We start from the raw sequence: 110,916 nt of genomic DNA, 5'->3' as shown, positions 1-110,916 counted from the left end.
CGCCCGCGGCCGCGCCCCGCCCTCCGGCGGGCCCGCCCGCCCGCCCGCCGGGCGGGGCGCGCCCCCCCCCCCCCCCCCCCCCCGCCCCCCGCCCCCCCCCCCCACCGGCGCACGTGGCCGAGGAACGTGCTGCCCTCGACCACGGCGTCCATGCCGGGGGCGTCGGATGACACCAGCACGACGTTCTCCGGACGCACCAGCACCTCGCAGTGACCGTCGTGCGCGGATCCGGCGAGGGGCAGGTGCTGTCCCCAGACGTCGACGACGGTGCCCTCCACGATCCCGGGCACCGCACTGACCGGTCCGAGCACGGCGGCGACCGCTGGCTCCGCAGCGCGCGCATACACCTGCTCGGGGGTGCCCTCCGCGGCGATGCGACCGCGGTGCAGCAGGACGACGCGGTCGGCCACCGCGATCGCCTCGGCGGTGTCGCGCGTGATCCACACGGTGGTCGTTCCGCGGCGGCGGAGCTCCCGGACCAGCCCGTCGCGCAGGCGCTCACGGCCGGAGGTGTGCAGGGCGCTCAGGGCGTCATCGAGCACGAGGGCCCGCGGGTCGGTCGACAGCGCGCGCGCGATCTGGAGGCGCTGGCGATCGCCGCGTGAGAGCCGGCGCACCGACGCCTCGGGATCGGGGAGGCCGACGAGGGCGAGCAGTCCGAGGGCCTCGTCCCGGGCGCGCGGGTGTCCGCCTCGGTGGCGCGCGAGGACCGCGTCGCATACGCGCCCCCACCGGGGCGTGACCGCATCGCCCGCCGCGGTGACGCGGGGGGCCTCCGGTCGTGTGCGGCCGTCGATGTGCACCTGTCCGCTGTCGGGGCGCTCGCGTCCTGCGACGATGCGCCCCAGGGTCGACGCGCCGCAACCGGACTCACCGAGGATCGCGATGATCGCCCCGGAGGGGAGCGCCAGGTCGATGCCCTCGAGCACCGGGCTGCCGGCCCGGAGTCGCCCGACGCCGGCGAGGGTGATGGACCACCCCGCGCCGGACGGGCCGTCCGGGGGGACGGTCAGCGCGGCGCTGTCGACGACCATGACGACACGGTAGTCGGCACGGATGACCTCGCCCGGCCCGGGGAGTGAACCCCTCGGGACGGGCCGGCGAACTCAGGGGGCCAGGCGGGTGGGGCCGCGGAAGAGGTAGGTGACTTCTCGGATCGACGACTCCCCGAGCAGCAGCATCAGCACGCGGGCCAGGCCCATGCCGAAGCCGCCGTGCGGCGGGGCGCCGAAACGGAAGAAGTCGAGGTAGAAGTCGAGGTGCTCGGGGTCGAGACCCTTCTCCTTGGCCTGCTCGACCAGGACGTCGACGCGGTGCTCGCGCTGGGCGCCGGTGGTGATCTCGACACCGTTGAACAGCAGATCGTACGACTTCGTGAGCCCGGTCTCGGGGTCGCGCATGTGGTAGAACGCGCGGATCTCGGGGTGGTAGTCGGTGATGAACACGAACTGGTGGCCGAACGTCTCGCTCACGTGCGCCGCGATCTGACGCTCGCCTTCGGGGTCGAGGTCGCCGTCCGTGCGGGGGATCTCGTACCCGCGCGCCGCGACGATCTCGCGGGCCTCGGCGAGCGGAATACGGGGGAAGGGCAGGCTCGGCACCCGCACCTCGACGCCGAAGAGCTCCTGGATCTCGTCGCCGTGCTTGTCCTTGACCGCCTGGAACGCGGTCTGCAGCAGCTCCTCCTGCATGCGCGCGACGTCCTCGTGCGAGTCGATCCAGCTGATCTCGGCGTCGATCGAGGTGAACTCGGTCGCGTGACGGCTCGTGAAGGACGGGTCGGCGCGGAAGGCCGGCGCGATCTCGAAGATCTTGCCGAACCCCGCGACCTGGGCCATCTGCTTGAAGAACTGCGGGCTCTGGGCGAGGTAGGCGGTCTTGTCCTCGAAGTACGGCACCTCGAACAGCTCGGCGTTGGACTCGGACGGGGATGCCATGAGCTTGGGCGAGTGGATCTCGATGTAGTCGCGCTCGACCCAGTACGTGCGCATGGCGTGCTCGAGTGTCGTCTGCACGCGGAAGATGAGGTTGTTGCGGCGCTGACGCAGGTCGAGGAAGCGCCAGTCCATGCGCTTGTCCAGACCGCTGTCGGCGGCGATCGGCGTCTCGGGGTTGGCGGCGGCGGCGATCTCGAGTTCGCCGATCTTGATCTCGACACCGCCGAGCTTCACGCGCTCGTCGTGCTTGAGCTCGCCGTGGACGGTGAGGAACGTCCCGTTCGCGAGCGCGCCGATCGTCTCGGTGAGGGCGAGGGCCGTGGCATCCTGCTCACCGGCCTCCTCGGAGGGACGCGTCGCCGGGTTGACCAGCTGCACCGCGCCCGTCTCGTCGCGGAGCACGACGAACTGCACCTTCTTCTGATCGCGCACGGTCTCGACCCACCCCGACACCGAGACGGGGCCGGCGGGAAGGGACTTCAGCTGGTTGACCAGGACGCGTTCGCTCACGAGAAGCCAGTCTACGTGCGGCGCGGCCCGCGCCCGTGCCTCAGCGGCCGGCGCCGGCGGTCAGGCCCGCCTTCACGTGCCGCTGCGCGGCGAGGATGACCACGAGTGCGGGGACGCTCGCGATGAGGGAGGCGGCCATGGTGGCCGCCCACGTGTTCAGGTTCGAGTTCGACAGCGCGAAGATCAGCACCGACATGGGGTACATCTCGTTGCGGTTGACCAGGGTCAGCCCGAACAGCAGGTCGCCCCAGCTGAAGAGGAACGCGAAGACCCCGGCCGTGACGATCGCGTTGCGCGAGAGGGGCACCACGATGCGCCACAGCGTCCCGATCGGTCCGAGGCCGTCGACGGTCGCCGCCTCGATGACCTCGGTGTCCAGGCGCAGCATGAACGCGCGCATGACGATGACCGCGAAGGGCACCCCCGCGGTCGCATTGGCGAGGATCAGCCCGATGAACGTGTTCAACAGGCCCCACGAGTTGAACATCGCGTAGAACGACGTGGCCAGCACGACGCTCGGGATCATCTGAGCCAGCAGCAGCAGGATCAAGGCGAGGCTCACCGCACGCGAACGCAGGCGGCTCAGCGCATAGGCGGCGGGGATGGCCACCAGGAGCGTCACGAACACCGAGCCGAGCGAGACGAGGATCGACACCCGCAGCCCGCCGATGCCGGCGTCATCGAGCGCCTTCTCGTATCCGCCCAGACCCGGGGAGGTCGGGAACCATGCGGTGTCGGCCGAGTTCGCGGCCGGCTGCAGCGACGCCGAGACCATCCAGTACACGGGGAAGAGGTACACCGCCAGCACCGCGATGGTCACCAGGGTCCATGTCCATCCGCGACGGCGGCGGCGCGTGACGACCGGGCCCGGCGCGGACTCGGTGGGCGCAACGGCGGGCGGGGCGGGCAGGGTCGCGGTCATTGGTCACGCTCCCGGCGCATCGACATCACGGTGTAGACGATCGCGAACAGGATGCTGATACCCAGCAGCAGCATGCCGTAGGCTCCGCCGAGTCCGAACTGGAACTGCTGGAAGGCCTGCCGGTACGACAGCAGCCCGAGGGTCACGGTGCTGTTGGCGGGTCCGCCGGCGGTGAGGACGAGGACGAGATCGACGATGAGCAGCGTGTAGACGACGCTCATGACGACGAGGACCGAGATCACCGGCCAGATCGTCGGCAGCACGATCGCCGTCAGGCGCCGCCAGGCTCCGGCGCCGTCGAGCTGAGCGGCTTCGAGCTGCTCGGCGGGCACCTGCTTGAGCGCTGCGCCCAGGATCGTCGCCCAGTAGGGAAGACTCGCCCAGACCGCGACGAGGATGACCGCGGGCAGTGCCGTGGCGGGATTGGCCAGCCACGCCTCGGCGGGGATGCCGAGCGCGTGGAGCACGTCGTTGAGGGGCCCGTCACCGGCCAGCAGCGACTTCCACACGGTCGCGACGACCACCGCGGGCAGCAGCCACGGCAAGAGGATGAGGGTGGGCAGCCACCGGCTGCCCGGGAAGCGGCGCGCGAAGAGCAGGGCCAGCAGGAGGCCCAGCACCAACTCGACCACGACCGAGACGATCGTGATCGTCAGGGTGTTCGCCAGTGCGCGGAGAGTGACCGGCTCGGCGAGGATCGCCTCGAAATTGGCGGTTCCGACGAAGGGGGCTCGGCCGGTGATGAAGGTGCCGGTCTGGAAGTCGGTCGTGCTCATGAACACGCCGTACCCGAGCGGGAAGAGGAAGAAGACGACGAAGAAGACGATCGCCGGGGCGAGGAACCCCCACAGCTCGGCGCGCTGACGCGCCGCCAGCGAACGCCGGAACCGGCCGGGGGAGGGGACCCCCGGCCGGCCGGTCGTCGTCAGCGTGTCCGCCGTCACTGGCCGCTGGCCTGCTCCAGTGCGGCCTGGGCCGTCTGCCCGCCGACGGTCGCGCCCTGGATCGCGTCGACGTACTGCTGCTGCAGCGTGTTCCACTCGGTGCCGAGCTCCGCCGAGTTGTATGCGCCGTCGACCGCGTCGACGAACGGCGCCGCCGCGGGCACCTGCTCGACGAACGCCTCCTGCGCGCTCTGCAGCGCGGGGATGTATCCGCCCTGGACGGCGGTCTCGATCTGGTTCTCCTCGGAGGCGCGGCACTTCACCAGGGCGGCGGCTGCGGCCTCCTTCTGTGCGTCCGCGTTGGCGGCGACACCGTAGGCGTAGCCCAGCAGGTTCACCTTCGGCGACTCGCCCGCTTCGGCCGTCGGGAACGGGAAGGTGCCCCACTCGAAGGGGATCGAGGTGTCGACGAGGTTCCACGGACCCGAGACCGTCATGGCCGCGGACGCCGAGGTCCACTGGTCGATCGAGTCCCAGCCCCAGTTGACGAACTCGGGCGACAGCGAGCCGTCGTCCACGAGCTTCTTGTACAGGTCGACGGCCTCGACGGCGCCGGTGCCGGTCGGGTCCGCGGGGTCTCCGCCTGCGGACAGCAGGAACGGCAGGAAGTAGACGGGGGTCGAACCGTCTCCGCCGATGCCGGGGAGGACGATGCCCTTCTGCGTCGGGGTGGTGAGCGAGGCGGCGAGCGCGGCGAGGTCGTCGAAGGTCTCCGGGGCGGTCTCGGCGACGCCGGCGGCGGCGAAGGCGGCCTTGTTGTAGAAGATCGCGTAGTCCTCGACCTGCACCGGCAGACCGTACAGCGTCTCGTCGTAGCGGCCGAGGTCGGCGGCGCTGTCGGCGAGACCGTCGGTGGTCACGTCGTACTGGCTCAGATCTGCGAGCACCCCCTGCGAGGCCAGCTGGGGCAGCTGGGTGTCGGTGGAGAGCAGGGCGACGTCGGGCAGCGACTTCGCGCCCGCAGCCTGCAGCAGGCGCGTGGTGTAGTCGCCCGACTGCGTCTGCACGTCGACCGTGATGCCGAGATCGGCGGCGCAGGACTCGAAGTACTGCTTCTGCAGACCCTGGTAGGGCTCGAAGTCGATGTTGTTCCACACCGTCAGGCTGACGCCCTCGAACCCGTCGGTGGCGGCGGGGGCCGCTTGGCCGCCGGAGCAGGCGGTGAGGGCGAGGGCGGCCGTGAGGCCGGCCGCGGGCAGCGCGACGCGGCGCAACCGCTGAGACGTGGATGCCATGGTGTGTCCGTTCCCGACGACGCCGGAGGCGCCGGTCGACGAGTGCTGTGGGGGATACGGGTCGGGGCCGCCCGTGTCACCACTCACTCTGGGCCGTTCCTGTGACGAACAGGGAACGAACGTGTCACGCGATGTAACACCGCGCCGTGTCGGACCTGCGGACCGGGCAGGGTGAGAGGATCCCTTCTTCTGCCCGAGGAGCATTCATGGCATCCGCCCTGCCTTCCGTCCGCCGCGTTCTCGTGGACACCGACACCGGTCTCGACGACGCGCATTCGCTCATGTACCTGCTGGCCCAGCCCGACGTCGAGATCGAGGCGTTCACGACGATCTACGGCAACACCCCCGTGGTGGACTCGGCGCGCAACGTGCGGACGGTGCTGCGGCTGGCCGGGCGCGAGGACATCCCGATCCACCTGGGCGAGGCGGCTCCCATCGAGGGCGAGGCGTCCATCGCCGACTTCGTCCACGGCACCGACGGGCTCGGCGACCGCTTCGAGCGCGCCGAACTGCGCGTGGAGGACGAGAGCGCGGTGGATGCCATCGTGCGCATCGCCGCGGAGCACCCCGGTGAGGTCGACCTGCACCCGCTCGGGCCGCTGACCAACATCGCCCGGGCGCTCGAGCGCGACCCCGACCTGTTCCTGAAGTACCGCTCGGTCGTGATCATGGGGGGTGCGGGTCCGTACCCCGCACCCGGTGGCGCGACCCTCACGGATGCCAACACCGCCAACGACCGTCGAGCCGCCGAGATCGTGTTCGGAGCGCGCAACTCCGGCAACGTCGTCATGGTGGGCGTGAACGTCACGGCGACGGCGATCCTGGACGAGCACGTGCTGGCGGTCCTCCGCGGCGTGGGGACCCCGTGGGCGACGTTCGCCGGCGAGGTGCTCGACGCGTACAACGACTTCTACCAGTACAAGTGGGGGCGTCGGATCTCCTCCGCCCACGACGGACTGGCCACCGTCGTCCTGCACCGACCCGAGATCGTCACGGGATGGATCGAGGGCCCGGTCGACTACACGCCGTACGGCGGCTCGCTCGCGACGCGCGTCGCTCTGACGCACGACGGTCTGCCGCTGGCGTGGGGGACCCCCGAGGGACCGACGATCCGCGCCGTGACGGCCTTCGACGGCACGGAGTTCCTGCGCCGGTTCGTGCACGCTCTTTCCACGGGGCCGGCTCCGCGCGGCTGACGTCGTCGCCGGTGACCGCCCCTCCTCTCGGGGCGGCGAGGGTCACACCCGAGCCGAGGTGCGCTCGCTCTCGGGCGTGCCGGCCCAGCGGATGCTCCCGCCGACGACGGTGAGGGATGCCTCGTCGGGCCCGGCCTCGACGAGCTCCGCGAGCGCGTCGCGCGGAGCGGAGGCGGAGACCGGGAACACCGCGAGGTCGGCGCGGGCGCCCGCGCGGAGCACTCCGGTGTCGGTCTCCAGCCCGAGGGCGCGCGCGCCGCCGGACGTCGCGGCGGCGAACAGGCGGGCGTGGAGGTCGTCGTCGGCGTAGCCCTGCGCGCGGGCGATGCCGTGGAGCGCGGCGACGTCGTGCCACGGCGACAGGCTGGGCGACGAGGAGAGCGAGTCGGTGCCCACCGCGATCGCGTTGCCCTCGCGCAGGTACGCCGCGACCGGTGCCGGGTCGAGGCCGATGACGGCGTTGGAGCGGGGGCACAGGGCGACGCTGACGCCGCGTGCGCGCAGGAGCGCCCGGTCCTCGGCATCCACGTAGATCCCGTGCGCCAGGTGCGTCGTCGGGGTCAGGGCGCCGAGGTCGTCGAGGTAGCGGATGACGCCGGTGCCCGCCCCGCCGTCGCGGAGCAGCGCGAACTCGCCGCGGCCGTTGGCGCGCCACCGCTCGGCGAGGTCGCCGGTGCCGGTGCGGACGTAGGCGTCCTCCCACGCCGACTCGGCGGCGTGGATGTGCTGCCGCACGCCCAACTCCCGGGCGAGGCGAGCGAGGTCGCGGATCACCGCGGTGTCGAGGGAGTAGATCGCGTGCGGCGACAGTCCCGTCGCCGGCGGGGTGGGAAGCTCGGCGAGCTGTGCGCGCACGGTGCGTTCGCCGCTGTCGGCCCACGCGCGCTCGGTCCAGCCCAGCACCTCCCAGAACGCGATGCCGTGCAGTCCCGCGTCATGCACCGCGGAGCCGGCGGCGGCGTCGGTGACGATCTCGGCGACCGCCGTGGTGCCCGAACGCAGGCACAGGGCGGCGCCCACGGCGGCCGACGCGCCCCAGTCACGCGGAACGGGGTACAGCTCCATGAACGCGCTCATCCACGCTTCGAACCCGTCGTGCTCGGCGAGACCGACGGCGGCCATGTCGCTGTACTGCAGGTGCGTGTGGGCGTTGACGAGGCCCGGGGTCAGGGCACCGTCCCACTCGTTCAGCTCGACCTCGACCGCCTCGAGCGCCCCGAGCACCCGGTCGGTGGGACCGACGGCCACGATCCGCTCTCCGCTCACGGCGACCGCACCGTCCGCGAGCGGTGCCGCACCGGGGGAGAGGACGACGGGCGCGCGGTGGACGACGACCGTCATTCCTCTCCCTCCTCGGTGTTCCATGCCGCGAGAAAGGCGCGTTGCGCCGGCGAGGGCGCATCCAACGCACCCCCGAAGGAGGCCAGAGCGATGGCGGCCACCTCGTCGTCGGCGGCACGCGGCAGCTCGTGGACGCCCGGGGGAAGACCGGGCGACGACAGCACGTGAGCGACGGAGGCGAGCTGCACACCGAAGGACAGATCCATGATCTCGACGGGGTTGCCCTCGGCGGCGCTGACGTTGAGGCAGTTGCCGTCGTCGAGCACGCGCACTTCGCCGCCGCTCGGCGTCCGCAGCACCGACACCGCGCTCGAGCGTGCGATCTCGACGGCTCCTGCCGCGCGCGCGGCATCCAGGGCGATCTCCTGTCCGACGCCGCCGCCGACCGCGACCACCGCTCCGTTGCGCAGGGCGTCGAGGTGTGCCACGTCGATCGTGTGACGGATGCCGGTGGCCGAGATGACGATGTCGGCGTGCCGCACCGCCTCGGCGAGCGTCTGCACCTCGAAACCCGCAAAGGCGGCCTGCAGCGCCGCCACCGGATCGGTTTCGGTGACGACCACGCGCGCGCCCAGGGCGGCGGCATGCTGCGCGATCCCGGTGCCGACGCGGCCGAACCCCACGACCACGACCGTCGCGCCGCGGAACGACCGGTCGGCGACGTCGGCCACGGCGAAGACGACCGACTGGCCCGTGCCGTGCATGTTGTCGAAGAGCGACTTGGACCGGGCGTCGTTCGCCGCGACGACCGGGATGCGCAGCGCCCCCTCGGCCTCCATGCGCCGCAGGGGGCGCACGCCGGAGGTCGTCTGCTCGGTGGCGCCGTGCATCTCGGCGACGACGTCGGGGCGCTCGAGGTGGGCCAGCCGGATGGTCGAGGCGCCGTCGTCGACGATCACGTGAGGCCGGTGGTCGAGCAGCGCCAGGGCGTTCGCGCGGTCCTCGCCCCGATCGGCGTCGGCGCGAGCGTAGACCGGGAGGCCCGCGTGCGCCAGCGCCGCGGCGACGGCGTCATCGGTGTTGCGTCCGACCGAGGTGACGGTCACGTCGGCCCCGGCCTCCGCCAGCGCGAGCGCGATCGTCGCCGTCTTGGGCTCGAGGACGTCGGAGACGCCGATGCGTACTCCCGCGACGGTGCGCTCGCGGGTCAGCCGCGCGGCCAGGGCGGTGGTCACCGGCATGTGGGCCCTGGCCCACTCGATGCGGTCGTGTCCCGCACGCCACCGTCCGGGGTCCGCGATACGCCCGCTCACGGGGTCACCGCCGCGGCGAGCGCGCCGTCCGCCCCGGGGCGGTCTCCGACGAGGAGTGTGGCGACGAGGGCGTCGGCGAGGTGCCACTGCGCCGCGGTGGGCGCCTCGGGGTCGGTCGGGAGGGGGGAGGGCATCTCCACGAGCGATCCCTTCGGGGTCGTGCGCACGTGCGGGCGGGGGGACGGCAGGTGCGCGGCATCCGGCGGTCGGGGCGAGGCGTCGGCGACGAGTCCCGCCACGTCCGCCGCGGAGACCGCGTCGTGACCGACACCGGTGAGGACGGTGAGGTGAGCGGTCCCGGCGGGGTCCACCGGCTCCACGCGGATGCCGTCGAGCCGCGCCGCGAGCCGCTCCACCGGGTCGTCGGTGCCGCGGACGACCGCGGCGCCCAGTCGGCGCAGGACCGTGGTCAGAGCGGATGCCACGAGGCCGTCGCCCACGACGCGCACGGTGCTGCCCGCCAGAGTGAGGTTCGTGCGCGCCGACAGGGCGAGCACGACCTGCTCGGCGCGCACGTGCGCGTACAGGATGCCGAACGCCCCCGCGGCGAGCGGGTCCGGCGCCGCGGGATCGTGCACCACGTCGAGGTTCCAGGTTTCGCGCAGACGGGCGCGCACAGCGGTCGGGAGGGCGGGGAGAGAGCCGCCGTAGGGGAGCGCGGCGGGTCCGGTCGAACGCGCGTCGAGGAACCCTCGCGCGATCGGGAACACGCCGTCGAGCCCGGCAGGGGCGGCGGACGAGGAGGACGACACGGCTCGAACGTAGAACCCGTGACCCCCCGGGCGCGAATCGGGGACGCCGCATCCCTAGGATGTCGCCCGTGACCTATTCCCTCTCCCCGGAGTCGTACCGGATGCTCAGGCCCGAGCAGCCGCAGCGTCCCGCGCGGCGGGGATGGGACCTGGCGCTGACGATCGCCCTGCTCGTCCTGCTTCCGCTCGCGGCCCTCGCGTGCTCGTACGCGGGGTTCTTCCTCGCGTTCGCCTCCGACGCCTGCGCATCCGTGGACTGCGACGAGAACGTGATGAACATGGGCCTGTGGTTCGCCGTCATCGCGCCGTGGGTCGTGATGCTGCTGGCGGTCGTCGCCGCCATCGTGCGGCTGGTCCGCCACCGCGTCGCCTTCTGGGTCCCGCTCGTGGGGGTCGTCGTCATGGCGTCGACGTGGTTCGTCGCGGCGGCCATCGTGAGCGTCGGGGTGTCGGCATCCTGATCCGCTCACAGGTGCCGCCGAGGCGGCGCCCGTAGGCTGCGGTCGGGCGTCCGGACGGGCGGCCGATCACCGAGCGCGAAGGCACCCGATGACCGACACCACCCTCATTCTGGGCCGCGCCTCCGCGGACACGGCCTCGGGCGACCAGTCCTGGCTGACCTCCCTCGCCGACTGGACGGTCTCGCTCATGGAGGTCATCGGGCCGGTGGGCGCGGGCATCGCGATCGCGTTGGAGAATCTCTTCCCGCCGCTGCCGAGCGAGGTCGTGCTCCCGATGGCGGGCCTGACCGCCAGCCGCGGATCCTTCACCCTCTTCGAAGCGCTGCTGTGGACCACCCTCGGGTCGGTGATCGGCGCCTTCGCCCTCTACGGATTGGGCCGCTGGCTCGGCGCCGAACGGCTGCGCGCGATCGCCGCGAAGATCCCCCTCCTGCACCCCGAGGACATCGACCGCACCGTCGCCTGGTTCCAGCGGCACGGGGGGAAGGCGGTGTTCTTCGGCCGGATGGTGCCGATCTTCCGCAGCCTCATCTCGATCCCCGCGGGCGTGGCCAAGATGCCCGTGTGGCGTTTCGGGCTCCTGACCGGTGCCGGAAGCCTCATCTGGAACACGATCTTCGTGTTGGCCGGGTACCTCCTCGGCGAGAACTGGCATGTCATCGAGCAGTACGCCGACATCCTCCAGTACGTCGTGATCGCGGCCGTGGGCGTGGGGACCGCCTGGTTCCTGTACTCGCGCATCCGTGCGCTCCTCGCGTCACGTCGCGACGCGTGAGCGCGGCTGTCGCCCGGTAGGACGCCGTCGAAGCAACGACGTCCCCCGCTCAGCCCGCCCACAAGACCCGACCGTAGACTGGATGCCGTGCCCGCCGACCGCCTCCATCTCGTGCGCCACGGGGAAGTCCACAATCCTCGCCGCGTGCTGTACGGTCGGCTCCCCGGTTTCGGACTGAGCGTCGACGGCCGCCGTATGGCGCGGCAGGCCGCGGAGTACGTGCACGCGCTGGAGCGGCCGATCGGCGCGCTCGTGGTGTCTCCGCTGCAACGCACCCGGGAATCGGCGGAACCCTTCGTCGAGCTCTTCGGCATCGAGCCGTTCATCGACGACCGCGTCATCGAACCGACCAACGTGTTCGAGGGGCGACGGATGAACCAGGCGCTGGCCAATCCCCTGAACTGGCGGCACCTCTCCCGTCCGGCGGTGCCCAGCTGGGGCGAGCCGTACGAGCGGATCGTCGCGCGCATGACCGAGGCGATGACCGACGCGTGGGAGCGCGTGCCCGCGGGTGACGTCGTCGTCGTCTCGCACCAGCTCCCCATCTGGGTGACCCACCTCGCCCTCTCCCGTCAACCCACCCGCCACGACCCCCGCAAGCGCCGCTGCGCGCTGTCGAGCGTGACGAGCTTCGAGCGGCGAGACGGCGCCGCCGGCGCGCCGCGCTGGGTCGAGGTGGCGTACGCCGAGCCGGCCGCGACTGCCGGAGCCGTCGACGTAGGAGTCGTGTGATGCGCCGAATCCTCTCCACCGCGGCCGTCGCGGTCCTGGCCGTGGGCCTGGCCGCGTGCAGCGCCGACCCGCTCGCCGAGCAGTACCGCGCGGGAGACAACAAGGGCTACATCGCGGCCAACGGCTTCCAGACGCAGGAGATCGCTCCGGATCAGCGCGGCGAGGCCGTCGACTTCTCCGGCACGCTCGACAACGGGTCGCCGGTGTCCAGTGCCAACTTCGCCGGTCAGGTGCTCGTGGTGAACTTCTGGTACGCCACGTGCGGTCCGTGCATCATCGAGGCACCCCGCCTGGAAGAGGCGTACCGGTCGTTCGAGGGCCAGGACGTGCAGTTCCTCGGCATCAACACGTACGACCAGCCCGCCACGGCCCTGTCCTTCGCCCGCGACAACGGGGTGTCGTACTCCAGCGCGATGGCGGTCGGCGACGCCGAGCTCAAGCTCGCCTTCGCCGAGAAGACCCCGATCAACGCCACCCCCACGACGCTGGTGCTCGACCGGCAGGGACGGGTCGCCGCGCGCGTGATCGGCGAGCTCCCCGAGGCATCCATCCTCGAGGCGATGGTGCGCACCGTGCTCGCGGAGAGCGCGTGAACCCGGGAGCTCTCGTCTTCGACGGCGCACTGTGGCTCGCGATCCCGGTCGCGCTGGCGGCGGGGCTCATCTCGTTCCTCTCCCCGTGCGTGCTGCCGCTCGTCCCCGGCTACCTCGGCTTCATCGGCGGGGCCGTCGCGCCGCGCGGGGGCTCGGCATCCCGGCCCGGTCGCTCGCGACTGGTGTTCGGCACTGTGCTGTTCATCGCCGGGTTCACGGTGGTGTTCATGGCCGTCAACGTGCTCGGCGGCACCGTGGGGCAGTTCTTCCTGCGGTATGCCGACGTCATCACGCGCATCATGGGTGTCGTCATCATCCTGCTCGGACTGGTGTTCATCGGCCTCTTCGGCCTCGCTCAGCGATCGGTGCGGTTCCAGGCCCGAGGAAACCTCGGGCTCATCGGAGCCCCCCTGCTCGGGGTCGCTCTCGGGGTCGGCTGGACCCCGTGCATCGGCCCCACGCTCGCGGCGATCCTCTCGGTGTCGTACAACCTGGGCGACCCCGGTCGCGCCGCGCTCCTGGGCTTGGCCTATTCGCTGGGACTCGGCATCCCGTTCCTGCTCCTGGCCCTCGGCTTCGGGTGGGCCACGCGTTCGGTGACGTTCGTCCGTCGCCACATCCGCGTCGTCAACCTCATCGGCGGCGCGCTGCTGATCGTTCTCGGCCTGCTGATGGTGACGGGCGTGTGGGGCGCATGGATGTCGAGCCTGCAGGGGGTGATCGGCAGTGTCCAGCTCCCGCTCTGATCGAGGGAACACCGTGACCGAACCCGCCGACGGCGTGCTCCGCCCGTCCGACCACGCCGACTCGGCTCCGCCCTCGGGCGAGGACATCGCCTCCCCTCGCCTGGGCGTCGTCGGGTGGCTCCGGTGGGGCTGGCGACAGCTGACGAGTATGCGCACCGCGCTCGTGCTGCTGCTGCTGCTCGCGATCGCCGCGGTGCCCGGTTCACTCGTACCGCAGCGCAGCGCCGACCCCAACGGCGTCACCCAGTACTTCACCGACAACCCCGACCTCGCGCCGGTGCTCGAGAACCTGAGCCTGTTCGACGTGTACACGTCGCCCTGGTTCTCGGCGATCTACATCCTGCTGTTCATCTCGTTGATCGGCTGCGTGCTCCCGCGCACCAAGCATCACTGGAAGGCGCTGCGCTCGCAGCCTCCGCGCACGCCCGCGCGCCTGGCACGCCTGGACGACCACCGCGACGTGGTCGTGCCGGTGCCGGCGGGGCAGGATGCCGAGACCGTCGCGGCCGCGGCCGTCGACACCGCCGCGGCCCAACTGCGCAAAAGCGGCTACCGCGTCGCCCGCTACGACGGGAGGGGCACGTTCTCGGTCTCGGCGGAGCGCGGGTACCTCCGCGAGACCGGCAATCTCGTGTTCCACGCGGCGCTGGTCGGCGTCCTGATCGCGGTCGGCGTGGGCGGGGGGTTCACCTACACCGGTCAGCGCGTGCTGGTCGAAGGCCAGGCGTTCACCAACAGCCTGCTGGACTACTCCTCGTTCAACCCCGGCCGGTTCGTCGACAGCAACGCCCTCGCGCCGTACTCGATGACGCTGGACCGGTTCGACGTCAGCTACATCCCGCCGGGGCAGCCCGGTTCGGGCCAGGCCGGCGACTTCGCCGCGAACGTGACCACGCTCACGCCCGATGGACAGCGTCAGGAGGGGCAAGTACGCGTCAATCACCCGCTGGACGTGCAGGGTGATCGTGTCTACCTCCTCGGCAACGGGTACGCGCCGACCGTGACGATCCGCAACGCCCAGGGCGAGGAGGTGTTCCACGACTCCGTCGCGTTCCTGCCGCAGGATGCCAACATGACTTCGCTCGGCGTCATCAAGGTCGCCGACGGCATGCCCGAGCAGCTCGGCCTCATCGGGTTCTTCTACCCCACGATGGACACGCTGACCTCCGGCGCCCTCACCTCCACCTACGGCGACCTCGAATACCCCGTGCTGACGCTCCGCGTCTACGCCGGCGACCTGGGCATCGACGACGGCACCCCGCGCTCGGTGTACACCCTCGACCCGACCGGGATGACGCAGATCGCCGGTGGCGACAGCGGGACCCCGGCGCTGCGCCTGATGCCCGGCGAGACGCAGGACCTGCCGAACGGCCTCGGCACCATCACGTTCGAGAACGAGGCGCCCGCCGGTGCGACGGGCTACGAAGGATCGGTCAAGCGCTTCGCCTCGCTGTCGATCCATCGCGACCTCGCCGGCCCGTGGGTCCTCGGCTTTGCCACGCTCGCGACCCTCGGGCTGCTGGCCGCGCTGTTCGTGCCGCGCCGGCGCATGTGGGTCAAGGCGACACCGCAGGGCGACTCCGTCCGTCTCGAGTACGCCGGCCTCGCCCGCGGCGAGGATCCCACCCTCGCCGCCGCCGTCGACCACGTGGTCGAGCGGCACCGCCCGTCCCTCCCGGCTCCGGGTGACCAGAGCCTCCCCGACACCGGAAAAGTAGACTGACACCATGCCCGGAACCGATCCGCTCCTCCTCGACGAGATCTCCCTCCTCCTGGTGTGGACGGCCGTCGCGATCTACGTCCTCGCCTTCATCGCGTACGCGATCGACCTCGCTCGTCGCTCCGACCTCGCCATCAAGGCCAAGGACGAGGTCGTCGCGCGCGAGCTCGTCACCGCGGGCGGCGGGGGAGTGATCGACGCGTCACCGCGATCGTCGGCATCCGGAGCCACGCCCGCCCGGCCGCGCTACCTGTGGGCACGCATGGGCACCGCGCTGGTCGCGCTCGGCTTCCTCTTCCATCTGGCCGCCACCGTGCTGCGCGGCATCGCGGCCGAGCGCGTGCCGTGGTCGAACATGTACGAGTTCGCCCTGACCGGTGTGCTGCTGGTCGTCGCGGTGTACCTCGTCGTGCTGACGCGCTTCGACCTGCGGTTCCTCGGGTCCCTCATCAGCGGTCTCGCCGTCGTCCTGCTCGGCGGGGCGACGCTGGCCTTCCACGTCGACGTCGTGCCCCTCGCCGACCCGCTGAAGTCGGTCTGGCTCGTCATCCATGTCTTCGTCGCCTCACTGGCCACCGCCTTGTTCGCCCTCGCGTTCGGACTGTCGGTCATGCAGCTGCTGCAGGCGCGCCGTGAACGCAAGCTCGCTGTCGCTGCGGCCTCCCCGGATGCCGCGGCCCCCCGCCGCAGCTTCCTGCAGACGCTGCCGAACGCCGACGCGCTGGAGTCGCTCGCCTACCGCTTCGCGATCGTCGGGTTCATCTTCTGGACCTTCACCCTCATCGCCGGCTCCATCTGGGCCAACGACGCGTGGGGCCGCTTCTGGGGCTTCGACACCAAGGAGGTGTGGACCTTCGTGATCTGGGTGCTGTACGCCGGATACATCCACGCCCGAGCGACCCGCGGCTGGCGCGGCACCCGCTCGGCCTGGCTGTCGATCATCGGCTTCGCGGCGGTGCTGTTCAACTTCACGATCGTCAACGTCTTCTTCAAGGGTCTGCACGCCTACTCGGGCCTAACCTCCTGACGCGGCGCCCGCGCCCGCGCCCGCGCCGCGTTCGCGCCGCGCCCGCGCCCGCGCCCGCGCCGCGCCCGCGCCGCGTCCGCGCCCGCGCCCGCGGGGCCGTTCCTGCCCGTCGAGTGTCCAAGACACGCCGTACGAGGGTGTCGTCATGCGGCGTGTCTTGGACACTCGACGCGTCACGGCCGGTCGGGCGACCAGCCTCCGGCCACCAGAGCGCGGCGAACCGGAGCGACGATGTCGCGCTGGGGGTGCTCGAGGTGGTGGGCGAGGACGCGCACGAGGGTCCATCCGGCGTCCGTGATGGCGCGCCAGCGGTCGGCGTCTCGCCGGAACTGATCGGCCAGCGCGTGCTGGCGGCCGTCGTATTCGACGGCGACTCGATAGTCCCGATAGGCCATGTCCAGCCGGGCGACGAACACCCCGTCGGCGCGGAGCGTCCAGTTCAGGTGGGGTTCCGGCAGCCCCGCGGCGACCAGCACGAGCCGCACGGCTGTCTCGCGCGGTGACTCCACCCCGGGCCGTGCCCGTCCGCACGCCCGGCGGAGAGACACCGCACCCCTGCCGGTGAACCGCGCGGCGGCGGCAGCGAGCTCGTCCTCCGATACACCGCGGGAGAGCAGCCAGTCCCCGACGGCGACGAGCGGTGACTCGGGCAGGCGGGCGGCGAGATGGGTCCAGGTCGTCACGGGGTCGGTCACCGGCAGTCCGTCGACGATCGTGACGTCGCGCTGCGCGAGCGCCATGCGATGACCCACGACGCCGACGGTCCGCGGTTCCCGGATCGGCGGCACGGCGCTCACATGCAGCGCCTCGGAGCGCGTGCTCGGAAGCGGCATGCCCCACAGCGCGGCTGCCGTCTCGTGGCTGAACACCTGGCCGGCGCGCAGGCGAGGGGCGTACAGGCGGCAGCGATCGAGAGTGTCCGCCGAGGGCGTGCCGACCCGTGCCCGAACGCCGTGGAAGGGCGCGCACAGGTCGGCCGCGATCAGGCGCCGACGGGGGATCGCCGACGCGTCGGCGTCCCGCACGTGAAAGGAACCGGCGAGATGGTCGGGAAGCGGACGCGGCAGCACCGCTCCATCTCAGACGCTCACGCCCGCCTGCGCCCGTTTTTCTCCCCAACGGGCGCCGTGTGGAGGAGCCGTGGCACGACGCACGTTCCGCCCAGTGTCCAAGACACGCCGCATCGGGGTGGTCTCATGCGGCGTGTCTTGGACACTCGACGGGGGGACGGGGGGACGGGGGGACGGGGGACGGGGGCGGGGTCAGGCGGGGTGGGCGGCGGTGCGGAGCGAGGCGGTGCGGCGGCGGACCACGACGAGGGTCGTCACGATCAGCGCGAGCACGGCCCAGACGGCGAGTCCGACGATCCCCGCGCCGACCCCGCCCGACGAGGCGAGGGCTCCGAGCATCGACGCGTACGCCGGCGACGTCGGCAGCAGCGACGCCACGCCCGCAAGGAGCGGCGGCACCGTCGAGACGATGTTGGCGCCCACCGCCAGCGCCCCCACGATCGCGGCGATCCACCGTCCCGCCCCGCCGAACACGGCGACCAGAGCCTGGTTCACGGCCGCGAACGCCACTCCCGCCGCGATGCAGACCAGGGCGAACAGGGCCCAGTCGCCCCAGTCGTACCGGGATGCCACCTGCACGACGCCCGCCACCAGCAGGCCCTGCGCGGCGCCGATGATCGCCGCGGGGGCGAAGCCGCGCAGGGCGACCAGGCCCGAGGCGCGACGGCTGGTCAGCGCCCGTGCGGACACCGCCTGGAACGCCACGAACGACGCGACGCCGCCGAACCACAGCACGGCCATCGCCAGCAGCGGCACCGCTGCGATACCGAACAGCGAGTCGCTGACGCCGGTTGCGGAGACGGGGTCGGCGACGACGTCGGCGAGGTTCTGCGCCTGCGCGTCGCTGTACGTCGGCAGCTGAGCAACCGCGGTATCGAGTCCATCGGCGAGCGATGAGGTGCCCGTCGCGACCTGCTCCACCCCGTCGGCGAGCTGGCCCGCGCCCTCCTCGGCTCCGGATGCTCCGGATGCCACCTGAGCGGCGCCGGAGCTGAGGCCCGCCGCGCCCGTGCCGAACTGTCGGACCCCCGAGGCGACCTGGTTCGCGCCGTCGGCCACGCCGTCGATCCCCCCGGCGATGACGTTGAGGCCGTCCGCCGCTTTCGTCGCGCCGCCGGCGAGACCGCGGGCGCCGTCGGCGAGCTGTTGGTTGGCCGCCGCGATGGTGCGGATCCCGGCGGGAAGCTCGGCGGCGTCACCGGCGAGCTGGCCGATCTTCGTGACGGTCGCGGTGGCCTGGGGGAGCGCGGCGTTCGCGTCCGCCGCGGCCTGGCGCAGCGCCTCGCACTGTGAGGGAGTGCCGGTGCACTCGTCCGCGGCCTTCTGCAGCGCCGCCGCCGCGGCGACGAGCGCGTCGTTGACCTGCGGTGCGGCCTCAGAGAGGTCTGTGGCGACCTGGGCGAACTCCGGCGGGATCTGGTCGGCGATGCCGTTGATCTCGTTGGCGAGCTGCTGGTTCCCCTCGGCGATGCCGTTCGCGCCGCCGGCGAGGTCGCCGACCCCGGCCGCGGCTTCGCGTGTCCCGCCGGCCAGCGCCGTCGCTCCGCCCGCGACCTGCGACGCGCCGTCCGCGAGCGGGCCCGCGCCCGCGGCGAGCTGCTGCGCACCCGATGCGAGCTGTGAGGCGCCGTCCGACAGCTGCCCCAGGCCGTCCTGCAGCGAGCTTGCGCCGTCCGCCGCCTGCCCCGCGCCGTCGGCGAGCTGGTGGGCGCCGCCGGCGGCGGAACCCAGCTGCTGGCCGAGGGTGGTGAAGCCCAGGAACACGTTCGTGAGGTACTGCGACGACAGCTCGCTGCCGAACACGGCGGAGGCGGTGGATGCCAGCTGCGCGGTGATGGCACCGTCGACGACGCGCGCGTTCGGTGCCGTCTCGACGCCGATGGTGGCGCGCTCGGGGGTTTCCCCCGGGCGGGTGGAGAGGGCTGCGGCACTGAAGTTGTCGGGGATCGTCACGACGGCGGTGTACGTGCCGTCCTTCAGGCCCGCCGCGGCGTCTTCGTCGTTCGAGATGACCCAGTCGATGTTGCTCGGCTGGTCGTCCGCGCCCTTCACCAGGCCGCCGGTGAGCTGTCGACCGAGCGGCACGAGCTGCCCGTCGAGCTCGACCGCCTTGTCGTCGTTGACGACCGCGGCGGTGATGTTGTCGAGGCGGTCGGTCGGGTCGTAGAGCGCGCCGACCAGGATGCCGCCGATCACGGCGGGCAGCAGCAGCACCCCGATGAGGGTGAGCCAGGTCACGGGACGGCGCGAGCGGGAGCGCTCGACGGGGACGGTCATGCGAACACCTCGGAGAGATCGGCGGAGGACTCGGGGGCCGGACGGTGACGATGGGGCGCGGGCAGGGCGAGCGAGGTCACGTCGGGGCGGTGGGCGTCGGCGAGCAGCGCGAGGGCGCGGCGCTCGTCGCGTGCGGAGACGACCAGCGTGAACGCCGAGGAGGCGTCATCGGAGCGATCGCGTGCCTCGGCAGCGGCGCGCCGCAGCACTTCCGCGATGTCGGATCGGGTGTCGGCATCCAGCCTGTCGACGTCGCACAGGACGGCGAAGCGGGTGCGACCGGCCACCGCGCGACGCACCTCGCCGAGGGCGGCATCGGGATCGTCCAGGAGCGCCATTCCGACCCGGGAGCGCACCGCCCCCGCCCGCTCGGGCAGCAGCATCCCGTCGACGCGCAGGCGTCCCTCGATCGCCGACAGGCGGCCCGCGAGGGCGAGGAGCAGCGGCCGGGTGACCCGGGTCTCGCCGGTCACCAGGAGTGTGCCGCCGTGTCCGATGCGCACGTGCACGTCGGCGAAGGCGGGCTGTTCGTCATCGGAGGCTGTCGCGGCGCGCAGGTCGTCGGCCGCGATCGCCATGCCGGGTTCGGTCGGCCAGTCGGCCAGGCCGATCTCGCGCTCGACGGCCTCACCCTCGACGTCGAGCTTGGGCAGGAGCCGGTCGAGCCAGCGCGGCATCCACCACGCCTTCGCCCCCAGGAGTGCGAGGATCGCGGGAACCAGGGTCATGCGGACGAGGAACGCGTCGACGGCGACCCCGACCGCGAGGCCGAGCGCGATGGGCTTCAGGCTCGAGTCTCCCTCGGGGACGAATGCGACGAACACCGAGAACATGATCACGGCGGCCGCCACGACCACACGGGCCGACCCCATGAAGCCGCTGCGGACGGCCCCCAGGGCCACCTCGCGCGGCGTGCGTCCTTCGCGGTCGGCGTGCACGTAGTCCTCGCGCATGCGCGAGACGAGGAAGACCTGGTAGTCCATCGCGAGCCCGAACAGCACCCCCATGACGACGATGGGCATGAAGCTGATGATCGGGCCGACTTTGGCCACGTGCAGCGCGTCGGCGAACCAGCCCCACTCGAACACGGCGGCCACGACCCCGAAGGACGAGGCGACCGACAGCAGGTACCCTCCGGCGGCGGTCAGCGGCACCCAGATCGACCGGAACACGATCATCAGCAGGATGAGCGACAGGCCGACGACGAAGATGCCGAAGGGGAGCAGCGCGGCGCCCAGCTGATCGGAGATGTCGATCGTCACCGCGGTGTACCCCGTGACGAGCAGGCGCACACCGAACTCGTCGTACAGGCGGTCTTCGGAGGCGCGGAGCTCGCGTACGAGGTCGGCGGTGCGCGGATCCTCGGGTCCGGTCTCGGGCACGATCTGCACGATGCCGGTGTCGGCCGTCTCGTTCGGGGTGGCGAGGGCCACCTCGGCGACGCCGGGGATCTTGGCGACCTCGTCGCCGATGTCGGTCATGAGCGTCAGCGGATCGTTGGACGTCACGATCGTCCCGGTCATGATGAGCGGACCGTTGGCGCCGGGCCCGAAGTACTCCTCGGTGAGCTCGTACGCCGTGCGCGCCTCGTTGCCGGGGGGCAGCTGTCCGGCCGTGGGCAGCGTCAGCGCCAGGCTCCCGGCCGGGATCGCGGCGACTCCCAGGACCGCGACGATCGACACCGACGTGACCACGGGATGCCGCGTCACCAGGCCCACCCACCGTGCGGCGGGGCCGTGTGCCCGCGTCTGCGCCGTGGGGGTCTTCTTGCGGCGCCACCCCACGACGCGCCCCTTGGCGAACCCGAGGAGGGCGGGCGTGAGGGTGAGCCCGATGCACACGGCGATGGCCACCGCGACCGACGCGGCGACGCCCATGGTCGTCAGGAACGGGATGCCGGCGAATCCGAGGCCGATGAGGGCGATGAGCACCGTGATACCGGCGAACACGACCGCGGACCCGGCCGTGCCCGTGGCGCGAGCGGCGGACTCCTCGGGGTCCATGCCGCTTCGGACCTGATCCTGATGTCGGGAGACGATGAACAGCGCGTAGTCGATGCCGACGGCCAGGCCCAGCATGACCGCCAGCAGCGGCGTCGTCGAGGACACCGTGGCGAAGCCGGTGGCGATGAAGATCAGCGCGACGGAGAGGGCGACGCCGAGGATCGCGGTGGCCAGGGGCATCCCGGCCACGAGGAACGACCGGAACGTCAGCATGAGCACGATGGCGGCGATCACCACGCCGAGGGCTTCGGTGATGCTGGCACCGGGGATCTCGGTGGCGAAGAGCTGACCTCCGAGAACGGCCTGCGAGCCGGCGGGGAGGGCGCCGGCCAGGGCCGTCGTGTCTTCCCGCAGAGCGTCCTCGGTCGAGGTCGGCACCTCGGTGGCCTCGCCCGAGAACTGGATGCGGACGATCGCGGCGCGGCCGTCGTCGGACACGCCGCCGGAGATGCGCTCGTCGAACGGGTCGGTCACCGCCTCGACGAAGTCGAGCTGTTCGATGTCGGAGATCGTCGTGCCGATGGCATCCTGATACTCCGGGTCCCGGACGCTGGACCCCTCGGCCGAGACGACGACGATGTCCGCTCCGGCGCCGCTGACCTGCGGGAACGTGCGAGAGAGCATCTCGAGCCCGGCCTGCGACTCGGTGCCGGGGATCGCGAAGGTGTTGTCGGTGCCCTTGGCGAACAGGGCGACCCCGCCGCCGGCGAGAGCGAGGATCAGCAGCCAGGCCGACAGGACGCGCCACGGGTGACGGAACGACCAGCGGCCCAGGGTGTACAGGAAAGTGGACACGGTGGCTGCTCCTGAGGTCGGCGGGCGGTCGATACAGCACCGTATCGGATACAACAATGTATCGTAGTGATGCGGGCTGGTTTTCAACCTGAGTCTCGCCCGTGAACGAAGGGGAGCGAGGCATGACCGACACGGCACCGGCGCCGTCGCGACGCCGCGAGAACACCCGTACGCGTTTGATGGATGCCGCGGCCCGGATGTTCGCCGAGGAAGGCATCGACGCCTCGTCGGTCGAGGCCATCTGCGAACGCGCCGGCTTCACGCGCGGCGCCTTCTACTCCAACTTCGATTCGAAGGAGGAGCTGTTCCTGGCCCTGTGCGGACGATCCGCCGAGGCGACGCTCACGGCGGTGCGCGACCGGGTCGCCTCGCTCGAGGTGAGCGGACTGGACGCCGACACCGAAGTGCGCAAGATCGTGCAGGAGGTGCTCGAGGTGGCCGGTCACGACCGACTCGACGTCCTGCTGGGGGCGGAGATCCGTGTCCAGGCACTGCGCAGCGCCGACTTCGCGGAGGCCTACCTGGCCCTGGACCGAGGACTCTCCGAGAACGTCGCGCAACTCGTCCACGACGTCGCGCGGGCTCGGGGACTGTCTCTGCGGATGCCGCTGGCTGAGGCGACCGAACTGCTCCTGACGACGTGGGTGGCGGTGTCGGAGCACGCGCTCATCACGCGTCGGGACCCCGAGGGGGCGCGCCGCGACCTGGCCGAGCGGCTGTCCCACCTCGTGGCGCTCATCCTGGAGTGACGGACGCCTCCCGCAGCCGGTAGCACCGCGTCAGGCGCTGCAGCCACCAGTCGCGACGATCGAGGGGGGCTGCCACGCGGTCGAGCTCGGCCGTCGTGGGGAACGGACGCGAGAGCTCGAGGCTGCCGCCGCGCGGACGGAGCGGCTCCGCGACGACGTCGGCGGTGAACAGCGACGCGGTGCCGAGTCCGCAGTCGTACTCCAGCTCCGGCAGAGCCGCGGCCAGGGCCAGCCCCATCGACAGTCCCACCGAGGTGTCCAGCGCGCTCGAGACCACCGCCGGCAGGCCCGCCTCCGCCACGATGGCGAGCGCCGCGCGGACCCCGCCGAGCGGCTGCGCCTTGACGACGAGCAGATCGGCCGCGCCCGCGCGTGCGACGCGCAGGGGATCGGCGGCTTTGCGGACGCTCTCGTCGGCGGCGATCGGGATGTCGAGGTAGCCGATCCGCTCGCGCAGTCGGGCGAGCTCGTCGACGTCGGTGCACGGCTGCTCGACGTATTCGAGGTCGAACTCGGCCAGGGCATGGACGGCGCGCTCGGCCTCGTCGAGGTTCCAGCCACCGTTGGCGTCGATGCGGATCCGCCCCTCGGGCCCCATCGCCGCGCGCACGGCCCGCACGCGTGCCACGTCGTCCGCGAGCACCTGCCCGGCCTCCGCGACCTTCACCTTGGCGGTCCGGCATCCATCGAACCGGCTGAGGACCGCGTCGACGTCGGACGCGGCGACGGCGGGGACGGTGGCGTTGACGGGCACGCTCGTCCGGACTGGGAGAGGGCTGGGGTGCCATCCGAAATCCAGCGCCGCCGCCAGCCACGAGGCGGCTTCGGCGTCGTCGTACTCCACGAACGGCGAGAACTCCGTCCACCCCTCGGGTCCTTCGAACACGACGGCCTCGCGTGTCCGCACCCCGCGGAAGCGGGTCGCCAGGGGGAGTGCCACCACACGGGCGGTGGCGAGGACGTCGGCGAGCGGAGGGAGGGCGGCGGTGCTCATCGTCCCATCCTGGCCCCCGCCCCGGACAGCCGGGAATAGGCTGACGACATGCTTTTCGACACCCCGGTCCGGCTCGGCGTCCAGATCCAGCCGCAGCACGTGCAGTACTCCGACATCCGCGACGCCGTCCTCCGGTTGGAGGAGATGGGCGTCGACATCCTGTTCAACTGGGACCACTTCTTCCCGCTGTACGGCGACCCCGACGGCGAGCACTTCGAGGCATGGACGATGCTGGCCGCGTGGGCCGAGCAGACCGAGCGCGTGGAGTTCGGCGCCCTCGTCAACTGCAACAGCTACCGCGGTGCCGACCTGCAGGCCGATATGGCGCGCACCGTCGACCACATCAGCAAGAAGGGCGGCGACACGGGGCGCTTCATCTTCGGCACGGGTTCGGGCTGGTTCCAGCGCGACTACGACGAGTACGGCTACGAGTTCGGTACGGCCGGATCACGCCTGAACGCCCTCGCGAGCGACCTCGACCGGATCGTCGACCGCTGGGGCAAGCTCAACCCGGCCCCGACCCGGAACATCCCCGTGATGATCGGCGGCAAGGGCGAGCAGAAGACCCTGCGCATCGTCGCCCGTCACGCCGACATCTGGCACAGCTTCGTCACGCCCGACGAGCTGCCCCGCAAGTTCGAGGTCATCGAGCGCTGGGCCGAGACGGAGGGCCGCGATCTGTCGGGCCTCGTCGTCTCGAACGAGCTCAAGGACCGCGACGAAGAGGTGGCCGATGCCCTCTTCGATGCCGGGACGCGCCTGTTCACCCTCGGGTTCTCCGGTCCCGACTGGGACTACTCGATCATCGAGCGGTGGCTGGCCTGGCGGGACTCCAAGAACGCCTGAGTCCCGTGAGCGTCTCCGACATCTTCGACCCCGCCGAGTGGACCCTGGCGCCCGGTGCCGAGGACTACACCGATATCACGGCGCACGTGACGCACGACGGCCGTGTCGCCCGGATCGCGTTCGACCGTCCGGAGGTGCGCAACGCCTTCCGCCCCCACACGGTGGACGAGTTGTACCGGGCCCTCGACATCGCGCGGCAGGACCATCGCATCGGCGTCGTGCTCCTCACCGGCAACGGGCCGAGCCCGAAGGACGGCGGGTGGGCGTTCTGCTCCGGCGGTGACCAGCGCATCCGCGGGCGCGACGGCTACAAGTACTCCGAGCATGACGACGTCGTCGCCGACCACGGTCGTGCGGGACGCCTGCACATCCTCGAGGTCCAGCGACTCATCCGGTTCATGCCGAAGGTCGTCATCGCCGTCGTCCCGGGGTGGGCCGCCGGCGGCGGCCACTCGCTCAACGTGGTGTGCGACCTGTCGATCGCGAGCGCCGAGCACGCACGCTTCAAGCAGACGGATGCCGACGTGGGGTCGTTCGACGCCGGCTACGGCTCGGCGTACTTCGCGCGTCAGATCGGTCAGAAGTTCGCCCGGGAGATCTTCTTCCTCGCCGAGGAGTACTCCGCCCAGCGCGCGTACGAGATGGGCGCGGTCAACCGCGTGGTACCGCACGCCGACCTCGAGCGCGAGGCCCTGGCGATGGCGCGCACGATCCTCACGAAGTCCCCGACGGCCATCCGCATGCTGAAGTTCGCCTTCAACGCGGTCGACGACGGACTGGTCGGTCAGCAGCTGTTCGCGGGCGAGGCCACGCGCCTGGCGTACGGCACGGACGAGGCGGCCGAGGGGCGTGACTCCTTCCTGCAGAAGCGCGATCCCGACTGGTCGGGCGTCCCGTGGCACTACTGACCCCCGGATGCCACGGCCCGGTGCGGCCGTGAAGCTGGAGCGGGTGGCATCCGACGATCCCCGCGACGTGCTGCGGGCGCTGCGTCACGCGGTCCTGGGCGCCGGACCGGCCGTCGCGCTCGGGGCCGGCGAGCACCTGCCCGCCGAGGTCGGGGCCGGGACGGCGGCGGTCATCACGACGTCGGGGTCGACGGGTGTGCCCAAGTCCGTCGCGATCGGCCGCAACGCCCTCATCGCGAGCGCGTTCGCGACGGCTGCGCGGATCGGCGAGGGCGCGTGGCTGCTCGCGGTCCCGGCGACGTATGTCGCTGGAGTGCAGGTGCTCGTCCGGGCTCTCGTGAACGGTCGCGAGCCGGCGGTGCTCGCCGGTGCGTTCCGCCCGGGGCCCTTCGCCGCTGCGGCCCTGGGGATGGCCTCGCACGAGAACGGCACGAGGGTGCCGACGTACAGCTCGCTCGTGCCGGCGCAGCTGCAGCGGCTGCTCGACGCCGCCGAGAGCGACGGCGAGGTCGCCCGGGCGCTGCGGTCGTTCGAGCGCATCCTCATCGGCGGTCAGGCGCTCGCGCCCGCCGTGCGGGAACGCGCGGAGGCCGTCGGGGCCCGGATCGTGCGCACGTACGGCTCGACCGAGACCAGCGGAGGGTGCGTCTACGACGGGATCCCGCTCGACGGTGTGGACGTCGCGATCGTCGACGGCGAGGTGCGCGTCTCCGGTCCCACCCTCGCCGACGGGTACGTCGGCGACCCGCATCGCACCGCCGAGCTGTTCCCGACGGATGCCGCCGGCACCCGGTGGTACCGCACGGGGGACGGCGGCGAGCGCGCAGACGGCGTCCTGCGGGTCACCGGGCGGCTCGACAACGTCATCGTCTCGGGCGGCGTCAACGTCTCGCTCGACCGCGTCGAGGCCGCGGTGCGCGGGATCGCCGGTCTGGAGTCCGCCGTCGTCGTGCCCATCGACGACGAACGCTGGGGACAGGGGTCCGCCGTCGTCGCGGCCGCCGCCACGGGTCTCGACGAGGTGCGGACGCTCGACCTCGTGCGCGCCGTCGTCGCCGGGGCGGTCGGACCCGTCGCCCGCCCGGCGCGGCTCGTCCTGGTCGAGGCCCTGCCGCTCCTGGCATCCGGTAAACCCGACCGCGCCGCCCTTCGGCGACGATTCGGCGGCGCGAAGAAGAATTAGGCTTTCCCTCCGTGGCAGCACAGTCTCGCAAGCGCTCGCGTCCGGCCCCGAAACGGCGTCCCGGCGGCAACCCCCAGAAGGCGAACCGCCCCGCTCCGCGCGCGGCGAAGCCGGCGACGGCGCGCGACTGGGTCGGCGCCGCCCGCCTGCGCACCCTGCCGCTCGCCATCACCCCGGTCCTCATCGGCACGGGTGCCGCGACGCTCGTCGACGACGGGCTCCATTGGGTGATCGCACTGGCGTGCCTCGCGGTCGCCGTCGCGCTGCAGATCGGCGTCAACTACGCCAACGACTACAGCGACGGCATCCGGGGCACCGATGACGTCCGCGTCGGACCCGGGCGCCTGACCGGGGGGAAGAAGGCGAGGCCGCGCACCGTGCTCCTCGTCGCGCTGGCGTTCTTCGCGCTCGCCGCGGTGGTCGGTCTCGCGCTGGTCGTGCGCACCGGCCAGTGGTGGCTCATCGCCGTCGGCGCGGCGTGCATCGTGGCCGCGTGGTTCTACACCGGCGGGAAAAGGCCCTACGGATACAACGCCCTCGGCGAGGTGTTCGTCTTCGTCTTCTTCGGTCTCGTGGCCACTCTCGGCACCACGTGGCTGCAGGTGCGCTCGCTGCCGCAGGAGGCGTGGTTCGGCGCCGTGGCGGCGGGGCTCCTCGCGTGCGCGGTGCTGCTGGCCAACAACCTCCGCGACATCGACCAGGACCGTCTCGCGGGCAAGCGCACGCTGTCGGTCCTCATCGGACGTCGAGCCACGCAGGTGCTGTTCACGCTGTTCGTCCTCGCGCCGTTCGGTATCGCGGTGTTCCTCGCGCTGGTGTACCCCGTCGCGTGGCTGACGCTGATCGCAGTGCTGGGCGCCCTGTCGGCGATCCTCATCGTCTGGACCTACCGCGCACCCCGCGAACTCATCGTGGCGCTGCAGGTGACCAGTCTCACCTCGGTCGCCTATGGAGCCGTGCTGTTCTGGGCCTTCGTGGCCTGAGCGCTCAGCGCTGGGCGTCGGGCCGCTCGTCGCGCGCCGAGTCGACGACGGCATCCTCGACGTCGGCGTCGCGCTCCGCTGCGGTGCGGCGGTTCGCGGCACGGCGCTCGGCGCGACGGGCGGCGAGATCGCCGGTCACCTGGTCGAGGGGGCGCCGAAGGAACAGCAACGACAGGCTCAGCCCGATGAGCGCGGCGAAGACGGCGGCCAGCCACGGGAGCTCGCGGAAGATCGGGAACAGCAGCAGGATGCCCAGCGGCACCAGGAACGCGAGCAGGCGCAGCACCGTGTAGACCAGGGCAGAACGGGCACGCATACACCCACTCTACGACCGTCGCTCGGCGTCCCGGTGCCCGGCCGCCGCCCAGGCAGCGCCGGTAGAATCGGCGCATGGCACGCCTGCTGCTGATCCTGGCGCTCGTGGCGACCGCGTTCTGGGTCTACACGATCGTCGATTGCGCCGTACAACCGGCCGCCCGCCATCGCGGGGTCAGCAAGCCCGCGTGGATGGTGATCGTGATCCTGCTGCCCGTGCTGGGTGGCGTCCTGTGGTTCCTCATCGGTCGAGGCCGAGCCGATCGCGAGGTCGTCCGGCGGGCTCCCGACGACGACCCCGAGTTCCTCGGCGGACTCTCCGCCCGCGCACGCGCCGACCAGGACGAGCGGATCCGCCGTCTGGAGGAGGAGCTCGCGCAGCTCGACTCCGAGGCCGACGACCCGCGTGACGGCCGGCCGGCCCCGAAGCCGGACGGCGATACTCCCGGCGGCGAGCCGGGCAAGGGCGACGACGACACCCGCGGCCAGCGCGGCGCCGTCGGCTGATCGTGGCACCGGGGAAACGGGGCGTGCAGGCCCCGGCGACCGACGCGGCGTCCGCGCTCCTGGCGGGGCTGGTCTCGCGGGGTGTCCGGCACCTCGTCGTGAGTCCCGGATCGCGGTCGCAGGCGCTCGCGCTGGTCGCCGCCGCCCTCGAGCACGCCGGGCTCGTCCGCCTGCACGTCCGCATCGACGAACGCGTCGCGGGGTTCACGGCGCTCGGCATCGCGCGCGAGACGGGCATGCCCGCGGCGGTGATCTGCACGTCGGGGACCGCGGTGGCCAACCTCCTCCCCGCCGCGCTCGAGGCGCACCACTCGGGCGTCCCGCTGCTGCTTCTCACCGCTGACCGTCCGCCCGAGCTGCGCGGGGTCGGGGCGAATCAGACGACGCGCCAGCCGGGACTCTTCCACCCGGCGACGCGGTTCGACGCCGACCTTCCCGTCCCCGAGGCGGTGGATCCGGATGCCACCGCCCCCCAGACCGACACCTTCGACGCCGTGGCGGCCACGGCGCTGGCCGCGGCTCTGGGCGAGGGGGCGCTCGCGGCCGGACCCGTGCACCTGAACGTGCCGCTGCGCGAGCCCCTGGCCGGTGCCGTCCCGGCGTGGCTGGTCGAGCGCGCCACGCGCGCCGCCCCGGCCGACGACGTCACCGATTCCGAGGCATCCGGTGCCCTGTACCAGGGCGGCGGCGGGATCGGGGTCGTCGGCGTCGCGCCCGAACAGGCGGCTCTGGTACTCGAACCGGGGCCGCGCACGATCGTGGTCGCCGGAGCCGATGCCGGTCCCGCGGCCGAGGATCTCGCGCACCGCGGCGGCTTCCCCCTGGTGGCCGAGATCGTCAGCGGCGCCCGGTTCGGACGACACGTCGTGCACTCGTACCGCGCCCTCCTCCGCGAGCCCGACCTCGGGGGCCGTGTGCAACGTGTCGTCGTGTTCGGACATCCGACGCTCAGCCGCGAGGTCGCGCGACTGCTCGGCCGCGACGACGTCGAGGTGATCGCGGTGCGCGGACCCGGGGAGCCGGTCAACCTCAACCGAGCGACGCGGACGGTGGATGCCGTACGCGTCGACGGCGACACCGACCGCGCGTGGCTGGGCGACTGGATGCGCGCGTCGCGCGCCGCCGCGGTGGACCTCAGCCCGCCCGCTCCCGACGCCGAGGGACTGTCCTCGGCCGTGCCGCAGGAGCGCCTGGGCGCGATCAACGCCGAGGTCGAGGTGATGCGCGCCCCGGTCGACCGGGCGGCGCTCGTCGACGCGTTGTGGCGGGCGACCTGGCCCCACGACCGGCTCGTCTTCGGCTCCTCGCGCCTGGTCCGCGTCGCGGACGACCTGCTCGGCGGCAAGAAGGTGGCCGTGCATTCCAACCGCGGACTCGCCGGCATCGACGGGACGATCGCCACCGCCACCGGGGTCGCCCTCGCCAGCCAGGACGACGAGCGGCCCGGTGTCACGCGCGTGCTGCTGGGCGACCTCACCCTCCTGCATGACGTCGGAGCGCTGCTGCTGCCGCCGGGCGAGCGGGAGCCCCGGCTCCAGGTGGTCGTCGGCAACGACGGCGGCGGCACGATCTTCGATGGTCTCGAGGTGGCCTCGGTCGCGGGCGCCGCCGCGATGGAGCGGGTGCAGTTCACGCCGCAGAACGTCCGGCTCGAGCACCTCGCCCTGGCCTACGGCTGGGAGTACCGCCGCGTGTCGACGCGGGTCGCGCTCGACCAGGCGCTCACCGCGCCCAGCGGAGGACGCCAGCTCATCGAGGTGCCACTGGACCGCTGAGCGCGGTCCGTCAACCTCTGGCGCCGATGTCCGTCGCCCGTCACGCTGTGACGATGAGTTCGCACAGCCGCTGGTCCACGCCCGCCGCCGATGTCCTGAGCGTCGCTCCGGGGTTCCGACTCGCCGACGTCGACACCCGTGCCACGCCCGGGTACGACGCGGACAAGGAGCAGGGCAAGGCGGATCTCGACGCGGGCGTGGCCCCGTTGGCCGACCTGCAGGAGCGGCTGTTCGCGCAGAGTGTCGCCGGTACCGCGACCGGGTCTGTGCTGCTCGTGCTGCAGGCGATGGACACCGCGGGCAAGGGCGGCATCGTCAAGCACGTCGTGGGTGCCGTCGACCCGCAGGGGGTCGACCTGGCCTCGTTCAAGAAGCCCACCGCCGAAGAGCTCTCCCACGACTTCCTGTGGCGCATCCGCAAGCGGCTTCCGGATGCCGGGCGCCTCGGTGTCTTCGACCGGTCGCACTACGAGGACGTGCTCATCGCCCGCGTGCGCGAGCTCGCCGCGGCCGACGAGATCGAACGCCGCTACGGGGCGATCGTGGCCTTCGAGGCGGAGGCGGCGGAGCTCGGCATCCGGGTCGTGAAGGTGATGCTGCACATCTCGAAGGAGGAGCAGCGCGCGCGCCTGGCCGAGCGCCTCGAGCGCCCCGACAAGCACTGGAAGTACAACCCGTCCGACGTGGACGAACGCGCGCGATGGGACGACTACATGGATGCCTACCAGGTGGCGCTCGAGCGCACCTCGACGCCGCTGTCCCCGTGGCATGTCGTCCCGGCCGACCGGAAGTGGTACGCACGGCTGGCGGTGCAGCAGCTCCTCATCGACGCGCTGGCCGACATCGACCCGCAGTGGCCCGCGGCCGACTACGACGTCGCCACGGAGAAGCAGCGTCTGGCGGCGTCCTAAGCGAGCGCCTCGACGATCGGCCGGAACTTCACGCGGGTCTCCAGCAACTCCGACTCGGGCACGCTGTCGGCGACGATCCCCGCCCCGGCGTAGGCGGTGATCGGGGCGGTCGGTGAGGCGGGAGCGGCGGGGTCGATCTGCGCGCAGCGCAGGGCGATGGCCCACTCGCCGTCGCCCGACGCTCCGATCCAGCCGACGGCCCCGGCGTAGCGGCCGCGGTCGAACGGTTCGAGGCGCCGGATGACATCCATCGCGACCGCGGTGGGGGTTCCGGCGACGGCCGCGGTGGGGTGCAGCACGGCGACGAGGTCGAGTGAGGATGCGGCTTCGGAGAGCTCGCCCTCGATGTCGGTGGCCAGGTGCCAGACGTTGGGGAGCTTGAGCGTGAAGGGCTGCTCGCCCGCGGCCAGGGCCGACGTGTGCGGACGGAGGGCGGTCAGCACGCTCTGCACGGCGAAGCGGTGCTCTTCCTGGTCCTTCGGGCTCTCGGCGAGGGCGAGCGCGGCCGCCACGTCGCTGTCGGCGTCGCCGCCGCGGGCCGTGGTGCCGGCCAGCACCCGGGCGGTCACCGTGCCGTGCGAGACCGTGACCAGCGTTTCCGGGCTCGCGCCGATGAGACCGTCGATGGCGAAGACCCAGCAGTCGGGGTAGCCCTCGAGGAGCGAGCGGACGAGGCGCCGCCGGTCCGAGCCGGAGGGGATCGTGCCGACGATGTCGCGCGCGAGGACGACCTTGCGGACCTCGCCGACGCGGATCGCCTCGACCGCTCGGTGCACGGCCTCCTGGTACCCCTCGGCGGTCTGCCGCCCGGGCCCGAGCGTGGCCGACCAGTGCGGGCCGAAGGGGGAGCGCGGCGGCAGATCCGGTTCCGGTTCGTCGGGGGTGTCGGCGAACGCGATCCGCGTGACCCAGGCGCGACCGCCGTGGCGGCCCACGATGGTGCCGGGCACGCGCAGGACGCTCTCGCGCTCGGAGCGCGGGTCGAACACGAACGAGCCGAACGCGACGAGCCCCGTGCCGGGAACGCCGATCGGATCGTCGATCTCGGCCGCGGCGGCGATGCGTCGCCAGCGGTCCGCGATCGTCGCGTCGCCGGGCTGCGCGCCGGTGTAGCGGATCGTCAGAAGGTCGCCGAAGCCGGCGAGGGACTCCCCGCGACGGCTCCAGAACAGGGGGTCGTAGCCGGTCGTGTAGTCCAGCACGTCGTCCATGGGAGCGAGTTCCCGGGTCACGACGCGCAGACGCGGCACGATGTCGTCCGCCGGTCGCTGCACCTTCCCACACTAGACCGCGACTTAGACTCGCGGCATGACGTCCCGACCTGCACCCGGCACCCGACTCGTGTTCCGCTGGCGCAAGTGGGACGGGTCCGCGCACTGGGAACAGGACTGCGTCTACCTCGGGTCGGACAGCTGGGGGGACTGGTTCGGGCAGCGGGTCGGCTGGCGCAGCGTGCGTCCCGGCCGCGAGTTCGTGTGCCGTGAGCCCAACGTGACGCTGGTCCCCGCCAGCGGCGACTGGGCCTTCACCCACAACGCCGCACCGCATCCGGTCGCGGTCTACATCGACCTCGCGTGGGAGGCCGGGTGGGATGACGAGGGCACCCCCGTCGGCATCGACATGGACCTCGACGTCGTGCGCCGCACCGACGGGCGCGGCACCTGGATCGACGACCGCGACGAGTGGGACGACCACCGCGTGCGCTACGGCTACCCCGCCGACGTCGTCGCGCACCTCGAGTCCGTCGCGGCGGACCTCGAACGGCGCGTGCGTGCGGGGGAGGCGCCCTTCTCGGACGACGTGACCGGTCCGTGGCTGCAGCGGCTCGCGGACCTCGCGCAACCCGAGGACGAGGATGCGGCCCGCGCCTAGACTCGACGGGTGAGCAGCGACCCCAACCGCGCCGACCTCGGCAAGGATCCCCATCGCGTCAGCGGCATGTTCGATCAGGTGGCCGCGGCCTACGACCGCACCAACACGGTGCTGAGCCTGGGCAACGACCGGTTCTGGCGCGTGGCCACCCTGAAGGCCGTCGCTCCGCGGCGCGGCGAGCGGATCCTCGATCTCGCCGCCGGGACGGGGACCTCGTCGATGGCGTTCGTCCCCAGCGGCGCCCACGTGGTGGCGGCCGACTTCTCCCGCGGCATGATCGCCGAGGGGCGCCGTCGGCACGGGAACGTTCCGAACCTCGAGTTCGTCCAGGCGGATGCCACCGACCTGCCGTTCGCAGACGGGGAGTTCGACGCGGTGACGATGTCGTTCGGCCTGCGCAACGTCAACGATCCGCGTCGCGCCCTTCGCGAACTGCGTCGCGTGACGCGCGCCGGGGGGCGCATCGTCGTGTGCGAGTTCTCGCACCCGCCGTCCCGTGCCTTCGCCGGCCTCTATCGCTTCTACAACGACCGTGTCCTGCCGGTGGTCGCGAAGGCGGTGAGCTCGAACGCCGAGGCGTACGACTACCTGAACGAGTCCATCCGGGACTGGCCGGATCAACCGACACTGGCGGCATGGATGCGCGACGCCGGCTGGGGTGACGTGGCGTACCGCAACCTCACGTTCGGTATCGTCGCCCTTCATCGCGGGATCAATCCCGCGCAGTAGCGGCCGCGCAACCGTCGAGATACCGTCGGCGGCCCTCCACCGCGCCAGGATAGGCTGGAAATCGTGACCCCGAGACCGCCCGCGGCCGGCTCCCGCCTGTCGGGCAAGCTGGGCCTGAGTGACCGCATCTTCGGCGGGCTGCGCGCGCGCACCCTGCTGTCCACCGTCGAGGCCGGCCTCGACCTCGTCGAGGGCACCCTCGAACGCGAGGTGCGCAGCGCCGACAAGCTCGCCGACGTCACCGCCCGCTACCTGTACGAGGCGGGGGGCAAACGCGTGCGGCCGATGCTCGCGATCCTCACCGCCCAGCTCGGTCAGGGCACCACGACCGAGGTCGTCGAGGTCGCCACGGCCCTCGAGCTGACGCACCTGGGGTCGCTGTACCACGACGACGTCATGGACGGCGCGGACAAGCGCCGCGGCGTGCCCAGCGCTCAGACGGTGTGGGGCAACAACATCGCGATCCTCACCGGGGATCTGCTGTTCTCGCGCGCCAGTCAGCTCATGGCCCGCCGCGGCGAGCGGGCGATCCAGCTTCAGGCCGACACGTTCGAGCGGCTCGTGCTGGGACAGATGCACGAGACCGTCGGCCCGCAGGAGGGCGACGAGCCGGTGGAGTTCTACCTCCGGGTGCTCGCCGACAAGACGGGCTCCCTGATCGCTGCGGCCGCGCAGTCAGGGGTCATCTACTCGGGTGCCCCCGAGGAGTTCGAGGCTCCCATGGTCGTGTTCGGCGAGAAGGCCGGTGTCGCCTTCCAACTGCTCGACGACGTCATCGACCTGTCTCCCGACCCGTCCGAGACGGGCAAGGTGCCCGGCACCGACCTGCGCGCGGGCGTACCGACCATGCCGTACCTCCTGCTGGGTCACCGCACCGATCAGGCATCGGCGGATCTGCGCGCGCGCATCGACGAGGGTCAGGACCGCATCGCCGGGGGTGCCGACCCCGCCATCCTCGACGACGCCCTCACCGAGCTGCGCGAGCACGAGACGACGCGGGAGACGCTGGACCTGGCCCACCGGTGGTCGCAGGAAGCGATCGATGCGCTCGCCCCGTTGCCGGACGGCGCCGTCCGCGAGGCCCTGACGAGGTTCGCCCGCGCCGTGGCCGACCGCTCCGCCTGACCGTTCCCCCACCCCCCGATCGCGATCGAGAGGATTCCCATGAAGCTGCGCCTTGCCATCGTCGGCGCCGGCCCCGCCGGCATCTACGCCGCCGACATCCTGCTGAAGGCCGAGCGGCAGTTCGACGTGTCGATCGACCTCTTCGAGCAGCTCCCCGCTCCCTACGGTCTCGTGCGCTACGGCGTCGCCCCGGACCACCCACGCATCAAGGGCGTCATCACGGCTCTGCGCGAAGTCCTCGACCGCGGCGACATCCGCATCTTCGGCAACGTGCGCTTCGGCGAGGACATCACCCTCGACGACCTCAAACAGCACTACAACGCCGTGATCTTCTCCACGGGCGCGATCCGCGACGCCGATCTCGACATCCCGGGCATCGACGCCGTCGGATCCTACGGCGCCGCGGACTTCGTCAGCTGGTTCGACGGTCACCCCGACGTGCCGCGCGAGTGGCCGCTCGAGGCGGAGTCGGTCGCGGTCATCGGCAACGGCAACGTCGCCCTCGACATCACGCGCATCCTGGCCAAGCACGCCGACGACCTGCTCCCCACCGAGATCCCCGCGAACGTCTACGAGGGGCTGAAGGCCTCGCCCGTCACGGACGTGCACGTGTTCGGCCGCCGTGGCCCCGCGCAGGTGAAGTTCACCCCGCTGGAGCTGCGCGAACTCGGCGAGCTGCGCGACGTCGACATGGTCGTGTACGACGAGGACTTCGACTACGACGAGGCCTCGCTCACCGCCATCCAGACCAACAAGCAGGTCAAGGTCATCGACCGGGTGCTGCAGGAGTGGCGGACGCGCCCCGGCGTGAACAACGCGGGCGGAGAAGCCTCTCGCCGCCTGCACCTGCACTTCTGGGCCAAGCCGCTCGAGGTCGTGAAGGATGCCGACGGTCGCGTCGCCGCGTTCCGGTACGAGCGCACGAAGCCCGACGCCGAGGGCGGTGTCGTCGGTACCGGCGAGATCCGCGAGGTGCCGGTCCAGGCGATCTACCGCGCGGTGGGGTACTTCGGGTCGCCGCTGAAGGACGTCCCCTTCGACGAGCGCCACGGGGTCATCCCCAACCACGAGGGCCAGGTGCTCCACCACGACACGAACGAGCGTGTCCCTGGCGTCTACGCCACCGGCTGGATCAAGCGCGGCCCCGTCGGACTCATCGGCCACACCAAGTCGGATGCCATGGAGACGGTGCGCCACGTCATCAACGACCAGAGCGAGTGGTGGCGGCCGGCCCACCCGGAGGAGGAGGCCATCCCGGCGCTCCTGGCCGAGCGCGGTGTGCGCTGGACCGACCTCGAGGGCTGGCATCGCCTCGACGCGCACGAGATCGCTCTCGGTGCTCCGCACGAGCGGGCTCGTATCAAGGTCGTCCCGCGCGACGAGATGATCCGGGTCTCGCGCGGCGAGTAACCCGCGTCCCACCCCGCGCGCGATTACACCCGACCTCCGCCGGAGGCAACCCTCCCGACCGCATCCGAGCCCCCTCGGCAGGATGGGGTGGACGACGCCGGGCAACGAGCGCCCGTGCACCGAGGCGAGGGGGCCGGATGCCAAGGGTGAGACGGATCGTGGCCGGGGCCGGTGCCGTCGTCCTGGCGGGCACCCTCGGCGCATGCTCCGCGAGCGACGATGTTCCGGTCCTCACGTGGTACATCAACCCCGACGACGGCGGTCAGGCCGAGATCGCGGCATCCTGCACCGAAGCCGCCGACGGGGCCTATCAGATTGAGACCTCGCTCCTGCCGCGAGACGCGGCGTCGCAGCGCGAGCAACTGGCACGACGCCTGGCGGCCAGCGACCGCTCGCTCGACATCATGAGCCTGGACCCGCCGTTCATCCCCGAGCTTGCCGAACCGGGGTTCCTCGCTCCCGTCCCGGACGACCTGCAGAACACCGAGGGCGTGGTGCAGGGCGCAGTGGAGTCGGCGAGCTGGGACGGGGAGCTGGTCACGGTGCCGTTCTGGGCCAACACGCAGCTGCTGTGGTACCGCACGTCCGTCGCCGAGGCCGCGGGGCTCGACATGACCCAGCCGGTCACCTGGGACCAGATCATCCAGGTGGCTGAGGACCAGGACAAGCAACTCGGCGTGCAGGGCGCGCTCGCGGAGTCGATGACGGTGTGGATCAACGCGCTCGTCGCGTCAGCGGGCGGCGAGATCCTCGAGGATCCGGATGCCCGGCCCGACGAGATGCGCCTCGGGCTGGACACCGACGCCGGTCGCGCGGCGGCCGACATCATCGGCCGGATCGGTTCGTCCGGTCTCGGTGGATCGGGACTTCCCACGGCCGACGAGAACGCCAGCATGAACCTCTTCCAGGGCGAGAACGGCTCGTTCATGGTCAACTGGCCCTTCGTCTACCCCGCGATGCAGGGCGCCGCCCCCGAGGTCGTCGAGGATCTCGGGTGGGCCGTCTACCCGCGGGTGGATGCCGAGACGCCCGCCGCCCCGCCCGTCGGGGGGATCAACCTCGGTGTCGGCGCGTACAGCGAGCACACCGACCTCGCCTGGCAGGCGGTGGCGTGCATCGTCAGCCCCGAGAACCAGGCGCAGTACTTCGTCACCAACGGCAACCCGCCCTCGAACACCGCGGCCTACGACGACCCCGAGGTGCAGGAGAAGTTCCCGATGGCCGACACGATCCGCGAGTCGCTCGACCTCGGCGCGCCGCGGCCCCAGACGCCGTACTACAACGAGATCTCGATCGGGCTGCAGCGCACGTGGCATCCGCCGAACGCCGTGAACCCCGACACGACGCCGCAGACGTCCACCGACTTCATCCTCGCGGTGCTCAGAGGGGAGAGGCTGCTGTGACCGCTGACATCGCCGCGGCCGGCAAAGTCCGGGCCGACGAAGACCCCGCTGGTTCCGCGCCGAAGCACAAGAAGCGCCGATCCGACCGTGCGCGCGCCGAAGCCCGCCTCGGGTGGATGCTCGCGGGCCCGGCGTTCGGCATCATGCTGCTGGTCACGCTGTACCCGATCGTGCAGGCACTGTGGGACTCGCTGTTCAGCCTGCGCCTGACGGCCCCGGACGACCGCGAGTTCATCTGGTTCCGCAACTATGCGGTGATCCTCGGTGACCCGGCGTTCTGGCAGTCGATGGGCGTCACGCTCTTCATCACCGTCGTCACGGTGCTGCTGGAGCTCGTCATCGGTTTCGGGTTCGCGCTGGTCATGCACCGCGCGATCAAGAAGCTGCGGGGTTTCGCGCGCACCGCGATCCTCGTGCCCTACGGCATCATCACCGTCGTCTCGGCGTTCGCCTTCTTCTACGCCTTCGACATCAACTCCGGCGGCTACGTCAACAACTGGCTGTCGTGGATCCCGGGGTTCGATGAGAACCTCAACTGGTTCGCCTCCCAGGGCACGTCGCTGACCGTGATCATCCTCAGCGAGGTGTGGAAGACCACGCCGTTCATCTCGCTCCTGCTCCTTTCCGGTCTCGCTCAGGTCCCCGGCGATCTGGAGGAGGCCGCGAAAGTCGATGGCGCAACCGCGTGGGAGGTCCTGCGCCGCGTGATCCTGCCGAACATGAAGGCCGCGATCATGGTCGCGGTGCTGTTCCGCACGCTCGAGGCGTTCCGCATCTTCGACAACATCTTCATCATGACCGCCGGCGCCAACGACACCGAGGCGCTGTCGCTGCTGGCGTACAACACCTCGATCGGGCGCCTGGAGATCGGCCTCGGGTCAGCCATCTCCGTGCTGCTGTTCCTCAGCGTCCTGATCATCGCCGGAATCTTCATCAAGGGCTTCAAAGTCGACCTGTCCGCGGGAAGGAACTCCTGATGCGCGCGATGACCTGGCCCCAGCGGATCGCCTGGATCGTGATCATCGCCGTCGTCCTGGTGTGGTCGCTGTTCCCGGTCTTCTCGATCGCGATGACATCGTTCAAGACGCCGGCGGGACTGTTCTCGGGGACGCTCCTGCCCGAGGAGTGGACGCTCGACAACTACGCCACGATCCTCGCCCCGGGCGGCAGCGCACAGGATCTCTTCCTTCCGGCGCTGCGCAACTCGATCGGCATCTCGCTCATCGCCACGTTCATCGCCGTGGTGCTGGCGACGCTGTGCGCCTATGCGATCGCGCGGCTGGACTTCCCGGGCAAGCGTGTGATCTTGACGACGGCGCTCGCGGTCTCGGTGTTCCCGATCGTGTCGATCGTGACGCCGCTGTTCAACCTGTGGCGCGCGATCGGCCTCTACGACACGTGGCTCGGGCTGATCATCCCGTACCTGTCGCTGACGCTGCCGATCTCTATCTGGACGCTCGCGGCGTTCTTCCGTCAGATCCCCTGGGAGCTGGAGCAGGCGGCGCAGGTCGATGGGGCGACTCCGTTCGAGGCGTTCCGCAAGACCGTCGTCCCGTTGGCGGCGCCGGGCGTCTTCACCACCGCCATCATCGCGTTCTTCATCGCGTGGAACGACTTCGTCTACGGCATCTCGCTGACATCGACGGATGCCGCGCGCCCGGTGCCGGCGGCGCTGTCGTTCTTCACCGGGGCCTCGCAGTTCGAGGAGCCCACGGGCGCGATCTCCGCCGCGGCGATCGTCGTCACCATCCCCATCGTCATCGTCGTCGTGATCTTCCAGCGCCGGATCGTGTCCGGTCTCACGCAGGGCGCCGTCAAGGGCTAGAGGAGAGATTCCATGGCATCCATCACTCTCAACCGCATCGTCAAGACGTACGACGACGGCTTCACCGCGGTCAAGGGCGTCGATCTCGACATCGCCGACGGCGAGTTCGTCATCCTCGTCGGCCCCTCGGGGTGCGGCAAGTCGACGCTGCTGCGGATGATCGTCGGTCTCGAGGACATCTCCGACGGCGAGCTGCGGATCGACGACGAGGTGGTCAATGACAAGGCGCCGAAGGACCGCAACCTCGCCATGGTGTTCCAGAACTATGCGCTCTACCCGCACCTGACCGTGTACGAGAACATCGCCTTCCCCATGCGACTGAAGTCCAGCGACGTCGACGAGAAGGAGATCGACGCCCGCGTGCGCCGCGCCTCGAAGCTGCTCGAGCTCGACGAGCACCTGGAGCGCAAGCCCGCGAACCTCTCGGGCGGCCAGCGTCAGCGCGTGGCCATGGGACGCGCGATCGTCCGCAACGCCAGTGCGTTCCTCTTCGACGAGCCGCTGTCCAACCTCGACGCGAAGCTGCGCGGGCAGATGCGCACCGAGATCGCGCGGCTGCAGCGCTCGCTCGGCATCACCACCGTGTACGTCACCCACGACCAGACCGAGGCGATGACCCTCGGCGACCGCGTCGCGGTGCTCCGTCGCGGCGAGCTGCAGCAGGTCGCGAGCCCGCGCGGACTGTACGACCAGCCGGTGAACCTCTTCGTCGCCGGGTTCATCGGTTCGCCGCCGATGAACTTCCTCAGCGGCACGGTCGACGGCGACGTGCTGCGCCTGCCGTTCGCCGACGTGCCCCTCGACGATCGGCTGCGTGCCGCTGTCGAGGGCCGCGACCTGGTCATCGTCGGCGTGCGCCCCGACGCGTTCGAGGACGCAAACGCCACCGAACGCGACCTCACGGGCGGGGTGACGGCCGAACTCGACATCGAGATGACCGAGTGGCTGGGCGAGGTGCTCTACGCCTACGTCCCCTACGAGACCGACGCGACGGTGAAGGAGAAGCTCTCGGAGCTCGACCGCGACTTGGACGGCGAGAGCCTGCGTACCGAGCTCGTCGTCGCGCTGGATGCCATGAGCGCCATCCGTGCCGGGGATGCCGCGCGCCTGTGGTTCTCGCCCGATTCGCTGCATTTGTTCGACCCCGAGACCGGCGTCAATCTCACGCGCGACGAGGCGAGAGCCGAGAAGCTCGAGGAAGACGCCCGCGCCGCGCGCACGCGCGCGCTGGAGCGGGCCAAGGAGCGCGCGGCGCGCGAGGACGCCGGCGCGACGCGCTGACGCCGTGCCGGACTCCGGAGCAACGGGCGGCAACGGGGCCGAACGGGAACCGTTGAGGCAGTTCCACCGCAATCTGTCCGGAGCCCGGCACGGGCGGCGCCGGAGCCCGGCACAGGCGGCGCCGGGGCCGAGGGTGCCTGTTCTCCTCGGATGGATGCCGTCGCCCTAGGCTGGCGCCATGGGGGAGTGGCATCCGGACATCCTCGGCGACGGGTTCGAGCAGCGGACCCTGCCGCTCGGCGCGGACGACGAGGGCGAGGTCGTCGCGACGCTCGTGCGGGCCATGCCCCACCCCGGTGCGCGGCTGTTCGGGGCGTGGCGCGAGGTCGACGTCCTGTACGTGCACGGCTGGTCGGACTACTTCTTCCAGGCCGGTCTCGCGCGGTTCTTCACCGAGCGCGGGGCGCGGTTCCACGCGCTCGACCTGCGCAAGTACGGCCGCAGCATCCGCGCGGGGCAGACGCGCGGGTACGTCGCCGCCCTCGACGTGTACGACGCCGACATCGAGGCGGCCCTGGATGCCATGGGCGCCGAGGCCCACGGGCGGCGTCTCGTGCTGCTCGGCCACAGCACCGGCGGCTTGACCCTGACGCTGTGGGCGGCGCGACACCCGGGCCGCGCGCACGCCGTCGTTCTGAACAGTCCCTGGCTCGAACTCCAGCTCGGGCCCCTCGGACGGCAGGCGCTCGCGCCGATCCTCAACGCCCGTGCCCGCATCGACCCGCTCGGCGCCCATCCCGCGGTCGACCTCGGGTTCTACACCCGCGCGCAGCGCGAGGTCGGCACACTCCCCGACAGCCCGAAGGGGTGGCGTCCCCCGCGCGGCTTCCCGACGCATCCGGGATGGCTCGCCGCCGTGGTCGCGGGCCACGCGCGGGTGGCATCCGGGGTCGAGGTCGGCTGCCCGGCGCTCGTTCTGCTGTCGGCGCGGTCGACCTCGGCGCTGTCATGGAGCGACGCGATGCTCTCGTCGGATTCGGTGCTCGTCGTCGACGACATCGCCCGCGCCGCCACCCGCATCGCCCGCGAGGTGACGATCGCCCGCATCGACGGGGCGCTCCACGACGTGTTCCTGTCGCAGCCGACGGCGAGGGATGCCGCCTACGCGACGCTCGACCGGTGGCTGGGGTGGCTAGCGTAGAAGGCGAGCGAAGGAGCCCCATGACCTCGACCACCCCCACCGAGCAGTACCGCGCGGCGCGCGACCGACTGCTCGCGGCCCGAACCGATCCCGAGCGTGCGGCGTCGTTCGTGTGGCCGCGCATCGAGGGACCCTTCAACTGGGCCATCGACTGGTTCGACCCGATGGCGCGCGGCAACGATCGACCCGCGCTGATCGTGGTCGACGACGATGAGACGCACCACGAGCGGACGTTCGACGAGCTCGCCCGGCGTTCGGATCAGCTCGCGGCGTGGCTGGCATCCCGGGGCGTCCGAAAGGGGCACGCGGTGCTCCTGATGCTCGGCAACCAGGTCGAACTGTGGGAGTCGATGCTTGCGATCATGAAGCTCGGCGGTGTGATCGCGCCGACCACGACGGCGCTCGGACCGGGAGACCTCGCCGACCGGATCGAGCGCGCCGAGATCCGGCACGTCATCGTGGGAGCAGCGGATGCCGCCAAGTTCGACGGTACGCCCACCGACCTCGGTCGGATCATCGTCGGTGAGCCGCGGCCGGGGTGGGCGCGCTACGACGACGCGTTCCGCGCGGAGGCGCCGCCGGCACGGCATCCGGGGACGACCGCCGACGACCGCCTGCTGCTGTATTTCACCTCGGGCACCACCTCGAAGCCGAAGCTCGTCGAGCACACGCACGTGTCGTACCCGGTCGGGCACCTCAGCACCATGTACTGGCTCGGGCTGGAGCCCGGCGACGTGCATCTGGCGATCAGCTCGCCGGGCTGGGCGAAGCACGCGTGGAGCTGCTTCTTCGCGCCGTGGATCGCGGAGGCGACCGTGCTCGCGCTGAACTACTCGCGGTTCTCGGCCGAGCGGCTGCTGGCCGAACTCGAGCGCGATCGCGTGACGACCTTCTGCGCGCCGCCCACGGTGTGGCGCATGCTCATCCAGACCGAGCTGTCGGGTCGGCGCGGCGCGCTGCGCGAAGTGGTCTCGGCCGGTGAGCCCTTGAACCCCGAGGTCATCGCGCACGTGCAGCGCGCGTGGGGGCTCGACATCCGCGACGGATACGGCCAGACCGAGATGACCGCGATCGTAGCGAACACGCCGGGCGCGCCGCTCGTCCCCGGCTCGATGGGCCGGCCGCTCCCGGGCTGCCCCGTGGTGATCGTCGATCCCCTCACCGGCGAGCGGGCCGACGAGGGTGAGATCTGTCTCGACCTGACGACGCGTCCCGTGAACCTCATGACGGGGTATGTCGGCGACCCGGAGCGGAACGCGGATGCCTTCGCCGACGGGCTCTTCCACACCGGCGACGTCGCGCGACGCGACGACACCGGCAGCATCACCTACATCGGCCGCACGGACGACGTCTTCAAGTCCTCGGACTACAAGATCAGCCCGTTCGAGCTGGAGAGCGTGCTGATCGGGCACCCGGCCGTCGTCGAGGCGGCGGTCGTGCCCGCCCCCGACGATCTGCGGTTGTCGGTGCCCAAGGCGTACGTCGTGCTGGCATCCGGACACGAACCCGGCGAGGAGGTCGCGTTGGAGATCCTGCGCTTCGCCCGCGAGCATCTGGCTCCCTTCCAGCGTCTGCGCCGCATCGAGTTCGCGGAGCTCCCGAAGACGATCTCGGGCAAGATCCGCCGGGTCGAGCTCCGCGATCGCGAGGAACGCGCCGCGCGCGGCGAGGTGGTCGTCGTGGAGTGGCGCGACGACAGCCTCCGCGGGTGAGGCAAGCCCCTCGTCCGCATCGGCTGCGCGTGTGACGATCGGATCATGGACAACGAGAAGAAGCAGCCGTTCGAGAACCCCACGGTCGACGACGAAAGCGACATGCCCTCGCCCGAGGAGGACCGCCCGATGGGGCGTGAGACCGAGCGCGAGATCGACCAGATGATCGGTGGCATCGAGTGACCACGCAGAGCGGCCCCGGTCCGCACAGACGGGGGCCGCTCACGGCGGGGTGATGTTCACCCCGCGATCAGGGTCACCATCAACCGGACGGACAGGGCAAGGACGGCGACGAGGCCGATGACGCCGAACACGTTCTGCCACCAGCGGTTGCGCAGCGGGCCCATGAGATCGCGGTTGTTCGCCATCACGATGATGAGCGCCGCCAGGATCGGGGCGAACAGCACCGTCAGCGCCTGGGCGAGGACGATGAGCTGCACCGGTGAGGCTCCGGAGAAGGCGATCGTGACTCCGAGACCGAACGCCAGGATGAAGGCGCTGCCCAGCCGCGCCGCCAACGTCTCGGAGGAGGGGCCCCGGCCGAGGGCGTCGGAGAGCATGGTGCCGCCGGCGATGCAGTTCGGGATCATGGACGAGAACGCCGCCCCGAAGAACCCGAGCGCGAAGATCCACGCCCCCACGGGACCCGCGACGGGTTCGAAGATGCGCGCCAGGCCGGTGAAGGCCGCCGGGGTGTCGGCTCCGGTCTGGCCCAGCACGGACGCCGAGACGACGATCACGAGGGCCGTCATGATGCCGGGCGCGACGATGCCCGGGATGGTGTCGACGACGGTGATGTCGCGGTACTCGCCCGCGTCGCGATCGCGGGCTTTCGTGCCGTACGAGGTGAAGAACGCGGCATTGATCGAGAAGTTCGTCCCGACGAGACCGATGATGAGCAGCCATGCTCCGCCGGGGACGATGGGGATGAGCCCGGCTCCGGCGGCGGCCCAGTCGGGGTTCGACGCGAAGGCGGAGGCGATGAAGCAGAACGCCATGAGCGCGACGATGGCGATGAGGATCTTCTCGACGACGCCGTAGATCTTCTTCAGCAGCAGGATCGTGCCCACCAGGACGGTGCAGATGAGCGTCCACATCACGGGCGAGGTGCCGGGGATCAGCATCGACAGCCCCACACCGGAACCGACGGCGTTGCCGACCGAGAAGCACAGGGTGATCAGGAACACCCCGATGCCGGCCGCGACGCCGACCCAGGTGCCGTAGGTGTCTTTGATCGAGGAGATCAGGGACACCGGCGTGCGGATCCCCAATCGGACGCTCATGTCGGTGAGGAAGATCATCAGAATCGTCGAGACGATGATCACCCAGATCAGGGTGTAGCCGTAGAGGGCTCCGGCGTTCATCGCGGTGGTGAGGTTGCCGGGGCCGAACTGCCAGGCGCCCGCGACGAAGGCGGGACCGATGAGGGCGAGGCGGCGCCAGAACGTCCGGCGTGTGCCGTGCGAGCCGACGAGGTTGCGGATGGTCTCGGTCGAGATGCGGCCGTGACCGGTGCCGGGGGTCGCGGGGGGTCGTGCGGTGGTGCGATCGCTCATGGGTGGGTCCTTCCGTCGTCATTGACGAGATGGGTCATGAGGGGCGGCCGTCCCGGGGGCCGCCCCCGAGGGGGTCAGGCCGGGACGACCACGCTGCCCAGGTCGGCGGAGGCGAACGCGGCGGCGATCTCAGCGTCGGCTCCGGCGGGCAGGGGCAGGAGGGGCTCGCGCACGGTGGCGTGATCCAGGATGCCACGATTCACCAGGCCCCACTTGAGGGCCACCGTGCCCTCCATGTGGGAGCCGCGGTGATACACGGCCTTCGTCACCGGGAGCAGGCGCTCGTGGATCGCGTGGGCGCCGGCGTAGTCGCGTGCCTTGCCGGCGGCGATGAGTTCCACGAGGAGTTCGGGGGCGATGTTGCCGTAGCCGACGAGGAGACCGTCGACGTCGAACATCGTCGGGAGCAGGTACTCGTCGTGGCACGACAGCACCTGGAGCTCGGGGTAGGCGGCACGCAGAGCGGGGATCTCGGTGTACCAGCGGCGCATGTTGCGCACGCCGTTCTTCGTGTGGTTCACACCCTCTTGGCCAGCGATCTCGAGCTGGGTGTCGAGGTCGTACGAGGCCTTGGTGTTGTCGGGGTACTGGAAGAGGATCTCCTCCAGGCCGGACTCCTCCCAGATCGCGCGGTAGCGGGTCTGCGGGGCGCCGGGCTGGAAGCCGAAGCGCAGCCATCCGTGCGAGGGGTACACGAGCGCGCCTTTCGCGCCCGCGGCGGCGGCATCCTTCGCCTCGAGCGCGGCGGTGAGGTTGCCCTCCTTGGTGATGCCGGCGATGATCGGCAGCCGGTCGTCGACCGAGTCGCGGAACGCGCGGATCACGTCGAGCTGCTCCTTCTCCGTCAGGAAGGTGCCTTCTCCGGCGTGTCCGAGGACGACGAGGCTCTTGACCCCGTCGATCGATCCCAGCCACGAGCCGAGGCGCTGGATGGCGGCGTAGTCGACATCGCCGTCGGGGGTGAACGGGGTAACGGGGGCGGGGTTCAGGCCGCGGAGGTCGAGGACCATCGTCGTCTCCTTCGTCTCTTCGTCGAGCGTTCTCCGGATGGGAACGTTTGCGGGAACGATCGCAAGTGTGCGGTCGATCGGCGGCGCATGTCAAGACTTTTCTCGGATCGTTCCCGGGAAGGATTGCATCGGACGGGTATCGTGACGGGGGGAGGGCCCATGGTCGACATCGATTCCGCGGCGCGGCACGTGGTCACGCTCAAGGACGTCGCTGTGGCATCCGGGGTCAGCATCTCCACCGTCAGCCGCGTGCTCGACGATCGGACCCCGCGCTCGCGATCCGCGACCGCCGAACGCGTGCGCGCGGTCGCCGACGAGTTGGGCTACCGGCGCAACGTGTCGGCCTCGAGCCTGCGCCGGGGGGCCACCGGCACCATCGGTGTCCTCGTGCCCCGTCTGACGGATGCCGTGATGGCGCTGATGTTCGAGGCGATCGAGCGTGCGGCGCACCGACGCGGGTACTTCGCCGTGGTCGCGACGTGCGGTGACGACGCCGACGAGGAGCGCCGCGCCACCGAGACGCTCCTCGGTCGCGGCGTCGACGGCCTGGTCCTCGCGACGGCGCGTCTCGACGACGCCCTGCCCGCCTCTCTGCGCGAGCGCGGGATCGCGCACGTGCTCGCGCTGCGATCGGATGGGGTGAGTCCGTCGTCACTGGGCGATGACGAGACCGGCGGATACCTCGCCGTGCGCCACCTGCTCGACCTCGGTCACCGCGACATCGGCGTCATCACCGGCCCGTGGTTCACCTCGAGCGGGCGCGACCGCCGAGCGGGGGCCGAACGCGCGCTGCGGGAAGCCGGCGTCGCCCTGCGCGACGGGCGGATCCTCGCCGTCGGCTACGGCCTCGATCACGGCATCGAGGCGGCGCGGAAGCTCTTGGGCGGGCCCGACCGCCCCACCGCCGTCTTCGCCGCCAACGACAACCTCGCGGTCGGGGTGTCGACGGTGGCGCAGTCGATGGGCCTGGATGCCGGTCCCGACCTGTCGATCGTCGGATACAACGACATCCCGCTCGTCTCGCGTCTTCCGGTGCCCCTGACCTCGGTGCGCACGCACTTCGATCGGATCGCCGAGGTCGCGCTGGACATGCTGTGGGATGCCGACGCGGCGGCGCGCATCGAGCGCACGATGCCGACGCTCATCCCGCGGGCCTCGACGGCCCCACCGCGCCTCTAGCCGGGCTCGGTCGTCCGGATCAGTCCACAGCTCACGCAGGACCACGCCACGAGGAAGCGTTCGTCGTCGAGCACCTCGAACCGCAGCGGATCGCCGCACGTCGGGCACCGTGGCAGAGCGTCGGGCGTCGTCACCGCTCGAAGGTCACGTGGACGACGCCGCTCTCGGCGACCTCCGACGTGACGCGGTAGTGGGCGTGGAGGTGGGTGAGGTCATCCCAGAGCCGGGTACCGCGCCCCAGGATCACCGGCCGGACGGCGACATGCAACCGGTCGACGAGACCGGCCGCGAGGGCGGATCGCACGGTCGCGACGCCCCCGCCGACGCGGACGTCGGCGCCGCCGGACAGCTCGCCCGCCCGACGCACGGCATCCTCGATGCCCGTCGAGACGAACTCGAACCGGGTGCCGTTGGCGAAGGCGATCGGCGCGCGTTCGCTGTGCGTCAGCACGAGGACGGGCACGCGGAACGGCGGGTCGTCTCCCCACCACCCGCGCCAGTCGGGATCGTCGGGGAACGCGTGGATGCCGAACATCCCGGCCCCCATCACCTCCGCGCCGATCCCGTCGAAGTACGCCGCGGCGTAGCGGTCGTCGACACCGGTGGTGCCGGAGCCGGAGAAATCGCCGAACACGCGCTCGCGGAACGTCCGCGTCGCCATGTAATCCTCGACGAGCAGTCCCCAGTCGGCACCCATCGGGTTCTGCGGGGAGGGGTCGGCCGGGGCGGCGACGCCGTCCAGCGAGATGTTCAAATCGACGCGAACGGCCATGGCATTCCCTCGAAGGTGGTTACCGGTAGTTCACGAACTGCAGGTCGACGTCGAGGTCGGCGGCCTTGAGCAGGCGCTGCACCTCCTGCAGGTCGTCGCGCGACTTCGACTGCACGCGCAGCTCGTCGCCCTGGATCTGGGACTTCACGCTCTTGGGGCCTTCGTCGCGGATGATCTTGCCGATCTTCTTGGCGTTCTCCTGCGAGATGCCTTCCTTCAGCGTCGAGGTGATGCGGTATTCCTTGCCGCTGGCGGTCGCCTCGCCGGACTCGAGGCTCTTCAAAGAGATGCCGCGCTTGATCAGCTTCGTCTGGAACACGTCGAGGACGGCCTTCGCGCGCTCCTCGGAGTTGGCCTTGATGAGGATCGCCTCGCCGCTCCACTCGATGGAGGCGTCGGCGCCTTTGAAGTCGTAGCGCTGCTCGACCTCTTTGCGCGCCTGGTTGAGAGCGTTGTCGGCTTCCTGGCGGTCGATCTTGGAGACGATGTCGAATGAGCTGTCGGCCATTCGGCGATTCTACCGACCGTCGCCGACTCCGGCCCGGTGCGGGGTGCGCGCTCGTAGACTCGGATGCCATGCGAGCACTCACCGAGAACGAGGTGCGCGACGCGTTCGTCAACGCCGCACCGGACGAGCTGCGGGTCGTGGCTCTGCCGCACGACTTCCTGCTGACCGACTGGGATCACCTCGACTTCTTCGCGTGGCGCGACCCTCGCACCCGCGGACGTGGATACCTCGTGACCGAGCGCGACGGAGAACCGACCGGGGTGGTGCTGCGGGTCGCCGACGGGCAGTCGCGGGCGCGGTCGGCGATGTGCAACCTGTGCCACACGATGCAGCCGGGCGATCAGGTGGCGCTGTTCACGGCGCGCAAAGCGGGGGCCGCGGGGGAGCACGGCGATACGGTCGGCACGTACATGTGCGCCGACCTGTCGTGCCACGAGAACGTGCGCCTGGCGATGCCGCTGGCGCCGAGCGAGATCCGCGGGAGTGTGGACATGAAGATCGACGGCACCAAGCGCCGCACCGAGGCGTTCGTCGAGCGCGTGCTCGAGACGGCCGGGGTCGAACGGTGAGCGGCCGCGTCGTCGTCATCGGCGACGCCCTGATCGATGAGCTGCGCGACGACGCCGGCGTGCGCGAGTTCGTCGGCGGCGCGGCCCTGAACGTCGCCGTCGGCCTCTCGCGCTTGGGCGTGCCCGCTTCCCTCATCGCGATGGTCGGTGACGACGCCGCGGGGGAGCAGATCCGCGCCTATCTCGCCGAGTACGACGTCGAGCTGTTCGCGAGTCCCTCCGAGCATGGATCCTCGCGCGCGGTCAGCACGCGCTCCGCCGGCGGCGAGCCGGAGTACGTCTTCAACGACGCCGCGCAGAACCGGCGCGTCCACTACGGCGACGCGGAGCGGGCGGCGCTGGCCGATGCCGCCATGGTCGTGGTGAGCTGCTTCCCCTTCGACGACGCGGAGCAGACCGACGCTCTCGTGGATGCCGTGGCCTCGGCGTCGGCGTCACTCGCGATCGACCCGAACCCCCGCGCGGGCATGCTGCACGACCGTGACGAGTTCGTCCGCGGCTTCGAGAAGGCAGCCGCTCGGGCGCAGCTGGTGAAGGTCGGCGAGGATGACGCGCAGCTGCTGTACGGCGGCCCGCTCGAGGATCTGCGCGAGAAGCTGACGGGCCTGGGCGTGGATGCCGTGCTCGCGACCTACGGTGCCGGGGGAGCTGCGATCGACGCGGGCGGGATGACGCTCTCGCGCGGGATCGCAGACCTGCCGGGCCCCATCGTGGACACGATGGGCGGCGGCGACGCGATGCTCTCGACCACCGTCGCGCTCGTGCGCGGCGGCCTGCCCGAAGACGAGGCATCCTGGGGCTTCGTCCTGGACCGCGCGATGGAAGTGGCCGCCGCGACATGCCGCAGCGAGGGAGCGCTCCTGCGCATCCCGGAGTGACCCCGCCCCGTGTTGGAAGCATGCCCTCGGGGAGGGTAAGGTAGGTGATCGCGCCTCCGGTCGACTGTGAAAGCCGGGCGGGTGCGCACCTGGCGAGTTACCCAAGCGGCCAAAGGGATCTGACTGTAAATCAGACTGCATTGCATTCGGGGGTTCGAATCCCTCACTCGCCACCACGAACACCAGCGAAAGCCTCGGGAGACCGGGGCTTTTCGCTTTCCCTGCTGCGTTCTCCGCCACGTTCCCGCCCGATGATCCGTCCGGCATCCATCCGGACGACGACGTCGGCCTCCGCGATGAGCCGGTCGTCGTGGCTCACGCAGACCACGGCGGTGCCGCGCGCCGTCTCGTCGGCGATCGCCCGGCGGATGAGCTCGGCGCTCATGGCATCCAGGGCCGTCGTCGGTTCGTCGAGCAGCAGCAGGTCGGCACCGCGTGCGAGACCCTGCGCGAGCAGCGCGCGCTGACGCTGGCCGCCCGAGAGCGCGGCGAACGGTCGGCGATGCAGGGCCGCCATGCCGATGCGGCGGAGAGCCTCGTCGACGGCGGCTCGGGCCGCGCGATCGAGGCGGCGCACCGCTCCGACGCGTCCCCATGCCCCGACCGTCACGACATCGCGCACGGTGAGCGGAAGGCGCTCCGTGACCGCGGCGCGCTGCGGCACGAAGGCGCGCGCTCGCGCGTCGACGCGAATCGAGCCCGCGGTGGGCGTGCGCGCCCCCGCGAGCACCTCGATCAGCGTCGACTTCCCGGAGCCGTTCGCTCCCACCAGCACCGTCAGGGCGTTCCGGGTGACGTCGAGGTCCACTCCGTCGACGGCGCGTGCGTCGCCGATGTCCACGCGGATGCCGCGGAGCGCGGCGACGGGGGAGGAGGGGGTGGTCGGGGGCATGGCGTCCATTCTATGAATTTGAGAACCATTCTCAATATGGATACCGTCGTGCCTCGTGTCCTGGTTCACCGATCCCTTCTCGCTCGAGTTCGTGCAGCGTGCGCTGGCGGGTGGGGTTCTGGTGGCCCTGCTGTGCGCGGTCGCCGGCACCTGGGTGATCGTGCGGGGGATGGCCTTCCTCGGCGAAGCCCTCGCCCACGGGATGCTCCCCGGTGTGGCACTGGCCACGTTGCTGGGGCTGCCCGTGCTTCTCGGCGCCGCCGCGAGCGCGGTCGTGATGAGCCTGGGCATCGGCGTCCTACAGCGGCGCGCGCGGCTGTCGTACGACACGAGCATCGGGATGCTGTTCGTCGGGATGCTGGCGCTCGGGGTCATCGTGATCTCGCACGCCGGCAGCTTCGCGACGGATGCCACGGCGATCCTGTTCGGCGACATCCTGGCGATCGGCGGCGACGACCTCGTCGTGCTCCTCGTCGCCGCGGGGGTCGGCGTCGTCGCGGCGGTGGTGTTCCACCGATCGCTCGTGGCTCTCGCCGTGGATGAGCGCATCGCCCGCGTCCTGCGGCTCGCCCCGCGGGTCGCGCAGATCGTGCTGGTGGGGCTGGTCACCCTCGCGGTCGTGGCGTCGTACCAGGCCGTGGGGTCTCTGCTCGTGGTCGGTCTGCTCGTGGCTCCCGCCGTCGCCGCACGGCAGTGGACCGCGCGGATCCCCACCACCATGGCGCTCGCCGCCGTCATCGGTGCCGCTGCCGTGTGGGCGGGACTCCTCGTCTCGTGGCATGCCGCCACCGCGGCGGGCGCCACCATCGCCGCCACCGCGATCGCCGCCGCCGGCGTGTCCTGGGCACTCCGCGCGTCCGTCGACGCCGCCCGGCGACGCGCGGTCGCCCCCGATCCCGTTCCCGTCTGACGCAGAAAGACCTCATGCTCCACCGTTCCTCCCCCCGTCTGTTCGCCCTCTCCGTCGTGGTCGCCGTCGCGCTCACCGGGTGCGCCGCGACCGGTTCGGCGCCCCCGCCGTCCCCCGACACCCACGGCGCGATCGACGGGGCCGCCGAGCTCGCCGAACCGGCGCTCGGCCTCACCTCGATCGACGCCGACGGCCGGGTGTCGCACCTCGACCTCCTCGACGAGACGACGGTCGACCTCGGGACGGTCCGCGCTCCTCTCGCCGTCCACAGCGACGGTCGCTACCTCTTCGCGATCGACGAGATCGGCGTCTCGGTCGTCGACAGCGGGGTGTGGACGTGGGATCACGTCGACCACTTCCACTACTACCGCGCCGAGGCGCGCGTCCTCGGCGACGTGGACGGCGCAGGCGCAGCGGTCGTCGCGACCTCGAACTCGTCGACCACCGGCGGAACGGGCGTGTTCTTCCCCGAGTCCGGGGACGCCGTGCTGCTGGACACCGAGGCACTCTCGAAGGGCCGGGTCGTGGAGTCCTTCCGTCTTTCACGCGAACCCGGACCCGGCATGGTCGTGCCCGCCGGATCGTTCGCAGCGGTCGCCGCGGGCGACGAAGTGACGCTGCACACGGCGGACGGCGCCACCACGGGTGAGCCGGTCGCGTGCGAGGCCGCCGCTGGGACCCTCACCACCCGCGTCGGGGCGATCATCGGATGCCAGGACGGCGCGCTCCTGATCCGCGTCGAGGACGAGCAGCCCATCGTCGAACGCATCCCTTATCCGGACGGCGTGACCGCGCCGCGGGCGACGGCCTTCGCCAACCGTGAGGGACGTCCTCGCGTCGCCGCCCTCGCCGGCGACGCCGGCATCTGGATGCTCGACACCCGGGCCCGCTCCTGGACCCTCCTGCCCGTGCCCGAGCCCGTCGTGCAGGTGACCGCCGTCGACGATGCCGACGCGACCGTGCTCGCCCTCACCCCCGACGGTCGCGTGCTGGTGCTCGACGGCGAGACGGGCGCCCAGCGGGCGGCATCCGTCCCCCTTGTGGAGGCCAGTCTCGCCGCCGGCCACACCGTGACCCTCGTGGCGGACCAGCAGCGCGCCTACCTCAACGGTCCGGCGGAGCGACGGCTGTGGGAGATCGACTTCGCCGACGACGCGCGCGTCGCTCGCGACTTCGAAACCGCCTCCGCGCCGCTGTTCTTCGCCGAGACGGGGCGCTGACATGAAGGTTCTCCGTCTCGCCGCCGCCCTGCTGCTCACCGGGGGACTGCTGACGGCGTGCGCCCCGGGTGCGAGCGAGCGTCCGCTCGTCGTGGTGTCGACGAACATCCTCGGTGACGTCGTCTCGAATCTCGTCGGCGACGACATCGAGGTGATCACCCTCATGCGCCCGGGCGCCGATCCGCACTCGTTCGAGATCTCGGCGTCCGAAGCGGCCCGCCTGCGTGCGGCCGACCTCGTCGTGTCGAACGGTCTCGGGCTCGAGGAGGGGCTCCAGCAGCACCTCGACGCCGCGGCCGACGCCGGTGTGGCGACCTTCGTCGCCGGCGACGCGGTCGATGTGCTGCCCTACACCTCGACCGACGCCGGTGGCGCGGACGACCCCCACTTCTGGACGGACCCCGCGCAGACCATCGCCGTCGTCGACGCGCTCGTCCCCGTCCTCGAGGGGATGGCGGGAGTGGATGCCGCCGCAGTCGCCACCCGCGCGGCCGACTACCGCGAGGCGCTCGAGGTCCTGGACGCCGACATGACGACCGCCTTCGCGGCCATCCCGGAGGCGCAGCGCGCCCTGGTCACGAACCACCACGTGTTCGGCTATCTGGCCGACCGGTTCGGATTCCGCGTCGTGGGTGCCGTCATCCCGGGCGGGACGACCCTTGCCGCCCCGAGCGCGAGCGACCTCGCCGACCTGGTGTCCGCGATCGACGAGGCGGGCGTGCGCACGATCTTCGCCGAGTCGTCGCAACCGGACCGCCTGATGAAGGCGCTCGCCGAGGAGGCGGATGTCGAGGTCACGGTGACCGAGCTCTTCACGGAGTCGTTGACGGATGTTGCCGGGGGAGCCCCCGACTACCTGACCATGATGCGCGTCAACACGGAGCGCATCGCCACCGGCCTGTCGCCCTGAGCTTCCGGCCGCACCAGAAGAAGAAAGAGGAATCACATGCGCACCCTTTCCCTCCGTCACGCGGGCGTGCTCGCGCTCGCGGTCGGTGCCGTCGTCGGACTCACCGCCTGCTCCGGTGGCGCGGGCGGTGGATCGGCCGTCCCCGTCCCCGGCTCGTCGGCTACGGCAGGTGAGACCGGCACACGTGTGGCGCTGTCGTACGCCGGCGGCATCATCGTGCTCGACGGCGAGACCCTCGAGGTCGTCGGCGACGTCGACTCCGAGGAGTTCACGCGGTTGAACCCCGCCGGCGACGGCCGGCACGTCATGGTGACCACCAGCGCCGGCTTCCAGGTGCTGGATGCCGGTACCGCCGAGGACGCCCCCGTCCTCACCGATCTGGTCTTCCCGGCCGAGAAGGCGGGACACGTCGTGGTGCACGGCGGCAAGACCGTGCTGTACGCCGACGGCACGAGCGACACCACCGTGTTCGACACCGACGCCCTGCTGGCATCCGCGGACGAGCTCCCCCCGACGGAGACGATCCCCGGCGTCGAGGCGCACCACGGCGTCTCGATCGTGCTCGAGGACGGCTCCTTCGTCACGACCGTGGGCAACGCCGACGGACGCACGGGCATCGTCGTGAAGGATCCGTCGGGCGCGACCATCGCCGAGAGCGCCGACTGCCCCGGCGTCCACGGTGAGGGCACCGCTCAGGACGAGGTCGTGGTCTTCGGGTGCGAGAACGGCGCGCTGATCTTCGACGACGGCGAGATCACCAAGCTCGACGCCCCCGATCAGCCCTACGGCCGCACCGGAAACCTGTTCGTCAGCGAGACGAGCCCCCTGGTGATCGGCGACTACAAGGACGACCGGGATGCCGAGGGATACCTGCTGAACCGCGTGGCGCTCATCGACACCGCGGCCAAGACGCAGACCGTCGTCGACATGCCCGACGGCGCCGAGTACACCTTCCGCGACCTCGCGCGCGGCCCCGGTGACCTCGGCTACATCCTCGCCTCCGACGGGGCGATCCACGTCTTCGACCCCGAGGCCGGGGCCTTCACGGATGCCTTCCCCGTGATCGACCCCTGGGAGGGGCCAGTCGAGTGGCAGGACCCCCACCCCGCGATCAAGGTCAGCGGCGATATCGCCTACGTGACCGAGCCCGCGAAGAACGCGGTGCACGCGGTCGATCTCACCAGCGGGCGCGTGCTGACGAGCGCGGAACTGGAGGTCACGCCCAACGAGATCGCGCTGACCCGCTGATCCCCGGACTACACGGCGGGGGAGCCTCGATCCCTCGGGGCTCCCCCGCCGCATCGGTCCTCCGCAGCGCCCGTGACGTCGTCTCGAGCGCCGTGCCCGTGCGGTTACCCGGCGAGGTGGGGCATGCTCTGCGTCGCCCGCCGGACAGGCTATGCGGCGCGCGCCGACCCAGCCGGCCCCACCGAAGGGGTGCGCGGGGCGGCAGGGGACGAGACGGCGCGCTCGTCGTCCTCCCAGCTGCGCAGGTCGACCACGAGGCCCGCTGAGGCGCTCGCCTGCTCGGCGAGGACTCGCAGATACTCGCTCGCGAGCTGATCGGCCTCGGTCGCGTCGAACACGAAGCGCAGCGGGATCGAGGGGTGCAGCCAGATGGCAGAACGTCCGCTCGTGTCGGGGTCTCCGACCCAGGTGAGGGTGAAAGACTCGCCGCGCCGGAGCTTCGTGGCGGTGATCACCTTGACGTAGGCCAACAGCCGGTCGGGGAAGGTGACCGGAGCGACATCGGTGCCGTAATAGAGCAGGGCCATGGGCCCGAAGGTAGCACTATCTAATTCAGTTAAATAGTGCTGTGAGATATTTACGGCATTAACCAGCGGTCGCTAGGGTGGAGCCATGTCCCCGCGCCCCGCCCTCTCCCTGGCGCTCGACGCCTTCGTCGAGGCTCGGCGCTCCGCGGAGGCGGCCGCGCGCGCCGAGCTGCGGCTCAACGAGACCGAGGTGCGCGCCCTGCGGCGTATCCGCGACCGGCCCGGCATCCGCCCCTCGGAGTTGCGAGAACACCTCGGCGTGACGTCGGCCGGAGTGACCACGCTCGTGGATCGGCTCGTCGAGCGGGATCTGCTGCGTCGCGAACTCGACACCGAGGACCGCCGGGCGAACCACATCTACCTCGAGATCGACCTCGAGGCGGTGCCGTGGTCGGAACTGGACCGCTTCGCCCGCGACGTCGATCGTGCGGTCGACGCAGAGACCGCGGCGACCACGGATGGCTTCGCCGACGCGCTCCAGCGCATCATCCGCGCGACGCTGACTCCGCGCTGATCCCCGGCACGCGGTCGAACGCCGCGTGCAGGGCCGCCCGCACCGCGCGGATGCCCGGCCGGTCCGCCGTGCCCCGGCGCACCGCGGTGAAGATCTCGCGGCGAGGCCGTTCGGGGAGGTCGATCGCCCGGGTGGCGGGTTCGTCGCCCCCGAAGACGAGCGCGGGGATCATCCCGACGGCGTGACCGGAGGCCACGAGGCGCACGTGCGCGGTCAGGTCGGCCAGCTCGAACCGAACGTCGGGCTCGAACCCGGCGGCGCGGCACTGCTGCGTCGCCCAGTGGCGCGCGGCGGTCCCCTCCGGCTCCATCACCCACGCGCGATCGCGCAGGTCGGCCAGCGACGCGGCGGGGTCGCCGTGCGCCACGGCGAGGCGGATGGCATCCCGCCCCAGTGTCCGTCGCTCCAGCAGTGCTCGCTGCTCGCGCGTGTGCCCGGGGTACTGCTCGGCCACAGCCAGGTCGAAGCCGCGGGCGGCGACCTCGAACAAGCTTTCCTCCGGAGCCAGCTCGGCGATCTCGACGCGGAGCCCCGGCTCGGTCGCGGCGAGCACGTCGAGCGCGCGAGGCACGAGCCCGTGCGCTGCGGACTGCATCACGGCCAGGCGCACGGGTGCCAGCGACGGCTGTAGCGACTCGATCTCGGCCCGCGCGGCCTCGTCGGCGGCGAGCATGCGCGCCGCGTGGGCGGCCAGGGCCTCGCCCTGCGCGGTGAGGCGGACGCGCCGTCCGTCGGGCTCGAGGAGCGCGACACCGGCCTCGCGTTCGAGCTGCGCGAGCTGCTGCGAGATCGTCGAAGGGCTGAAGGAGAGCGCGTCGGCGACCGACGCCAGGGTGCCGCGCATCGACAGTTCGTGCAGCAGCCGGAGACGGCGCAGGTCGAACATGATCTTCCCTTCGACATCACCGAACAATACTGTTCGCAAATCATCGCTTTTCTCGATCGTACGTCGGCCGCACACTGAGGGCATCCGAGGAAGGATCCCCATGTCGCTCACCGAAGTCACGCCCACGGAGATCGCTCCGGCCGACCTGGCAGCCGACGCCGTGGCCCTGGTTCGCCGCTGGCTCGCCGACAGCCGTTCCGAGCCCGTCGACGCGGCCGCCACCCGGCTCGCCGGTGTGCTGCGGGATCCGAACGGGCTCGCTTTCACGGTGGGGTTCGTCGACGGCGTCGTTCGGCCCGAAGACCTGCGGGTCGCCGCGGCCAACCTCGCCCGACTCGCCCCGCTGGTCCCCGACTTCCTGCCCCTTCACCTGAAGGCCGCGATCCGGCTCGGAGCGCTGACGGCGCCGGTCCTGCCGCGAGTCGTGGTGCCCGCCGCGCGCACGGCGCTGCGCTCGATGGTGCGTCACCTCATCGTCGATGCGAGCGACCGCCGTCTCGGCGACGCCATCGCCGCGATCCGCGGTCGCGGAGACGGCATCCGGCTCAACGTCAATCTGCTCGGCGAGGCGATCCTCGGCAAGAAGGAGGCCGCGAGGCGACTCGAGGGCACCCGGCGACTTCTCGCCCGCGACGACGTCGACTACGTCTCGATCAAGGTGTCCTCGACCGTCGCGCCGCACACCCCGTGGGCCTTCGAAGCCGCGGTCGCCGACGCCGTCTCGGCCCTGCGTCCGCTCTACCGTGTGGCGAAGGAGACCGGGACCTTCCTCAACCTCGACATGGAGGAGTTCAAGGACCTCGACCTGACCCTCGCGGTCTTCGAGACGCTCCTCGGCGAGTCGGAGTTCCACGACGTGGAGGCCGGAATCGTCCTGCAGGCGTACCTTCCGGACGCCCTGGCCGCCATGATCCGCCTGCAGGAGTGGGCCGCCGCGCGGGTGGCATCCGGTGGTGCTCCGATCAAGGTGCGGGTCGTCAAGGGTGCGAACCTGCCGATGGAACGCGTGGATGCCGACGTGCACGACTGGCCTCTCGCGACGTGGCCGTCGAAGCAGGCGACGGATGCCTCGTACAAGGCGGTGCTCGACTACGCCCTCCGTCCCGAGCGCACCGCGCACGTGCGCATCGGCGTCGCCGGTCACAACCTCTTCGACGTGGCGCTGGCGTGGCTCCTCGCGGAGCGCCGCGGGGTGACCGGCGGCATCGACGTGGAGATGCTGCTGGGCATGGCCACCGCGCAGCAGGCCGTCGTGCGGCGCACGGTGGGCTCGATCCTGCTGTACACGCCGGTGGTGCACCCGCAGGAGTTCGACGTCGCGATCGCCTATCTCATCCGTCGTCTCGAGGAGGGTGCCTCGAGCGAGAACTTCATGTCGGCCGTGTTCGACCTCGGCACCCACGAGGCGCTGTTCGCCCGGGAGTGCGACCGCTTCCTCGCCTCGCTCGCCGACATGCCGACCGGCGTCCCCACGTCGCACCGCGTGCAGGATCGCACCTCGGCGCCCGCGCAGGCGCCCCGCACGGGCTTCCGCAACACCCCGGACTCCGACCCCGCCATCGCGGCGAACCGGGAGTGGGCCGCGGGGATCGTGTCACGCATGTCGTCCTCGCGCCTCGGTGCCGACACGATCGCCGCGCACACCGTCGCGGACGAGGCGGTGCTCGACGAACGCATCCGGGATGCCGCGGGTGCCGCCGCCGCGTGGCGCGATCTCGGCGCCGACGCGCGTGCCGAGATCCTGCACCGGGCCGGCGACGTGCTGGAGGCCCGCCGTGCCGACCTCATCGAGGTCATGGGCTCCGAGTGCGGCAAGGTCGTCGAGCAGAGCGACCCCGAGGTGTCGGAGGCCATCGACTTCGCGCACTATTACGCCGAGCAGGCGCGCCGCCTCGACCGCGTCGACGGCGCCCGTTTCACTCCCGTGGGGCTCACCGTGGTGACCCCGCCGTGGAACTTCCCCGTGGCGATCCCGGCCGGCTCGACCCTCGCCGCCCTCGCCGCCGGCTCTGCCGTGGTCATCAAACCGGCCGCACTCGCCGAGCGCTCCGGCGCGGTCATGGTCGAAGCCCTGTGGGAGGCGGGTGTCCCTCGGGACGTGCTGACACTCGTGCAGGTCTCGGAGAAGGACCTGGGCCGGCAGCTGCTCACCCACCCGGACGTGGAGCGGGTCGTGCTCACCGGAGCGTATGAGACGGCGGAGCTGTTCCGCTCGTTCCGCCCCGACTTGCCGCTGCTGGCCGAGACGAGCGGCAAGAACGCCGTCATCGTGACCCCGAGCGCCGACCTGGACCTCGCCGCGAAGGACGTCGCGCTGTCGGCGTTCGGGCACGCCGGCCAGAAGTGCTCGGCGGCCTCGCTCGTCGTGCTCGTGGGGTCGGTCGCGACCTCGCGCCGCTTCCGCGACCAGCTCGTCGACGCGGTCACCTCGCTGGAGGTCGGGATGCCGTGGGACGATGCGGCGCGCGTCGGACCGCTCATCGAGCCCGCGCAGGGGAAGCTGCTGCGCGCGCTGACGACGCTCGAGCCGGGTCAGCGCTGGGTCGTCGAGCCGCGCCGTCTGGACGATGACGGACGACTGTGGCGTCCCGGCATCCGTGAGGGCGTGCAACCGGGCAGCGAGTTCCACCGCACCGAATACTTCGGTCCCGTTCTCGGCATCATGACGGCCGACACCCTCGACGAGGCGATCGAGGCCGTGAACGCGATCGAGTATGGCCTCACGTCGGGTCTCCACGCGCTCGACGACGCCGAGATCCAACGGTGGCTGGCGCGCATCGAGGCCGGCAACGTCTACGTCAATCGCGGCACGACCGGCGCCATCGTGCAGCGACAGCCGTTCGGCGGATGGAAGAAGTCCGCCGTGGGCGCGGGAACCAAGGCCGGCGGACCGCACTACCTCTTCGGGTTCGGCTCGTGGACGGATGCCGAGCCGTCGGCGCCCCGGGGAACGGACGCGCTCGCCGGACCCGCGACGGCAGCGGTCCCCGCCGCGGATCGCGAGTGGGTGGCGTCCGCTCTGGCATCCGATGCCGCCGCGTGGGGGGCGCAGTTCGCCCAGGCCCGCGATGTCACGGGGCTGGAGTCGGAGCAGAACGTGCTGCGGTACGCACCCGTGCCGGTGACGGTGCGCCTGGAGGACGCGCGCGACGCGGACCTCGTGCGCGTTGTCGCCGCCGGAGTGCGCGTCGGGTCGACGCTCACCGTGAGCAGCGGCCGGGCGTTGACGCCCGCGGTGCGGGCGTGGCTCGAGGGCTCGGGGGTTCCGTACGAGATCGAGGACGCGCCGGCGTGGGCGCGACGGGCGGCGCGGCTGGCGCGCACCGGCGGTCGGGTGCGTCTGCTCGGGGGCTCGCCGCAACGGTTCGCCGAGGACACTTCGGGGTCACCCGCCGTCGCTCTCTACGCGGACGCGCCGACGCGCGCCGGCGAGGTGGAGCTGCTGCCGTTCCTGCGCGAGCAGGCGGTGTCCATCACCGCGCACCGTTTCGGCACGCCGCGACGGTACGCCGTGCCGCCGCTCGTCACGCCCTGACCTCGGCCTAGGTCGTGCCGCCGACCGCGACCCGCTCGGCGGCGCGACGGACCGACGGGGGGATCGCCGTCCCCGGCATGGTCTGTGCGGAGGTGACCGGATCGCCGGCGACGACCCGGAGGGGGAGCGTGCCGGCCCATACGGCGCGGTCCTCGCCGTCGTCGTCCTCCTCGACGAGCGAGGTGGCGTTGTCCTTCACGCTGGCCTCGGTCAACGGCAGACGAAGCACGAGGGTCGCGGCGAGCTCCCGCGTCGTCATGGGGCGTACTTCGGCCCCGCGGCCCGGCATGAGGCGCTCCGACAGATTCAGGAGCGCACGTTCCTTCTCCTCGGGAGGGACCACGGATGCCACTGCGTGCACGACCGCGCAGCGGTAGCGCATGGAACTGTCGAACAGCGAACGGGCGTACTTCAGCCCGAGCAGGTGCGTGACGGTGAGGCAGACCGGCGCGCCGGCGGCGATCCGCCGGAAGAAGTCACTGCCGGTGGAGCCGTGGACGAGGACGTCGTCGCCGTCGCGACCGATCCCGACGGGTAGGGCGACCGGTCGGCCGTCGCGCACGATCGCGAGGGTTCCCGCGAGCGCGCCGTCGATGATGTCGTAGAGCGCGGCGCGATCGGTGACCTGGTGGTGGGGCAGGCGGCGGACGGTGGTGAGCGGGGTGAGGGGCAAGGTGCGGGACAAGTCGGCCATGCCTCGATTGGCGTCGTTCCAGCGGACCGTTCCCTAGGCCGATTCTCGGTGATTCGACTGGACCAGTGCGAGACTGGCGGCCGTGATCTCATCCGGCATCCTGGATCGTTCGTCGCCCGTTCCCCTGCACGTACAGCTCACGCAGGGGCTGCGTGCCGCGATCGTCGAGGGGCGGCTCGCCGCGGGGGAGACCCTCCCCTCGTCGCGATCGCTCGCCGAAGACCTGGGCGTCGCGCGCGGCACCGTGGTCGCTGCCTTCGAGACCCTCACCGGTGAGGGGTACCTCGTGGCGCGGCCCGGCGCGCGGACGACGGTCGCCGTCATCCCGTCGCACCCGACCGCGACCGTGGACGCGTCGAGCCCCCAGGTTTCCCCCCGCGCCCCTGTGATCGATCTGCGACCGGGACGGCCCGGTACCCGGGGACTCTCCGACGCGGCGTGGCGGTCGGCCTGGAGGCGGGCGAGCGCCTTCGATCCGGCGCCCGACGTCGACGACGAGATGGGGCTGCCCGCTCTGCGCGAGGAGATCGCGAGACATCTCGCACGCACCCGGGGGCTCTCCGTCGATCCGAGCGAGGTGATCGTCACCGCGGGGACGAGCGACGCCCTGCTCTTGGCGGCGCTGGCGCTCCCGATGCGCGGGCCCGGCCGGTTCGGGGTCGAGAACCCGGGGTATCCACGCGTGCGCACGGTCCTGGCGCGGGCCGGTGTCGAGGCCGTTCCCTTGCCGGTGACCCTCGACGGAGGCCTCGACCTGGATGCCGTCGAGCAGCATCGGGACCTGGACGCCGTCGTCGTCACGCCGCACCATCACTACCCGCTCGGCAGCCGGATGGATGCCACGGCGCGTGCGCGCCTGACCGCCTGGGCGCGTGACACCGGCACGGTGGTCATCGAGGACGACTATGACAGCGAGTTCCCCCACGGGCGGGCACCGCTGCCACCCCTGCGGTTCCTCGACCCGCAGGGGGTCGTACTCATCGGCAGCGTGTCGAAGCTGCTGAGCCCCGCCCTGCGCTGCGGGTGGATGATCGCTTCGGGGGCGGCGCACGGCCGCCTCGCGGCGGCACGGGCAGACCTCGACCTGCCCGTCTCGGGGGTCTTGCAGCACGCGATCGCGTCGTACCTGGCGAACGGCTCGCTCGCGCGGCACACCGCTCGTCGGCGTCGCGACTACCGCCACCGTCGGCGGCTCGTCCTGGAGGCCCTGCAGCCGGTCACGGGTGTCGAGCTCGCGGCGGTGAACGGTGGACTGCATGCCGTGGTCCTCCTCGGTGGATCGGCGGCGGATGACGGGCGTGGTGGGTCGACGTTGTCCGCCGCGGCGGCGGTGGGGGAGGAGGACGCCGTGGTTGCCGCGATCGCGGAGCGGGGAGTCCTCGTCTCCGGGCTGTCGGGCTACGCCGTCCCCGGCGCCCCGGCGGACCTGCCCGCCGGCGTCGTTCTGGGGTACGCCGAGCCGACGACGCCGCACCTCGTGGAAGCGCTCGCCGTCGTGGCGGATGTTCTGCGCGCGCGGCGCCCTGGGCAGAGGTAACCGCCTCGTCGGGTGATCGTGGTCTCGATGACCGGACGCGCCATGCGTGCAATGGCGCGACCGATCTGCGGACGTCGAATCGGGTTCAACGACCGTTGGATCCGCGCCCAGCAGGGTGTGGTCAGAACGGCGGGGGATCGGCATCGGGCACGAAGACCACCCGGGGCGGCAGCTTCTCGCGCCGCTCTTGTCCGAGAGGACTGTGGAACCGCAGCGTCCCATCGGGGTCTTGTGTGACGGTCCACTCGGTCTCGGTCTTGAGCGTGTGATGTCGTACGCAGAGGTGGCTCAGATTGCCGAGATGCGTCGCACCGCCGTCGTGAGCCTCATGGTTGTGATCGATCTGGCAGCGCGCGATCGGAGTGCGGCATCCGGGAGCTCGGCAGTGCCGGTCGCGGGCTGCCAGGAACCGACGTTGCGATGTCGTGGGTGTGTACCGGTCGACTTCGAGCACGGTGCCCGTCACGGGATCGCACAGGACGCGATCCCACCCGGGCGCATGGGCGGCGAGCTGTCGCGCGGTGGTGGGATCGATGGGCGTCAGACCGTCGATGCTGGCTCCCACGTCGGAGCGCCCTAAGAGGGTCAGCACGGGCACGGTGATCTGCACGTGTCCGCGGATCGCGCCCAACCCCCCGGGAGACGAGGCGTCGGCGGTCGGGTCGACGGTCGGCGTCGCGGTGAGCAGCAGGTCGGCGCAGAGGTCGGCGCCGATCTGCGCGAGTGTGCGTGTGTCTGTCGGGTCGCCGTCGGTCGAAGAGTCCGCAGTCTCGGCCGCGTCTGCCCCGTCGTCCATCGCCGCGCGGATGGCCGCGGCTTGGCGGCGGAGACGATCACGGATGCCGTAGGCGACCGTCACCGGCAGGATCACACTCAGCTCGGCCATGCCGTCGGCCAGATCGCGCACGCTCACACCGCGGGTGACGGCCGCGCGTGCGTGCCGTTCGGTCATGCCCACCGGGTGCACGCTCTCGGCGAGCTCGCGCCCGAAGGCGCGCACGCGCCCGGGGGAATCGCGCTCCGCCCGCGCGAGGACGACCTGCTCCCACCCCGCACGCGTCTCGTCATCGTCGAGCACGACGCCCGTATCGAGGATGGCCTGCGCATGCCGCACGCCGATGCGCCCCTCCGCAAGGGCTTCCACGGTGGCCGCGAACTTCTCGGTGAGGGTGTGCGCGTCGGACAGTTCTCTCTGCACCGTCAGGTCGTGGCTGCGTGTCGCGACAGCGACTTCGAGCGCCAGGGATCGGATCGGCATCTCCCTCTCACGGCTGTTCCTCGATCGCGCGCGAGCGACCTGGTCGAGCGCGATCTGCAGCGCCTCGCTCCGAAGCTTCACGAGCGAGGCATGGACGCGGGCCGCCCTCATCGACTCGTGGCGGATCGCCTCGACGAGGGAGCGCAGTCGCTCGTGGTCGGGGGCATCGGCCGCCCAGAACGAGTCGTGCGAGGGGATCGGGGGCATGGTTCGAGGCTAGAACATATCTTCGAACCATTGGGGTGTTTTCACCCGCCCTGCCCGGTCGATCACCTGCTCGGAGCGAGCGTCGCGGCCGCAGACGGCGGCTTCGGCGACGCATCGAACCGCCCTTTCTCCGGCCCAGGCATCGGCCCTCCCCGGCCGACCCGCCGGCCCCTGCCGCGTCCGCCCAGGCGGCGATCCAGGGTCCTCCAGCCCCGACCCACCGGCCCGTCCCGCGTCCGCCCGGGCGGCGATCCAGGGTCCTTCAGCCCCGACCCGCCGGCCCCTCCCGCGTCCGCCCGGGCGGCGATCCAGGGACCACCCAGCCCTACCCTCGCCCGAGGATCTCCAGCGCGGCCATCGCCGCGTTGTGCCCACCGATACCGCTCACGGCTCCGCCCCGGCGGGCGGAGGAGCCGCACACGAGCACGCGGCCGTGCTCGGTCTCCACGCCCCACCGCTCGGCGGGGCCGAGCTCGGCGGGATCCCGTGCGGCGTCGGCTCCGTCGAGCCACGGCCACGAGAGTCCACCGTGGAAGATGTCGCCTCCGATCATCCCCAGCGAGCGCTCGAGGTCGGTCGTGGTGCGGGCCTCGATGCACAGGCGTCCGTCGGGGGCCTCGACGATGCAGTCCCGCAGCGGCTCGGCGAGCACGGAGTCCAGCGACTGCTGCGCCGCGGCGAGCAGCCGGGCTCCCGCGGCGACCGGATCCTCACCGTCGATGAGTCGGTGCGGTACCTGAAGGCCGAAGAGCGTGAGGGTCTGCGCTCCGCTGGCCCGCAGCTCCTCGCCGAGGATCGATGGATCCGTGAGCGAGTGGCAGTAGATCTCGGCCGGCAGCGGCTCGGGCACGAGGCCCGCGGATGCCGTGACGTAGGCGGCATCCAACTGGGTCATCGTCTCGTTCACGTGGAACGTCCCGGCGAACGCGGCCTCGGGGGCGACCGAAGTGTCCTTCAGTCGCGGCAGACGGGACAGCAGCATGTTGACCTTGATCTGCGCACCTTCGGGCTCGGGCGCCTCGCTGGGCGCGCCGCCGGCGGTGAGCAATCGCGCGAGGACGGCCCGGCCGACGCCGCTGAGCACCACGTCGCCGACGTAGGCCTCCGACCGGTCGGTCACGCCGTGGACTTCGCCCGACGGTGAGACCGAGATGACCTCGACACCCGTTCGGATCTCGACTCCGGCTTCGCGTGCGGCGCGCTCCAATTCCGCCGTGACGGCACCCATCCCGCCGACGGGAACGTCCCAGTGGCCGGTCTCGCCCCCGATGACGTGGTAGAGGAAGCATCGGTTCTGCGCGAGTGAGGGATCGTCCGACGACGTGAACGTACCGATGAGTCCATCTGTCAGTGCGATGCCGCGAGCCAGGTCGCTCTCGAGCGACGCGCGCAACAGGTCGCCGAGGGGGCGCTCCGTCAGTGCTTTCCACAGGTCGTCGTCGTCGATGCGTCGACGCAGCTCCTCGGCGGTGGGCAGCGGCTCGGTCAGAGTCGGGAACACCGCACGACCCAGCGGCGCCAGCCGCTCGCCGAAGGCCGCGAAACGCCGCGCCTCCGCGGTATCGCCGAGCGTGCGCGCGAACGAGGCGGCGGTGGCCTCGGCATCCTGGGTGTCGATGAGGATGCCCCGGGTGGGGTCGGACGGATCGGGTGTGTAGGAGGAGTAGCGGCGGCGCCGCAGTTCGATGCGCAGCCCCAGGTCGTCGATGATCTTCCGCGGCAGCAGGCTCACCAGGTACGAGTACCGCGAGAGCCGAGCATCGACGCCCCGCCACGGCCGCTCCGAGACGGCCGCGCCACCGACGGCATCCTGTCGCTCCAGGACCACCACCGACCGTCCGGCGCGGGCGAGGTAGGCGGCCGCCACGAGCGCGTTGTGGCCGCCGCCGACGATGACGACGTCGTATCGAGTGGTCTCCGGGGCATTCATGCCCCCACGCTAGCGATCCGGATCGGGGCCGCCCAGGGCTGGCGTCCCAGTAGCGTGGATGCCATGACTCTCGCCGCAGATCTGCTCGACATCGCCGCCCGTATCGCCCGGCAAGCCGGTGATCTGGCGGCCCGGCGCCGACGCGAGGGGCTGGAGATCGCCACGAAGTCGGTCGCGGCCGATATCGTCACGGCGGCGGATCGCGAGGTCGAGGCGTTCGTCCGTGCCGAGCTGGAGCGCGAGCGCCCGGAGGACGGGTTCTTCGGCGAGGAGTCCACCGCACAGGAGAGCCGCAGCGGCATCACCTGGGTCGTCGATCCGATCGACGGCACCGTGAACTACGCCTATGGGATCCCGGCGTGGGCGGTGAGCATCGCCGCGGTGGAAGGATCCGCCGACCCGGCGACGTGGAGCGCCGTGGCGGGGGTCGTCTACAACCCCGTCTCGGGCGAGATGTTCCGTGCCTCGCGCGGTGGCGGCGCGTGGCTCGGCGACGAGCGTCTGTCGGTCACTTCCGAGGTCGGGCCCGCCGGGGGACTCATCGCCACCGGGTTCGGCTACGACCCCGCCACCCATGCTCCGACGCTCGAGCGGCTGGCTCGGGTCATGCCCATCGCCCGCGACATCCGCCGTATCGGTGCCGCATCGCTCGATCTCGCCTCCGTCGCCGCCGGACGGATGGATGCCTATTACGAGAAGGGCACCCATCCGTGGGATCACGCCGCGGGGGTGCTGCTGGTGGAGGAAGCCGGCGGCACGGTCGGTGGCGCGCCGGGCGGGCGTCCTGGCAAGGAGATGGTGATCGCCGCCGGCCCCGGCTTCTACGGCCGGCTCGCGAAGCTCCTCGAACCGGAGCTGTGAGTCGCGGGCGTTGATGGCATTCCCAGTCAGCTCGGGGTAGGGTGTTTACCTGATCGTTATTTTCGCGACCCGAACCCGCGGAAATGGCAGAAGCCCGAAAAGCCCGAAGCCGTCGCGCTCGCGACACGACACGAGAGCCCCGCGCGTTGCCGTCAGAAGCCCCCGAGACTGAACCCGCCCGCACCCGGCGATCCAGTCGACCCTCCGCTGCGCCCGTCACGACCGAGTCGACGCGCGCCGAAAGGCGTCGTCACGCTGCGTCGATCGCGGTCGTCCCGGAGGCGGCTTCGGCCGCCCCGCCGGTCGCGTTCGACACGGCGCCGGTCGACGCCGCTGCGGCATCGCAGCCCGAGATCGTCGAACAGGTCGCCGCGGCGGTCGTCGAGACGGTGATCGCTGCGACGATCGAACCCACTCTTCCCGCCCCTCGTCGCCGGTCCTCCCGTGCTGTCGCCGCGCCCGCCGCCCCGGCGGAGGCGGACGCGCCAACGGGGATGACGACCGAGGACGAGGCATCCGGAGTCGCGTCGTCCGACGCTCTCGAGGTGACGGTCGTCGACGAGCGCGGCTCCGACGACGACGTCGCGGTGATCCTGCAGAGCGCCGATGCGACCGAGGCGACCACACCGGTCACGCTGCCGACCTCGCCGATCACCCTCCCGGCGACGCGCCGCAGCCGCCGTCGTCCCGCCACCGTCCAGGCCCCGGAGTCGACCGAGGCTCGGATCGATGACCAGCGCCCTGACGCGGCGCAGCCTCCCCGCGTCGCCGCAGCCGACGCCCCTGCCGGGGACGACATCGCCGACGAGTTCGAAGCCGCTGCGCGGCTGTTCGCCTTCAGGGGGGAGACGGCTGTGCCGCAGCCGGTCGTCGATCCGGTCGCCGAGTCGACGCGCCCGGTGACGCAGGGCCTGCCTCTGGATGCCGCACCCCGTCGGCGCAACGGTCGCCGCACCGCGGCCGCGTCCTTCTCGATCGGCGTCATGGGCCTGGTCGGCCTGATGACCGTCGGTATGACCATGCCGGTGAGCGCGCTCGCTTCGGCCAGCGGCACCGCCAACGTCGCAAGCGTCGAGGCGACCACTCAGAATCTCGCCGTCACGGGCGGCGACGTCTCCGATGGCGCCATCCAGGCCTACGTCGCTCCTGCCGAGACGCAGGCCGGCGTGGTCGACCGCGCCGACGGGTACAGCGCCGCAACCTATGCGCAGATGGCCGCCGACTCGGGCATCAAGAACTTCTCGAACTTCTTCGTCAACGACCCGACCGCGCCCATCCAGTGGCCGTTCGCGGTGGGCGTGCCCATCACATATGGCTTCGGCATGCGCGACGGTCGGATGCACGAAGGCGTCGACTTCGTCCCCGGCGACGGGTCGCCCATCCAGGCGATCGCCGACGGAACCGTCCGCATCGCGACCGAGAGCGGCGGCGCCTTCGGCGTCACCGTGCTCATCGATCACGAGATCGACGGTCAGCTGATCTCGAGCCGCTACGCGCACATGCAGTACGGCTCGCTGCAGGTGACGCCCGGCCAGAAGGTCAAGGTCGGCACGTTCCTCGGACGCACGGGCAATACGGGTCGCTCCTTCGGCGCGCACACGCACTTCGAGCTGCTGCAGAACGGGACGACCGCCATCGACCCGCTGCCGTGGCTGCGCCAGCACACCGGAGGTTGACCCGATTCGAGGATGACGGCTCGGCTCTGATATCCTCTTCTAGTTGCCCGGAAAGATCCGGGTACGCCCCGATAGCTCAGTGGCAGAGCACTTCCATGGTAAGGAAGGGGTCGTCAGTTCAATCCTGACTCGGGGCTCACAGCATCTCCCTCGCCGGGGATGCCGCGCGGCGGGGTAGCTCAGTTGGTGAGAGCGCACGACTCATAATCGTGAGGTCGCGGGTTCAAGCCCCGCTCCCGCTACCACATCCGTCCTCCCTGAACAGATGACCCAAGATGGTCCGTGCGGGGCGACGTGGTCGCGTCACCCGCCGGGAAGCGGCCGGATTCGCGCCTATCGTGGCGGGAGGATCTGGTTCAGAGAGACCTCGCGCGAGTCGAACGGCCCGCGCTTGGCCATGACCATCGTGTACCCCTGCGAGCGCAGTTCCTGCGCGTTCTCGGGCGTCAGAGGGCGACGCCGGACCCTCTCCCACCCGGTGGCGAGGCGGTACCCGTGCGTGATGGTCCGAACGCGTGGCATCCTTCTCCTCTCCCGGCTCATCGTGGCACCCGGAGAACTCTTTTCCGACACGCGAAGGTTGCGTCGACGTGAACGCGGGCCTTCGTAGACCTGTCCTTTCATCGACGGCCATTTCCGGTGAGTTCTCCCCAGTCGGCTGCGGGCCCGCCGCCGGGGCGGAGCGACGAGAGGAACGCCATGTGCACCTTGAAGCACGCCAGGCGCAGGGTGCTCGCCCACCCGATGATCGCGCCGTCGTGCATGGCCTTGTACATGACCCGGTCGGGGGCGACGCGGCGGATCTCGACACGTCCGTACTCGTGCCCGTGAGGGTCGACCATGCGCCAGGTGCCGGTGGGGCCCTCGATGGCGGCGAGGATCGGATGCCACTGCGTCACGGCGTGCCGGTGCCTTTCTCCGGCCGAGGGAGACCACGGTACGTCCGGCCTCCGACAAACGGCCACCGGGTCGCCGGTGGCCCCGCCGCGTATGGTCGCGACACGCAGGAACGAGCCGCATCGCGAAATCGGCGGCGGACGCTGCGCGGTTACCCCTAATCTCAGCGTCATGGGGGAGGCTATCCGGGCCACGGGCGTGGTCAAGAAGTCCGGTGACGTGACCAGCGTCGGCGGTCTGAATCTCACGATTCCCGAAGGCTCGTTCTACGGCATCGCCGGACCCAACGGGGCGGGCAAGACGACCTCGATCCGCATGATCACCGGACTGCTCGAGCCGGATGCCGGTTCGATCGAGGTCGCCGGGATCTCGGTGTGGCCCCATCCCCGCCGCGCGAAGGCGGTGCTCGGGTACGTCGCCGACAACCCGCCGCTGTTCGGTCGGCTGACTGCCCGGGAGATGCTCGACTATGCGGGCATGCTGCGGGGGATGGCGACCGACGACATCCGCACCCGAGGCGACGACCTCCTGCGAGTGCTCGACCTGGAAGCCGACGCCGGTCGACCGATCGCCGACTTCTCCCTCGGGATGACCAAACGTGTGGGTCTCGCCGTCGCGATGCTGCATGCGCCGCGCGTCCTCATCCTGGACGAGCCGTTCGGGGCACTCGACCCGGTCAACACCCAGGTGATGGAGCAGATGCTGCAACGTTTCCGCCAAGGCGGAGGCACCGTGGTGTTCTCGAGCCACGTTCTCGACGTGGTGCAGAAGCTGTGTGACCGCGTTGCGATCATCGCCGGCGGTGCCCTCGTCGCAGAGGGCACGGTCGCCGAGCTTTCGCACGGAGGATCGCTCCAGGACGCGTTCGTCGACATCGTCGGTGGGCGCGAGCTCGCCGAAGGGGACCTGTCGTGGCTCTCGTCCTCGCCCGCCTGAAGCTCGCGCTCCAGATCGGTGGCGCGCGCGCGTCGAGTCTCGGCATCGTCGTGTTCGTGCTCGCCTGGGCGCTCGGCATCCTGGGCGGGCTCGCGGGAGGATTCCTCGTCGCGTTCCTCGACTCCGGGGGATCGCCGTTCGGTGATCTGCTCGTCCTGCTGCTGTTCGTCGCCGTCTTCGGTGGATGGGTGGTCCTGCCGATCGCGACGCCCGTGCCGACCTCGAACATCGTCGATCCGGCGGTGCTCGAGCAGTACCCGCTGAGCCGGGTGCAGCAGGTGACGGGACTGCTGCTGGGCGGTCTGGTCTCCCCCGCGGCCGCAGCGACCTTCCTCACCGCCGCGGGTGGAGTCGCCGCCACGAACGTCGCACTCGTGGACAGGATCGTGGCGGTCATTGCCGCGCTGCTGTTCAGCGTCCTCTGCGTCTCGACGTCATCGGCGGTTCGGGCGTTGTTCGCCGAAGCGCTCTCCGCCCGTCGCGGTCGAGACGTCGCCGTGGCCCTGTCGACGCTGGTCATCGTGGCCCTCTACGTCCTGCCGCACCTGCTGCGGCCGCTGTTGGGCGCGGCGGAGGATGCCGGGGCGATCCTGGTCACGATCCTGACGTGGACGCCGCCCGGTGCCGCCGGTGCGCTCGGCTACGTCCTCGACAGCGGCGATCCGGTCGGGGCGCTCGCGCGGCTGATCGTCGTGATCGTCTCGATCGTTCTCGCGCTGCTGCTGTGGGGTCTCGCGCTGCACCTGCACGTGAGGGGACGAACGGCACGAGCCGTGGCGTCCGGGCACCGCCGCTCCACGGCTGAGTTGGCCCTCGTTCCTCTCGTGCTGCGCGGTCTGCGCGCCGGCCCCGTCGTCGCGGCGGCCAGCCAGCATCTGCGCTACTACTTCTTCCGTGCACCGCGAGCGGCGCAGTTCGTGGTGCTCGGTCCCGTCATCGGCGTCATGTTCGCCGGCGCCCAGGTCCACACGACAGGGCTGGCGTTCGCGGCGGCCGTCGGCGCGGTGGCGATGGGGGCCAGCGCTCTGCTCAACCTGTTCGGGTTCGACGGGCGGGGCGTCGAGCTCACCGTGCAGACCGGCGGATCGCTCGCGAGCGTGCTGCGGGGCAAGCTCCTCGCGGTGTCGCTGTTCCTCGTCCCCGGCGTGGCCCTGCTCACGATCGGTCTGGGGATCGCGACGGGACAGGCCGACCAGATCCCGCTCGCGCTGGTTTCGGCGCTCGCGGCGCTGCTGTTGTCGTTCGCGGTCGGAGCGGCGTGCAGCGCGTGGAACCCCTACGACCAGGAGGCGCCCCAGGGCGATCGCAGCACCCTGTCCGTGCGCATGCTCGCCGGCTTCGCCGTCGCCTTCGCGGCGGTCTACGGCGTCGGATGGGTGAACACCGCGATCACGGCGGTCGTGCCGATCGAGGCGGTGCTCGGCGTGGCGCTCGTGCTCGCGGCCGCCGCGGCCGTCGTGTCGACCCGGGTGAGCGGCACCGTCCTCGACCGGAATCCCGAACGTCTGCTCGCGGCATTCACGCCGCGCTGATCACCCCGAACGACAGGAGCTCCCATGTCCGCACCGACCCCCGCCGTCAGCAAGGGCCGCCTCTGGTTCAACAGCTTCATCATGGCTCTCGCCGCCAGCTGCGGATACCTCATCGTCGCGCTGATGAGCCAGCACCAGGTGCTGACGATCGTGATCGCGATGGCGTCGATCACGCTCGTGCTCACGCCGATCTTCTACTGGACGAACTCGCGTCGGGCACGAATGGGCACTCCGCCGCGCCGCCGCGGCTGACCTCCGGGCGCGGCTCGCGGCCGGAGCGTCGGCGGCAGCAGGTAGCGTCGTGACATGAGCGACGCGCCCGTTTCCCCGGCGAGCCTCGGCCTCGGCCTCGCCGCGGTGGGACGGCCCGCGTACATCACGGCCGGTCGCGACGGCGACCTCGGCGATCCCGCCGAACGGACGATCGAGGCGATGCGTGCGCGCAGCCACGACCTGCTCGACGCCGCGTGGGACCTCGGCATCCGCTACGTGGACGTCGCCCGGTCGTACGGCTACGCCGAGGAGTTCCTCGGGGCCTGGCTGCGTCGCCACCCCGAACGGGCCGCTGACCTGACGATCGGGTCGAAGTGGGGGTACGCGTACGTCGGTGACTGGCGGATGGATGCCGAGGTCCACGAGCGCAAAGAGCACTCGGTGGCGATGTTCCGACGGCAGTGGCCGGAGACGCTCGCGGCCCTGGGCAGGACCCCCGACATCTATCTGGTCCACTCCGTCACCGCCGACAGCCCGGCCCTGAGCGACGCGGACCTGCTCGAGGACCTCCGTCGCCTCGCCGGCACCGGCGTGCGGGTGGGCCTGTCGACAAGCGGGCCGCGTCAGGCGGCGGTGCTCGATGCGGCGCGAACCCTCGAGGCGACGCCCTTCTCGGTGGTGCAGGCGACGTGGAACCTCCGCGAGGGTTCCGTGGGCCCGGCCCTCGCCCGTGCCCACGACGACGGCTGGATCGTCGTGGTCAAAGAGGCGCTCGCCAACGGCGAGCTCGCGGCCGGCGATTCCGACGGTGTGCGGGTGGCGGCGGCCGCGGCAGGGCTATCCCCCGACTCCTTCGCCATCGGCGCGGCGCGGGCGCGGGCCGGCGTCGACATCGTCCTCAGCGGGGCCGCGACCCGGGCGCAGCTGCGTCGTGGCGTCGATGCCCCCGCGGTGCGGGTCGACGACGCCACGCGACGGCGGCTGGCGGTCGACCCCGATCTGTACTGGCGTCGACGCTCCGAGCGCCCCTGGGGATGACCCGCCCGGTGCAGAGCACACCGTGACGGGGCGCGGCCACAGGCCGGGCCGTCGTCGGCTCCGGCGCGACGGTGCCGCCGAAGCACCCGCGGCTGTCAGCGGTGGTCGCGCCAGGAGTGCCGCGGTTCGTATCCCAGCAGACGTCGCGCCTTCTCGATCGACAGGAGCGTATCGGTGCCGCCCAGATCGATCCGTGTCTCGACGTCGGGGAAGACCTCGGCCACGAGCTCCGCGTTCGGACGCGTCATCACGGTGTCGGCGGCCGCGATGATGAACCGGTCGAAACCGGCGGGGGCGTGCTCCAACGCGCGTTGCACCGCGTGAGCGCCGTCGCGCGCATCGATGTAGCCCCACAGGTTCCATTTGCGGGTGCGGGCGTCGGCGTCGAAGGGGAACTCGGCGTAATCCTCGGGCACCATGACGTTCGAGAAGCGCAACGCCGTGATCGAGAGTTCCGGATGCCACCGCACCAGCTCTGCCGCCAGGTGCTCCTCCAGCACCTTCACGAGCGAGTACACCGACTCGGGACGCGGCGCGTACTCCTCGTCGACCGGGATGTAGGGCGGATCGACGTCGAAGGGCAGCCCCAGCACGGTCTCGCTCGAGGCGTAGACGATACGGTCGATGCCCAATCGCACGGCCGCCCAGAACACATTGAACGTGCTCGTCATGTTGTTGTGGAACGTCGCGACATCCGACCGGATGCCGGGCGCAGGGATCGCCCCGAGGTGGACGAGCGCGTCGATGCCGTCGTGCTGATCGTTGACGCCGGCAAGAGCGTCGATCACCTGCCCGTAGTCGGTGAGCTCGACCTGGACGAACCCGGGTCCGCGGTCGCCGCGGACGTCGAGCCCGATGACCTCGTGGCCGGCCGCGCGCAGCTCGCGCGCGACAACGGTGCCGAGTTTTCCGGATGAGCCGGTGAGGGCGATGCGCATGGGCGTCCTTCGATCGGGGTGTGTCCACGACGTTACCGGCGCGCGCGGTGGGCGGGGCCGAACGTGCGGGGCCGCTCCGCGCGCTCCGACGGTGGCCGCGGCGCGGGAACGGTGGATGCCACGAGTTCGTCGTTTCGTCAACCTCCCGCATGCGCGTGCAGCGGGGTGTTTCGCTATGGGGACGAGCCGGGTTCGCGAACCGTCACGATCACCGGCCTGGATTGTGCTGACAGGATGTGCGATGCCCCCTCTGTCCTCCGCGACCGACGCGTTCCTGGCGTCGCGCGCGGCGGACGGCGACCAGATCGCCTTCGCGGTGCTCGTGCGCCGTCACGCCCCGTTCCTGGTGGCCTTCGCCACGAAGCTCACGGGGTCGAGGGCCGACGCGGACGACTGCGTCCAGGAGGCCCTCATCACCGCTTGGCGGCGACTGCCCGACCTCGCCGATCCCGAGAAGGTGCGCAGCTGGCTCACCACGATCGTCTCGCGCAAGGTCACCGATCGGATGCGCGCCCGGAGGTTCTCGGAGCAGATCGACGAGGGGATGGTCGCGCTGGGGGATGACCCCGAGCGCACGGTTGTGGCATCGTCGCAGATGGACGCCTTGAAGAAGGTCCTCGCCGATCTCCCCGAAGACCTGCGTGTCGTCTGGGTTCTGCGCGAGATCGGGGGGCACAGCTACGACGAGATCGCGACCGAGGTCGGTGAGACGGCCGCGACGGTGCGCGGCCGCCTGGCGCGGGCGCGCAAGGCCGTTCTGGACCGCATGCAGGAGTGGAGGTGATCGTGTGAGTGAGGGCGTGGACGACGTGGGCGGCTCGGGCTACTCGCTCGAGGATCTCTCCGCGTATCTCGACCGGGGGCGCAGCCCGCGCATCCCGGCGATCGAGCGCAACGCCGAATGCCAGGCGCTCCTGGCATCCATGGAACGGATGGGTCGGCTTTCGCGCGAGATCGTCGACGAACAGGCCGCCGAGCCGCTGGCGGACTCCTGGTACGACGGGATCATGCGCGAGGTCATGCGCGAGTTCCGTGCCGGGCGTGACATCCCGCTCGCCCGGAGCGAGAACGGCACGCAGCTCGTGGTCACCGAGGGCGCCCTCTACGAACTCATCCGAACGGTCGGCGATGGGGTTCCGGGCGTTCTCGTGGGTCGCGTGCGCATCGACCAGGCGGAGCCTGCGGCGCCGCTGGACGTGAGGGTGACGGTGAGCGTGCTGTTCGGTCGGCCGATGCGGGACACCGTGGACCGCATGCGCGACGGCATCCGCGTCGCGATCGAGCGCCACGGCGACCTGAAGGTGGGGCGCGTGGATGTCACCGTGGGCGACGTGCACATGGACGAGGAGGACGAGGGATGACGGACACGGCTGCCGAACTGGCACCTCGCATCGATCTGGCCGTGACCGCGGTGGCCGGCGTGCGGGAGTCGTACTCCGCGCGCCCGGTCGTGGCGCGCGCGTACGAGCGGATGGCCGAGGTCGAAGGTTCGCTGGCCGCCGTGGACGACAAGGCCGGCGCGCGGTCGATCACGGTGTGCATCGGCGTGTCCGCACAGGACGACAGCGCGGCGGTGGCGTCCGCGGTCGCCGCGGCCGTGCGCAGCGCGGGGGCCGATCGCCCATCGGACACTGTGCGCGTCCGCGTCGCGCGCTTGGTCGCTCCGCGATCCTGAGCGAACTCGCGGCCGTGGCGGCGGGGAGCGCAATACGCTGAGAGCATCCACTCTCGCCCCCTCGGAGGACGCATGCCCGCGCAGCCCGTCATCGCCGTGACCGGTTCGACCGGAGCCGTGGGAGGACGCGTGGCACGCGACCTCGCGGCCCGTGGCATCCCGCAGAGGCTGCTCGTGCGCGACGCGTCGCGGGCTCCGGAGCTCGCGGGCGCGGAGGTCCACGTCGCGGGGTACTCCGACACGGATGCCGCGGCCGCGGCGCTGGCCGGCGTGGAGACGCTCTTCATGGTCTCGGCGTCCGAGTCCGCCGACCGGGTGGAGCACCACCGCCAGTTCGTGGACGCCGCCGCGCGGGCGGGAGTGCGTTCGATCGTCTACACGTCGTTCCTCGCCGCCGCTCCCGATGCGGTGTTCACCCTCGGGCGCGACCACGCGGCCAGCGAGGAGATCATTCGCGCCTCGGGAATGTCGTGGACGTTCCTGCGCGACAACTTCTACATGGACATGATGGAGCTCTTCGCCGGTGACGACGGTGTCATCCGCGGCCCCGCCGGCGACGGGCGCTGTTCGCTCGTCTCGCGCGCAGATGTGGCGGCGACGGCCGTGGCCGTGCTTCTCGACCCCTCCGCCCACGCCGACGCGGCATACGATCTCACGGGTCCGGAAGCCCTGTCCCTCCACGAGGTGGCGGAGAAGATCTCGGCGGTGCGCGGTCATCCGGTGCGCTACCTGGACGAGTCGCTGGACGAGGCGTACGCCTCGCGCGCGGTGTACGGGGCTCCGCGGTGGCAGGTCGACGCGTGGGTCAGCACCTACACTGCGATCGCCAGCGGCGACCTGGCCCGTGTCTCGGGCGACGTCGAGGCGGTCACGGGCCGCCCCGCGCAGACCTTCGACGAGTTCCTCGGGGCGGTGGCCTGAGCGGTCACGCCGCCCAGGCCGGCGTCATGTCACGACCGCGACGTTCGTCGGGTATGCTGACCGCGTGCTGACCTGTCGCTGTTGTCGCTGAACGCCTCGCGTTCTTCTTCGACGACCCCGTCAGCCGCGCCTTCCGGCGCACCGACCCCCAGGACTCCACCGTGCGTTACGCCCAGAGCGTCGCCGACCTCGTCGGCAACACCCCCCTCGTCCGTCTGAACAGCGTGACCGACGGCATCGCCGCCACGGTCCTCGCCAAGATCGAGTACTTCAACCCCGGCGGCTCCGCGAAGGACCGCATCGCGACGAACATCGTCGACGCGGCCGAACGCGAGGGCCTGCTGCGTCCCGGCGGCACCATCGTCGAGCCCACGAGCGGCAACACCGGTGTGGGACTCGCGCTCGTCGCGCAGCAGCGCGGGTACCGATGCGTCTTCGTCGTGCCCGACAAGGTCGCCGAGGACAAGCGGGCGGTCCTGCGCGCCTACGGCGCCGAGGTCGTGGTCACGCCCACGAACGTCGAACCGGACGACCCGAATTCGTACTACAGCGTCTCCGATCGGCTGGTGCGCGAGATCCCGGGCGCGTTCAAGCCCAACCAGTACGCCAACCCGAACGGACCGCGCAGCCACTACGAGACCACCGGCCCCGAGATCTGGCGCGACACCGATGGCGCGCTGACGCACTTCGTCACCGGCGTCGGCACCGGCGGGACGATCAGCGGCACCGGGCGCTACCTCCGCGAGGTCGCCGGCTCCGCGGTGCGCATCATCGGCGTCGACCCGGTCGGCTCGATCTACTCGGGCGACGACATCCACGGGTACGACGTCGAGGGCGTGGGCGAGGACTTCTGGCCGCCCGCCTTCGACCCCACCGTCGTCGACGCGTACGAGCGCGTCTCGGACGCCGAGTCCTTCGCGATGACGCGCCGCCTCGCCCGCGAGGAGGGGCTCCTCGTCGGCGGGTCCAGCGGCATGGCCGTCGTCGGCGCCCTGCGTGTGGCGCGCGATCTCCCCGCCGACGCCGTCGTCGTCGTCCTCCTGCCCGACCACGGTCGCGGCTACCTCAGCAAGATCTTCGACGACACGTGGATGACCGCGCGCGGCTACGAGGTCGAGCCCGTGGCATCCGTCCTTCCCACCCCCGCTTCCGAGGAGCACTCCGCATGAGCACCCACGACGCCGCCCGCGGCTTCGACAGCCTCGCCGTCCACGCCGGGCAGGCCTTCGACCCCACGACCGGCGCGGTGATCCCGCCCGTGCACCTGTCCACGACGTACGCCCAGGACGGCATCGGCGGGCTCCGGGACGGATACGAGTACGGTCGCAGCGGCAACCCCACGCGCACCGCGCTCGAGACGCAGATCGCCGCACTCGAGGGCGGGGTGCGCGCGCTGTCGTTCGCGTCCGGCCTCGCTGCCGAAGACGCCCTCCTGCGCGCGGCCCTGGTCCCCGGCGACGAGGTGCTCCTGGGCAACGACGTCTACGGCGGCACGTATCGCCTGCTGTCCCGCGTGCTCGGACCGTGGGGCGTGAGACTGCGCGTGGTCGACATGAGCGACCTGGATGCCGTGGCCGCGGCGATCGAGGAACGCGCGCCCCGCATGGTGTGGGTCGAGACGCCCAGCAACCCCATGCTGCGGATCACCGACATCGGCGGGCTCGCCCGCCTCGGCCACGATGCCGGCGCGATCGTCGTCGTGGACAACACCTTCGCCTCGCCGGCGCTGCAGCGCCCGCTCTCCCTCGGCGCCGACGTCGTCGTGCACTCGGCGACCAAGTACCTCGGCGGCCACTCCGACGTCGTCGGCGGCGCACTCGCGTTCGCGGACGCCGAGCTGGCCGAGAGGACGCAGTTCCTCCAGTTCGCCGCCGGGGCGGTGTCCGGGCCGCTCGATGCCTACCTGACCATCCGGGGCATCAAGACCCTCGGCATCCGGATGCAGCGCCACAGCTTCAACGCCCAGGCCGTCGCCGAACACCTCGTCACGCACCCGCGCGTGGCGAAGGTGTACTACCCGGGCCTGCCGGTGCACCCGGGTCACGCGCTCGCGGCATCTCAGATGAGCGGCTTCGGCGGCATCGTGTCGCTCGAACTCGCCGACGGGGCGGCCGCGCGCCGCTTCGCGGAGTCGACACGCCTGTTCACCCTCGCCGAGTCCCTCGGCGGCGTGGAGTCGCTCGTGAACTACCCGGATGCCATGACCCACGCGTCCGTGCGCGGCACCGAGCTCGCCGTTCCCGAAACGATCGTGCGCCTGTCGGTGGGCATCGAGTCGGCCGAGGATCTCGTGGCCGACGTCGACCAGGCGCTCGCCGCGCTCTAGGAGCACCGCGGCATCCATAAACATGATCTGCGCCGGGAAACGCGTGCTGAGCGCGTTTCCCGGCGCAGATGCCGTTTATCGGTGGGTCGTCAGCGCTCCGCGCGGGCGAGATTCTGCTCGAGCTCCTCGCGGTTCTGGCGCACGACGTACGCCGGCATGTCCCGCTCGACGCGCCAGCTCTCGGACAGGGGACCGACGTTCACGGTGTCGTAGCCGAACTCGTCGTAGATGCGGGTGATCAGCGCGACGCCGTCCGCGGAGTCGCTCGAGGTCGCCAGCGCACGCCGGCCCGGGGTTCCGGCGGGTGAGCCGTCGGTGAGGATGTCGGCGGCCATGATGTGGTTGAACGCCTTCACCACCGTGCTCTCGGGCAGGTGCTCCTGCAGCATCTGCGAGGTCGTGGTGCGCTTCTGGTCGAGCTCGGCGATGTGGCCGTCGCGCTCCCAGTAGTAGTTGTTCGTGTCGAGCACCGTCTTGCCGCGCAGCGGCGCCACGGGGATCTCGCGATACGCCTTGAGCGGCACGGTCACGATGACGAACTCACCGGCCTCCGCGGCCTCCTGCGCCGTCGCTGCGCGGGCCTTGTCACCCAGCGCCTCCGCCAGATCGGCGAGCGTCTCGGGCCCGCGGGAGTTCGCGATGACCACGTCGTATCCGCGGTCGACGAGACCCCGCGCGAGCGCCCGTCCGATGTTTCCTGCTCCGATGATTCCTACGGTCGTCATACCCGGACGGAACGGTCGGGTCGCCGAGGGCATTCCCGATCGCAGATGTGCATGCGCGCCTAATTAGTTAGCATCCTGAGATATTGCTGTCAAGGTCGAGATCCTCGCGGCTGCGCGCGGTACTTTTCCTCTGTCGCACCCTCGCGATCGTGGTCGCAGACCGGTGTTCGGGTCACCGTTCCGCTTGACCTGTGAGGGCGACGGCCCCCGGTGGACGCGGCTTCGGACCACCGGGGGCCGCTTTCTTCCTCGGCCCGGTGCCGTCGGGCGGGTCCCCGGGAAGGTGGAAGACTGGTGCGTCGGCGGGCGACGGCCCGTCTTCACCCCATCGCGAGGACCCCAGCCCAGTGATCGAACAGACCCGCCCGCCCCGCTCCGCCCGTTTCTACGCCGTGTGCATCGGAGTCGGCCTCCTCGCCGGCCTCCTGTCCGGCCTGTTCGGTGTCGGGGGTGGCACGGTCATCGTCCCGCTGCTCGTGCTGCTGCTCGGCTTCGATCAGCGCTTCGCCGCGGGCACGTCGCTCGCGGCGATCGTGCCGACGGCGTCGGTCGGCGTCATCACGTACGCGATCGACGGCCACGTCGCGTGGATCCCGGCGCTCATCCTTGCCGCCGGCGCGGTGGGAGGCGCACAGATCGGCACGTGGCTGCTGCCGAAGCTGTCCCAGACGGCGCTGCGGTGGGCGTTCGTGGCATTCCTCGCCGCCGTCATCGTCAGCCTGTACTTCGTGATCCCCTCCCGCGACGCCGAACTGGAACTGACCTGGATCACCGGCCCGGGCCTGGCCCTGCTCGGCGTCATCACCGGCGTCCTGGCCGGGCTCCTCGGGGTGGGCGGGGGCATCATCGTCGTCCCCGCGCTGCTGCTGTTCTTCGGCACGAGCGATCTCATCGCGCGCGGTACGTCCCTGCTCATGATGATCCCGACCGCCATCTCGGGCACGGCCGGCAACCTCCGTCGCTCGAACGTCGACCTCCGCGCGGCGGCCTGTATCGGCATCGCGGCGTGCACGACGACCGCGCTCGGGGCATCGCTCGCCAAGCTCATCGACCCGTTCGTCGGCAACGTCCTGTTCTCGATCTTCCTCGTCTTCATCGCCAGCCAGATGGCGGTGAAGGCCGTGCGCGGACGTCACCAGCGCTGAGGATGCCGGGGGGAGCGGTCGGTAGACTGAACCGGTGCCCGTGAACCCCGAACTGGTCGGTCGTGCCTTCCCTCCGACCGCGCCGTATCTCGTCGGCCGTGAGAAGGTGCGCGAGTTCGCCCGCGCCGTCTTCGCCGATGCTCCTCAGCACTCCGACCCCGAGGCGGCTCGCGCGCTCGGCTATGCCGACGTCGTGGCCCCGCCGACCTTCGCGATGGTCGTGCAGGACCTGACGCTCCAGCAGCTTCTGGGCGACCCGGATTCGGGCATCGAGCTCGCGCGTCTCGTGCACGCCGAGCAGCGGTTCCGCTACTCGCGGCCGATCGTCGCGGGCGACGAACTGACCGCGACGTTGGCGGTGACCGGCATCCGCACGCTCGGGGCGAACGCGATGATCACGAGCGAGGCGGAGATCGTGGATGCCGACGGCGGCCACGTCGTGACCACCACGAGCGTCCTCCTCGCCGGGGAGGCGGAGGCATGAGCGGGTTCACCGTCGGAGACGTCGTCGCCGAACGTTCCGTCCACCTGACGCGCGAGTCGCTCGTGCGGTACGCCGGTGCCTCCGGCGACTTCAACCCCATCCACTACCGCGACGACATCGCCGAGGCCGTCGGGCTGCCGGGGGTGCTCGCCCACGGCATGCTCACGATGGGGATCGCGGTGGGAACCCTCGCCGATGCGATCGGCGACACGGGTCGCATCCTCGAGTACGGTGTGCGCTTCACCCGCCCCGTCGTCGTCGACCCCGAGGAGGGGGCCGACCTGCACGTCAGCGCGAAAGTGGGTGCCGTCGACGACGAGTCCACCCGCATCGACCTCACCGTGACGCACGCGGGGACGACGGTCCTCGGCAAGGCGCAGGTGCGCGTGCGGCTGTCCTGATGCCCGAGGTCACCCCGGTCCCGCTGTCCGGCCTGACGACGTTGCGCACGGGAGGGCTTCCCGCGCGGACGATCGAGGCGCGATCAGCCGACGAACTCGTGGCCGTGCTCGGCGACCTGTGGGCGACGGGCGAGCCGTGGCTCGTGGTGGGCGGAGGCTCGAACCTGTTCGTCGGTGACGAACCCTTCGAGGGCACCGTGGTGCTCGTGCGCACCGCCGGCATCGAGGAGCTCTCGGGCTCGCGTCCCGGGACCACGCGGCTACGCGTGCAGGCGGGACACGACTGGGACGCCCTCGTGGCAGAGACGGTCGCCCGGGGCCTCGCCGGCATCGAGGCGATGTCGGGCATCCCCGGAACGGTCGGCGCCGCGCCCGTGCAGAACATCGGTGCGTACGGTCAGGAGGTCGTGCAGACCCTGGTCGAGGTGGAGCTGCTGGACGAGTCGACCGGTGAGGTGTCCACCGTCCCGGCATCCGATCTCGGTCTGGGGTTCCGCACGTCCGTGCTCAAGCAGCACTACGGCTCGGTCGCCGAGCGTCCGGCCGTGATCGTCTCGGTGACGCTCGAACTCGAGCGTGTGGGCGACGGGGAACGGCCGATCGCGGGCTCGCAGCTGCGAGGAGCCCTCGGACTGGATGCCGATGCGGCGGTGTCGCTGCGGTGGATCCGCGAGCATGTTCTCGCAACGCGCGCGCGCAAGGGCATGGTGCTCGACGACGAGGATCCCGACACGTGGAGCGCCGGGTCGTTCTTCCAGAACGCGATCGTCTCCGAGGCCTTCGCCCGTACCCTGCCCGACGCGTGTCCCCAATGGCCCCTCTCGCCCGCGATCGATCCGGTGACCGTCATCCCGCTCGCCGCCTTCGACGGAGTCGTGCCGCCCCCGGTCGAGGAGCGCCGCGAGGTGAAGGTGAGCGCCGCCTGGCTCATCGAGCACGCGGGGCTGTCCCGCGGTTTCCGGTTCCCGCGCTCCCGCGCCGGCCTGTCCACCAAGCACACCCTGGCACTGACGAACCGCGGCGGGGCGACCGCCGCCGAGATCGCCGAGCTCGCGAGGTTCGTGCAGCAGCGCGTGCAGGCCGAGTTCGGCCTGCTGCTGCAGCCCGAGCCGGTGCTGGTGAACGTCGAGCTCTAGCCCCCGGAGCCCCGGCATCCCTCCGGTGCGCCGCGGCATCCGGTGTGCCGGTGCCCGGTGTGTCGTCGTGCGGTGCCGTCGTGCGGAGGTGAGTGCCGACACGCCGGCCCCGGTGGTGTCGGGGCCGGCGTGTCGGGGGAGAAGTCCGCGCGACGGCGCGGCCGAGCGGTGGGGCGGGGGAGTCGTGGTGGGGCGGGCGTCAGGAGAAGAGACGCTGAAGGCGCTGGATGCCCTCCAGGAGTTCCGCGTCGCCGAGCGCGTACGACAGGCGGAGGTAGCCGCTCGGGCCGAACGCCTCACCCGGCACCACCGCGACCTCGGCCTTCTCGAGGATGAGGTCGGCGAGCTCGAGCGAGGTCGTCGGGGTGACGCCGTCCCATTCCCGGTACAGCAGGCCGCGGACGTCGGGGTAGGCGTAGAACGCGCCGAGCGGGTTGGGGACCTCGACCCCGTCGATCTTCGCCAGCTCGGACACGATGAGTCGGCGACGTCGGTCGAAGGCCTCGCGGAACTGCTCGGACTCGTCCTGCGGGCCGTTCAACGCGGCAGCGGCGGCGATCTGCGCGATGTTGTTGACGTTGCTCGACAGGTGCGACTGGAGGTTGCCGGCGAGCTTCATGGCATCCGCGGGTCCCACCATCCAGCCCACGCGCCAGCCGGTCATCGCGTAGGTCTTGGCGACGCCGTTGACGAGGATCGTCTGACCGGCGAGCTCGGGCACAGCCTCGACGATCGAGACCGCGCGGGCGCCTTCGTAGGTGAGGTTCTGGTAGATCTCGTCGGTGATCACCCAGATGCCGTGCTCGAGGGCCCACCGGCCGATCTCGGCGGTCTCTTCGGGCGTGTAGACCGAGCCCGTGGGGTTCGAGGGCGACACGAACACCAGGACGGTGGTCTTTTCGGTGCGCGCCGCCTCGAGCTGGGCGACGGTGACCTTGTAGTCCTGGTCGGCTCCGGCGAACACCTCGACGGGCACGCCGTCGGCGAGGGCGATCGCCTCGGGGTAGGTCGTCCAGTAGGGCGCAGGGAGGAGCACCTCGTCGCCGGGGTTCACCACGGTCTGGAAGGCCTGGTAGACGGCCTGCTTGCCGCCGTTGGTGACGATGACCTGTGCGGGCGCGACCTCGAGGCCCGAGTCACGCCGCGTCTTGGCCACGATGGCCTCGCGCAGCACCGGAAGACCCGCCGCGGGGGTGTAACGGAAGTTCGCGGGGTTCCGCAGCGCCTCGGCGGCGGCATCCACGATGAACGAAGGGGTGGCGAAGTCGGGCTCGCCGGCCGCGTAGGAGATGACGGGACGGCCGGCGGCCTTCAGGGCCTTGGCCTTGGCGTCGACCTTCAGGGTTGCGGATTCGGCGATGGCGGAGAGCTTGCGGGAAAGTGGTGCGCGGTCGGTCACGCCACAGAGCCTACTCGGCACGCCCGGGATGCCGCGGGCGCGCGGCGCGGACGACTCGGTGTCAGACGGTCGGAGAGAACAGCACCCACAGGCTCGGAAGAACGAGGAGCATCCCGAGCGCCGCACCGATGATCGACAGGATGGGGCTGCGGTGCGCGCGAACCCGCACGACGATGCCGATCGCGCCCACGGCCACGGCGACGAGGCCGAGGAAGCCCATGATCGGCAGGAGCACGATCCCGAGCCACCAGATGGCGTTCATGCCCGGCGTGAGGCCGATGAGGAAGATCATCAGCGCCGGCAGCAGGATGAACGCCGCCAGGATGATCGCGACGATGCCGAGGGCGTCGGTCGCGCGGCGACCGGCGGGGGAGACAGAGGCCATGCGGTCACGGTAGCGCCGGGCCGGATCGCTTGCCGCGTTGCCTCAACGTCGGCGGACCGCCCTCACGGCGCGGCGGCCGGGGCGTTCGTGCCCGAAGGGGACACGCTCGCCGCCGGGCGCACTCACCACGCGATGTTGTCGTAGCGCGCGAAGGCCTCGCGGCTCACGCGCACGGAGTCCAGCTCGTCGCCGGGGGCGTAGTCCTGTTCGAGCCCGACAGCACGAAGGGCCGGGGCGCACGGCCCCGGCCCTTCGTGGCATCCGGTCAGTCGAGGTACTTCGCGTACGCCGGCAGCGTCAGGAACGAGGGGAACTCGTCGCGCAACGCCACCTCGCGGAACACCTCGGCCGCGTCGTCGAATCGGTCGCCCTCGAAGCGCGTGACCTCGGCGAGCACGTCGCGCAGCAGCCCATCGACGTACTCGCGCGTGATCAGCGTGCCGTCGTCGGTGGAGCGGTCCTGGTGGATCCACTGCCAGATCTGCGAACGCGAGATCTCCGCGGTCGCGGCGTCCTCCATGAGGTCGTCGATCGCGACGGCGCCGAGCCCGCGCAGCCACGCCTCGATGTAGCGGATCGCCACCGAGACGTTGCCCCGCACCCCGCCCGCCGTGATCGGCAGACCGATCCGCAGGTCGAGCAGCTGCTCGGGCCGCACCTCGACGTCTTCGCGCAGGCGGTCGAGCTGGTTCTCGCGGTCGCCGAGCACGGCGTCGAACTCCGCGCGCGCCACCGGGATGAGGTCGGGGTGCGCCACCCACGTGCCGTCGAAACCGTCGCCGGCCTCGCGCCGCTTGTCGGCGGCGACCTTCTCGAACGCGGCCTCGGTCACCTCGGGCTTGCGGCGGTTGGGGATGAAGGCGCTCATGCCGCCGATCGCGTAGGCGCCGCGCTTGTGGCACGTGCGCACGAGAAGCTCGGTGTAGGCCCGCATGAACGGCACCGTCATCGTCACTTCGCTCCGGTCGGGCAGGACGAACCGGGCACCGCGGCCGCGGTAGGTCTTGATGATCGAGAAGATGTAGTCCCACCGGCCGGCGTTCAGCCCCGCGCAGTGGTCGCGCAGCGCGAACAGGATCTCCTCCATCTCGAACGCCGCGGGCAGCGTCTCGATGAGCACGGTCGCGCGGATCGTGCCGTGGGGGAGTCCCAGACGCTCCTCGGTGAACGAGAACACGTCGTCCCACAGCCGAGCTTCGTCGGCGGACTCGATCTTGGGCAGGTAGAAGTACGGCCCGCGGCCCGCCGCGATCAGCGCGTGCGCGTTGTGGAAGACGTACAGCCCGTAGTCGACGAGCGACCCGGATGCCGGCAGCTCCCGTCCCGCGCGGTCGATGACGGTGATGTGCTTCTCGGGCAGGTGCCACCCGCGCGGGCGCATCACGATCGTGGGCGTGCGCTCGGCGGTGACGCGGTACTGCTTGCCCTCGGGGCTCGTGAAGCTCAGCTGCCCGCGGATCGCGTCGAACAGCGAGAGCTGACCGCCGATGACGTTGCGCCACGTGGGGGAGGTGGCATCCTCCTGGTCGGCCAGCCACACGCGGGCGCCGGAGTTCAGGGCGTTGATCGTCATCTTGGGGTCCGTCGGCCCGGTGATCTCGACGCGGCGGTCCTCCAGGCCCGGGCCGGCACCGGCCACGCGCCACGACGGGTCTTCGCGGATGTGCGCCGTCTCGTCGCGGAAGTGGGGGTCTTCGCCGTTGCCGATCTCGAAGCGTCCGCGCAGGCGCGCGGCGAGGCGGTCGTGGCGGCGACGGCCGAAGCGGTCGTGGAGCTCGGTGAGGAAGGCGAGTGCGGCGGGGGTGAGGATCTCGCCGTCGCGTCCCTCGAGCGGGCGCTCGATACGCAGGTGCGGGGCGGGAGTGGATGCCGAGGGCTGAGCGTCCCGTCGGTCGGTGGTGGGTGGGGGTTCGATGAGGGTCATGATCGTTTCTTTCTGTCTGGGTCGCGACCCGTCCGCCGGGGGATGTCCCAGAAGTGGTCACTCGAGCGGGGCTGAAGTGACCACGAGTGGGACATCCTCCGCGAAGAGTGGGACGAGGGTCGCAAAGCGAGGGGTCAGTGGAACTGTGCCGTCTCGGTGGAGCCGGCGAGGGCGAGCGTGGCGCTGTCGGGGTTGAGCGCGGTCGAGACGACGTCGAAGTAGCCGGTGCCCGCCTCGCGCTGGTGCTTGGTGGCGGTGTATCCGACGGCCTCGGCGGCGAACTCGGCCTCCTGCAGCTCGACGTACGCGCTCATGGCGCGCTCGGCGTAGCCGCGGGCGAGGTCGAACATCGAGTGGTTCACGGCGTGGAAGCCCGCGAGGGTGATGAACTGGAACGCGTAGCCCATGGCGGCCAGGTCGGCCTGGAACGTCGCGATCTGCGCGTCGTCGAGGTGACGCTTCCAGTTGAAGCTCGGCGAGCAGTTGTACGCGAGGAGCTTGCCCGGGTAGCGGGCGTGGATCGCCTCGGCGAAGCGGCGGGCGAGCTCGATGTCGGGCTCGCCGGTCTCGACCCAGATGAGGTCGGCGTAGGGGGCGAAGGCGAGGCCGCGGGCGATGACGGCGTCCAGACCGGGGCGCACCCGGTAGAAGCCCTCGCTCGTGCGCTCGCCGGTGAGGAACTCGCGGTCGCGCTCGTCGACGTCGCTGGTCAGCAGGTCGGCGGCCAGCGCGTCGGTGCGCGCGATGATCACCGTCGGCACGCCCGCGACGTCGGCCGCGAGTCGCGCGGCGTTGAGCGTGCGGATGTGCTGCTGCGTGGGCACGAGAACCTTGCCTCCGAGGTGGCCGCACTTCTTCTCGCTGGCGAGCTGGTCCTCCCAGTGGATGCCGGCGGCGCCCGCCTGGATGAGCGACTGCGCCAGCTCGTAGGCGTTGAGGGGTCCGCCGAACCCGGCCTCGGCGTCGGCGACGATCGGGGCCAGCCAGTCCTGGGTGATCTCGCCCTCGGCGCGCTCGATCTGGTCCTGTCGCAGCAGCGCGTTGTTGATGCGTCGGACGACGGCGGGCACCGAGTTGGCGGGGTACAGGCTCTGGTCGGGGTAGGTCTGGCCGGCGAGGTTGCCGTCGGCGGCGACCTGCCAGCCGGAGAGGTAGATGGCCTTCAGACCTGCGCGCACCTGCTGCACGGCCTGGCCGCCGGTGTAGGCGCCGAGTGCGCGGACGTACTCCTCCGTGTGGAGGAGGTTCCACAGGTTCTCGGCTCCGCGACGGGCGAGCGTGGACTCCTCGCGAACGCTCCCACGGAGGCGGACGACGTCCTCGGCCGAGTACGTGCGCTCGATGCCGTCCCAGCGGGGGTCGTTCTCCCACGAGGCGCGGATCTCATCGGCGGTCTCGGTCTGGTCGCCGGGGCGCAGGGGCTGCTGGGCGGGGGTGGCCTGGATCGTCATGTCGTCCTCCTTCGAGTGCGGGGCTTCGGTGCCCGTGGAGACCACTTTCGGCGAAGAATCACCCCCTGCCCGGAGAATCTCGGTGTGAAGTTTTGCCAATCTTCCGTTCTGGTGAGATCATCACGACATGGACACCGGTGTCTCCCTGACAGCGCCTTCCGCGGCATCCGACGATGAGGGCGTGGACACGCTCACGATCGGCAAGCGCATCCGGCAACTGCGCACGGCCCGCGGGCTGACTCTCGACGAGCTCGCCGCGGCGGTCGGCCGCGCGCCGAGTCAGATGTCGATGATCGAGAACGGGCGGCGCGAGGCGAAGCTCACCCTGCTGCAGGCGATCGCGCGCGCTCTGGGAACGGGCCTGGACGCGCTTCTGGATGCCGAGCCGCTGGACGAACGCGCGGCGCTGGAGGTCGCGGTCGAGCGCGCGATGCGGGGACCCACGTTCCAGGCGCTCGGCATCACCCCGTTCCGCGTCGGCAAGACCGTCCCCGATGAGGCGCTCTCAGCGATGCTCGCGCTGCAGGCCGAGATCGAGCGGCTCCGCGACGAACGCTCCGCGACCCCGGAGGAGGCGCGCCGGGCGAACGTGGCGCTGCGGCGCCTCATGCGCACGCAGGACAACCACTTCCCGGAGCTGGAGCGCACGGCATCCGAGATCCTGTCCGCCGTCGACCACCCCGGTGGGCCGCTCACCCAGCGGGCGGCGAGCGATATCGCCGCCTACCTCGGGTTCTCGCTGCACTACGTGCCCGACCTGCCGCAGACCACGCGCAGCATCGCCGACGTGAAGAACGGGCGGCTGTACCTGTCCACGCGCGTGGCGAAGGGAGATCCGCGGGCCTCTGTGCTGCAGGCGCTGTCGAGTCGCATGCTCGGGCACACCGAGCCGACGAGCTACGGCGAGTTCCTGCGTCAGCGCGTCGAGACGAACTACCTCACCGGCGCCCTCCTCATGCCCGAGGCTCACGTCGTCGCCGCGCTGACGGATGCCAAGGCCCGGCGCGCACTCAGCATCGAGGATCTGCGCGACGCCTACTCCGTGTCGTACGAGACCGCCGCGCACCGGTTCACCAACCTCGCGACGGTGCATCTCGGCATCCCGGTGCACTTCCTGAAGGTGCACGAGTCGGGGACGATCACGAAGGCGTACGAGAACGACGACGTCAACTTCCCGACGGATCGGCTCGGTTCGATCGAGGGGCAGATGTGCTGCCGGCGGTGGACGAGCCGCGTCGTCTTCGACGAGGACGACCGCTTCAACCCGTACTACCAGTACACCGACACCGGCAACGGAACCTACTGGTGCACCGCGCGCGTCGAGCAGTCGAGCGAGGGTGCGCACTCGGTGAGCGTCGGCGTGCGCTTCGACGACACCAAGTGGTTCCGGGGGCGCGACACGCCGAATCGGGGGGTGTCGCGGCACGCGGTCGAGGTGTGCTGCCGCCGCCCGCCCGCGGAGCTCGAAGCGTCGTGGCGCGACAACGCCTGGCCGAACGTCCGGACGCCCCGGACGCTTCTGGCGACTCTGCCCACCGGGGCCTTCCCCGGCGTGGATACGACTGAGGTGTACGAGTTCCTGGAGGCCCACGCGCCGCGGTGAGGCGTGCCCGTCGCCGTCGCCGTCGCTGTCGCTGTCGCCGACGTGGCGCCCAGCGCACACGTTCGGGTCGAGCGCACACGAACGGAACGCCCGGAACGTGTGCGCTGGACCCGAACGTGCGCGCTCGCGGCATGCGCGGGGGTGGGGCGAGGGGGACCGGATGCCGTGACCTGGCGCGTCGTGGGCGCACAGAGGGAGCGGCATGGGGGCGAGGGGTTGCGTAAAAACCTCACGCGTGTAAGGTTTTGGGCACCGAGCTCCGTCCCCCGGAGCGCTTTCGATGAGGAGAGCCCGTCATGAAGCACATCCGCTTGGCATCCACCGCGATCGCCGGCCTCGTCGTGGGCGGTCTCGCCGTCGCGTCGCCCGCCGTCGCCGTCCCGCCCGGTCCGCCGTCGCACGCCGGTCCGCCGTCGCATGCCGGTCCCGGCGCCCGCGAACTGCTCCGTTATGCCCAGGACACCTGGACCTCGATGGCCGCGATGGCCCACGCGAACACCGGACTCCCCGACGACAACATCGGCGGAGACCTGGATGCCGCCACGGCATCCGGCTACACCTCGCCGACCAACATCGGCGGCTACCTGTGGTCGACCGTGACCGCACGCGACCTCGGCATCATCGACGTCGACGAAGCACGCGAACGGCTCACCGCGACCGTGTCGACCCTCGAACGGATGGAGCGCAACGACGGCAGCGGCATGTACTACAACTGGTACGCGCCCGAGACCGGCGCCAAGCTCGAGGTCTTCCCGACGTCGGGGGAGGTCATCCACCCGTTCCTCAGCACTGTCGACAACGGCTGGCTCGCCGCGGCGCTGCGAATCGTGCGCGAGGCCGAACCGGCGCTCGCGGACCGCGCCGACGCCCTCTACCGTTCGATGGACTTCTCGGCCTTCTTCGACACGGCCGGGGCGCCGGGCCTGACCGCCGGAACGAACCGCGGCGGCTTCTGGGAGGCCCCTCCCGGTGACGGCTGCGCGGTCGAGGCTCCCATGTACAACGGCAGCGGCGAGACCGCGTTCTACACGTGCCACCACTACGACACCACCGTGAGCGAGAGCCGGATCGCCACCTATCTCGGCATCGCGCAAGGCGGCATCCCGGCCACGGCCCTGTACGGAACCCACCGGACGATGCCCGCCGGCTGTGACTGGGCGTGGCAGGAGCAGTTGCCCACCGGGCAGAGCCGGACCTACGACGGTGTCGAGGTCTACGAAGGGGTGTATTCCTACGACGGCATGTCGTTCGTGCCGAGTTGGGGCGGCAGCATGTTCGAGTCGCTCATGCCGGACCTGCTCGTCCCGGAGGCGGAGTGGGGGCCGGATTCCTGGGCCAAGAACCACCCGATCACGGTCGAGGTGCAAAAGCGTCACGGCCTGCGTGAGGCGGGATACGGCTACTGGGGCTTCTCTCCGGCGAGCAACCCATTCGGCGGCTACTCCGAGTACGGCGTCGACATCGCCGGCATCCGCTCCGACGGCTACACCTCGGATGCCGAGAAGACCGACGTCGATGTCGACCGTCCGGGATGCGCGACGGGGACCAACCCCGACCCGGCGTTCGGGGACGGCGTGGTCACGCCGCACGCGGCCTTCCTCGCCCTGCCCTACGACCGGCCCGGGGTGCTGAAGAACCTCCGCGGCATCGAGAAGAAGCTCGGAGCCTACGGTCCGGGAGGCTTCTACGACGCCGTCGCGGTGAAGAGCGACACGATCGCGAAGCGCTACCTCTCGCTCGATCAGTCGATGATCATGGCCGCGATCGGCAACGCCCTGACCGGCGACACGCTCAAGGACTACTTCGTCGACGACGAGATGGAACAGCGCCTGCGCCCGGCGATGGAACAGCAGGTGTTCGGATCGTCGTGGGGTGAGCGCCGCCCCTGACCCTCCGTGGGCCCGATGCCCGGTACCCTCGCGGGACCGGGCATCGGTGCGTGCGAAGGGGATCGAATGGCGGACGAAGGGATGCCGCGCGCCGCGCGCGGAAGCTACCCGAAGGGTCAGCAGCGGCGTCAGCGCATCGTCGACGAGGCCGTGCTCGTCTTCGGGCGGTCCGGGGTCACGAGCGGCTCGCTGCGGGAGGTCGCCAAGAGGGTCGGGCTGACCCCGGCGGGCCTGCTGCACCACTTCGCCACGAAGGAGGAGCTGTTCGCCGAGGTGCTGCGCCAGCGCGACGAACGCGTGCGCGCGGCCGCCGGTGACCCCCGTGAGCACACGCTCGTCGAGCAGATGAGCAAGGTGGTGGCGTACAACGCCACGACGCGCGGCTTGACGTCGCTCTACACGGTCGTCGTGGCCGAGGCGAGCGACCCCGAGCACCCCGCGCACGGTTCCTTCGCCGCCCGCTATCGCGACGGGGCGGTGCGCGCGACGGAGCTGCTGCGCGCGGGTCAAGCGGCGGGGGAGGTGCGCGCCGACATCGACCCCGAGCGCGCGGCGCGGCTGCTCAGCGCCGTGATGGACGGATTGCAGCAGCAGTGGCTCCTCGACGACTCGGTCGACATGACGGCTCACTTCGCCGAGTTCGTGCGGGGGTATCTCGAGCCACGGCCCTGACGCCCCGGCATCCGGCTCGCGGGTCCCGGCATCCGGGTCGCGGGTCCCGGCATCCGTCGCCGTCCCGGCATCCGTCGGCCGCTGGCGTCGAGCGCACACGATCGGGTCGAACGCATACGTTCTGGGCGGCCCTGTCGTGTGCGCTCGGCCGGATCGTGTGCTCTCGCGACGCGACGGTGGTTGCAGTGGGGAAGTTATGCGCTTAAACTGATCGACATCACCGCGCCCGACGAAGGGTGCCCGTTCGAGGAGGAACACGATGAGAAAGACCCGATGGGGTGCCGTTGCCGTCGTCGCGGCGGCCGCGATTGCGCTGACCGGGTGCGGACGCACCTCCGATTCCGGCGGCGGGGCCGCCGAGGCATCCACGATCGGCGATGCTCAGGCCGAGGGCACCCTCACGATGTGGGCGATGGGCGCCGAGGGTGAGGCGCTGCCCGAGTTCGTGAAGACGTTCGAGGAGGCCAACCCCGGCGTGACGGTCGAAGTGACACCCGTGCCGTGGGATGCCGCGTACAGCAAGTTCCAGACCGCGATCGCCGGCGGCAACACCCCCGACCTCGCGATGGTCGGCTCCACCTGGATGGCCGACTTCGGTGGCGCGCTGCAGACCGTGCCCACAGATCTGTCGACGGACGGCATCTTCCCCGGAGCCATCGAGTCCACGATGATCGACGACCGCGCGGCCGCCGTGCCCTGGTACGTCGACACCCGCGTGCTGTACTACCGCACCGACATCGCCGCCCAGGCCGGCTGGACCAGCGCCCCGACCACCTGGGACGAGTTGAAGCAGATGGCCGCGGACATGCAGGCCAAGGGCGGCGCCGAGTACGGCATGCGCCTTCCGGCCGGTAACGACTCGTTCCAGGGGAACCTGTGGATGCCGTGGTCCAACGGTGTCGAACTCGAGAACGGTTCGGAGTGGACCCTCGACACCCCCGAAGCGGTGGAGGCGTTCGAGTACTACCAGAGCATCTACACCGACGGCGTGGCCAACCCGGCCGCGGACCGCTCGGCCGGCGCTCAGGAGGCGGACTTTGTCTCGGGCGCCACCCCGATGCTGATCGACGGGCCGTTCCTCATCGGGCAGCTGGAGGAACTCGGTGGTGAAGGCTTCAGCGACAAGTTCGCCACGGCCGTCCTGCCCACGAAGGAATCGTCGATCTCCTTCAGCGGCGGCGCGAACCTCGCCGTCTTCGACAACTCCGACAACGCCGCCAGCGCATGGAAGCTCGTGCAGTGGCTGACCGAGCCCGAGACCCAGGTCGCGTGGTACGAGGCGACCGGTGACCTGCCCGCCGTGCAGGAGGCCTGGAACGATGACGCCCTCGTGGCGTCGCCGACGCTCGCCGCCTTCGGCACCCAGCTGGAGACCGCCAAGCCCGTTCCCGCCACCACGACGTGGGTGCAGGTCGCGGCGGCCGGCGACGCGATGCTCGAGAAGATCCGCCTGGGTCAGCAGAGTCCGGCCGATGGCCTCAAGGAACTCCAGGCCACCGCCGACCAGCTGGGACTGGGCTGAGGCCATGACGCAGGCAGTCGTGGGTGCGACCGGGGCGCGCGCCGTCCCCGGTCGCACCCGGACCGGCGGCGGCGGGGCGGGGAGCCGTCGCCGGCGCCAGGGATGGATCGCGTGGGGCTTCGCTCTGCCGTTCGTCGCCGTCTTCGCGGTGTTCATGGTGGTCCCGATCGTGGGATCCTTCGCGATGTCGTTCACCGACTTCCGTGCGGCCGACATCCGGTCGCCGTTCTCGGTGAACTTCATCGGGCTCGAGCAGTACGCCGCGGTGCTGGGCGACCCCGTGTTCCTGACCTCCCTCGGGGTGACCGCGACGTTCGTCGTCGTCGGCATCCCCGTGACGATGGCTCTCGCCCTGGCCCTCGCTCTCGCCCTGAACGCCAGCCGGGGCCGGATCGTGTCGATCCTCCGCGTCGGGTTCTACGCCCCCGTCGTCACGAGCATCGTGGCGGTCGCGGTGGTCTGGCGCTACATCCTGCAGCCCGAGGGCCTGCTGAACTCGGCGCTCGCGGTCATCGGCATCCAGGGCCCCGACTGGCTCAACGACACCTCGACCGCCCTCCCGTCGCTGATCGCGATGGCGGTCTGGCGCAACGTCGGAACGCTCATGGTGATCTTCCTCGCGGGGTTGCAGGCCATCCCCACCGACGTGAAGGAGGCGGCTCTCATGGACGGTGCCTCGTCATGGCGGCGGTTGACGTCGATCACCCTGCCGCTGCTGCGACCGACGCTGCTGCTAGGAGCGGTGCTCATCTCCGTCGGCTTCCTCCAGTTCTTCGAGGAGGCGTTCGTGATGACCCAGGGCGGCCCGCTGAACTCCACCCTCTCGGTGGCCTTCTACACGTTCAAGCAGTTCGGCTTCGGGCAGTACGGCACCGCCTCCGCGGCGAGCTACCTGCTGTTCCTGGCCATCGCGCTGCTCAGCCTGCTGCAGTTCCGGCTGCTGCGCTCGAAGGATTGAGGGAGGATGCCATGACACTCACGTCACCCGCGGCTCCGGCCGTCGTCGCCGAGACCGAGGAACCGCCGCGCCGTCGTCGGCGCTCCGAGAACCGTCTCACCCCGGGCCGCGCCCTCACCCTCGGCGTGCTCGTCGTCGGTCTCCTGGCGTGGATGCTGCCGTTCGCCTGGATGCTGCTGGGCTCGGTGAAGACGCAGCGCGAGATCCTGCAGCGCCCACCGACCTGGTGGCCGCAGGAATTCACGTGGGACAACTTCGCCGCCTGGTTCGGGCAGTTGAACTTCGGGCAGTTCTTCGGCAACAGCCTGCTGGTCGCCGCCGTCACCGTCGCCGGCAACCTCGTGTTCTGCTCGATGGTCGGCTACGCCCTGGCGAAGATGGACTTCCCCGGGAAGAAGGCCCTGTTCGTCGTCGTGATGGTCACGCTCATGGTCCCGGGTGTCGTGACGTTCGTGCCGCTGTTCGTCATGGTCTCTTCGCTCGGCCTGGTCGACACGTACGCGGCGCTCATCCTGCCGTTCGTGACGACACCGCTCGGGGTGTTCCTGATGCGCCAGTTCATGCTCGGCATCCCGGATCCGCTGCTGGAAGCCGCCCGCATCGACGGCGCGGGGGAGCTGCGCATCTTCGCCCGCATCGTCATGCCCCTGTGCGGACCGCCGCTGGCGACCCTCGGCATCCTCACCTTCCTGGCGTCGTGGAACAACTTCCTGTGGCCGCTCGTGGCCGCGCAGACCCAGGACAAGTACACCCTCCCGGTCGCGCTGTCGCTGTATTCGACCGGGCAGAACGCCACCGACTACGGCCTGCTGCTGGCGGGCTCGGTGCTGGTGATCGCGCCGATCATCCTGCTGTTCGTCTTCCTCCAGCGGTACTTCATCCAGGGGATCGCCTCCACCGGCCTGAAGTGACCCGCGAGACACCCTCCGCGACGCCGACCCCGGGGTCGAGTGACCCGCGACCGATCCGAAAGGATGCCATGACCTCCTCCCGCTTCCGCACCGCTTCCGACGGCACACGGTTCCGTGATCTCAACGGCAACGGTGTGATGGACCCGTACGAGGACCCCCGCCGCAGCGTCGACGAGCGCACAGAAGACCTGCTGGAGCGACTCAGCCTCGAGGAGAAGTGCGGGCTGATGTTCCAGACGGTGATCGAGGTGGGTGACGACGGCGAGCTGCTCGAGGCGCCGGGGAGGATCTCGAAGTCGCCGACCACGACCGTCGTCGTGGGCAAGAACATGACGCACTTCAACGTGCACGCGATCCGCACGGCCCGCCAGGCCGCCGAGTGGAACAACCGTCTGCAGGCCTTGGCCGAGACGACGCCCCATGGCATCCCGGTGACCATCAGCACCGATCCGCGCCACGCCTTCGTGGAGAACACGGGTGTGGCGTTCTCGGCGGGACCGTTCTCGCAGTGGCCGGAGGGGCTGGGCCTCGCCGCCCTCGACGATGTCGAGACGGTGCGCGCGTTCGCCGAGGTCGCCCGACGCGAGTACCGCGCCGTCGGCATCCGGGCGGCCCTTCACCCGCAGATCGACCTGGCCACCGAGCCGCGCTGGGGTCGGCAGGCGCAGACGCTCGGTCAGGATGCCGCGCGCGTCGCGGAGTTCACGGCGGCGTACCTGCGCGGATTCCAGGGCGAGGAGCTCGGTCCCGACAGCGTCGCGTGCACGACGAAGCACTTCCCCGGTGGGGGACCGCAGCAGGGCGGCGAGGACGCGCACTTCCCCTACGGTCGCGAGCAGGTCTACCCCGGCGGCATGTTCGACTATCACCTGGAACCTTTCCGGGAGGCGATCCGCTGCGGCACGGCCGGGATGATGCCGTACTACGGCATGCCGGTCGGCCTCGAGCTCGACGGACAGCCGATCGAGCCGGTGGGCTTCGGCTACAACAGGCAGATCGTCACGGGTCTGCTGCGCGAGACGCTCGGGTACGACGGCGTCGTGGTCACCGACTGGGAGCTCGTCAACGACAACCACGTGGGCGACCAGGTGCTCCCCGCCCGCGCCTGGGGCGTCGAGCACCTGAGCGCGGTCGAGCGCATGGAGAAGATCCTGGATGCCGGCGCCGACCAGTTCGGCGGCGAGGAGTGCGTCGAGATGCTCGTGGACCTCGTGCGCTCGGGTCGCATTCCGGAGCAGCGCATCGACGCGTCGGCGCGCCGCCTGCTGCGGGTGAAGTTCGCCCTGGGGCTCTTCGACGATCCGTACGTGGACGTGGAGGAGGCCGAGCGCATCGTCGGCAACGCGGAGTTCCGCGCGCTCGGTGAGGCGGCGCAGGCGCGTTCGCTCACGGTGCTGGTCAACGAGGAACGGGACGGGGCGCCGGTGCTGCCGTTGCGCCCGGCGGGCGCCGTGTACGTCGAGGGGCTGCGTTCCGAGGAGGTGGCCGAGCTCGGAACCGTCGTCGACGATCCGGCTGACGCCGCCATCGCCCTCGTGCGCATCGGCGCACCGTTCGATCCGCGCGACGACCTCTTCCTCGAGGCGTGGTTCCACCAGGGCTCGCTCGAGTTCGCGCCCGGTCTGGTGTACCGGCTGCAGCAGATCGCGGCATCCTGCCCGCTCGTCCTCGTCGTCAACCTCGACCGACCCGCGATCCTCACGCCGTTCGTCGGTCACGCCGCGGCGATCGTCGCCGACTACGGCAGCTCGGCCCGCGCCGTGCTCGATGCGCTCACCGGCCGGGTGGCCCCGCGCGGGCGCCTGCCGATCGAGATCCCCCGGTCCATGGATGCCGTCCGTGCCTCCCGCGAGGATGTACCGTCGGACACCGGCGACCCCGTCTTCCCCGTGCACTTCGGACTGGACCTGACGGGTGTGGAGGAGGCGCCGGAGCCGATGAGGGGGTACGCGCACCGATGAGCGAAGCGGACGCGACGCGACGACCGACCGTCTACGACGTGGCGCAGGAGGCCAAGGTCTCGATCGCCTCGGTGTCGTTCGCGTTCCGCCGACCCGACAAGCTCAGCGACGCCACTCGCGAGCGCGTCCTCGAGGCCGCGCGGCGCCTGGGGTATGCCCCCAGTGCCGCGGCGCGGGGACTCGCCCACGGGCGCACCGGGACCCTCGGCCTGCACGCCTTCGACCTGCTTCTCGAGCGCGCCGACCCGATCGCGGAGGCGAACCCCCTCACGGGGCTGTCCCGGCCCCGATTGGACGCCGGCGGCGTCATCCCCTGGAACCAGACCGACGACGACGTGCTGTCCGATCCTCGCGCGTTCCCGCTCTACGTCGACGAGGTGCAGCGCGGCTTCGAACTGGAGTGCTGGGCGCTGGGGCGTCCCGTGATGCTCAGCAGCGGCGCCGGCACCGACGTGTCGGTGGCCGACACCGCCGGTCGCGTCGACGGACTGGCGATCTTCCCGTCGCCGCAGACCGCTCCCGCCCTCGCACGTTACGCGCCGACGATCCCGATCGTGCTCTTCAGCGCGGCGCCCGCCGACGACCGGCACCACCGCGTCCGCGTCGACAACGTCGGGGGGATGCACGCTCTCGCCGACCATCTCGTGCGGGCGCACGGCATCCGCGATGTCGCCTTCGTCGGGCGGATGGAGGCCTCTGACACCGTCGAGCGCCACGCGGGACTCGCCGCCGGACTCGCCGACCTCGGTGTCTTCCTGCGCGACGAGGTGGTGGATGCCACGGTCCGCGGAGAGGACGATCTCGTGCCGCAGCTGCGTGGGCTCATCGCCGACGGGCGCCTGCCGCAGGCCCTGGTGTGCGCGACCGATCAGCACGCGTTCGCGGTGCTGGACGCGCTCGCAGCGGAGGGCCTGCGGGCACCGGATGATGTCGTGGTCACCGGATTCGACGGCACCCTCGCCGCGCGGTTGAGCTCCCCGTCGCTGACCACCGTTCGTCAGCCGATGGAGGCGATGGGGCGCGCCGCGGCGCGCATCCTCGCCGGAGCCGCGGGTCCCGCCGACCGTCCGTTCGACGTGGTGTTCGAGCCGCGGCTGGTCGTGCGGCGAAGCTGCGGCTGCCGCGGCTGACCCGGCGCGCGGCGTCATGGCGCCGAGCGCACACGATCGGGTCGAGCGCACACGGACGGGACGCCCGAAACGTACGCGCTCGGCCCGAACGTGTGCTTTCGCGGCACGCAGCGCGCGGGCTGAGGGGCGGGGGTGGATGCCGCGGCGTCAGGTGGGCTGGACCCGGAGCGCCGCCCACAGCTCGGCGCGGGTGGCGAACGAGCCGAGGTCGCGTTCGAGGAGGCGCTCAACAGAGGCCAGGCGCGTGCGCACGGTGTGTCGGTGCACGCCGAGCGCCTGGGCGGTCGCTTCGTGCGAGCAGTCGTGGTCCAGCCAGGCGCGCAGCGTCTCGACCAGACGGGAGCCCTCGGCGTCGTCGTGCGCGGTGAGAGGCGCCAGTTCGGCGGCGGCGAGCGTGGGTGCATCCGGCCCGAGGGCGGAGAGCACGCCCGATGCGGCGACCTCGCCGAACGTGGTCACCGCCTCGCGGCCGCGATCCCGTGCGACGCGGGCCTGCTCGACGGCGGCGGTGAACCGGTCGTAGCCGGTCGGCTCGGACACGCCGATCCGCGCGCCGAATCGCTCGGCCGCCTCGTCGATCGCGTGACGTTCGCCGGCGGGCACGACGATGACGACACCGTCGTCGCCGCGCCCGAAGAACACCGCTCCCCGCCGCTCCTCGGCGCGGAGTTCGAGCAACTCTGCGAGTCCGTCGCTGCGGGCGCTGACGGCGTCGGTGAGGGCGACGGCGATCGGAGCGCCCGGCAGAGGCCCCCACGCGTCACGCGCGATACGGCGCGCCAGGGTCGGATCATCCGTCAGGAGCGACTGCACGAGCCCCGCGCGCAGCGCGCCCCGTGCCCGGCTCAGTCCCTGGTGCTGCTCGAAGGCGAGGCCCGCCATGGCGATCACCGCCGTCACGACGCCGCGACCCTCCTGGTCGAGCTCTCCCGCGGCGATCGCGATGACGCCGCGGAGGTGCCCGCCCCGTCCCAGGGTCTGCAGAGTGAACGGGCGCCCCGCGATACGCAGCGCCGATGCGGCGCGCGCGCCGCGCCGGAGTACCGCGGCCACCTCGTCGCTCAGGGCGCGCGAGGTGCCGGCATCCAGGTCTCCGCCCGGGTGCTCGCGCGTGAGTTCTCCGGCCGCGTCGTACAGTCCCACCCACGTGCCCAGCTGCCGGGCGAGCTCCGCCAGGGTCGCCCCCAGACCGTCGGGGCGCAGCGCCGCCAGCGAGATCGCGCGCTGCGCGGAGAGCGCCCACGTCCGGCGTGCGAAGGCCTCGGCGGCGATCGCCTCGGCGTTGGCGCGCGCGACCGCGATGAACGGCGTGCGGTAGGGCACCTCGAACAGCGGCAGCCGGGCCTCGCGGCAGGCGGCGACGAGCTCGGCAGGGATGCCGTCCCGCACGACCTCCGTGCCGAAGCCGAGTCCCGCGACGCCCCGGGCCGTGAGGCGCTGCACGTAGTCGACGGCCGACGTGGCACCGGGGCCCTGGAACTGTGTCCCCGTCGTGAGAAGGACCTGCCCGTCCGACAAGAAGGGCGTCGGGTCGGCGAGGTCGCTGCTGTGCACCCACCGCACCTGACGTTCCAAAGCCTCGGACTCGCCGTTCTCGAGGCGCAGGTGCAGGTCACGGCGACGCAACAGCGCGCCGAGGGTGGGGGTGTCGGTGGCATCCATGGCGGCCTCCGGAGAACGGTGCTGTACGTTTCGTACAGCCGGGTATCCAAAATGTACAGCACGGAAGGTGCCGTGCCCGGGCGGCGTTCCCTACGCTCCCGAGCATGACCGCACCGCACACCGTCACCGCGCCCCCCGTCGGCGGCCCCTCGCTCCCGCAGGAGCGCCGCCTGGTCACGAGCATCCCCGGACCCCGCTCGCAGGAGCTCCTCGACCGCAAGGCCGCCGCGGTCTCCGCCGGTGTGGGGCACACCGCTCCCATCCACGCCGTCGCGGCCGGTGGGGGAGTCATCGTCGACGCCGATGGCAACTCGCTCATCGACCTGGGTTCGGGTATCGCCGTGACCTCGGTCGGCAACGCCCACCCGGCCGTCGTCGCCGCCGTCCAGGAGCAGGTCGCCGCGTTCACCCACACGTGCTTCATGGTCTCGCCGTACGACTCGTACGTCTCGGTGGCCGAGGCCCTCAACCGCCTCACCCCCGGCGACCACCCGAAGAAGAGCGCACTGTTCAATTCCGGTGCCGAGGCGGTCGAGAACGCGATCAAGATCGCCCGCAAGCACACCGGCCGCCAAGCCGTCGTCGCCTTCGACCACGCCTACCACGGACGCACGAATCTCACGATGGCGCTGACGGCGAAGAGCATGCCGTACAAGAGCGGTTTCGGCCCGTTCGCCGCGGAGGTCTACCGCGCCCCGCTGTCGTACCCCTTCCGCGACGGGCTGTCCGGCCCGGAGGCCGCAGCCCGGGCGATCACGCTCATCGAGAAGCAGGTCGGTGCCGAGAACCTCGCCGCCGTCATCATCGAGCCCATCCAGGGCGAGGGCGGCTTCATCGTCCCCGCCGACGGCTTCCTGCCCGCTCTCGTCGACTGGTGCCGTGCCCACGGCGTCGTCTTCATCGCCGACGAAGTGCAGTCCGGCTTCGCCCGCACCGGCGCGATGTTCGCCTCCGAGATCTTCGGTATCGTCCCCGACCTCGTCACCACCGCGAAGGGCATCGCCGGTGGCCTCCCACTGGCGGCCGTGACTGGTCGCGCCGAGATGATGGATGCCACCCACGCGGGCGGCCTCGGCGGTACGTACGGCGGCAATCCCATCGCATGCGCCGCCGCGCTCGCCGCGATCGACGCCTTCGAGAACGACGGTCTCGTCGAGCGGGCCCGCGAGATCGGCGAGATCCTCCTTTCCCGCCTCACGACGTTGCAGCAGAGCGACCCTCGGGTCGGTGACGTGCGCGGTCACGGCGCCATGATCGCGGCCGAGTTCGTCGACCCCGCCACCGGTGCACCGGATGCCGCGCTCACCTCGGCCGTGGCCAAGGCGGCCATCTCCGAGGGCGTGGTCGTCCTCACCTGCGGCACCTACGGCAACGTCATCCGGTTCCTCCCGCCGCTGTCGATCGGCGACGACCTCCTGAACGAGGGCCTGGACGTCGTGGCCGCCGCGCTCGCGCGCCACTGAGCGACAGACCCGAGGGGGCGGCGGACGACCCGAAGGAGCCGCCCCCTCGTCCTTCCACCGGGTCACCGACGCAGAGAGAGAAGATTTCATGGACGAGATCACGCGGGACGTCGTCGTCATCGGGGCGGGAGCGGCGGGCCTGACCGCCGCGAACGACCTGCGCAAGGCCGGCCTGTCGGTCGTCGTGCTCGAGGCGCGAGACCGCGTCGGCGGGCGCCTGTGGACCGACGTCATCGACGGCGCGATGCTCGAGATCGGCGGCCAGTGGGTCTCGCCGGACCAGGAGGCGCTCATCGACACCGTGGCCGACCTCGGCCTGTCGACCTTCAGTCGCTACCGCGAGGGAGACAGCGTCTACATCGGTCCGGACGGTGTCGCCCAGCGCTTCACCGGCGAGATGTTCCCGGTCGCGCCCGAGACCGAGCGCGTCATCGACGAGATCACCGCGCGTCTGGATGCCATGGTCGCCGAGATCGACCCGGACAGGCCCTGGGAGCACCCGAACGCCGCCGAGTGGGACAAGGTCTCGTGGGACGCGTGGCTCCGCCAGCAGACCGACGACGACGAAGCCGTCCGCAACCTCGCCTTCGCCACCGGGTCCGCGATGCTGACCAAGCCGACGCACACGTTCTCTCTGCTGCAGTCGCTGCTCATGGCGGCATCCGCGGGGTCGTACTCGCACCTCGTCGATGCGGACTTCATCCTCGACAAGCGCGTCGTCGGCGGCCTCCAGCAGGTGCCGGAGTTGCTGGCGGAGCGGCTGGGCGACGACGTCCTGCTGAATCAGCCGGTCCGCACCCTCCGCTGGGGCGAGGACGGCGTCACCGCGGTGGCCGACGGCGTCACCGTCCGCGCCCGGTTCGCGATCCTCGCGCTCGCGCCGGTGCTCTACCCGCGCATCTCCTTCGACCCGCCGTTGCCGCGTCTGCAGCACCAGATGCACCAGCACATCTCGATGGGCTTCGTCATCAAGGTGCACGCGGTCTATGACCGGCCCTTCTGGCGAGAGCAGGGCCTGTCGGGCACGGCGTTCAGTCCCTACGAGCTGTCGCACGAGGCCTACGACAACACCAATCACGGCGACGACCGCGGCACCCTCGTCGGATTCGTCTCCGACCAGAACGCCGACGACCTCTTCCGTCTCACCGCGGAGGAGCGCAAGGAGCGCATCCTCGAATCCCTCTCGCACTATTACGGGCCCGAGGCGAAGAACCCGATCGTCTACTACGAGAGCGACTGGGGTACGGAGGAGTGGACCCGCGGCGCCTACGCCGCCAGCTTCGACCTGGGCGGACTGCAGCGCTACGGCGCCGACCTGCGCGCGCCCGTCGGTCCGATCCACCTCGCGTGCAGCGACATGGCGGGAGCGGGTTACCAGCACGTGGACGGCGCGATCCGTCAGGGCCACCGGGCCGCCGACGAGATCCTGGAACGGGCACGCGGATGACCGCCCCGGTGGTCGTGGGGTACACCGCGACCGACACCGGCGCCGACGCGTTGGCGCTCGGCATCCGTCTGGCCCGGGCGATCGGCGCTCCGCTCGAGGTGGCTCTCGTCCTGCCGGACGAGGCGCGAAGCGTCATCACGCCACCGGATGCCGCGTATGCCCGGCTCGTGGCCGAACAGGCCGAACGATGGCTCCGCGACGCGGCCGAGACGATCGGGGATGCCGTGCCGCACCGCGAGCACGTGCGTCACGCCGATTCGTTCGCCGAGGGCCTCGTGGCCTTCGCCGACGAGGTCGATGCCGGGTACATCGTCGTGGGCGCCGCGAACGGCGGCCTGCGCGGGCGTCACCGGCTCGGGACGGTCGCCTCCGAGCTGCTGCACTCCTCCGACGTCCCCGTCGTCCTCGCTCCCGAAGGCTCGCGGCGCGTCGACCCCACCGTCGGCATCAGCCGCGTCACCGCCGCGGTGGGCAGCCGTCCCGGCGCCGACGTGCTGCGCGAGGAGAGCGTCGCGTTGGCGGCTGCGGCATCCGTCCCCCTTCGACTGCTGTCCCTGGTCACCGTCGACCTGCCACCGGGGCTGGAGACCGGGGCCATCCGCATCGCCGGAGCCCGCCACGCCGAAGAAGTGCTCTCGCAGGCCCGTGCCGACCTGCCCACCGATGCCGCGGCCGAGGTCGTCGTCGCCGACGGCGACAGCATCGAAGAGGCCGTGCGCGACCTGTCGTGGGATCCCGCCGAGCTCGTGATGGTCGGCAGCAGCAGACTCGCGCAGCCGCGCCGCCTGTTCCTCGGTTCGACCGCCGCGAAGATGCTGCACGAACTGCCCGTCCCCCTCGTCGTCGTGCCACGCAGTCGTGCCGACGTCTCGTCCCCGGAAGGAACGCGGCCATGACCGCACCCGCACCCGCCACCGGCAGCGACGCCGGCGGTCTGTCGAAGAAGGGGCTGAGCGCCGGCACGATCGGCCTCCTCGGCGCCGTCGTCATCGGGATCTCCTGCATCGCCCCGGCGTACACGTTCACCGCCGCGATCGGACCGACCGTCGGCGCGGTCGGAGTGCAGGTGCCGGCGATCATCCTCGTCGGGTTCATCCCGATGCTCCTCGTGGCCTTCGGCTACCGGGAGTTGAACACCCGCATGCCCGATTCGGGTACCTCGTTCACGTGGGCCGCTCGCGCGTTCGGGCCGTGGATCGGGTGGATGGCCGGCTGGGGACTCATCGCCGCCACGGTCATCGTGCTGTCGAACCTCGCCGGCATCGCCGTCGATTTCCTGTTCCTGCTCATCTCGCAGCTCACCGGGCAGCCCGGCGTCGCCGACCTGGCATCCAATCTGCCGATCAACATCGCGGTGTGCCTGCTGTTCGTGCTCGGGGCGACCGTGGTGTCGTACCGCGACATGCAGACGACGCAGAAGCTGCAGTACGTTTTGGTCGGTTTCCAGGTCGTCGTGCTCGTCGTCTTCGCCGTCGTCGCGATCGGGCATGTCCTGCGGGGGGATGCCTACGACCCGACGGCGTTCGACTGGACGTGGTTCAACCCGTTCGCGGTGTCCTCCTTCAGCGCCTTCGCCGCCGGCGTGTCGCTGTCGATCTTCATCTTCTGGGGATGGGACGTCACCCTCACGATGAACGAGGAGACCAAGGACCCCGAGCGCACGCCCGGCCGTGCGGCGACGATCACGGTTCTCACGATCGTCTCGCTGTACCTGCTGCTGGCGGTGTCCCTGATCATGTTCGCCGGCATCGGGGATGGGCCGTTCGGACTCGGAAACCCCGACATCCAGGACAACGCGTTCTTCGCGCTCGCCGGTCCCATCCTCGGTCCGTTCGCGGCGTTCGTCTCGCTCGCGGTGCTGACCAGTTCGGCATCCTCGCTGCAGTCGACCTTCGTCGGTCCCGCCCGGACGCTCCTGGCGATGGGGCACTACGGCGCGCTGCCGCCGAGATTCGCCGCCGTCAGCCCGCGCTTTTTCACACCGGGTTTCGCAACGATCGTCTCGGCCGTCGTGGCCGCGGGCTTCTACGCCGTCATGCGCGTCGTGAGCGTCAACGTGCTGTCGGACACGATCCTCACCCTCGGCATCATGATCTGCTTCTATTACGGCCTCACCGCGTTCGCGTGCGTCTGGTACTTCCGCAGGCAGTGGTTCGACTCGGTGCGGAACGTGTTCTTCACGTTCCTCTTCCCGCTCGTGGGCGGCGTCATCCTCGCCGTCATCTTCGTCACGACCCTGATCGACAGCATGAACCCCGAATACGGCAGCGGGTCCGAGATCGGCGGCGTGGGCCTGGTGTTCGTCCTGGGCGTGACCATCATCGTGCTCGGGGCGGTCATCATGGTGGTGCAGTACTTCCGCCGACCGGCCTTCTTCCGCGGCGAGACGCTCGCCACGGACGCCCCGCCCAGTGCCCGCCGCGCGCGCCGCGTGGCCCAGTGACCATCGACCACGACATGAGAACGGGAGCCCACATGAGTGACTACGCCGTCGTCAACCCCGCCACGGGGGAGACCCTCGCCGAATACGACACCCTGTCCGACGCCGGCGTGGAGGCAGCGCTGACCGCCGCGCACGACGGGTACCGGGTGTGGTCGCGCACGGCTCCGGCGCAGCGCGCCGACGCCCTGCGCCGCGTCGCCCAGTTGCATCGCGAGCGCCGCGACGAGCTCGCCGCGATCATCGTGCGCGAGATGGGCAAGCCCCTGGAGGCCGCGCTCGGCGAGGTCGACTTCGCCGCGGACATCACCGAGTACTACGCCGACAACATCGACAAGATCACCGGCGACACCCCGATCGACATCCTCGGGGAGGGGACCGCGGTCGTCCGGCGCTCGGCGCTGGGGCCGCTGCTGGGCATCATGCCCTGGAACTTCCCGTACTACCAGGTCGCCCGCTTCGCCGCCCCGAATCTCGCGGTCGGCAACAGCATCCTGCTCAAGCACGCCCCGCAGTGCCCGGAGTCCGCCGAAGCGCTGCAGTTGATCTACCGCGACGCGGGGCTCCCGGAGGGCGCCTACGTCAACATCCGTGTCACGAACGACCAGGCGGCCACCATCATCGCCGACCCCCGCGTGCAGGGGGTCTCGGTGACCGGGTCCGAGCGTGCCGGCGCCGCCGTCGCCGAGATCGCCGGCCGCAACCTGAAGAAGGTCGCGCTCGAGCTCGGCGGCTCCGATCCGTTCATCCTGCTCTCCACCGATGACCTGGACGCCGCCGTGCAGGCCGCAGTGGACGCGCGACTGGACAACAACGGACAGTCCTGCAACGGGGCCAAACGCTTCCTGGTCGTCGACGACCTGTACGACGCGTTCCTGGCGAAGTTCAGCGCGGCGCTCGGTGAGGCGAAGGTCGGCGATCCGTTCGCCGAGGACACCGTGCTCGGCCCGCTCTCCTCGCTCGCGGCGGCCGAGCGCCTCGACGAGCAGGTGCAGCGCGCCGTGGCGCAGGGCGCCGTGCTGGAGGTCGGCGGCACACGCGACGGCGCCTTCTATCCGGGCACCGTCCTCACCGGCGTCACGAGCGACATGGACGCGTACCGCGAGGAGTTCTTCGGCCCGGTCGCGGCCGTCTACCGCGTCTCCGGCGAGGACGAGGCGGTCGCGATCGCGAACGACACCGGCTTCGGTCTCGGGTCGTACGTGTTCACCACGGATGCCGCTCAGGCCGAGCGCGTCGCGGAGCGGCTCGAGGCCGGCATGGTGTACGTCAACCTCGTGCTCGCCGACTCGCCCGAGCTGCCGTTCGGCGGTGTCAAGCGCAGCGGCACGTCGCGCGAGCTGGGGCTTCTCGCGGCCGACGAGTTCGTCAACAAGAAGCTCATCCGCACGGCCTGAGTCACGTCCGTCCCCCGGCGTGGTTCGCCACGCCGGGGGACATGGCATAGACTGGGGCGTGCAGTCGAAATCTGCATTCTTTCGCCGTGCCCCGGGCACAGGCGGCATCCCTCCCCGAGAGATTCCTGGCGAAGGCGTGTCGGTTTCGCATCCCGGATCCCTCGGGGATCTTAGGGCGGTAGCTCAATTGGCAGAGCAGCGGTCTCCAAAACCGCAGGTTGCAGGTTCGATTCCTGTCCGCCCTGCGCACAGCGCACGCTGGCAACGAGAAGCGACCTAGGTGGTTCGATGACGCAGGACGAGGCGAAGGGCGAGATCGTCGCAGATCGCGGCGCGCCCCGCGAGAAGAAGCCCAACTTCTTCGCGCGGATCGCTCTTTTCATCCGTCAGGTCTTCGCGGAACTGCGCAAGGTCGTCACGCCCACGCGGCAGGAACTGGTCAAGTTCACGGCCGTGGTGCTCGGGTTCGTCGTCGTGATGATGGCTCTCGTCTACGGCCTCGACGTGCTGTTCGTGTGGCTGACCAGCGCCGTGTTCGGCATCCCGGGCGCCGCCGGCGCCTGACCGGCGCTTCGGCGGACGCGCGGCCCCACGAGTGGCCGCCCCAGAACGGAAGAGATCACCAGTGTCTGAAAGATATGTCGACGACGCCGATTGGGCGCCCACGGCCGAGCAGTCCAGCGAGGACGACGAGGCGCAGGAGGGCAACGTCCTGTCGTCGCAGGAGCGTGCCTCCGACGCGGCCGAGCACAGCGCCATCCACATCGTCGACGACGAGAACGACGACGACGCCGACGACCTCGGCGACATCGACATCACCGACCCGGAGGCGGACGCCATCGTGAACGACGCGCTCGAGATCGACGAGGCCGGCGAGGCTGAGGCCGCCGCCGAGGTGCTCAACGACTCCCTCGCCGAGGAAGCGGCCGACGAGGCGGCCGAAGCCGCCGACGAGGTCACCCCCTACGACGGCCCCGACATCAACGGCGAGCCGGACGCGCCCGTGCTCGACGAGGACTTCGTCGACGAGGTCGCCGGTGCCGCGGGCGTCGTCGACGAGGCCGAGGCATCCGTCTCCCCGGCCGATGCCGCCGAGGCCCCGGTCGACGAGGACTCCGCCGACGCCGAAGACCTCGACCCCTACGAGGCGTTCCGCGCCGAGCTGCGGTCCCTGCCGGGCAAGTGGTACGTCATCCACTCTTACGCCGGGTTCGAGCGCAAGGTGAAGGCGAACATCGAGCAGCGCAAGTCCACGCTCGAGGTCGAGGACGACATCTACCAGGTCGAGGTCCCGATGGAGGACGTCGTCGAGATCAAGAACGGCCAGCGCAAGATGGTCACCCGCGTGCGCATCCCGGGCTACGTCCTCGTGCGCATGGACCTCAACGAAGACACCTGGTCGGTCGTGCGTCACACTCCGGGTGTGACCGGCTTCGTGGGCAACGCCCACAACCCCACGCCGCTGCGCTTCGACGAGGCGTTCAACATGCTCAAGAGTCTCGTCGAGGTCAAGGAGTCCGCACCCGCCAAGGGCGGTGCAGCCAAGGGTGCTCCCGTCGCCCAGCGCGTCATCCCGGCCGAGGTCGACTTCGAGGCCGGCGAGACCATCACGATCAAGGAAGGCTCGTTCGCGGGCCTCCCCGGCACGATCAGCGAGATCAAGCCCGAGAGCGGCAAGCTCACGGTGCTGGTGTCGCTCTTCGAGCGCGAGACTCCGGTCGAGCTGTCGTTCGACCAGGTCACCAAGATGATCTGACGCACGTCGCGTCCTCGCGAACGCCCCGCCCGGCTCCGTCCGGCGGGGCGTTCGCCGTTTCGGTGGTCCTGCGGCGCGGGCGACGCGTCGCGCCCCGCGGTCGCGTCCCGCGGTCGCGTTGGCATCCCGGCGGTCGCGTCGGCATTCCGGCGCACCACCGTCGACATCCCCGCCGTCGCGTTGGCATCCCGGCGCACCACCGTCGGCATCCCCGCGGTCGCGTTGGCATCCCCATGCATAAACGCTCTTCGCGCGCATAAACGGGCTGTCACCGCGTTTATGCGAGCCGATCGCGTTTATGTGTGTCACGTTGAGCGGGCGTTCCTTCCGGCGGAGGTGAGTGCGGCCGTCTCAGGACGCCGCACCGGTCGCAGGCCCGCGGACACGAGTGCATGGCGCAGGAGATCCACGCCGAGCGCCCCCGCGTAGTCCCACCGAGCGATACGCCAGCCTGCCCGCCGAAGCGCGTCCTCGCGCCGCTTCTCGGCCCGCACCGTTTCGGCCGCTGCGGCAGCATCGTCGCCGCTGTACTTGAGCCACCCGTCGGACTCCCCGATGACCTTCTCCTCCGGCCAGCAGAAATCGGATCGGAAGATGCGCCCGTCGACCCGATGTTCCACCTGCAGCGCGGGGGAGGGGAACCCGCACCACTCGATGACGGCGCGGCTGATGGACTCGCCGGGTGACTCGGCGAGCGGTGTCGCGTGCGTCAGCGTCCACCGCAGTCGGCGCACAGCGAAGCCGTTGCGCTGCGCGAGGGAGCGATCGAGCAACTGCTCGCCGTCGAGGTGGAACATGCGTAACGCGGCGTCCGCCACTGCGAGTCCCAACGCAGGCGGCAGGACGCGGGCGAGGTCGATGACCACATCTTCGACGGCGGTCATGCGGATGCCGACGAGCTCGCGTATCGATCGCCTGTCGGCGCTCGTGTGCACGGTGACATCGCCGTACGTGACCGAACGCGAGCGACGCGCGTCGAAGATGTGCACCATGCGGGGGTGTCCGAAGGTCGGGAGCCCGAGAAGCGCTGCGGCGGACTCGTGCGAGAACACGGCATCCGGTCGCGCCAGCGCGAAGGCGTGGACGCGAACCAGGTAGCGTTCCCACGGAGCGAGTGCTTCCCACGCGGTGCGGACCGTATAGATGCCGGCCCGGACTCGCAGCAGCGAGGTGTCACGCCACAGCGGAGGGCCCGACCGCGGTGCGTCCGACGCGAGGAGCAGGGCAGCGGGTGAGGCGCGGAGCGATCGAGGGACGACATCCATCCGGTGAGACTGTCAGGTCGGCCGTCGCTGCGTGCGGGGGCTGTGGAGAACGGTCGACCGTCCGCCGCATAAACGCCTT

General features: G+C 71.0%; 103 protein-coding genes, 4 tRNA genes and 1 pseudogene. 72 read left to right on the top strand and 36 right to left on the bottom strand.

Going from position 1 to position 110,916, the window contains the following annotated elements; genetic code table 11:
• From LL239_RS14000 to LL239_RS13980, 5 genes are all read right to left on the bottom strand, one after another.
• A partial coding sequence (locus tag LL239_RS14000) for an ATP-binding cassette domain-containing protein (RefSeq protein WP_228164052.1) occupies positions 1-1,034 on the bottom strand: 1,034 nt, incomplete at its 3' end.
• A gap of 72 nt (positions 1,035-1,106) precedes the next feature.
• Complete coding sequence (aspS, locus tag LL239_RS13995) at positions 1,107-2,447, bottom strand: aspartate--tRNA(Asn) ligase (RefSeq protein ID WP_228164051.1); 1,341 nt, start codon at positions 2,445-2,447, stop codon at positions 1,107-1,109.
• A gap of 40 nt (positions 2,448-2,487) precedes the next feature.
• Positions 2,488-3,369 (bottom strand): carbohydrate ABC transporter permease, encoded by an 882-nt coding sequence (locus LL239_RS13990; protein ID WP_228164050.1) that lies wholly within the window; start codon positions 3,367-3,369, stop codon positions 2,488-2,490.
• Positions 3,366-4,313, bottom strand: a complete 948-nt coding sequence (locus LL239_RS13985) for a carbohydrate ABC transporter permease (protein ID WP_228164049.1) — start codon at positions 4,311-4,313, stop codon at positions 3,366-3,368. The genes LL239_RS13990 and LL239_RS13985 overlap by 4 nt, the downstream gene beginning before the upstream one ends.
• The gene (locus tag LL239_RS13980) at positions 4,310-5,548 is read right to left on the bottom strand and encodes a sugar ABC transporter substrate-binding protein (RefSeq protein WP_228164048.1); all 1,239 of its coding nucleotides are present in this window, start codon (positions 5,546-5,548) and stop codon (positions 4,310-4,312) included. Before LL239_RS13980 ends, LL239_RS13985 begins: the two co-directional genes overlap by 4 nt.
• A gap of 206 nt (positions 5,549-5,754) precedes the next feature.
• Between LL239_RS13980 and LL239_RS13975 the strand changes: the two genes are divergently transcribed.
• On the top strand, positions 5,755-6,744 hold the full coding sequence (locus tag LL239_RS13975; RefSeq protein WP_228164047.1) for a nucleoside hydrolase: 990 nt from the start codon (positions 5,755-5,757) through the stop codon (positions 6,742-6,744).
• Positions 6,745-6,786: 42 nt separating this feature from the next.
• Here LL239_RS13975 and LL239_RS13970 read toward each other — a convergent pair whose 3' ends face one another.
• The 3 genes from LL239_RS13970 to LL239_RS13960 are packed head-to-tail and all read right to left on the bottom strand — an operon-like array spanning position 6,787 to position 10,090.
• On the bottom strand, positions 6,787-8,085 hold the full coding sequence (locus LL239_RS13970; protein ID WP_228164046.1) for an amidohydrolase family protein: 1,299 nt from the start codon (positions 8,083-8,085) through the stop codon (positions 6,787-6,789).
• Entirely contained in the window at positions 8,082-9,338 is a 1,257-nt protein-coding gene (locus LL239_RS13965) for an adenosylhomocysteinase (protein WP_228164045.1), read from the bottom strand. The genes LL239_RS13970 and LL239_RS13965 overlap by 4 nt, the downstream gene beginning before the upstream one ends.
• Complete coding sequence (locus LL239_RS13960) at positions 9,335-10,090, bottom strand: hypothetical protein (RefSeq protein WP_228164044.1); 756 nt, start codon at positions 10,088-10,090, stop codon at positions 9,335-9,337. The genes LL239_RS13965 and LL239_RS13960 overlap by 4 nt, the downstream gene beginning before the upstream one ends.
• Positions 10,091-10,158: 68 nt before the next feature.
• Between LL239_RS13960 and LL239_RS13955 the strand changes: the two genes are divergently transcribed.
• The 7 genes from LL239_RS13955 to ccsB all read left to right on the top strand — a co-directional run bounded on the left by LL239_RS13955 (position 10,159) and on the right by ccsB (position 16,144).
• Complete coding sequence (locus LL239_RS13955; protein ID WP_228164043.1) at positions 10,159-10,551, top strand: hypothetical protein; 393 nt, start codon at positions 10,159-10,161, stop codon at positions 10,549-10,551.
• An 88-nt stretch (positions 10,552-10,639) separates the two neighbouring features.
• Entirely contained in the window at positions 10,640-11,326 is a 687-nt protein-coding gene (locus tag LL239_RS13950; protein WP_228164042.1) for a DedA family protein, read from the top strand.
• An 87-nt stretch (positions 11,327-11,413) separates the two neighbouring features.
• Complete coding sequence (locus LL239_RS13945) at positions 11,414-12,058, top strand: histidine phosphatase family protein (protein WP_228164041.1); 645 nt, start codon at positions 11,414-11,416, stop codon at positions 12,056-12,058.
• Positions 12,058-12,651, top strand: coding sequence for a TlpA family protein disulfide reductase (locus LL239_RS13940; RefSeq protein ID WP_228164040.1), 594 nt, complete (start codon positions 12,058-12,060; stop codon positions 12,649-12,651). Before LL239_RS13945 ends, LL239_RS13940 begins: the two co-directional genes overlap by 1 nt.
• Positions 12,648-13,397, top strand: a complete 750-nt coding sequence (locus LL239_RS13935; protein ID WP_228164039.1) for a cytochrome c biogenesis CcdA family protein — start codon at positions 12,648-12,650, stop codon at positions 13,395-13,397. Before LL239_RS13940 ends, LL239_RS13935 begins: the two co-directional genes overlap by 4 nt.
• Positions 13,398-13,410: 13 nt before the next feature.
• A complete protein-coding gene (resB, locus tag LL239_RS13930; RefSeq protein WP_228164038.1) occupies positions 13,411-15,120 on the top strand; it encodes a cytochrome c biogenesis protein ResB in 1,710 nt (569 codons plus the stop codon).
• A gap of 4 nt (positions 15,121-15,124) precedes the next feature.
• Positions 15,125-16,144: a c-type cytochrome biogenesis protein CcsB gene (gene ccsB / locus LL239_RS13925; RefSeq protein WP_228164037.1), complete on the top strand. Its 1,020-nt coding sequence runs from the start codon at positions 15,125-15,127 to the stop codon at positions 16,142-16,144.
• Between the two features lie 173 nt (positions 16,145-16,317).
• Here the strand turns inward: ccsB and LL239_RS13920 are convergent, their stop codons facing one another.
• From LL239_RS13920 to LL239_RS13910, 3 genes are all read right to left on the bottom strand, one after another.
• Positions 16,318-17,214: an endonuclease domain-containing protein gene (locus LL239_RS13920; protein ID WP_228164036.1), complete on the bottom strand. Its 897-nt coding sequence runs from the start codon at positions 17,212-17,214 to the stop codon at positions 16,318-16,320.
• Positions 17,215-17,406: 192 nt separating this feature from the next.
• On the bottom strand, positions 17,407-19,491 hold the full coding sequence (locus tag LL239_RS13915; protein ID WP_228164035.1) for a YhgE/Pip domain-containing protein: 2,085 nt from the start codon (positions 19,489-19,491) through the stop codon (positions 17,407-17,409).
• Positions 19,488-22,289 (bottom strand): MMPL family transporter, encoded by a 2,802-nt coding sequence (locus LL239_RS13910; RefSeq protein ID WP_228164034.1) that lies wholly within the window; start codon positions 22,287-22,289, stop codon positions 19,488-19,490. Before LL239_RS13910 ends, LL239_RS13915 begins: the two co-directional genes overlap by 4 nt.
• A 122-nt stretch (positions 22,290-22,411) precedes the next feature.
• Between LL239_RS13910 and LL239_RS13905 the strand changes: the two genes are divergently transcribed.
• Positions 22,412-23,038 carry a TetR/AcrR family transcriptional regulator gene (locus tag LL239_RS13905; RefSeq protein ID WP_228164033.1) on the top strand — a complete coding sequence of 209 codons (627 nt, stop codon included), beginning with the start codon at positions 22,412-22,414 and terminating at the stop codon, positions 23,036-23,038.
• On the opposite strand, the gene LL239_RS13900 is transcribed toward LL239_RS13905, so the two are convergent.
• Positions 23,025-24,032 carry an o-succinylbenzoate synthase gene (locus tag LL239_RS13900; protein ID WP_228164032.1) on the bottom strand — a complete coding sequence of 336 codons (1,008 nt, stop codon included), beginning with the start codon at positions 24,030-24,032 and terminating at the stop codon, positions 23,025-23,027. The two genes, LL239_RS13905 and LL239_RS13900, sit on opposite strands and share 14 nt — an antisense overlap.
• A gap of 48 nt (positions 24,033-24,080) precedes the next feature.
• Here LL239_RS13900 and LL239_RS13895 point away from each other — a divergent pair, with 48 nt between their 5' ends.
• The 4 genes from LL239_RS13895 to LL239_RS13880 are packed head-to-tail and all read left to right on the top strand — an operon-like array spanning position 24,081 to position 27,952.
• Positions 24,081-24,878, top strand: coding sequence for an LLM class F420-dependent oxidoreductase (locus LL239_RS13895; protein WP_228164031.1), 798 nt, complete (start codon positions 24,081-24,083; stop codon positions 24,876-24,878).
• Between the two features lie 5 nt (positions 24,879-24,883).
• The gene (locus tag LL239_RS13890; protein ID WP_228164061.1) at positions 24,884-25,786 is read left to right on the top strand and encodes a 1,4-dihydroxy-2-naphthoyl-CoA synthase; all 903 of its coding nucleotides are present in this window, start codon (positions 24,884-24,886) and stop codon (positions 25,784-25,786) included.
• A 28-nt stretch (positions 25,787-25,814) separates the two neighbouring features.
• Positions 25,815-26,969: an AMP-binding protein gene (locus LL239_RS13885; RefSeq protein WP_228164060.1), complete on the top strand. Its 1,155-nt coding sequence runs from the start codon at positions 25,815-25,817 to the stop codon at positions 26,967-26,969.
• Between the two features lie 11 nt (positions 26,970-26,980).
• Positions 26,981-27,952 carry a 1,4-dihydroxy-2-naphthoate polyprenyltransferase gene (locus tag LL239_RS13880; protein WP_228164030.1) on the top strand — a complete coding sequence of 324 codons (972 nt, stop codon included), beginning with the start codon at positions 26,981-26,983 and terminating at the stop codon, positions 27,950-27,952.
• Between the two features lie 4 nt (positions 27,953-27,956).
• Here the strand turns inward: LL239_RS13880 and LL239_RS13875 are convergent, their stop codons facing one another.
• Positions 27,957-28,268 carry a DUF4229 domain-containing protein gene (locus tag LL239_RS13875; protein ID WP_228164029.1) on the bottom strand — a complete coding sequence of 104 codons (312 nt, stop codon included), beginning with the start codon at positions 28,266-28,268 and terminating at the stop codon, positions 27,957-27,959.
• 74 nt (positions 28,269-28,342) lie between these two features.
• On the opposite strand from LL239_RS13875, the gene LL239_RS13870 reads away from it, so the two are divergent.
• Genes LL239_RS13870 through LL239_RS13860 form a run of 3 tightly spaced genes read left to right on the top strand, consistent with a single transcriptional unit; the run spans position 28,343 to position 31,460 of the window.
• Complete coding sequence (locus LL239_RS13870; protein ID WP_228164028.1) at positions 28,343-28,774, top strand: PLD nuclease N-terminal domain-containing protein; 432 nt, start codon at positions 28,343-28,345, stop codon at positions 28,772-28,774.
• A 2-nt stretch (positions 28,775-28,776) separates the two neighbouring features.
• The gene (menD, locus tag LL239_RS13865) at positions 28,777-30,549 is read left to right on the top strand and encodes a 2-succinyl-5-enolpyruvyl-6-hydroxy-3-cyclohexene-1-carboxylic-acid synthase (protein WP_228164027.1); all 1,773 of its coding nucleotides are present in this window, start codon (positions 28,777-28,779) and stop codon (positions 30,547-30,549) included.
• A 53-nt stretch (positions 30,550-30,602) separates the two neighbouring features.
• A complete protein-coding gene (locus LL239_RS13860; RefSeq protein WP_228164026.1) occupies positions 30,603-31,460 on the top strand; it encodes a polyphosphate kinase 2 family protein in 858 nt (285 codons plus the stop codon).
• On the opposite strand, the gene LL239_RS13855 is transcribed toward LL239_RS13860, so the two are convergent.
• The gene (locus tag LL239_RS13855) at positions 31,457-32,671 is read right to left on the bottom strand and encodes an isochorismate synthase (protein ID WP_228164059.1); all 1,215 of its coding nucleotides are present in this window, start codon (positions 32,669-32,671) and stop codon (positions 31,457-31,459) included. The two genes, LL239_RS13860 and LL239_RS13855, sit on opposite strands and share 4 nt — an antisense overlap.
• Before the next feature lie 97 nt (positions 32,672-32,768).
• Between LL239_RS13855 and LL239_RS13850 the strand changes: the two genes are divergently transcribed.
• The 11 genes from LL239_RS13850 (at position 32,769) to LL239_RS13800 (ending at position 44,141) form a co-directional block, all read left to right on the top strand.
• Positions 32,769-33,332 (top strand): DUF402 domain-containing protein, encoded by a 564-nt coding sequence (locus LL239_RS13850; RefSeq protein WP_228164025.1) that lies wholly within the window; start codon positions 32,769-32,771, stop codon positions 33,330-33,332.
• Between the two features lie 9 nt (positions 33,333-33,341).
• A complete protein-coding gene (locus LL239_RS13845; RefSeq protein WP_228164024.1) occupies positions 33,342-34,061 on the top strand; it encodes a demethylmenaquinone methyltransferase in 720 nt (239 codons plus the stop codon).
• Between the two features lie 63 nt (positions 34,062-34,124).
• Complete coding sequence (locus LL239_RS13840; RefSeq protein ID WP_228164023.1) at positions 34,125-35,186, top strand: polyprenyl synthetase family protein; 1,062 nt, start codon at positions 34,125-34,127, stop codon at positions 35,184-35,186.
• Between the two features lie 39 nt (positions 35,187-35,225).
• Positions 35,226-36,596 carry an FAD-dependent oxidoreductase gene (locus LL239_RS13835; protein WP_228164022.1) on the top strand — a complete coding sequence of 457 codons (1,371 nt, stop codon included), beginning with the start codon at positions 35,226-35,228 and terminating at the stop codon, positions 36,594-36,596.
• Positions 36,597-36,733: 137 nt separating this feature from the next.
• Positions 36,734-37,999 (top strand): sugar ABC transporter substrate-binding protein, encoded by a 1,266-nt coding sequence (locus LL239_RS13830; RefSeq protein WP_228164021.1) that lies wholly within the window; start codon positions 36,734-36,736, stop codon positions 37,997-37,999.
• The gene (locus LL239_RS13825) at positions 37,996-38,976 is read left to right on the top strand and encodes a carbohydrate ABC transporter permease (protein ID WP_374197639.1); all 981 of its coding nucleotides are present in this window, start codon (positions 37,996-37,998) and stop codon (positions 38,974-38,976) included. The genes LL239_RS13830 and LL239_RS13825 overlap by 4 nt, the downstream gene beginning before the upstream one ends.
• Entirely contained in the window at positions 38,976-39,824 is an 849-nt protein-coding gene (locus LL239_RS13820; RefSeq protein WP_308218586.1) for a carbohydrate ABC transporter permease, read from the top strand. Before LL239_RS13825 ends, LL239_RS13820 begins: the two co-directional genes overlap by 1 nt.
• A gap of 12 nt (positions 39,825-39,836) precedes the next feature.
• Complete coding sequence (locus LL239_RS13815; RefSeq protein WP_228164020.1) at positions 39,837-41,105, top strand: ABC transporter ATP-binding protein; 1,269 nt, start codon at positions 39,837-39,839, stop codon at positions 41,103-41,105.
• 178 nt (positions 41,106-41,283) lie between these two features.
• Complete coding sequence (locus LL239_RS13810) at positions 41,284-42,246, top strand: alpha/beta hydrolase (RefSeq protein ID WP_228164019.1); 963 nt, start codon at positions 41,284-41,286, stop codon at positions 42,244-42,246.
• Between the two features lie 20 nt (positions 42,247-42,266).
• The gene (locus tag LL239_RS13805; protein WP_228164018.1) at positions 42,267-43,958 is read left to right on the top strand and encodes an AMP-binding protein; all 1,692 of its coding nucleotides are present in this window, start codon (positions 42,267-42,269) and stop codon (positions 43,956-43,958) included.
• A 45-nt stretch (positions 43,959-44,003) separates the two neighbouring features.
• Complete coding sequence (locus LL239_RS13800) at positions 44,004-44,141, top strand: hypothetical protein (RefSeq protein ID WP_228164017.1); 138 nt, start codon at positions 44,004-44,006, stop codon at positions 44,139-44,141.
• 56 nt (positions 44,142-44,197) lie between these two features.
• Here LL239_RS13800 and LL239_RS13795 read toward each other — a convergent pair whose 3' ends face one another.
• Positions 44,198-45,514 carry an Nramp family divalent metal transporter gene (locus LL239_RS13795; RefSeq protein WP_228164016.1) on the bottom strand — a complete coding sequence of 439 codons (1,317 nt, stop codon included), beginning with the start codon at positions 45,512-45,514 and terminating at the stop codon, positions 44,198-44,200.
• Between the two features lie 74 nt (positions 45,515-45,588).
• Positions 45,589-46,524: a dihydrodipicolinate synthase family protein gene (locus LL239_RS13790; protein WP_228164015.1), complete on the bottom strand. Its 936-nt coding sequence runs from the start codon at positions 46,522-46,524 to the stop codon at positions 45,589-45,591.
• A 159-nt stretch (positions 46,525-46,683) separates the two neighbouring features.
• Between LL239_RS13790 and LL239_RS13785 the strand changes: the two genes are divergently transcribed.
• Positions 46,684-47,703 carry a LacI family DNA-binding transcriptional regulator gene (locus tag LL239_RS13785; protein ID WP_267189255.1) on the top strand — a complete coding sequence of 340 codons (1,020 nt, stop codon included), beginning with the start codon at positions 46,684-46,686 and terminating at the stop codon, positions 47,701-47,703.
• Here LL239_RS13785 and LL239_RS13780 read toward each other — a convergent pair.
• From LL239_RS13780 to LL239_RS13770, 3 genes are read right to left on the bottom strand one after another with little or no spacing between them, the layout of a single operon-like run.
• Positions 47,700-47,837: a hypothetical protein gene (locus tag LL239_RS13780; protein ID WP_228164014.1), complete on the bottom strand. Its 138-nt coding sequence runs from the start codon at positions 47,835-47,837 to the stop codon at positions 47,700-47,702. The genes LL239_RS13785 and LL239_RS13780 overlap by 4 nt on opposite strands.
• Positions 47,834-48,475, bottom strand: a complete 642-nt coding sequence (locus tag LL239_RS13775) for a dihydrofolate reductase family protein (protein ID WP_228164013.1) — start codon at positions 48,473-48,475, stop codon at positions 47,834-47,836. Before LL239_RS13775 ends, LL239_RS13780 begins: the two co-directional genes overlap by 4 nt.
• 19 nt (positions 48,476-48,494) lie before the next feature.
• Positions 48,495-48,983, bottom strand: a complete 489-nt coding sequence (locus LL239_RS13770) for a YajQ family cyclic di-GMP-binding protein (protein WP_228164012.1) — start codon at positions 48,981-48,983, stop codon at positions 48,495-48,497.
• Positions 48,984-49,051: 68 nt separating this feature from the next.
• Between LL239_RS13770 and LL239_RS13765 the strand changes: the two genes are divergently transcribed.
• The 3 genes from LL239_RS13765 (at position 49,052) to LL239_RS13755 (ending at position 50,606) form a co-directional block, all read left to right on the top strand.
• Complete coding sequence (locus LL239_RS13765; protein WP_228164011.1) at positions 49,052-49,552, top strand: FBP domain-containing protein; 501 nt, start codon at positions 49,052-49,054, stop codon at positions 49,550-49,552.
• The gene (locus tag LL239_RS13760) at positions 49,549-50,430 is read left to right on the top strand and encodes a PfkB family carbohydrate kinase (RefSeq protein WP_228164010.1); all 882 of its coding nucleotides are present in this window, start codon (positions 49,549-49,551) and stop codon (positions 50,428-50,430) included. The genes LL239_RS13765 and LL239_RS13760 overlap by 4 nt, the downstream gene beginning before the upstream one ends.
• A 91-nt stretch (positions 50,431-50,521) precedes the next feature.
• Positions 50,522-50,606, top strand: a tRNA-Tyr gene (locus LL239_RS13755).
• Here the strand turns inward: LL239_RS13755 and aztA are convergent.
• Positions 50,594-51,322 carry a zinc ABC transporter ATP-binding protein AztA gene (gene aztA, locus LL239_RS13750; RefSeq protein WP_228164009.1) on the bottom strand — a complete coding sequence of 243 codons (729 nt, stop codon included), beginning with the start codon at positions 51,320-51,322 and terminating at the stop codon, positions 50,594-50,596. The two genes, LL239_RS13755 and aztA, sit on opposite strands and share 13 nt — an antisense overlap.
• A 55-nt stretch (positions 51,323-51,377) precedes the next feature.
• Here aztA and aztB point away from each other — a divergent pair, with 55 nt between their 5' ends.
• Genes aztB through aztD form a run of 4 tightly spaced genes read left to right on the top strand, consistent with a single transcriptional unit; the run spans position 51,378 to position 55,610 of the window.
• The gene (aztB, locus tag LL239_RS13745) at positions 51,378-52,232 is read left to right on the top strand and encodes a zinc ABC transporter permease AztB (RefSeq protein WP_228164008.1); all 855 of its coding nucleotides are present in this window, start codon (positions 51,378-51,380) and stop codon (positions 52,230-52,232) included.
• A 14-nt stretch (positions 52,233-52,246) separates the two neighbouring features.
• Positions 52,247-53,452 (top strand): ABC transporter, encoded by a 1,206-nt coding sequence (locus tag LL239_RS13740; protein ID WP_228164007.1) that lies wholly within the window; start codon positions 52,247-52,249, stop codon positions 53,450-53,452.
• A gap of 1 nt (position 53,453) precedes the next feature.
• Positions 53,454-54,362, top strand: a complete 909-nt coding sequence (gene aztC / locus LL239_RS13735; RefSeq protein WP_228164006.1) for a zinc ABC transporter substrate-binding protein AztC — start codon at positions 53,454-53,456, stop codon at positions 54,360-54,362.
• A 36-nt stretch (positions 54,363-54,398) separates the two neighbouring features.
• Positions 54,399-55,610 (top strand): zinc metallochaperone AztD, encoded by a 1,212-nt coding sequence (gene aztD / locus LL239_RS13730; RefSeq protein ID WP_228164005.1) that lies wholly within the window; start codon positions 54,399-54,401, stop codon positions 55,608-55,610.
• Between the two features lie 149 nt (positions 55,611-55,759).
• Here the strand turns inward: aztD and LL239_RS13725 are convergent, their stop codons facing one another.
• A complete protein-coding gene (locus LL239_RS13725; RefSeq protein WP_228164004.1) occupies positions 55,760-56,137 on the bottom strand; it encodes a DUF7882 family protein in 378 nt (125 codons plus the stop codon).
• An 85-nt stretch (positions 56,138-56,222) separates the two neighbouring features.
• Between LL239_RS13725 and LL239_RS13720 the strand changes: the two genes are divergently transcribed.
• Positions 56,223-56,651: a MarR family winged helix-turn-helix transcriptional regulator gene (locus LL239_RS13720; RefSeq protein ID WP_228164003.1), complete on the top strand. Its 429-nt coding sequence runs from the start codon at positions 56,223-56,225 to the stop codon at positions 56,649-56,651.
• Here LL239_RS13720 and LL239_RS13715 read toward each other — a convergent pair.
• Positions 56,623-57,537 carry a LysR family transcriptional regulator gene (locus LL239_RS13715; RefSeq protein ID WP_228164002.1) on the bottom strand — a complete coding sequence of 305 codons (915 nt, stop codon included), beginning with the start codon at positions 57,535-57,537 and terminating at the stop codon, positions 56,623-56,625. The two genes, LL239_RS13720 and LL239_RS13715, sit on opposite strands and share 29 nt — an antisense overlap.
• A gap of 100 nt (positions 57,538-57,637) precedes the next feature.
• Here LL239_RS13715 and LL239_RS13710 point away from each other — a divergent pair, with 100 nt between their 5' ends.
• On the top strand, positions 57,638-61,072 hold the full coding sequence (locus LL239_RS13710; RefSeq protein WP_228164001.1) for a bifunctional proline dehydrogenase/L-glutamate gamma-semialdehyde dehydrogenase: 3,435 nt from the start codon (positions 57,638-57,640) through the stop codon (positions 61,070-61,072).
• Between the two features lie 7 nt (positions 61,073-61,079).
• Here the strand turns inward: LL239_RS13710 and LL239_RS13705 are convergent, their stop codons facing one another.
• Positions 61,080-61,766 (bottom strand): pyridoxamine 5'-phosphate oxidase family protein, encoded by a 687-nt coding sequence (locus LL239_RS13705; RefSeq protein WP_228164000.1) that lies wholly within the window; start codon positions 61,764-61,766, stop codon positions 61,080-61,082.
• Between the two features lie 82 nt (positions 61,767-61,848).
• Between LL239_RS13705 and pdxR the strand changes: the two genes are divergently transcribed.
• Entirely contained in the window at positions 61,849-63,303 is a 1,455-nt protein-coding gene (gene pdxR, locus LL239_RS13700) for a MocR-like pyridoxine biosynthesis transcription factor PdxR (protein ID WP_228163999.1), read from the top strand.
• A 121-nt stretch (positions 63,304-63,424) separates the two neighbouring features.
• On the opposite strand, the gene LL239_RS13695 is transcribed toward pdxR, so the two are convergent.
• Positions 63,425-64,768 carry an HNH endonuclease signature motif containing protein gene (locus LL239_RS13695; RefSeq protein ID WP_228163998.1) on the bottom strand — a complete coding sequence of 448 codons (1,344 nt, stop codon included), beginning with the start codon at positions 64,766-64,768 and terminating at the stop codon, positions 63,425-63,427.
• Between the two features lie 325 nt (positions 64,769-65,093).
• The gene (locus LL239_RS13690) at positions 65,094-66,698 is read right to left on the bottom strand and encodes a phytoene desaturase family protein (RefSeq protein WP_228163997.1); all 1,605 of its coding nucleotides are present in this window, start codon (positions 66,696-66,698) and stop codon (positions 65,094-65,096) included.
• 63 nt (positions 66,699-66,761) lie between these two features.
• Here LL239_RS13690 and LL239_RS13685 point away from each other — a divergent pair, with 63 nt between their 5' ends.
• The gene (locus LL239_RS13685; protein ID WP_228163996.1) at positions 66,762-67,559 is read left to right on the top strand and encodes an inositol monophosphatase family protein; all 798 of its coding nucleotides are present in this window, start codon (positions 66,762-66,764) and stop codon (positions 67,557-67,559) included.
• Between the two features lie 250 nt (positions 67,560-67,809).
• Here the strand turns inward: LL239_RS13685 and LL239_RS13680 are convergent, their stop codons facing one another.
• On the bottom strand, positions 67,810-67,974 hold the full coding sequence (locus tag LL239_RS13680; RefSeq protein WP_228163995.1) for a hypothetical protein: 165 nt from the start codon (positions 67,972-67,974) through the stop codon (positions 67,810-67,812).
• Between the two features lie 79 nt (positions 67,975-68,053).
• On the opposite strand from LL239_RS13680, the gene LL239_RS13675 reads away from it, so the two are divergent.
• The 3 genes from LL239_RS13675 to LL239_RS13665 all read left to right on the top strand — a co-directional run bounded on the left by LL239_RS13675 (position 68,054) and on the right by LL239_RS13665 (position 69,480).
• Positions 68,054-69,235 (top strand): M23 family metallopeptidase, encoded by a 1,182-nt coding sequence (locus tag LL239_RS13675; protein ID WP_228163994.1) that lies wholly within the window; start codon positions 68,054-68,056, stop codon positions 69,233-69,235.
• Positions 69,236-69,300: 65 nt separating this feature from the next.
• A tRNA-Thr gene (locus tag LL239_RS13670) sits at positions 69,301-69,372 on the top strand.
• 31 nt (positions 69,373-69,403) lie between these two features.
• Positions 69,404-69,480 (top strand) — tRNA-Met (locus LL239_RS13665).
• 88 nt (positions 69,481-69,568) lie between these two features.
• Here LL239_RS13665 and LL239_RS13660 read toward each other — a convergent pair.
• Together LL239_RS13660 and LL239_RS13655 are read right to left on the bottom strand one after the other, a co-directional pair.
• A complete protein-coding gene (locus LL239_RS13660) occupies positions 69,569-69,757 on the bottom strand; it encodes an alternative tryptophan synthase beta-subunit (RefSeq protein ID WP_228163993.1) in 189 nt (62 codons plus the stop codon).
• A 98-nt stretch (positions 69,758-69,855) separates the two neighbouring features.
• Positions 69,856-70,134 carry a hypothetical protein gene (locus tag LL239_RS13655; RefSeq protein ID WP_228163992.1) on the bottom strand — a complete coding sequence of 93 codons (279 nt, stop codon included), beginning with the start codon at positions 70,132-70,134 and terminating at the stop codon, positions 69,856-69,858.
• Between the two features lie 169 nt (positions 70,135-70,303).
• On the opposite strand from LL239_RS13655, the gene LL239_RS13650 reads away from it, so the two are divergent.
• The 4 genes from LL239_RS13650 to LL239_RS13635 are packed head-to-tail and all read left to right on the top strand — an operon-like array spanning position 70,304 to position 73,851.
• A complete protein-coding gene (locus tag LL239_RS13650) occupies positions 70,304-71,068 on the top strand; it encodes an ABC transporter ATP-binding protein (protein ID WP_228163991.1) in 765 nt (254 codons plus the stop codon).
• Positions 71,044-72,600 (top strand): hypothetical protein, encoded by a 1,557-nt coding sequence (locus LL239_RS13645; protein WP_228163990.1) that lies wholly within the window; start codon positions 71,044-71,046, stop codon positions 72,598-72,600. The genes LL239_RS13650 and LL239_RS13645 overlap by 25 nt, the downstream gene beginning before the upstream one ends.
• Positions 72,601-72,624: 24 nt before the next feature.
• A complete protein-coding gene (locus LL239_RS13640) occupies positions 72,625-72,852 on the top strand; it encodes a hypothetical protein (RefSeq protein ID WP_228163989.1) in 228 nt (75 codons plus the stop codon).
• Positions 72,853-72,906: 54 nt separating this feature from the next.
• Positions 72,907-73,851 (top strand): aldo/keto reductase, encoded by a 945-nt coding sequence (locus tag LL239_RS13635; RefSeq protein WP_228163988.1) that lies wholly within the window; start codon positions 72,907-72,909, stop codon positions 73,849-73,851.
• 95 nt (positions 73,852-73,946) lie between these two features.
• On the opposite strand, the gene LL239_RS13630 is transcribed toward LL239_RS13635, so the two are convergent.
• Positions 73,947-74,789, bottom strand: a complete 843-nt coding sequence (locus tag LL239_RS13630) for an NAD-dependent epimerase/dehydratase family protein (RefSeq protein ID WP_228163987.1) — start codon at positions 74,787-74,789, stop codon at positions 73,947-73,949.
• A 241-nt stretch (positions 74,790-75,030) separates the two neighbouring features.
• Between LL239_RS13630 and LL239_RS13625 the strand changes: the two genes are divergently transcribed.
• The 6 genes from LL239_RS13625 to LL239_RS13600 all read left to right on the top strand — a co-directional run bounded on the left by LL239_RS13625 (position 75,031) and on the right by LL239_RS13600 (position 79,711).
• Entirely contained in the window at positions 75,031-75,573 is a 543-nt protein-coding gene (locus tag LL239_RS13625; RefSeq protein ID WP_228163986.1) for an RNA polymerase sigma factor, read from the top strand.
• 4 nt (positions 75,574-75,577) lie between these two features.
• Positions 75,578-76,150: an Asp23/Gls24 family envelope stress response protein gene (locus LL239_RS13620; protein WP_228163985.1), complete on the top strand. Its 573-nt coding sequence runs from the start codon at positions 75,578-75,580 to the stop codon at positions 76,148-76,150.
• On the top strand, positions 76,147-76,464 hold the full coding sequence (locus LL239_RS13615) for a hypothetical protein (protein ID WP_228163984.1): 318 nt from the start codon (positions 76,147-76,149) through the stop codon (positions 76,462-76,464). Before LL239_RS13620 ends, LL239_RS13615 begins: the two co-directional genes overlap by 4 nt.
• 72 nt (positions 76,465-76,536) lie before the next feature.
• Entirely contained in the window at positions 76,537-77,385 is an 849-nt protein-coding gene (locus LL239_RS13610) for an SDR family oxidoreductase (protein WP_228163983.1), read from the top strand.
• 161 nt (positions 77,386-77,546) lie between these two features.
• A complete protein-coding gene (locus tag LL239_RS13605) occupies positions 77,547-78,554 on the top strand; it encodes a pyridoxal-phosphate dependent enzyme (protein ID WP_228163982.1) in 1,008 nt (335 codons plus the stop codon).
• The gene (locus tag LL239_RS13600; protein WP_228163981.1) at positions 78,551-79,711 is read left to right on the top strand and encodes a cystathionine gamma-synthase; all 1,161 of its coding nucleotides are present in this window, start codon (positions 78,551-78,553) and stop codon (positions 79,709-79,711) included. The genes LL239_RS13605 and LL239_RS13600 overlap by 4 nt, the downstream gene beginning before the upstream one ends.
• Positions 79,712-79,800: 89 nt before the next feature.
• On the opposite strand, the gene LL239_RS13595 is transcribed toward LL239_RS13600, so the two are convergent.
• Entirely contained in the window at positions 79,801-80,436 is a 636-nt protein-coding gene (locus LL239_RS13595) for an NADPH-dependent F420 reductase (RefSeq protein WP_228163980.1), read from the bottom strand.
• Positions 80,437-80,783: 347 nt separating this feature from the next.
• Here LL239_RS13595 and LL239_RS13590 point away from each other — a divergent pair, with 347 nt between their 5' ends.
• From LL239_RS13590 to LL239_RS13575, 4 genes are read left to right on the top strand one after another with little or no spacing between them, the layout of a single operon-like run.
• On the top strand, positions 80,784-81,581 hold the full coding sequence (locus LL239_RS13590) for a sulfite exporter TauE/SafE family protein (RefSeq protein ID WP_228163979.1): 798 nt from the start codon (positions 80,784-80,786) through the stop codon (positions 81,579-81,581).
• 40 nt (positions 81,582-81,621) lie between these two features.
• Positions 81,622-82,065, top strand: a complete 444-nt coding sequence (locus LL239_RS13585) for an FAS1-like dehydratase domain-containing protein (protein WP_374197640.1) — start codon at positions 81,622-81,624, stop codon at positions 82,063-82,065.
• Positions 82,062-82,466, top strand: a complete 405-nt coding sequence (locus LL239_RS13580) for a MaoC/PaaZ C-terminal domain-containing protein (protein ID WP_228163977.1) — start codon at positions 82,062-82,064, stop codon at positions 82,464-82,466. The genes LL239_RS13585 and LL239_RS13580 overlap by 4 nt, the downstream gene beginning before the upstream one ends.
• Positions 82,466-83,602, top strand: coding sequence for a UDP-N-acetylmuramate dehydrogenase (locus LL239_RS13575; RefSeq protein WP_228163976.1), 1,137 nt, complete (start codon positions 82,466-82,468; stop codon positions 83,600-83,602). The genes LL239_RS13580 and LL239_RS13575 overlap by 1 nt, the downstream gene beginning before the upstream one ends.
• Positions 83,603-83,801: 199 nt before the next feature.
• Here the strand turns inward: LL239_RS13575 and LL239_RS13570 are convergent, their stop codons facing one another.
• From LL239_RS13570 to aceA, 4 genes are all read right to left on the bottom strand, one after another.
• Entirely contained in the window at positions 83,802-85,001 is a 1,200-nt protein-coding gene (locus LL239_RS13570; protein ID WP_228163975.1) for a pyridoxal phosphate-dependent aminotransferase, read from the bottom strand.
• Positions 85,002-85,062: 61 nt separating this feature from the next.
• Positions 85,063-85,386, bottom strand: coding sequence for a hypothetical protein (locus LL239_RS13565; protein ID WP_228163974.1), 324 nt, complete (start codon positions 85,384-85,386; stop codon positions 85,063-85,065).
• A gap of 265 nt (positions 85,387-85,651) precedes the next feature.
• On the bottom strand, positions 85,652-87,310 hold the full coding sequence (aceB, locus tag LL239_RS13560) for a malate synthase A (protein WP_228163973.1): 1,659 nt from the start codon (positions 87,308-87,310) through the stop codon (positions 85,652-85,654).
• A 134-nt stretch (positions 87,311-87,444) separates the two neighbouring features.
• Positions 87,445-88,761, bottom strand: coding sequence for an isocitrate lyase (gene aceA / locus LL239_RS13555; protein ID WP_228163972.1), 1,317 nt, complete (start codon positions 88,759-88,761; stop codon positions 87,445-87,447).
• 127 nt (positions 88,762-88,888) lie between these two features.
• Here aceA and LL239_RS13550 point away from each other — a divergent pair, with 127 nt between their 5' ends.
• From LL239_RS13550 to LL239_RS13515, 8 genes are all read left to right on the top strand, one after another.
• Positions 88,889-90,364 carry a helix-turn-helix transcriptional regulator gene (locus tag LL239_RS13550; RefSeq protein WP_228163971.1) on the top strand — a complete coding sequence of 492 codons (1,476 nt, stop codon included), beginning with the start codon at positions 88,889-88,891 and terminating at the stop codon, positions 90,362-90,364.
• Positions 90,365-90,660: 296 nt separating this feature from the next.
• The gene (locus LL239_RS13545; protein ID WP_228163970.1) at positions 90,661-92,253 is read left to right on the top strand and encodes a glucoamylase family protein; all 1,593 of its coding nucleotides are present in this window, start codon (positions 90,661-90,663) and stop codon (positions 92,251-92,253) included.
• Between the two features lie 66 nt (positions 92,254-92,319).
• Positions 92,320-92,925, top strand: a complete 606-nt coding sequence (locus tag LL239_RS13540; RefSeq protein WP_228163969.1) for a TetR/AcrR family transcriptional regulator — start codon at positions 92,320-92,322, stop codon at positions 92,923-92,925.
• Positions 92,926-93,184: 259 nt separating this feature from the next.
• Complete coding sequence (locus tag LL239_RS13535) at positions 93,185-94,447, top strand: extracellular solute-binding protein (RefSeq protein ID WP_228163968.1); 1,263 nt, start codon at positions 93,185-93,187, stop codon at positions 94,445-94,447.
• 4 nt (positions 94,448-94,451) lie between these two features.
• The gene (locus LL239_RS13530; RefSeq protein ID WP_228163967.1) at positions 94,452-95,405 is read left to right on the top strand and encodes a carbohydrate ABC transporter permease; all 954 of its coding nucleotides are present in this window, start codon (positions 94,452-94,454) and stop codon (positions 95,403-95,405) included.
• 11 nt (positions 95,406-95,416) lie between these two features.
• Complete coding sequence (locus LL239_RS13525) at positions 95,417-96,316, top strand: carbohydrate ABC transporter permease (RefSeq protein ID WP_228163966.1); 900 nt, start codon at positions 95,417-95,419, stop codon at positions 96,314-96,316.
• Between the two features lie 68 nt (positions 96,317-96,384).
• Entirely contained in the window at positions 96,385-98,277 is a 1,893-nt protein-coding gene (locus tag LL239_RS13520; protein ID WP_228163965.1) for a glycoside hydrolase family 3 protein, read from the top strand.
• The gene (locus LL239_RS13515) at positions 98,274-99,407 is read left to right on the top strand and encodes a LacI family DNA-binding transcriptional regulator (protein WP_228163964.1); all 1,134 of its coding nucleotides are present in this window, start codon (positions 98,274-98,276) and stop codon (positions 99,405-99,407) included. The genes LL239_RS13520 and LL239_RS13515 overlap by 4 nt, the downstream gene beginning before the upstream one ends.
• A 147-nt stretch (positions 99,408-99,554) precedes the next feature.
• Here the strand turns inward: LL239_RS13515 and LL239_RS13510 are convergent, their stop codons facing one another.
• Positions 99,555-101,069, bottom strand: a complete 1,515-nt coding sequence (locus LL239_RS13510; RefSeq protein ID WP_228163963.1) for a PucR family transcriptional regulator — start codon at positions 101,067-101,069, stop codon at positions 99,555-99,557.
• A gap of 104 nt (positions 101,070-101,173) precedes the next feature.
• Here LL239_RS13510 and gabT point away from each other — a divergent pair, with 104 nt between their 5' ends.
• From gabT to nusG, 8 genes and pseudogenes are all read left to right on the top strand, one after another.
• A complete protein-coding gene (gabT, locus tag LL239_RS13505) occupies positions 101,174-102,532 on the top strand; it encodes a 4-aminobutyrate--2-oxoglutarate transaminase (protein WP_228163962.1) in 1,359 nt (452 codons plus the stop codon).
• Between the two features lie 73 nt (positions 102,533-102,605).
• Positions 102,606-103,979, top strand: a pseudogene (locus LL239_RS13500) (flavin monoamine oxidase family protein); the annotation flags it as partial.
• Positions 103,976-104,875: a universal stress protein gene (locus LL239_RS13495; protein WP_228163960.1), complete on the top strand. Its 900-nt coding sequence runs from the start codon at positions 103,976-103,978 to the stop codon at positions 104,873-104,875. The pseudogene LL239_RS13500 and the gene LL239_RS13495, both read left to right, overlap by 4 nt.
• Positions 104,872-106,422, top strand: a complete 1,551-nt coding sequence (locus LL239_RS13490) for an APC family permease (RefSeq protein WP_228163959.1) — start codon at positions 104,872-104,874, stop codon at positions 106,420-106,422. The genes LL239_RS13495 and LL239_RS13490 overlap by 4 nt, the downstream gene beginning before the upstream one ends.
• A 32-nt stretch (positions 106,423-106,454) precedes the next feature.
• Positions 106,455-107,816, top strand: coding sequence for an NAD-dependent succinate-semialdehyde dehydrogenase (locus LL239_RS13485; protein WP_228163958.1), 1,362 nt, complete (start codon positions 106,455-106,457; stop codon positions 107,814-107,816).
• A gap of 172 nt (positions 107,817-107,988) precedes the next feature.
• Positions 107,989-108,061: transfer RNA gene (locus LL239_RS13480), tRNA-Trp, on the top strand.
• Positions 108,062-108,104: 43 nt separating this feature from the next.
• Positions 108,105-108,380, top strand: a complete 276-nt coding sequence (secE, locus tag LL239_RS13475) for a preprotein translocase subunit SecE (protein WP_228163957.1) — start codon at positions 108,105-108,107, stop codon at positions 108,378-108,380.
• A 61-nt stretch (positions 108,381-108,441) separates the two neighbouring features.
• The gene (gene nusG, locus LL239_RS13470; RefSeq protein ID WP_228163956.1) at positions 108,442-109,572 is read left to right on the top strand and encodes a transcription termination/antitermination protein NusG; all 1,131 of its coding nucleotides are present in this window, start codon (positions 108,442-108,444) and stop codon (positions 109,570-109,572) included.
• Between the two features lie 305 nt (positions 109,573-109,877).
• On the opposite strand, the gene LL239_RS13465 is transcribed toward nusG, so the two are convergent.
• Complete coding sequence (locus LL239_RS13465; RefSeq protein WP_228163955.1) at positions 109,878-110,837, bottom strand: type IV toxin-antitoxin system AbiEi family antitoxin domain-containing protein; 960 nt, start codon at positions 110,835-110,837, stop codon at positions 109,878-109,880.
• Positions 110,838-110,916 lie beyond the last annotated feature (79 nt).

The sequence above is a fragment of the Microbacterium testaceum genome (assembly GCF_020781835.1).
GTDB lineage: Bacteria > Actinomycetota > Actinomycetes > Actinomycetales > Microbacteriaceae > Microbacterium > Microbacterium testaceum_H.
The sequence above is the reverse complement of the archived record's forward strand: the minus strand, read 5'-3'. Positions and strand labels throughout refer to the sequence as shown.

Bases quoted from the DNA above. Each gene is read 5' to 3' on its own strand.
- LL239_RS13870 (WP_228164028.1), top strand. From the start codon at position 28,343: ATGGCACGCCTGCTGCTGATCCTGGCGCTCGTGGCGACCGCGTTCTGG.
- LL239_RS13615 (WP_228163984.1), top strand. From the start codon at position 76,147: ATGACGGACACGGCTGCCGAACTGGCACCTCGCATCGATCTGGCCGTG.
- LL239_RS13905 (WP_228164033.1), top strand. From the start codon at position 22,412: ATGACCGACACGGCACCGGCGCCGTCGCGACGCCGCGAGAACACCCGT.
- LL239_RS13545 (WP_228163970.1), top strand. From the start codon at position 90,661: ATGAAGCACATCCGCTTGGCATCCACCGCGATCGCCGGCCTCGTCGTG.
- LL239_RS13515 (WP_228163964.1), top strand. From the start codon at position 98,274: ATGAGCGAAGCGGACGCGACGCGACGACCGACCGTCTACGACGTGGCG.
- LL239_RS13635 (WP_228163988.1), top strand. From the start codon at position 72,907: ATGAGCGACGCGCCCGTTTCCCCGGCGAGCCTCGGCCTCGGCCTCGCC.
- secE (WP_228163957.1), top strand. From the start codon at position 108,105: ATGACGCAGGACGAGGCGAAGGGCGAGATCGTCGCAGATCGCGGCGCG.
- LL239_RS13535 (WP_228163968.1), top strand. From the start codon at position 93,185: ATGAGAAAGACCCGATGGGGTGCCGTTGCCGTCGTCGCGGCGGCCGCG.
- LL239_RS13770 (WP_228164012.1), bottom strand. From the start codon at position 48,983: ATGGCCGACAGCTCATTCGACATCGTCTCCAAGATCGACCGCCAGGAA.
- LL239_RS13625 (WP_228163986.1), top strand. From the start codon at position 75,031: ATGCCCCCTCTGTCCTCCGCGACCGACGCGTTCCTGGCGTCGCGCGCG.
- LL239_RS13830 (WP_228164021.1), top strand. From the start codon at position 36,734: ATGCCAAGGGTGAGACGGATCGTGGCCGGGGCCGGTGCCGTCGTCCTG.
- LL239_RS13875 (WP_228164029.1), bottom strand. From the start codon at position 28,268: ATGCGTGCCCGTTCTGCCCTGGTCTACACGGTGCTGCGCCTGCTCGCG.
- LL239_RS13795 (WP_228164016.1), bottom strand. From the start codon at position 45,514: ATGAGCGATCGCACCACCGCACGACCCCCCGCGACCCCCGGCACCGGT.
- LL239_RS13510 (WP_228163963.1), bottom strand. From the start codon at position 101,069: ATGGATGCCACCGACACCCCCACCCTCGGCGCGCTGTTGCGTCGCCGT.
- LL239_RS13685 (WP_228163996.1), top strand. From the start codon at position 66,762: ATGACTCTCGCCGCAGATCTGCTCGACATCGCCGCCCGTATCGCCCGG.
- LL239_RS13530 (WP_228163967.1), top strand. From the start codon at position 94,452: ATGACGCAGGCAGTCGTGGGTGCGACCGGGGCGCGCGCCGTCCCCGGT.
- LL239_RS13650 (WP_228163991.1), top strand. From the start codon at position 70,304: ATGGGGGAGGCTATCCGGGCCACGGGCGTGGTCAAGAAGTCCGGTGAC.
- LL239_RS13580 (WP_228163977.1), top strand. From the start codon at position 82,062: ATGAGCGGGTTCACCGTCGGAGACGTCGTCGCCGAACGTTCCGTCCAC.
- LL239_RS13915 (WP_228164035.1), bottom strand. From the start codon at position 19,491: ATGACCGTCCCCGTCGAGCGCTCCCGCTCGCGCCGTCCCGTGACCTGG.
- LL239_RS13490 (WP_228163959.1), top strand. From the start codon at position 104,872: ATGACCGCACCCGCACCCGCCACCGGCAGCGACGCCGGCGGTCTGTCG.
- aceA (WP_228163972.1), bottom strand. From the start codon at position 88,761: ATGACGATCCAGGCCACCCCCGCCCAGCAGCCCCTGCGCCCCGGCGAC.
- LL239_RS13950 (WP_228164042.1), top strand. From the start codon at position 10,640: ATGACCGACACCACCCTCATTCTGGGCCGCGCCTCCGCGGACACGGCC.
- LL239_RS13715 (WP_228164002.1), bottom strand. From the start codon at position 57,537: ATGTTCGACCTGCGCCGTCTCCGGCTGCTGCACGAACTGTCGATGCGC.
- LL239_RS13550 (WP_228163971.1), top strand. From the start codon at position 88,889: ATGGACACCGGTGTCTCCCTGACAGCGCCTTCCGCGGCATCCGACGAT.
- LL239_RS13765 (WP_228164011.1), top strand. From the start codon at position 49,052: ATGCGAGCACTCACCGAGAACGAGGTGCGCGACGCGTTCGTCAACGCC.
- LL239_RS13895 (WP_228164031.1), top strand. From the start codon at position 24,081: ATGCTTTTCGACACCCCGGTCCGGCTCGGCGTCCAGATCCAGCCGCAG.
- LL239_RS13835 (WP_228164022.1), top strand. From the start codon at position 35,226: ATGAAGCTGCGCCTTGCCATCGTCGGCGCCGGCCCCGCCGGCATCTAC.
- LL239_RS13705 (WP_228164000.1), bottom strand. From the start codon at position 61,766: ATGGCCGACTTGTCCCGCACCTTGCCCCTCACCCCGCTCACCACCGTC.
- LL239_RS13940 (WP_228164040.1), top strand. From the start codon at position 12,058: ATGCGCCGAATCCTCTCCACCGCGGCCGTCGCGGTCCTGGCCGTGGGC.
- ccsB (WP_228164037.1), top strand. From the start codon at position 15,125: ATGCCCGGAACCGATCCGCTCCTCCTCGACGAGATCTCCCTCCTCCTG.
- LL239_RS13860 (WP_228164026.1), top strand. From the start codon at position 30,603: ATGAGTTCGCACAGCCGCTGGTCCACGCCCGCCGCCGATGTCCTGAGC.
- LL239_RS13810 (WP_228164019.1), top strand. From the start codon at position 41,284: ATGGGGGAGTGGCATCCGGACATCCTCGGCGACGGGTTCGAGCAGCGG.
- LL239_RS13525 (WP_228163966.1), top strand. From the start codon at position 95,417: ATGACACTCACGTCACCCGCGGCTCCGGCCGTCGTCGCCGAGACCGAG.
- LL239_RS13465 (WP_228163955.1), bottom strand. From the start codon at position 110,837: ATGGATGTCGTCCCTCGATCGCTCCGCGCCTCACCCGCTGCCCTGCTC.
- LL239_RS13630 (WP_228163987.1), bottom strand. From the start codon at position 74,789: ATGCGCATCGCCCTCACCGGCTCATCCGGAAAACTCGGCACCGTTGTC.
- LL239_RS13980 (WP_228164048.1), bottom strand. From the start codon at position 5,548: ATGGCATCCACGTCTCAGCGGTTGCGCCGCGTCGCGCTGCCCGCGGCC.
- aztD (WP_228164005.1), top strand. From the start codon at position 54,399: ATGCGCACCCTTTCCCTCCGTCACGCGGGCGTGCTCGCGCTCGCGGTC.
- LL239_RS13820 (WP_308218586.1), top strand. From the start codon at position 38,976: ATGCGCGCGATGACCTGGCCCCAGCGGATCGCCTGGATCGTGATCATC.
- LL239_RS13660 (WP_228163993.1), bottom strand. From the start codon at position 69,757: ATGCCACGCGTTCGGACCATCACGCACGGGTACCGCCTCGCCACCGGG.
- aceB (WP_228163973.1), bottom strand. From the start codon at position 87,310: ATGACCCTCATCGAACCCCCACCCACCACCGACCGACGGGACGCTCAG.
- LL239_RS13495 (WP_228163960.1), top strand. From the start codon at position 103,976: ATGACCGCCCCGGTGGTCGTGGGGTACACCGCGACCGACACCGGCGCC.
- LL239_RS13855 (WP_228164059.1), bottom strand. From the start codon at position 32,671: ATGGACGACGTGCTGGACTACACGACCGGCTACGACCCCCTGTTCTGG.
- LL239_RS13815 (WP_228164020.1), top strand. From the start codon at position 39,837: ATGGCATCCATCACTCTCAACCGCATCGTCAAGACGTACGACGACGGC.
- LL239_RS13775 (WP_228164013.1), bottom strand. From the start codon at position 48,475: ATGGCCGTTCGCGTCGATTTGAACATCTCGCTGGACGGCGTCGCCGCC.
- LL239_RS13800 (WP_228164017.1), top strand. From the start codon at position 44,004: ATGGACAACGAGAAGAAGCAGCCGTTCGAGAACCCCACGGTCGACGAC.
- LL239_RS13690 (WP_228163997.1), bottom strand. From the start codon at position 66,698: ATGAATGCCCCGGAGACCACTCGATACGACGTCGTCATCGTCGGCGGC.
- LL239_RS13565 (WP_228163974.1), bottom strand. From the start codon at position 85,386: ATGGCCTCTGTCTCCCCCGCCGGTCGCCGCGCGACCGACGCCCTCGGC.
- LL239_RS13610 (WP_228163983.1), top strand. From the start codon at position 76,537: ATGCCCGCGCAGCCCGTCATCGCCGTGACCGGTTCGACCGGAGCCGTG.
- LL239_RS13600 (WP_228163981.1), top strand. From the start codon at position 78,551: ATGAGCACCCACGACGCCGCCCGCGGCTTCGACAGCCTCGCCGTCCAC.
- LL239_RS13720 (WP_228164003.1), top strand. From the start codon at position 56,223: ATGTCCCCGCGCCCCGCCCTCTCCCTGGCGCTCGACGCCTTCGTCGAG.
- LL239_RS13575 (WP_228163976.1), top strand. From the start codon at position 82,466: ATGCCCGAGGTCACCCCGGTCCCGCTGTCCGGCCTGACGACGTTGCGC.
- LL239_RS13485 (WP_228163958.1), top strand. From the start codon at position 106,455: ATGAGTGACTACGCCGTCGTCAACCCCGCCACGGGGGAGACCCTCGCC.
- LL239_RS13900 (WP_228164032.1), bottom strand. From the start codon at position 24,032: ATGAGCACCGCCGCCCTCCCTCCGCTCGCCGACGTCCTCGCCACCGCC.
- LL239_RS13520 (WP_228163965.1), top strand. From the start codon at position 96,385: ATGACCTCCTCCCGCTTCCGCACCGCTTCCGACGGCACACGGTTCCGT.
- gabT (WP_228163962.1), top strand. From the start codon at position 101,174: ATGACCGCACCGCACACCGTCACCGCGCCCCCCGTCGGCGGCCCCTCG.
- LL239_RS13640 (WP_228163989.1), top strand. From the start codon at position 72,625: ATGTCCGCACCGACCCCCGCCGTCAGCAAGGGCCGCCTCTGGTTCAAC.
- LL239_RS13790 (WP_228164015.1), bottom strand. From the start codon at position 46,524: ATGGTCCTCGACCTCCGCGGCCTGAACCCCGCCCCCGTTACCCCGTTC.
- LL239_RS13710 (WP_228164001.1), top strand. From the start codon at position 57,638: ATGTCGCTCACCGAAGTCACGCCCACGGAGATCGCTCCGGCCGACCTG.
- LL239_RS13990 (WP_228164050.1), bottom strand. From the start codon at position 3,369: ATGACCGCGACCCTGCCCGCCCCGCCCGCCGTTGCGCCCACCGAGTCC.
- LL239_RS13740 (WP_228164007.1), top strand. From the start codon at position 52,247: ATGCTCCACCGTTCCTCCCCCCGTCTGTTCGCCCTCTCCGTCGTGGTC.
- LL239_RS13975 (WP_228164047.1), top strand. From the start codon at position 5,755: ATGGCATCCGCCCTGCCTTCCGTCCGCCGCGTTCTCGTGGACACCGAC.
- aztC (WP_228164006.1), top strand. From the start codon at position 53,454: ATGAAGGTTCTCCGTCTCGCCGCCGCCCTGCTGCTCACCGGGGGACTG.
- LL239_RS13595 (WP_228163980.1), bottom strand. From the start codon at position 80,436: ATGACGACCGTAGGAATCATCGGAGCAGGAAACATCGGACGGGCGCTC.
- LL239_RS13695 (WP_228163998.1), bottom strand. From the start codon at position 64,768: ATGCCCCCGATCCCCTCGCACGACTCGTTCTGGGCGGCCGATGCCCCC.
- LL239_RS13675 (WP_228163994.1), top strand. From the start codon at position 68,054: ATGACGACCGAGGACGAGGCATCCGGAGTCGCGTCGTCCGACGCTCTC.
- aztA (WP_228164009.1), bottom strand. From the start codon at position 51,322: ATGCCCCCGACCACCCCCTCCTCCCCCGTCGCCGCGCTCCGCGGCATC.
- LL239_RS13805 (WP_228164018.1), top strand. From the start codon at position 42,267: ATGACCTCGACCACCCCCACCGAGCAGTACCGCGCGGCGCGCGACCGA.
- LL239_RS13785 (WP_267189255.1), top strand. From the start codon at position 46,684: ATGGTCGACATCGATTCCGCGGCGCGGCACGTGGTCACGCTCAAGGAC.
- LL239_RS13970 (WP_228164046.1), bottom strand. From the start codon at position 8,085: ATGACGGTCGTCGTCCACCGCGCGCCCGTCGTCCTCTCCCCCGGTGCG.
- LL239_RS13540 (WP_228163969.1), top strand. From the start codon at position 92,320: ATGGCGGACGAAGGGATGCCGCGCGCCGCGCGCGGAAGCTACCCGAAG.
- LL239_RS13725 (WP_228164004.1), bottom strand. From the start codon at position 56,137: ATGGCCCTGCTCTATTACGGCACCGATGTCGCTCCGGTCACCTTCCCC.
- LL239_RS13850 (WP_228164025.1), top strand. From the start codon at position 32,769: ATGACGTCCCGACCTGCACCCGGCACCCGACTCGTGTTCCGCTGGCGC.